The sequence below is a fragment of the Vibrio qingdaonensis genome, from assembly GCF_026191675.1.
Lineage (GTDB): Bacteria > Pseudomonadota > Gammaproteobacteria > Enterobacterales > Vibrionaceae > Vibrio > Vibrio qingdaonensis.
Genome location: NZ_JAKRRY010000013.1, coordinates 1 through 115,343, shown reverse-complemented (window position 1 = coordinate 115,343; position 115,343 = coordinate 1). Strand labels below are relative to the sequence as shown.

Below are 115,343 nucleotides of genomic sequence, written 5' to 3'. Positions count from 1 at the left end.
ATTAACTGCCTAAGCAGTAAGCCCCCTTCGTCTACCATGGTGAGACCCAGTTCATCCATGTCTTTAAAGTGACGATAAAAAGAAGTTGGGGCAATGCCCGCTTCTCGCGCCACTTCACGCAAGCTCAAATTGGAAAAACTGCGATCAGCACTTAACTGGCTAAACGCAGCATCAATCAATGAACGACGCGTTTTTTCTTTTTGTTGTGCACGGATTCCCATTGATTTCATACTTAACCTAGGTGTACTTGTTGTTTACCGCTCATGGCGGTAATCGAGGGAGAGCCAGTAATATAGCGCGAATAGTGATTTTGTATAAGTGTAGGGAAAAGGATTTTTACTAAAACCTTTTACAACTCTCACTTCAGTTTGTAACCAATCACAACACATCAAAGTGATAATGCTATTGTTCTAAATCTCTACTGCGCTGTAATTTCAGTGCAAAGTCCGTGATCATTCACACTGTATCGCCTCAGATCCGTTTACCTACGTTAATAATCCGTTAGAATCTCGATAACATAAATTTACGCGATGTTAACCAGCAATAACGTTAGTCCACCTTAATTAACGATATGCCCTCCCACTTTCCTCTGGCGCTTTAAAGCCAATATAGGGTATTGCTTGGTATTACCGCGAAACGAGGATTATTTTATGAGTCGCTCCAAACACTTTGATGCAATCGTTATTGGTAGTGGTCCTGGTGGCGAAGGGGCTGCTATGGGTTTGACCAAGGCAGGTCTAAATGTCGCGATCATAGAAAAAGAAGCCAGTGTCGGCGGCGGATGTACACACTGGGGTACCATCCCATCTAAATCCCTGCGCCACGCCGTAAGTCGAATTATTGAGTTCAATAGTAACCCACTGTTTTGCAAAAATAACACCAGCTTGCATTCGACCTTTTCCAATATTCTCGGTCATGCGAAATCCGTCATCGACAAGCAAACTCGCTTGCGCCAAGGCTTTTATGACCGCAATGAGTGCACGCTTCTTTTTGGAACAGCACGCTTTACTGACGCAAATACACTAGAGGTCACCAAGCAAGACGGCACTATAGATACTTATTCTGCGGATAAATTTGTTATCGCCACAGGTTCACGCCCTTATCGCCCTGATGATGTGGATTTTGACCACTCGCGTATCTACGACAGTGATTCCATTTTGTCGCTAGAGCACGACCCTCGTCATATCATTATTTACGGCGCAGGTGTCATTGGTTGTGAATACGCTTCCGTTTTCCGTGGGCTTGGCGTGAAGACCGATCTCATCAATACTCGAGACCGATTGCTCGCCTTCCTTGATAACGAAATGTCTGACTCCCTGTCCTATCACTTTTGGAACAGCGGTATGATGATTCGTAATGACGAGACCTACGCGAAGATTGAAGGCACGGAAGATGGCGTTATTGTCCATCTCAACTCAGGCAAAAAAATGCGTGCTGACTGTATTTTATTCGCCAATGGTCGCACCGGTAACACTGATGCGCTTAACCTCTCCTCTGTCGGTCTAACGCCTGACTCGCGAGGTCAATTAAAAGTAGATGGCAATTACCAAACCGAAGTCGGCAATATCTACGCCGTGGGCGATGTTATTGGCTACCCGAGTTTAGCAAGCGCCGCTTATGACCAAGGGCGATTTGTCGCTCAAGCCATCACACAAGGCGAAGCGGAAGGTACACTAATTGAAGATATCCCAACAGGGATTTACACCATTCCGGAGATCAGCTCCGTCGGTAAAACCGAGCAAGAACTGACGGAAGCAAAAGTGCCTTATGAAGTAGGACGCTCCTCCTTTAAGCATCTTGCCAGAGCGCAAATTGCCGGCAAAGATGTAGGGAGCCTTAAGATTCTGTTTCACCGAGAAACCAAAGAGATTTTAGGGATACACTGCTTTGGCGAGCGAGCCGCTGAAATCATTCATATCGGGCAAGCCATTATGGAGCAAAAAGGGGAAGCCAATACCATCGAGTATTTTGTTAATACCACATTTAACTACCCCACCATGGCAGAGGCGTATCGAGTTGCCGCGTTAAATGGACTCAATCGCTTATTTTAAACGTCGACTTCAATGCGTAACATCCTTGCTGATAAAAACAGGACGATATTTACTTCGTCCTGTTTTTCAAATCAAGAATGCACTCACCCTAACTTATTCCACACTTTAAGCTGCTAAGAATTCCCCTTTGCGCCACTGCAGGATAAAAATGACCGCCAACCCAACTCCGCGCATTAACATAAAACTGATCATAGCAAACCATAAGGCATGATTTCCCCAACCAGCTGACAGAGAGAAAATAAGAAAGAAGCAACATGTCGCGATAAACATACTATTTCTCATCTCCTTTCCTTTTGTTGCACCGATAAAAATACCATCAAATAGGAAGCACCACATAGATACCAAGGGCATCGCAATTAACCAAGGTAAAAAATGTTGAGCTTGCAACTGCACCGTCTCTATCGAAGTAATCAAACCAATCAATGATGTCCCCGCAATAGCAAAAACTGCGGTTAGCATGACACAAATAATGAAACTCCAGAAAAATGTTCCGATCAATGATTCCACCAGCTCCGATCTACTTTTGGCCCCCATCGCCTTTCCAACCATCGCTTCCATGGCGTAAGCAAAGCCGTCCATTCCATAGGAAATTATCATCAAAAAGCTCATCAATACTGCATTGGCAGCAACAATATCGTCACCAAACGCCGCACCTTGAAAGGTCATAAAACTGAATGTTGCTTGCAAACACAATGAACGGAGAAAAATGTCTCGGTTGAGTCGTACAAAACGAGCGAGATCTTGTGTTGCTTCCGCATAAAGAGAAGTGATATTAGGTAAACTTCTGTTTTTCCATGTTTTCGCAACACATAATAAGCCGAAGATACACCCACTATAGTCAGCGATGACTGAGGCTAATGCCACCCCTTCCACCTGCCATTTGAACCCCATAACAAACACAACGTCGAGCACAATGTTGATAACATTGGTAATCAGCACCATCCACATTGGGGCTTTCGCATTTTGAGTGCCGAGTAACCACCCCAACAAAACAAAATTCATTAACGCTGCTGGCGCACTCCAAGCTCGAATCGCAAAATACTGCGCGCCATAGTGTTTCACTTGCTCACTTGCGCTACTCAGTGAGAACACCACGTCTGACAACCAAGAGTGAAACACTAAAAAAAGGACGGCAAAACCTAATGCCATCAAGCTGCCTTGCAAAAACACTAAGGCGAGCTGACGTTTATCCTGCGCTCCATAAGCCTGAGCGGTGAGCCCAGTTGTCGACATTCTCAGAAACCCAAGTAGCCAAAATGTCACACTGATCATCGTGCTACCTAACGCAACACCACCTAAGAACCACGCATGCTCGAGATGCCCAATGACAGCGGCATCGACAAGACCAAGTAAAGGCACCGTAATATTGGATAGAACCATAGGGATAGCGAGCAACAATACCCTACGATGTAAGGACGCATTAAGTAAAAGCGAAAACGGATTTGATAGCACACCAACCTCGACAGATCACCATTGCAATCATGGCAAACAAACACAACAAAGAGGTAATGGTATCGCTAATCCTAATGGGTAGACAGCATGAAAAAAATTATTACACTATGAAGCTGCTGAATTACCACTGAATATTGATAACATTGGGCGTCAGTCTATTCTTGTAGACGGGTAATTTAGCAAGAACTCGCTGCCAGCGACTCCAACGCTGGCAATGCTGATCTATTGGGGAAATCAGAGTAGCTCGGTGAATCCATGGCAGCCAATTCAGCAGAGACTGAGTAGGCCTTTTAAAACCGTGTTGATACTCTTCACAGCCCATTCTCTGACCCAAACGGTTTTGACTCAGGTCACCCGCTAATACAACGCACGCTTGAGCGTGTTGAAAATGGCAACCAATAGACTGAACAAAATGTGCCACTCTATTCTCTCGTCGATCCAAAAGCGCTTGCTCACACACCACCAAAACGGGTTGGGATTGGTCGCTTGGCAATTCATGAAGCCAAGTCATGTCGTCGATCGAGCCACACATCAATTGATAACGTTCACTACGATGAAATAATCGCTGGCGCCAAACTAAATGTTCATTGGTATCCACTTCGATCCAACGACAACGGCCATTATCGAGGCGATAAAAACGTGTGTCTAACCCTGCCCCAACATTAATAACTAAACCATTAGGGTTCGACTCCAAGAAGCGTCTAACTTGCAGGTCACAGATTTGCGTCAAAGTCGCGTGCAGCAGCTGCCCTTGGTCGACGTTACCAGATAGACAATCGGAGGCAAGATGGCACCGACGGCATGCATACGCTGCGATAGGATCATAGACAAGCCCATCATCCAGCAAGCTCTCTCGGCTTCTAAACCATAGCGGCCTAAGTAACTTCGTCGGTACATTTAACGTTTTTGTCACTGCTTGCTTGTGAGTCGTCATTTACACATCCCCTGTAGATGATTAAATGATAATCGATCTCAAATGCAGTCGCAAGTTAAATGATATTAACTCTCATTTAACTTTATGGAAGCGTAAAAAAAGCGACAGGATAACCTGTCGCTTTCCATCGCCATTTGGCGAAATCGGTCGGCACTATTAATGCCTCACAAATATCCATTTGTTATTCGTGCTTCCACTGCTAATTCTTATTTGTCATCATCCTGATGCGTTTTCATATTCCCTAGCAAAACCATCTGCGAGAGTTCTTCCTAAACCCTGTCCCTTAATGCTCTCAGCCTTGAGAAAGGTCACCATCCCTGTAAACCTGAACTCCAAGTTCAAGTTTTCCATTTATTCTTCTTAGCTTCCTAGCCAAGCATCCTTGGTTGTCATCCTGACAGCAAATCCATCACGCAACACCCTGTCGACCCGAACTAATTTACTCGAACGAAAGACAAAAACAACCGCCTGAAAATAATTATGAGCTATCATTTCTCGACATCGAATTAAAACACCATTATTCAACCACTTAGACACAGAGCACGAGTAATCAGCGATAGCAAGTATGGCAAATATCTCACACCACCCTCAGAAAAGCATCACCTATGGCGCTCACCTCTCTACAGCAATATGTGCGCGATGCCTAGAAATAACAAAGCCCTTCAAATGAAGGGCTTTGTTAGCTCGGATACGGGCAAAAAGAAACAGACGTTGGGCTCACGTATTCTAAACAGTGTCGGGCAATCTATTAGTGCAAACCACCAACGTACTTCGACAATGTCGTAATATCTTCATCGTTCAATTTCTTGGCGATATCTCGCATCATGGCGTTCATATCGTTATTTCTATCGCCACTGCGGAATTTTTCCAACTGGGCTTGGATGTATTCGGCATGCTGACCTGATATTTTAGGGAAACCAGATAGCTCAGTGCCGTTACCTCTTGGCCCATGACAGGCGATACATGCGGTAATACCACGCTCTGCATCACCAGCCGTATAAAGGGTCTTGCCTTGTTCAACGACATTTTCTGGCGTGCTATTCGCTGAAATTGGCATTGATGCATAGTAGGCTGCCAAATCAGCCATATCTTCTTCAGATAGCGGCATTGCCATACCACCCATTACGGGATCATAACGACCTTGCTTACCAGCACTCGTCATGCCCAGTTTTAGGTCTTTCAATTGTTTTTCGATGTATTTTGCGTGCTGGCCTGCAATTTTAGGGTACATCGTCAACTGACTGTTACCGTCAGTACCATGACAAGCAACACAAGTTAGGGATTTTGCTTTACCAGCTTCAATATTGCCTTCAGCCCATACTGAACAGCTGGCTACAAGACTCAAGATTAGCGCTAATTTTTTCATGACATTCCATTATAATTATCAAGCTTCCAGTACCACTTTCCATCAGAGTTACACGTTTATTATTCGTTTGACGAGCAAAATGAGGTAACTCGGGCAATTAACACCGTTCATGGTACAATGTGTGGCCATATGCCGAGCACGGTTATTTTACACAATTTCACAAAAAAGTAATCAATCGACTACACAAAGTCGAGATGGAGTTAACAGTGAGCGTAAAAATTCATTATCAAAACACGCATTTTATAACAAGTGCGCCCGATATCCGTCACTTACCAGAAGATGAAGGTATCGAAATTGCGTTTGCAGGACGCTCCAACGCAGGTAAATCGAGTTCATTGAACCGACTCACCAACCAAAGAAGTTTGGCTAAAACCAGTAAGACACCTGGCCGAACTCAATTGATCAACCTCTTCAAAGTAGATGAAGGTTGTCATATCGTCGATCTACCAGGATACGGGTTTGCTCAAGTTCCGTTAGAATTAAAGAAAAAATGGCAGCGTTCTCTCGGTGAGTACTTACAAAAACGCAAATCCTTAAAAGGGTTAGTTGTACTCATGGATATTCGTCACCCAATGAAAGACCTTGACCAGCAACTCATTGTTTGGGCAGTCGAATCCAATATCCCAGTGCAAGTGTTGCTAACGAAAGCCGACAAACTAAAAAGTGGCGCGCGTAACGCTCAAATTCTGAAGATTCGCGAGCAAGCAGAAGCGACATTTGATGGTGATGTACAAGTAGATGCGTTCTCATCGCTAAAAGGGATGGGAGTGGAACAACTTCGTCGTAAACTTGATACGTGGTTTGCTCCGGCGTTTGAACACTTAAACGAGGCTGAGGCGCAAGATGAAAACGCCGTCCAAAAGCCGTCTGAATCAGAGTAATTCGCTGTAATTGTCCAACGATAGAAACAAAACGCCCCGCCGTCCTGGCAGGGCAATGGGAGAGAGAAGATTTAGTTATAGTTTGATGTAAGAATTCATCAAGATAACTATTTTTTCAATTCAATGGTCTGCAAAATGTGACCTCCTCGGCTCTCCCTCTTTTTACTTCCTCGTAAACCACTCAAACAAATCCCCACCTTACTCTATACTTTTCAATACTTTAAAAGCACACATATGAAAAATCACGCGGACTTGATTTCATACTGAAATTATCAATTATGTGAAGGTGATTAAATTACAAAACGATAAGTAGTAAAGACACGTAAACGGTCTAAAGTAATGAGAAAATAAAACAAAAGCGGGTGAATGAATTTTTCCTTCGCACAAGAAAAAACGCCCCAGTCAAATACTGACTGGGGCGGCTGAATCAGCCTAATCCAATAACGTGAAACAAAAGGTCTGAAAGATAGAACATCTTACCTCTGTACCCTACACGACCAATGTACAACAACTGATCTAAAAATGAAACAGATTTTGTAATTTTTTTTCATCCACTGTTCATTAACCAACAGAATGAATCAAAACAAAATCGCTTTATTATTGATACAAAAAAGCCAGTGTTTGTGCACTGGCTCATGATTTTAACTCTATAATGGTCAATAAGTGTCTAGTGAGCTTGATCCCAGTTATCACCGTGACCAGAATCCGCGACTAGCGGTACAGCGAGATTTGCTGCAGATTCCATCAACTCTTGTATTTTACTTTCAATTTCGCCTAAGAATGACGATTCCACTTCAAAGACCAATTCATCGTGAACCTGCATTAAAATACGAACCTTTCCATCACCTTCATTTTCAACCCACTCATCAACAAGCAGCATCGCTTTCTTAATAATATCGGCTGCCGTGCCTTGCATTGGTGCGTTGATCGCTGCGCGTTCTGCCGCTTTACGACGCATGGCATTACGAGACTTGATTTCAGGTAAGTGAAGACGGCGACCGTAAATAGTTTCAACATAGCCATTTTCAGATGCCGCGGAACGAGTATCCTCCATGTACTGCATCACACCAGGGTACCGCTCAAAATAGGTATCCATATACTCTTGGGCTTCACGACGTGGAATACCTAATTGCTTCGACAGACCAAATGCACTCATACCATAAATCAAACCGAAGTTAATCGCCTTCGCTCGGCGACGCTGTTCTGTCGATACTTGCTCAATATCAACCCCTAGAATTTCAGCTGCGGTAGCCGCATGAATATCTTTGCCCAACTTAAAGGCTTCCAAAAGCGCTGGATCACCGGACAAGTGCGCCATAATTCTCAGCTCAATTTGAGAGTAATCGACAGCCAAAATCTTCCAGCCGTGCGGTGCAACAAACGCTTGACGAATACGGCGTCCCTCTTCATTCCTGATTGGAATATTTTGTAAGTTAGGATCGGTTGACGAGAGGCGGCCTGTCGCCGTCACCGCTTGGTGATACGACGTATGGACTCTTCCCGTTTCTGGATTAATCATCTTCGGCAGTTTATCGGTATAGGTGGATTTCAATTTGGCTAAGCCACGATATTCTAAAATGAGTTTTGGTAGCGGATAGTCCAACGCTAACTCTTGCAACACTTCTTCGTTGGTAGACGGTGCACCTGATGGCGTTTTCTTGATCACAGGCAGGGCCATTTTCTCAAATAAGATAGCCTGCAATTGCTTCGGCGAGCTAAGATTAAACTCTTGCCCGGCAACGTCGTAAGCTTGCTGCTCGAGTTCATCTAGTCTCACGGCTAGCTCTTGAGATTGTGCCCCCAATAACATGTCATCGATTAACACGCCAGTTCTCTCAATGCGGGATAATACTGGAACCAGTGGCACTTCTATCTCTTGATAGATCCGCTTAAGATCTTCGTTTTTTTCAATTTCGCCATTTAAGCGCTGATGAAGTCTTAACGTCACATCCGCATCTTCCGCGGCATAAGGTGAAGCTTCATCCAATTCAATCTGGTTAAAGGTCAGTTGAGACTTACCCTTACCTGCAATTTGCTCGAAAGAAATACAACTATGTTGAAGAAACCGCAGAGCTAAGCTATCCATATCATGCTTGCCACCCACACTGTTGTATACGTAAGACGCTAACATGGTGTCAAATTGAATACCTTTCAGTTCAATATCATAACGCGCTAATACACTGGCATCATATTTTAAGTTCTGACCGACTTTCTTTAGGTTTTCATCTTCAAGCAAAGGCTTAAGCTGAGCAAGTACCCAATCTCGATCCAGCTGCTCTGGTGCGCCCATATAATCGTGTGCAACAGGAAGATAAGCTGCAACACCCTCTTCAGTCGCAAATGACAAACCAATTAAGTTGGCCACCATATAATTAAGGCTATCGGTTTCTGTGTCTAAGGCAAATACTGAGCTCGACTTAAGCTTTTCAAGCCAAGTAGCAAACTGCGCTTCGGTTAAAATCGTCTCATATTCACTGCGATCAATCGTTACCGCAGACACATCCATATCAGAGTCAGAGTCTTTTTTCGAAGAAGCAGAACCTGATGCTGAGCGAGAGTCCGCAACAACCTCACCAGTGCCACTTTCTAGCAACTCATTCAACCACGACTTAAACGTCAACTGAGCAAATAAGGTCGTCAACTCATCGGTATTTGGTGTCTGCTTCAATAACTCATCTGGTTTGTAATCAAGCTCAACATCGAGTTTTATCGTAGCGAGTTCATAAGAAAGCGTCGCGTTGTCTTTGTGCTCTACTAACTTTTTAGCCATCGTTTTCGACCCGCGGAAACCAAGGGCTGCAATATCATCAAGACGCTCATAAATACTTTGAATACTACCGATACCTTGCAATAAAGCGGTAGCGGTCTTGTCCCCAACACCCGGTACGCCTGGAATGTTATCAACTTTGTCACCCATTAAGGCTAGGTAATCAATAATCAACTCAGGTGGAATGCCAAACTTCTCGACAACACCTTCAACATCCATGACGGTATTCGTCATGGTATTTATAAGCGTCACATTCTCATCAACCAATTGAGCCATATCTTTATCACCAGTACTGATCAGTACCGGCATTCCCACTTGAGAAGCTTGATGCGCTAATGTTCCAATCACATCATCCGCTTCTACGCCAGGTACACAAATAAGTGGTAACCCCATCGCTCGAATAACATTATGCAGTGGCTCGATCTGACAACGAAGATCATCAGGCATAGGGGGACGATTCGCTTTGTATTCAGGATACATATCGTCGCGGAATGTTTTGCCTTTAGCATCAAACACAACCGCAATACGATCAGAGGCAAATTGTCGCATCATGCTTCTCAGCATATTCACAACACCATAAACCGCATTGGTGGGGATCTCACCGTTACTCATCGTTTCAGGGTAAGCGTGAAATGCGCGATAAAGATAAGAAGAGCCATCAATAAGAATCAGCGGGTTGTCTGGTATATGAGCCATGTCTAGTCATCCAAAATTGGGGGATTTAGTCTAAGGATGCCACGTCTGTTTACACTATGCTATGACCTTTCACTGGTTAGATACACAGCGCTCACCTTTTAGTAAGGTAATCTCTCCCCTCACCTGTGGATAAGTCTGTTTATAGTGTTGTTAACGCTTGAGAATAACTTTACGAGCTACTAAAAAAAACACAGTTAATACACTGTTTTAAAAGGAAAATAATACAGATCAACCATAACAAAGATGATCCTTAATAGATCACGCAATGTGGAAAACCATTTTGGCGGGAAATCTCATGGTATAGAATACTGTGCTGACAAACTGTGTAGATAGAACGAACAAATTTTAGATAGAAAAAAAGCGACATCATAGATGTCGCCTAGCAAAATAGAGGGATGGGTATCTCAAAACTGAGTACATCTACCCTACCAAAAGCTATAAATACACTGGAAGCAATGTGAGCAATGTCGTGTCAAAAATGAACCCATTCCGCTGATAACTTCTACCCTAAAAGCACCGCTTAAAAGATAGGCTTATCTGGAGTGTTTCCCCTTAAGACGAGACTAATAATAATCATTCGCATTTAAATCGTCAACAACTAATTGCGAATTATTATCATTTAATTACCCATGCTTTTATTTTCACTGCCTAGCGTTTTGATAAACATGATCCGTGACTCTATCAAAGGCGTTCTTTGTTCATACCCCTCGATCAAGTAGCCATTTTTGAGCAGCAATCTCAACATTGAAGGAAACTGATTTCTGGATTTGACTGTAATGGCTTGGTAAGACTGTGCCGTCACCCAGCGTTCTTGCCACTCTAGTAACGCCTGAGCAACACCAAGTCGGCGAGCTTGACTGGTCACTCCACCAAACCAGCTATAAAAAGTGCCGTTATCAATTTCATAACCCATTTTAAACCCGACTAATTCACCATTACTTTCTGCCACCAAAATAAGGCTGCGTTTGTCGCCTAAACGAGACGCTAGACTCTCTACACTTTCCTTATGAGAAAACTCATCTATGGTCGCGACAATATCAGCGACTTCTTTCAAGCTACCTTCACGAATCAACATATCTTTCTCCCATAAAAAAGGTCGGCATATGCCGACCTTCATGACACAATAATACTTTCACTTAACGAAGATGACTTTTTGCTTCTCCATTCTCTTCAGCGAGCCACTCCGCTACATCTTTTGCGAAATAAGTGAGGATACCATCGGCCCCCGCTCGCTTAAAACAAACCAGTGATTCGAGCACCGTCTCGCGCTCTTTAAGCCAACCATTTTGAATCGCCGCTTTATGCATCGCATACTCACCCGAAACTTGATAAGCAAAGGTCGGCACCTGGAGTTCTGATTTCACTCGACGAACCACGTCTAAATAAGGCATTCCAGGCTTCACCATCACCATATCCGCCCCTTCATTAATGTCCATTGCCACTTCGTGCAAGGCTTCATCACTATTGGCAGGATCCATTTGGTAATTTTTCTTATTCCCCCCTTTCAGGTTCGATGCTGATCCGACGGCATCGCGGAATGGTCCATAGTAGTTCGACGCGTATTTTGCTGAGTACGCCATGATTTGTGTATGAATATAGCCCGCGTCTTCGAGAGCTTCTCGAATTCTCCCGATACGACCATCCATCATATCAGACGGTGCAACCACATCCGCTCCAGCTTCCGCATGTGACAACGCCTGCTTGACCAGCACTTCCGTTGTCTCATCATTTTGCACATAGCCATTGTCATCGATGATGCCATCTTGACCATGGGTGGTAAACGGGTCTAACGCCACATCAGTAATGACCCCCATATCTGGCACGTTTTGCTTCAGTAACTTCACAGCACGTTGAACCAGTCCTTCAGGATTATAGGCTTCTGCCGCACAAATACTTTTGGCGTCTTGGTTGACGACCGGGAATAGCGCAATTGCTGGTACGCCCAACTTTGCTAGGTACTCAGCTTCTTCCAGCATCAAATCGATAGACAGGCGTTCAACACCTGGCATCGACTCCACCGATTCACGACGATTTTTACCCATCAAAATAAACATTGGATAAATCAAATCGTCCACTGAAATCTGGTTTTCCGCCATCAAGCGACGGCTAAAATCGTGCTTGCGCAAACGGCGCATACGTCTTGCTGGAAATTGACCTTGAATCGATACAGACACTTTGTGCTCCTTGTCTGGAAAATGCGAAAACCAAGCATAGCACTCTCAATGCTGCATGCTAGTAGTAATACTGGAAAATGCCGATCCACATTCAATTGCATAGGTCTGTACATTATCTAGGTTGATATCACGACAGTGATTTTCGCCGCGAGAACTTGTGTATATACTTACCCCATCATTTAGACAGTAAAGTAATCCTATGATCGACACCCATGCCCACATATACGCTGAAGAGTTTGATGCCGACCGAGATGATGTTGTACAACGCGCACTTGCTGCTGGCGTAGAGAAGATCCTCCTACCAAACATTGACTTAGCATCGATTAAACCCATGCTCGCCACCGAAGCGGCTTACCCATCTGTGTGTCGTTCAATGATGGGGCTGCATCCTTGCTACGTCGATGGTGATGTCAAAGACACGCTTAACGAGATCCACGGCTGGTTCGATAAACATAACTTTATTGCCGTGGGTGAAATTGGTATCGATCTTTATTGGGATAAAACTTACAAAGCTGAGCAAGAATATGCCTTCATCACTCAGCTCAATTGGGCTAAAGAGCGCAACCTTCCCGTGGTCATCCACACTCGAGATTCCATTGAAGAAACCCTTTCGCTGCTTAAAAAAGAGCAAGACGGCACATTAAAAGGGGTGTTCCATTGCTTTGGCGGCAGCGTAGAAGAAGCAAAAGCGATCAATGAGTTAGGCTTTCACCTAGGCATTGGGGGTGTTTCAACGTTTAAGAATGCAGGGATGGATAAAGTCATTCCTGAGCTCGATGCAAAGTGGCTGCTTCTTGAGACGGATTGCCCCTACTTAGCACCGGTCCCACATAGAGGGAAGCGCAACGAACCCGCCTATACGGCTTTGATTGTTGATCGCATGGCGCAATATAAAGAGACCGATAGCGCGTCATTAATTGAGATGACAACCAGAAACGCAAAAGCGCTGTTCTCATTGTAAGTATATAAAATATATATACAAACATTGCACTAACATCACAAAAAGATAGAACAAGACAAGCGCAACAAGTAGAATACTCGCCGGTAGCATATTGGTTGGTTGTCATACCAACTTCTGAATCATTTTAGGTAGGTGGGTATGTGCGAGCACGGCAATTTATTACAACGACAAAAGCGAACATTTTGGCAGCGGTTAAAAGGCATTAAAGAAATTTATATTTGTTCAGGGTGTGGTCATACAGTCATCGTTAAGTAGCCTCCCAAGCTTCCGTTCCATACTATTAGCCACTTTACTCAAGGGTGGCTTTTTCTTTCTGTCGACATCCCATCTCTCTATCACAACCCGTAACCTCACACGGCCTCTGCTCCTGTTCCTTACTCATGTCAAACTGTGATACTGCTTCCAATTTGACATTCCCAAGGGGATTAGCACGCCATAGAATGCGAGCCCTAATACCATTTCAATCAAAGCATTATCGATAATCAAGGAGATGACAATGTGTGAGCACGGAGCCTTGCTGTTGCGCCATAAGCGTTCTATCTGGCAAAAGCTTATGAGAATCAAGAAAATCTATGTATGCCGTGCGTGTGGCTATACCATTAGGGTAAAAAGTTAAAAAAATAGCGGCTCAATCGCCGCTATTTTTATATGTTTTTCTAATTTAATCTTCGTCTTGCTCTTCTAGCTCATCATCTTTACGAGTGTAGAACCTAGCAAAGAACAGTCCGACTTCGAACAACAAACACATTGGAATCGCTAACAATGTTTGTGAAATCATATCGGGTGGCGTTAGCATCATGCCGACAATAAACGCCCCTACCACAATATACGGGCGCTTCTCTTTCAAGCTTTTCACATCCGTTGCACCAGTCCAGCACAACAGAATAATCGCAACTGGCACTTCAAATGCGATACCAAACGCTAAAAACAACGCTAATACAAAATCGAGGTAACTGGATATATCGGTGGCAAACTCTACACCACCCAATGAAATAGCCGTAAAGAAGCCAAACACTAAAGGAAAGACGACAAAGTAAGCAAACGCCACCCCACAGTAAAATAGCAATGAGCTCGAAAACATCAGCGGCATGACTAAACGTTTTTCATGCTTGTACAAGCCAGGCGCAACAAACGACCACACCTGATGCAATATAAAAGGTACGGACAAAAATATGGACGCGATAAGCGTTAATTTAAGGGGCGTAAAAAATGGTGATGCCACATCGGTCGCGATCATCGTTGCCCCTTCAGGCAAACGCTCGACGAGAGGCTTAGAAACAAAATCGTAGATATCGCCAGAGAAATAGATCAAACAAAGAAAAACAACCAACACGGCACCAATGGCACGCAGCAACCTGTTTCTGAGTTCGAGCAAATGGCTAATTAAAGGTTGCGTCTGTTCAACGGTAGACATGAAAACCTCAAACAAATAAGAAGATGACTAAACTAAAGCAGGGCTATCTTCGATAACTAAAAAATAAGAGCGGATTACCGCCCTTATTGCACTTTTTTATCTGGCGACTCAGTTTCCACAGGTTTAACCACGTCTTCAACAACCGGTGAAGGCTCTTTTGCATCGGAGGCAGTTGTTTGCACCTTATCCTTCGCATAAGGACGAGTAACCTCTTGCGCAGCTTGCTTGAGTTCTTCTACAGAACTTTTCAGTTCTGGAGACAGGTCTTCCATGCCCATTTTCTCAGCTTTACGCAAATTTTCTTGCAACTCCTGAACCTTAAGTTCATGCGAGAGCTCATCTTTGACATTATTTGCCATGCTCTTTGCTGAACTAATGAAACGAGAGACGCTGCGGATAGCAGTTGGTAAACGCTCTGGTCCAAGAACGACTAAACCAACCACCGATATGAGTACCAGTTCCCAAAAACCGATATCAAACACAGATTAAACCTGCTCTTTGTCTTTCTTAGTTTCCGTTGCTTCCGCTTGAGCGTCTGTTTTCTGTTGCTCAAGATTCTTCGGCTCAAAGTCCGCATCTTTTGTCTTAGACTTATCCGCAGACTCATCTTCGCTCATGGCTTTTTTGAAGCCTTTTACTGCGCCACCTAAATCACCACCAATTCCGCGTAATTTCTTAGTGCCGAATAACAATACAACGATGACAGCAATAATAAGAAGTTGCCAAATACTAATACCACCCATTTTCTCTACCTCGGGTCTTGATTAACAAAGAATAATAAAATTGAAGTTTATCGCTTAACGTCGATAACTACGCCAACTTAACAGCCAAAATGTGATACCGACAGCACCGGATACACCGGATAACTCTTGGTAAGACCCTTCTAGCAATATGGCTGAGCATACGATTAAAGTCGCACCAACGCCAAATAAAAATTGTCCTGTCGCATGTTGCCGTTTTGTTTCACGGTACCCGCGATAAAGCATGTCTACACGCTGATTCATCATGCGACCTTGTTTCAAGCTATCGTACAGCAACTCTGGTAATTCAGGTAACTTTTCTGCCCAAAACGGCGCGCGTTCCTTAATACCATTAATAACAGCTTGAGGTCCCACTTGATTCGCCATCCATTTTTCCAAAAATGGCATCGCGGTTTCCCATAGATCGAGTTGAGGATACAGCTGACGCCCTAGCCCCTCGATATACAGCAGCGTTTTTTGCAACAACACTAATTGAGGCTGCACCTCCATATTGAAGCGACGCGCGGTGTTGAATAAATTAAGTAGAACATGACCAAACGAGATTTCACCTAACGGCTTTGCAAAAATTGGCTCACACACCATACGAATAGAGAACTCAAATTCATCTACGTTCGTATCGGCGGGCACCCAACCAGAGTCCACATGCAGCTCCGCCACTTTTCGGTAGTCTCGGTTAAAGAACGCCAATAAGTTTTCCGCCAAATAGCGCTTATCCTCACTATTTAATGTGCCGACAATCCCGCAATCCAAACCAATCCATTTCGGGTTTTCAGGGTGATCATAGCTTACAAACACATTACCTGGGTGCATGTCTGCATGGAAAAAGCTGTCGCGAAATACTTGAGTAAAAAAGACACTCACACCACGCTCAGCCAGCAACTTCATATTAGTGCCGTTGGCTTGCAAGGTAGGAATATCGCTCACTTGAATCCCATAGATTCGCTCGGAAACCATCAAGCTTTCACTACTAAAGTCCGGTAAGACCTCTGGCACATAAAGCTCTTCGCTGCCTTCAAAATTGCGTCTAAGTTGAATGGCATTCGCCGCCTCGCGACGCAAGTCCAATTCATCTAATAGCGTCTTCTCATATTCTCTTACGACCTGAACCGGTTTCAAGCGACGCGCGTCTGGCAGTGCTCTTTCAACAATACGCGCCAAGCGATACATCAACTTAATATCCGCATCGATGACAGGACGAATATCAGGGCGAATAACTTTAAGTACCACCTCACGTCCACTTTCTTTGAGCTTAGCGGTGTGAACCTGAGCGATCGACGCTGAGGCGAGTGGCTGTACATCAAAATCACTAAACCACTGCTCTACCGAACCACCTAATGCGTTTTCAATATGCGTCTTCGCCAGTTCGCCATCAAACGCAGAGACTTGGTCTTGTAGCAACGCAAGCTGGTCAGCAATGTGAGGGGGAAACAGATCTCGACGCGTCGACATCATCTGACCAAACTTCACCCAAACCGGCCCCAATGCCTGCAAGGCTAAACGTAAACGCTCACCTAGAGGCTTCTCTGGGTGAGCATTTTTAATCCAAAATAGGGACTTTCGCGCGAATAGCGGAGCTTTGGTTAACTGATGTGTTGGAATCAACTCATCTAAACCATACTCCAATTGCACTTTAACGATTTGATATAACCGCTTCATTTCACTCGGAGTCATAGGGGCTCCGAGTTATCTGCTTTCGAAGCAGCAAGCGCATTCAATGTATTGGATTCCAATAAACGCTCAATACGCACAGCAAGCTTATCTGCCGCACTGCGCACATCATCCACTTGATCGCAAAACGCTGCAATTTCGAGTGGTGCTGGTGCCATTTTCCATTCTTCAGTCAGCACTTGTCCTAAGTGGTCTTGATGCTTTTTCATTTGAGAAGAGACAAAACCAACCGCCCCTTTGGCGCTTTGCACAAGACTATGCGCCACGACATCGCCCGTCACACGAGATAGCCACTCTTCTAAGTCAGGCTTGCAGTCGGTCATCAACTGAGCAAATTTCTGTGCCAGTTGAATATCACCTTCAAGTTCAAGCTTATCTTGCTTAATCAAACGAGTGATATTGGCCTGCTCTCTTAGTTCAGGGAGCACAGATAAATTCAACGATAGCGAACAGTCCGCCACCCCTTCATAGTTTGCCAACACATCCAATTGGTGGCTAAAGATAAAGGTCAACGACTTATTGAACTCACGCAGGTGAATTTGGATGCTTTGACCTTTTAAACGAGTCACACGTTTAACGAGGTCATCATCATCTTTAATCAGAGTATTCAGCGTGGTCTCTACCACCGCCGTCACTAGTGGATCAAATGGCATTTACCTATCCTTAGAATTTATAGCCGCGGTGCAAGGCGACAATACCACCGGTCAGATTAAAGTACTTAGTATGCTCAAAACCAGCGTCTTGCATCATCCCTTCTAGGGTCTCTTGATCAGGGTGCATACGGATAGACTCGGCCAGATAACGGTAACTCTCGGCATCATTTGCCACAATCTCACCGATTTTCGGCAACAAGTGGAAAGAGTAGGCATCATAAATTTTAGACAGCGGGTCTAAGATAGGTTTAGAGAACTCTAAAACCAATAAACGACCGCCAGGTTTAAGCACGCGATACATTGAGCGTAACGCTTTGTCTTTATCCGTGACATTACGAAGGCAAAAGCTGATCGTAATACAATCAAAATAGTTGTCTGGGAATGGCAGTTCTTCAGCGTTCGCTTGGACATAATGAACATTACCAACGATGCCTGTATCTCTTAACTTATCACGACCCACGTTGAGCATGGAGTTGTTGATATCCGCCAAGATAACGTGGCCTTGATCACCGACAATACGTGAGAACTTCGCCGTAAGATCACCCGTACCGCCACCTAAGTCAAGAATACGCTGACCCGGTCTTGCTCCGCTGCAATCAATTGTAAAGCGTTTCCATAATCGATGGACTCCACCCGACATGAGATCATTCATAATGTCGTACTTAGCGGCTACTGAGTGAAAAACCTCCGCAACACGCGTGACTTTTTCACCCTTAGACACCGTTTCGAAACCAAAATGCGTGGTTTCATCTTGCTGATTTACTTGATTCGATTGCACGTTAGTATCCGTCATTATCCTTCCTCATACGCAGCGCGACATTACCCCGGCGCTGCCGACGGTCAGTTTACTTTATCCGTCTCTGGTTGTCTTTCCACCAACGCATCATTTTGTGCAATTTCTGTGATAGAGGAAGAAATAGAGCGCTTCACTTCCACCCCTAACTCTTTAAAGCTTTCGGCCTGACGAATGGCGTTTCCTCGCCCAGTCGCCAGTTTATTCATGGCACCTTGATAATTCTGATTCGCTTTATCTAATGCGCCGCCTAGTGCTTCCATATCATCGACAAACAATCTTAGCTTGTCATACAGTTTGCTTGCTTTATCGGCAATAATTTGCGCATTTTGATTTTGCCTTTCATTACGCCACAAGTTATCGATAGTACGTAAGGCCACTAACAGGGTAGTCGGGCTCACAACAATAATATTGTGCTCCATCGCGTCTTTTACCAAGCTAGGGTCAGCTTGAATCGCGACCTGAAAAGCAGGCTCAACTGGAATAAACATCAATACGTAATCCAGTGAACGAATGCCTTTCAGTTGGTGATAGTCTTTTTGTGATAAGCCACGAATGTGGTTTCTTAGCGCCAACAAATGATCGCGCAGCGCCTGCTCTTTCTCTGTATCCAGATCGGCATTAAAATAACGTTCGAAAGCCACCAGCGCCATTTTGGAATCAATCACAACTTGTTTATCTTGTGGCAGATGCACAATCACGTCTGGCTGAAAACGCTTACCCGCTTCATTTTGCAAATTCACCTGAGTTTCGTATTCATGCCCTTCACGTAAGCCAGACTCGGCGAGGACACGGGCAAGCACCACTTCTCCCCAGTTACCTTGCTGTTTATTGTCTCCCTTAAGTGCCTGCGTCAAATTCATCGCCTCGCGAGTCATCTGGTCATTCAAGCGCTGCAGGTTTTTCAGTTCATGTACTAGAGTATGGCGCTCTTTCGCTTCTTGGTTGAAGCTGTCGTTAACCTGCTTTTTAAACCCTTCAAGCTGCTGTTTTAAAGGCGTTAAGATTCCATCAAGACTCTGACGGTTCTGTACATCCACTTTATTGCTATTGGCTTCTAATACTTGGTTCGCCAAGCGCTCAAATTGCTCTTTTAATCGCAACTCCGATTGCTCAAGAAGTTGCATCTTTTCCGTATCTGAACGCTGCTGCTGTTGAAAGGTAGCCAACTGCTCGCGTAATTCGGTTTCCGATAAGGCGCGCGCCTGACGCACACGTTCAAGTTCCTCAGCATAGTGCTGACGCTCTTGTTTCACCGCCTCAAAATAGCGCAGTTTTTCCACCGCAGCCATCACCTTACCGTGGGCTTGTTTAAGCTCAAATGCCGATTTATCTCGCTCATCATCAAGCTCGTCTAACTCTTGCTTGGCGTCGGTTAAGGCCTGCTGCAAACGCTCAATATCTTGCTCCAAGCTCATTTGAACCATGTCTGCTTTTTGCTCCATGATTTCAACCGTTTGTCGCGCTTTAAAATGAAAAATCGCCGCTGCCGAAAACCCTAGGCAGGTAGAGACAGAAGTGATTGAAAGTAGGAGGGTTTGGTGATCAATTATCCATTGCATGTTTGGTCAGCCATCAGCGTTTCATCTAATGCTAATGGTAATTTATACTGGATAAATGTCCAGATATTTACAATTTTCTCAGCTTCAATCGCGAATTAATAATGTCTTCCATTATCTTTTGATCACGTTTAGCTTTTTCATATTTTTGTTTGCTTTTCCAACGCTCAAGTACTTGCTCTAAACCATGTACGCGCTGTGACTTTTGCTGCAATTGTGCCTGTATTGCATGACACTCCGCCTGCATCACCGCCTGCTCATGAACTTGGTGGTTCAGCATGCCTTGCAGCATACGATCGACCATCGTCATGTTCATCAAACTCAGTCGACTACGAGATTGCACTCCATGACCATGGTGAAAGGATTTCAGTTCAGCTAATGCCGATAATCGCGACTCGAGTTTCTCGGTTTGTTGACGTGCAGCATCCAGTTGTGATCCAATTCGGTCGCGTTGAGTTTCTTCAAGCATAGTCAACGCACCGACCGCTTTTATTTTACTCTCCATGATACCCTTCCCTGATAGTCAGCACGCAATATTGGCACTCTTACGACGATGTCGCTTCACTGGCAAAGAGCTGCGCCAATTGCGTTAAGCTTTGCGAGTAATCCAACGTCTCGTCAGCGCCTTGAAGTAAATAGGCTTTCAATTGAGGATGCATCATCACTGCGCGATCAAGCTCGGGATCTTGCCCAGGTTGATAACCGCCTAGCGGCAACAGCTCTTTGACCTGCAAGTAGCTGGCGTAGCATTGACGAAATTGATTAGCAATCATGTGATGTGGCTTTTCAGTACAAGCATTCATGCATCGGCTAATCGACGCATTAATATCTATCGCTGGATAATGCCCTTGCTCCGCAAGCTGCCTAGAAAGCACAACGTGACCATCTAATATAGCTCGCGCAGAGTCGACCACCGGGTCTTGCTGATCATCACCTTCCGCTAGTACCGTGTAGATCGCCGTAAGACTGCCATCGGGGTGCTCACTGTTCCCTGCTCTTTCTAACAATTGCGGCAAAATACTAAATACCGAAGGTGGGTATCCTCGTGAAGCAGGTGGCTCTCCCAATGCTAAAGCAATTTCTCTCTGAGCCATGGCATAACGTGTTAATGAATCCATCAACAACAAGACATCTTTACCTTTGTCACGAAAATATTCGGCGACTCGGTGACACAGCAATGTAGCTCGTAATCGCATCAACGGTGATTCATCCGCGGGCGCGGCAATAATAATGGCTTTGCGTCGGGATTCTGGTGTGAGATTACGCTCAACAAACTCACGCACCTCACGACCTCGCTCACCAATGAGCCCGACCACAATGACATCAGCTTCGGTGTTTTGGGTAATCATCCCCATCAAGACACTTTTCCCGACTCCACTGCCAGCCATTAATCCAATTCGCTGACCTTTTCCCACGGTGAGCAAACCGTTAATAGCACGCACCCCAACATCAAGAGGCGTGTCTACCGGGCGACGTTTCAGCGGATTGATAGGTTGAGGATCCAATGACACGCGTTCTCCCCCCGTTAGCGGTGCCCCATCATCAAGAACTTCACCTAAACCATTAACCACACGTCCTAGCCAATGGTGCCCTAGATGCACATGGCTGTCCCCTTCTAACGGAATCACCTTAGCACCTGCAAATAACCCTCCCAAGCGACGAATCGGCATGAGATAAGCAATCGTATGATCAAACCCAACCACTTGCGCTTCGATCATATCGCCTTCCGCCGTCTCAACTAAAAATCGTTGATCAAGCTTAAAACGACAACCCACCGCTTGCAGCATTAACCCATTCACTTTAACCAAGCGGCCCGTCACTTTAGCAACCGGCACCGCTTCCAATGACGCCATCGCATCATGAAGCCTTGCTGTCAGGGGTAACGACAAAGCATTAGTCATGATTGGACTCATGGCGCGCTGGCAATGTTTCGTCAAGTAAATGATTCTTCACGTTATCCATACACGTTTCTAAGCGCGCATCACAACTGGCATCGGCTTCTGCGTCATCCGTGACCAAATGACACCCGCCCACCGGAAGCTCAGTTTTCGCCACTAGCTTCCAATTGTCTGGCAGTTCAGCATTGATGTTAGCGATACGTTCTAAATCTTGCGGATTCAAGTGCACCATTACTTTTTCAGTCTTACCCGGCATCGCTTCCAAGGTTTCATCCACCAACGCGAGAATTTGCTGCGGCATGAGCGTCAGTTCAGCACGAATGACCTGCTGGGCAACCTTCTGCACTAATTCACAAATCACGTGACGCTGCTGTTGATCTTTCTCTTCCTGCCAACGCTCTAAATGATGGTAAATCTCGTTGACGGGCTTGATTGCCTCTAAAAAAGCCTGCTTTCCGGACTGCTCACCGGAAATAAACCCTTTTTGAAACCCTTCCTTTTGCCCTTCAAGCAGCCCTTGTTGCTGCCCTTGTTCAAGGCCTTGTTGCACCCCTTCTCGATGCCCCTGCTCAAGCCCTTGCTGAAATCCCATCTCAAGTTTTTCTTGCACGTCTGCCTGTGATGCTTCTTCTCCCCACATCCTATCTTCAGCAAGATCATTAGCTTGAACCTTGGGGGCGACCGGAGGAAAACGATGCAATCGATAATCGGATGCCGCTAGCCTAAGTATCGGCTTACTTTCAATCGCAAATGGCGAGGTAACCTTATGCTTCATCGCTATTCCACCGTCTGTTCTTCGTACAGTGACAACTCAATTTCGCCCGCTTCAGACATCGCTTTGACCATTTGCATAATCTCACCACGTGCACGCTCCACCGCGCTAACAGGCACAGCGCCTCTCAGCTGCATATCGTCTTCCAATGCCTGAACTAAACGCTGAGGCATGGATCGTTTTATTGCTTGTTGCAGCGAGATTTCAGCGCCTTTCAGCGCGGTTCCCCACAGTTCAAGTGGAACTTGCTGCACCAAACGATCCATGGTGTCTTCACGCTGTCGCCCTAGCACCATGAAATCAAACATGTTTTCTTCAATTTCACTGACCACATCTTCATCATGCAGCTTGAGCATTTCCATCAACATACCCTTATCACCAGAGAAGCGATTAATAATATCCGCCACCTGTTTTACGCCAGACAATGGCGCACTTTGGCTCGTTGAAACATGTTCAATACAACGTTCAATCAACTCATTAAGATCGCTTGCCACGTCATGATCAATTTCCTGCAAACGTGCAATCCGATACAACAATTCATCATGATAATCCGCAGGCAGTTGCTCGAGTACTTTCGACGAGGTTTCCGGAGGTAGATACGCTAAGAATATTGCCTGCATCTGAGGATGCTCTTGTGAAATAAAACGCGCCAAAATCTCCGCATCAACCCATTGCAAGCGCTGCATGTTGTTGCGAATTTCATCCCCGTATAGATTATTAAGCAGCCCTTTCGCTAAATCATTTCCTAACGCTTTACGTAACGTATTCGACAAATACGCTTTTGATGCACCGCGAATGCCACTATGTTGACGAAAATCATCAAAAAAGTGTTGAATGACCTGCTTGGCATTATCACTTTTTATGCCGCTCAACCGCGCCATTGCTTTGGTCACTCGCTGTGTTTCATCTCGAGTGAAGTGTTGAAATACCTGTGCGGCGGCATCCTCCCCCATCCCAAGCAATACCAGAGCGGTACGCTCAACATGACTAAGCGTGGCTGGTGTTGACTGCGCTGTTTTCATTCACGTTCACCCATTGTTTTAGTACTTCTGCGACACGCTCTGGCTCTTCGTTAGCAATAAGCTGCAGATGTTTTAATTGAATTTCTAGCGGAGAACCCGCCGGCGGTAACATATCGCTGCTCGCATCCAAGCCCGATGACGCAGAGGTAATTCCCTTCTCAGACAGCTTGCGATTGAGTAATTCTTCTCGCTCTCGTTCTTCTCTGGTTTGCACATTCTCTTGATAGTCATCTTGAGGATTCTCAGCAAAATCAAGGTTCGCATTGCGCTGATCGGCACCCGTTAAATGCATAATCAAAGGACGTAAAACAAACATAATCATCGCCATACCCAACAAGCCACCAATCACATAACGCAAAGGTTGCTGGACTGTCGGGTCTTGCCACCATGGCATGGCAACTGGCGCGTCAATTTCAATCGGCGTGAAGTTAAAACTCATCACGTTAAGGCGATCACCACGACCAGCAGAAATCCCCACCGCGTCCATAATCATATCCGAAATCTGATTGCGCTCTGCGTCGGTCCACGCCGTACCATTTGGCGCCGCCGCTTCATTAAGCAATACCGACACACTTAATTGTTCCACTTCACCTTGCTGATATTGCGTTCGACGAATACTGCTGCCCACCGCATACTGGCGATTTAATTCACTGCGCGCGTTGGTATTTTTACTGTCTTGTGTTTCGACCTCTCCCGTCACCGGCGGCTGATTACTTAACGCGCCGGGAATACCTAACGCAATGTTGTCGATACTATTATTTTGAATGCTGTGTTCATTACGAACGACGGGAGTCGAATCAAGGATCTCTTGTGTTTCTTCGACTTGACTGAAGTTAAGATCGGCGGCAACTTGAACCCGATAGTTGCTTGGTCCAACAATAGGCGTGAGCATATCCGCAGCTCGTTGAATCACCTGCTTTTCTACACTCTTCTGATAATCTAAGTATTTAGCATTAACCTTACCGGCTTCCATTGAACCTATATCGGCACTAAGCAAGCGACCATATTGATCAATCACAGAAACAAACTCAGGCTTCATTGCCGTTACGCTGCCCACAACCAAGTTAACTATCGCTTCAACTTGCTCCGGTTTTAGATCATCACCAGCTTTGAGTTCAAGCATAACCGAAGCCGAAGGCTCTTCGCTTTGCTGACGAACAAACAACGTTTGACGAGGGATCGCTAAATGCACCCGAGCATTGGCAATGGCGTTAAGCGAGATAATAGTGCGAACTAACTCACCTTCCAAACCATGTCGATAGCGAGCATTTTCCATAAATTGACTGGTGCCCAGCGAGCTGTCTTCTTTCAAAGCATCTAAGCCGGTTGGCAATTGGGCTTTTACACCTTTCGCGGCCAATAGCATACGAACCTTCGCCACCTGCCCTTCCGTCACTAATACCTGACCATTTTGCTCTTGCAGACGATAAGCAATCCCTTCCGCTTCAAGCACGGAAATGATCTCCCCGATATCAAAACGCTCTTGCTGGCTATACAAAGGGCGATAACTTTGCGATGAACTCCATAGAGCGACCACAATAATAGCGGCAACAATGGCAGCCAATACCGCAGACAACACGAGGTTACGTTGTGAGCTTGACCACAATAGTTTTAGTTTCTGACTAAAATCACCAATGGGTTTCTTATGGACAAAGGCCTGATCTTTTGACGATGATGACTCGATAGCCCCAGGACTAGGCATCACTTGAGAAGTTAATTCTGACATTGTCTACACCGGCATTTTCATGATTTCATCAAACGAAGAGACGACTTTGTTACGAACCTGCATCAAGGCTGAAAATGATAAGCTCGCTTTTTGGCTCGCAACCATTGCCCCAACTAAATCGTCGCTTTGTCCCGTCTCAACCGCCGTCATTTTGCTGCTTGCCAAAGACTGGTGCTCATTAACCCGATCTAGCACCCCTTTCATCGCCGTCGAAAACGATAAAGGTGACAAGGGTTGCTGCGCATCAACTGGGTTTGATGACACCACAAAGTCTGGTTGTATCTGTTGTTGCATCGATTGCAGCTTGGTCAGCATGAGTTGTTCCGCCGTGACCGCGCTATTGATAGGTTGCATTGCCATCATACTTCTCCTTTATGCAGCCGAGCCTAATGCCGACTGCAGATCAATTCCTTGTTCGCGCATTGCAGCCAGCTTATAGCGCAGTGCACGCGTTGAAACCCCCAGCGCGTTTGCCGTTTTGGTTCGATTACCACCAAACTGACGCAGTTGCTCTAGGATAAATTGGAACTCTGCTTGTTTTTTTACTTCCACATGCCCGAATGAAGCGCTGCCTAATCTCTGCTTAGAAGGCGCAGTGTTAGGCAAGGACGGGGCAGAAAGTGAGTGTGGTGATGCCGCAAGTTCAATGGGAAGCATCAGATCTTGGGCAGTAATAAAATCGCCATGACGCATCACAAGTGCACGTTGAATGACATTTTCTAATTCACGAATATTACCGGGCCAGTGATACTGACAAAGCGCTTGTTGCGCATCTTCAGACAGGTGGCAAGCCGCCTTCTCTTTATATTTATTGATAAAGAATTGACTAATCGGCAGGATATCTTCCTGACGCTCACGAAGTGGTGGCCAGTGCAGTGGCAGCACATCCAATCGGTAATAAAGATCTTCACGGAATTGACCTTTTTGCACTTCACTTCTCAGATCTTTATTTGTCGCAGCAATCACACGAATATCAAGTTTAATGGACTTATGACTGCCCACCCGCTCAACTTCTCGCTCTTGCAACACGCGAAGTAGCTTAGCTTGAACCGCTGGTGACATTTCACCAATTTCGTCCAATAAAATGGTGCCACCATTGGCTTCTTCAAACTTACCACTTTGAGAGCCTGATGCTCCGGTAAACGCCCCTTTAACGTGACCAAATAACACCGCTTCAAGCATTGATTCAGGTATCGCCGCACAATTCACGGCGATAAAAGGCTGGGATGCGCGAGGAGACTGATCGTGCACATAATGTGCCAGCACTTCCTTACCCGTCCCTGATTCACCTGAAATCAAAACACTAGCACTGGTGCAAGCCGCGCGATGAGCCAATTGCAACACCTGCTTGCTGCGCCATGATTCCGCAACAATATTCGCCATTGGCTTTTCCATCGCTTCCACGCGATGAAGCAAATTAGTGAGCTGCACCGCCTCGAAAGGACGCAGTAAATAGTCCGTAGCACCGGCCTTCATCGACTCCGCCGCTAGCATACCTTGGTCTTGTTCGACAATGGCAATAGCAACACCCGCGTTAGTCTTGCGCTGCTGACACACGACCCACTCACGAACACTCATATCCGGTAGGCTTGAACTGACTAAACTGATTGCCGCCGTTGGCTCCAATAACGCCGCTCGCCCTGTTCTCACATGACGAACAAGAAACCCTTGCTGCTGCAATACATCAATAATCGGTCGGGCATCATTGTCGCAAGGTTCAACGAGTAAAATATCCTTATTCATTTCAATGTCACCCCCGTCTGCTCATCCTGAGAAGACGTCAATGTGTTCATAGATTGACGAATCACTCTTACTGTCACTCGTCGATTTTTGGCTTGACCTGTTTCTGTCGCATTACTCACCACAGGATAACGATCGCCGTGCGCCCTCACTTCAATTAACGAATTTGATGTCCCCAGTTCGGTTAATAGACTTGCTACATCATCAGCGCGTACCCGAGAAAGCTGCAGATTCGCCATGGACGAGCCTAGATTATCGGTATGCCCATCAATCAACACACGTTGAACCGTTTTGTCCGATTGGAGATAACCTGATAAAGCTTTAAGTACTTGGCGTTGCGAGGCATCCAATACTCGCTGCCCAACACGGAAGCTCAGCTCTATATCTCGAGCCTGCTCATAAGACATGCCCGGTAATGCCGCGCGACAATCATTAAACTGACTGTACGCTTGGTCGATACGAACAGAAGGAACGGTCAAGCCTTCAGTGACTAAAAGCTTACCCTCGTCATTATCGTGACCGAACTCCAAGTGCATCCACGCCCCTTTAGCAAATTCGGTCAAAAAGGCTTCAATACCATGATTAAATGCCACCACTCCCGATGAGACTTGGTGAGAAGTGACAATCGCATTAGAGTACGCTGGCGACTGCCAAGGCGGAGAAATTTGTAACAAACTCGCTTGAGGGGAATTCACGTGCGTCTTGCGCAGCTCCATCGGGCTATTTGGCTCTGCAACAAAAGCAATATATTCCGTACCCGACAAGGAATAACGTAACTGGCATTTAAATTCAGACTCAACAAACTGCCAATTAACCATATCCATTGGGATGCTATTTTTAGCAGCAAATGAGACATTGCCCCATAAAATAAGAACACAAGCTAGCATTAGCGGAAATAAAGCTTCCGCCCGGAATGAATTACTCTTCCTCCACCCCACGATAACGTCAAGGAAGGAAATTAACTCAGACCTATTCCTGTGAATAAATATAACATTCATATCAATACCAATTCTGACATGTAACAAGGCGCATATAATTTAACCAAATATGAACACCAAAAATGAAGTTTTAAAATTAATCTTGTAAAACATAAGCTTAAAAACACAAGCCATACACGGGCAAATTATATGACAAAGGGTTCATTTGCTTTGGCTATATTTAGCTTTTTTTAATATTTATTATTTCACCAAACTAACTCTATTTATTTTTTATTTAAAGATGCTTTTATAATGCATAAACAAACATATGAACCAAGCTCACAAATTTAAATTTTACGACTAAAAAGATATAAAAAAAACAGAGTAGACTAAAACAATAACGCCTAGTTATTAATTTGACGCGTCGGTATTTAGTCGTATCGATAGCTCAATCACTTTTCGGTAATATTATGGCTTCTGAGTATTCATTGACATTAGAGCACGCACAATCACTCAATATCGAGCTTCTTGGTAAGCCGATCCATAGAGTAAAAAATAAACTGGAAGACGAATTTAAACGCTCCAGTCATTCCTTACGTCAAGCGATACAATCTTGGCTCAATAGTTCCGATGTCGATGTCACCATTCAAACGATTACGATCAACAGTGACAATCATCAGTATCACGATTTTGAAAGCATCAGCGCCATGCAACACGAAACCGGCGGTCACCTATCCATTCACCTTTCAAACCTCTTGCTTATCCATCTTGCAGACCAATTTTATGGGGCAAGTATCGAGCGCACGACAGATGAACTTTCAGCCAGTGACCTACGACTCCAAGAACGTATCGCGAAACTGATCAGTACTTGGATTGCACCGATGGAGCATTGGCATTCAAGTCAAGCTATCCCTCATCAAGGGACGGGAATTGTGGCAACTCTTGCCATTACATATCATCACCCGACAAGCGGTAATATGACCGCCAATCTAGCCATTCAACTCGATAGCGTTTTAGTACAAACGCTCGCTGACGAGTTAACGCAGGCCCCTAACCCTCACATCGCCAGCGATTTTCAACATGTGCTGCAGGCCACTCCTGTTAGGCTGAACGTGCAATTAAGCCAAACTCAATTGCCATTAACCCAGGTATTACGTTTGCAACCCGATGATATTTTACCTATCAACTTACTGACAAACGTCCCTGTCCATATAGGAAAGGAGCGTCTCTTTACCGGTCGCGTCGCAGAGCAAGATGGGCAATTGGTTTTAATTTTAAATAATGAAAAGGAAAGCAACTCATGAGCGACACGCCTGAACATAATGCCTTTGACGGTGACGAATTGAGCTTTGATGACTTTCAACTAGAAGGGTTTGATAGCGATACACCACTAAGCACACCCGCTTCACCTCAACGTGACCTCAGTTTTTTTAAAAGCATTCCTGTCACTGTGACTCTTGAAGTCGCCAGTAAAGAAATCGCGTTAGGTGAGCTAATGAGTGCGGGTGAAGGCAGCGTGATAGAACTGGACAAGCTCAATGGTGAACCTCTCGATGTGAAAGTGAATGGTTCACTGATGGGACATGCAGAAGTCGTTGTTATCAATGATAAATACGGTTTAAAGCTGATCGACGTAGTGGATTCTGCACTGACCAAGATGGGGCCATAGTTAGTGTCTCATCCGTTTACTCACAAGGTTGTTAAACTGACTAAACACCACTTCGCCTTGCTGTGTCACCTCCCTTGGAAGTTCATCGTACTGGTGAGCTTAATCAGCTTCCCTGTCGCGGCAGACAACGGGTTAACCTTTCTTACCGTCAATGATGGTCAGACCGACCAGGCGTATAGCGTCAAGTTGCAAATTTTGCTACTTATGACCGCGCTGAGCTTTCTGCCTGCATTTATTCTGATGGCTACGAGCTTCACACGGATCATCGTGGTCTTAGCCATTTTGCGACAGGCTCTTGGTCTGCAGCAGAGCCCGCCTAATCGCGTGTTAGTGGGCATTGCACTCAGCCTAAGTATTTTAATCATGCGCCCGGTCTGGAGTGACATTTATCAAAATGCTTTCCAACCATACGACCAAGGTGAAATCACCTTAATGCAGGCATTTTCCACCGCAGAAAAACCTGTGCGCAACTTTATGTTGGCACAAACCCAGCAAAACGCGCTCGAGCAAATGCTGCGTATCGCCAATGAGCCTCTGAATCAAAATATTGAGGATATTTCCTTTGCGGTGATTTTACCGGCCTTTGTCATTAGCGAGCTCAAAACCGCATTTCAAATTGGTTTCATGCTGTTCATCCCGTTCCTCATCATTGACCTCGTCGTGGCCAGTGTTCTAATGGCCATGGGGATGATGATGCTTTCACCACTCATTGTCTCTCTGCCCTTTAAGCTTGTCGTCTTTGTATTAGTGGACGGCTGGGCGATGACCGTGGGTACGCTCTCGGCCAGTTTTGGATAGCACAAGGACAAACCATGACTCCAGAAATGACCGTCACGCTATTTTCTAATGCCATCTGGCTTATCATCAATATGGTGATGGTCCTAGTACTGCCTGGGCTCGGAGTAGGGTTGATTATTGCTATTTTTCAGGCCGCCACACAAATACAAGAACAAACGTTAAGCTTCCTACCGAAATTACTTGCCACCCTACTGATGGTGATTTTTGCTGGCCACTGGATGTTACGAAAAATCATGGAGCTGTTTGATTACCTGTTCCACAACATCCCAGGGATGATTGGCTGATGCAATTGACCTTTGCCGATCTCTCACAATGGCTAGGGCAGCTATGGTGGCCCTTTTTTCGCATTGGGGCGGCATTTCTTGCCTTACCCTTTTTTGGTGATGCCCTGATTCCAGTTTGGGTTCGCAGCTTGCTCGCGCTGTCTATCGTCGTCATTACTGCCCCCTTGATGCCGCCAATGCCTGCCGTTGAATTATTTTCTATGACATCCCTGTTCCTTGCCTTTGAACAGGCGCTATGGGGGGTGTTTTTCGGTCTGATTTTGCATCTGTTTTTTACTATTTTCACCATGCTGGGACAAATTGTTTCCATGCAAATGGGGCTAGGAATGGCCATCATGAATGACCCGGTCAACGGGCTCTCGGTCGCGATTCTAGGGCGCATATTTTTATTGTTATCCACCCTGCTATTTTTAACACTAGAAGGGCACCTTTTAGTGATTGATATTCTTGTGCAAAGCTTTGTGATTTGGCCTGTTGGCTCTGGTCTCAGCATGAGCGCGCTCAATCAAGTCATTGGGCTATTTGGCTGGATGTTTGCTTCCGCCCTTGCCCTCGCACTGCCTGCTATTGTTTCAATGTTACTTGCCAATATCAGTTTTGGTGTGATGAATCGCGCCGCGCCCAGCTTAAATGTCTACGCGCTCGGTTTTCCGATGACCATGCTGCTCGGTCTATTCAGTATTTTGCTCACCGTTACGGGTATTCCAAGTCGCTATACCGCCCTAGTTCATGAGGTGCTTCGCCATCTCAACGGATTTGTCGTGGGGGGGGTATGAGCGAACAATCTAGCCAAGATAAATCAGAAAAAGCCTCACCGCAGAAGGTTAAAAAAGCGCGCCAAGAGGGACAAATTCCGCGGGCCAAAGAATTTTCCTCAGCGGTTATCTTTCTGGCCGTAGCGTTATTTTTTAACAGCCAACTGCCCAGTATTTGGGCGCATATCTCTGGTATTTTTCGTTTCAATATGAGCCTGATTCGTGAGGATCTTGATAACCCAATGCAAATGATTGAGCAGCTCGGTCATAGCTTGGGGATCCTAATCGACATGCTGCTGCCCATGTTCTTAGTTATCGTGATTGTCGCGGTTGCTAGCAGCCTAATTTTAGGCGGCTGGATGTTTCGCCCCGCCAACGTGCAGCCAAAACTCAGTAAACTCAGTCCTCTGTCCGGCATTAAACGCATGTTTTCTACCCGCTCACTGGCCGAGTTACTCAAATCAACGTTCAAGGTTTCGGTCATTTTTGCTCTGCTCTACAGCTACCTCAACAGTAACCTTCAGCCCTTGTTAGGCATGCAACAGCTCACCCTAAATCAAGGCGTCACCATGGTGATGACCATTTTATTCGAAGGCTTACTATTGATGGGAGTAGCGCTGCTTATCTTCGGCGTCATTGACATTCCTTACCAACGTTGGGAACACTTAAAACAGCTCAAAATGACCAAGCAAGAACTGAAAGAAGAGTATAAAAACAATGAGGGGCGACCTGAGGTCAAACAGCGAATTCGACAAATTCAGCAACAGTTTGCGCGTCGTAAAATCGAAAAAACCGTACCGAAAGCCGATGTGGTGATCACCAACCCCACGCATTATGCGGTGGCATTAAAATACGACACCAGCCTATCGGATGCGCCATTTGTGGTGGCAAAAGGCATTGATGAAGCCGCCATGCACATCCAGCGCATCGCGCGTGAAAATCAGGTGGAAATCTTAAATTCCCCTCCGCTGACACGATCGATTTACCACACTACAGCAATAGAACAAGCCATACCGAGTCAGCTCTACATTGCGGTCGCACATATTCTGACCTACGTCATGCAGCTGAGATCATTTCGCCGTGGGGCCGGAGAGAAACCGTTGCCGATACCGCAGTTTTCGATACCAAAACATTTACAACATTAGCGTTGAAATTACGGCATTTATATTGAGTACAGAACACACGAATCACTCATCGCCAACTATCTCTCATCGCCAACTATAGAAAAAGGAACCTTCATGTTGAACCGAATCAAACAACTTCAGCAAACCAGCAAAGGGTACATTGGTATCCCTGTGGTGCTGCTGATGATTCTGGCGATGGTCATTTTGCCACTACCACCTTTGTTGTTGGATGCTTTGTTTACCTTCAACATTGTCCTCGCGATACTGGTGTTGCTGGTCAGCACGACCGCGAAACGGCCATTAGATTTCTCTATCTTCCCGACCATTTTGCTTATCGCGACGCTCATGCGATTAACGCTCAATGTCGCCTCCACCCGAATCGTTCTCTTGGAAGGGCATCAAGGTGGCGATGCGGCGGGTAAAGTGATTCAAGCCTTTGGTGAAGTAGTGATCGGCGGCAACTACGTCGTCGGTATGGTGATATTTGTCATTTTGATGATCATCAACTTTGTGGTAATCACCAAAGGTGGCGAACGTATTTCCGAAGTGTCTGCGCGCTTCACTCTCGATGCGCTACCGGGTAAACAGATGGCTATCGATGCCGACCTAAATGCAGGGTTAATCGATCAAGAATCGGCAAGACAACGTCGACAAGAAGTCGCAAACGAGGCCGACTTCCACGGCTCTATGGACGGCGCTTCAAAGTTTGTTCGTGGTGACGCCATCGCCGGTTTAATGATTCTGTTCATTAATATTATTGGTGGTATCAGTATCGGGGTATTTGAGCACGGTCTTGCCGCCTCAGAAGCCTTTAAAACCTATGCTCTACTCACCATCGGTGATGGCCTAGTCGCACAAATTCCGTCTTTGTTACTTGCTACCTCAGCTGCCATTATCGTGACGCGTATTAATGACAGCGAAAATAGCATGGCTGAGACCATGCAAAAGCAATTACTGGCGACCCCATCGACCTTATTTACGGTGGCAACCGTCATGTTGATCATCGGCATGGTTCCCGGCATGCCTCATCTGGCATTCTTTACCTTTGCCGCAGCGCTTGGCTTTGCTGGCTGGCGACAATCCAAATCCACCCCTGCCGATCCACAACTGGATGAAGTCGCGGCGATCTCTCAAGTCATGCACGACAATCCTGACGTTGCATTGGCTTGGGAAGATATTCCGCACGTCCACAGCTTATCATTAGCGCTAGGCTATCGCTTAGTCCACCTGGTCAATAAAGAACAAGGTGCACCACTGGCGCAGCGTATTCGAGGGGTACGTAAAAACCTCTCCGAGCAAGTGGGGTATTTACTGCCAGAAGTTGCTATTAGAGACAATTTGAACCTCAAACCCAATCAATACACCTTGTCACTCAATGGAGAAATTATTGAAGAAGGCTTAATTGAGCCCGACCGATTAATGGCTATTGCAGTGGGCGAAACCTACGGAGAAATTGACGGCATCTTGGGTAGCGACCCTGCCTACCACTTACCTGCGGTATGGATAACACATCAAGACAAGGCCAAAGCTCTAAATATGGGTTATCAGGTAGTAGACGATGCGACCGTGATTGCCACTCATATCAGTAAAATAATGAAAACCCATCTTGCCGAGCTGTTTAATCACGATGATGTCGATGCAATGAACCTGCGATTGAGCCAACAAGCGCCTAAACTTTGCGAAGCATTAAGTGCAGCATTAAGCCTGTCACAGCAATTAAAGGTGTACAGGCAACTACTTGCCGATCAGGTCCCCCTTAAAGATATTCGCACCATTGCTAATACCATGCTGGAATCGGCGGAAAACACCAAAGACCCGATCTTACTGGCCGCTGATGTCCGCTGCGCGCTGCGCCGAACACTAGTGAATTTGATCGCGGGTCAACGGAAAGACTTAAATGTGTACGCGCTGTCCGATGAATTGGAACAGATGTTAATGACCTCCCTGCAACAGGCGCAAGCCAGCGGCAGCGTGATGCTCGATAGTTTCCCGATTGAGCCGAATATCCTCAATCAATTCCAACAAAATATGCCGTTAATCAAACAGCAACTTAAACAACAAGGGCTGGCGCCCATCTTATTGGTGATGCCGCAATTAAGGCCCTTGCTCGCTCGCTATGCTCGCACCTTCTCACAAGGCCTAGCCGTGCTGTCATACAACGAAATCCCAGACAACAAACAAATAAACGTGGTAGGAAACCTTGGATAATCTCACTTCAAATCAAGCGCTGTATTACTATCTCAGCCAATTGATCGGTCAGCACGTCGTCACGGAAGACGACCAGTTGATATTTTCTGCGTTCGAAGCCAACGACATTCATCATGCCTGTCAGGCGATTCGAGACACCAATAGTGGAGATATTGAATATCAACATCTTACTCTGCGCTTTGGCAGTCATAGCGAGCAAAGTGTTTATCAATTCGATTTGTCGACGTCGATGCGATTTTGCTTGGATCTCTACAGCTTATATTTGGCAGTGCGACAAACTAAATTCCAGATTGAAACATTCCACCCTGACCTCATCAGCAATGTGGTCGTTCCCATCAGCCACGATGCGCTGCTGTGGCAACAAGGGCAGTTCTTCCTAAAACAAATCATACGTTTTCATGCTGGTGCGTTTTATCACATCATCCCCTCGTTGCAATTAAGTGAGACGAGTACGCTGCATCCCGATACTCAACCACTCAGCGACACGCTCAAAGAATACGCCTACGCATTATGGTTTGATATCTCACCATCACAAATGCAACTCGACCGTTTACTGCCACTCGCCCCGGATGCCTTTAAAGTCGCAGTTACCATTGAGAGTAAACAAGATCGCAGCGCCTTATTACCATTAGTGCGTTTTTGTCGGCTACATAAAATAAAATGGGTGGCAGGCCGTATCTGCAGTCAAGAAGAGTTAACGCAATTCAAACGACTTGGGGCGAGCTATTATTTTGGCTATTTCAGCGACTTACCCACCGCCATGTCATTTAAATCGTTTGGCGATGCGCATAATGAAGTGATGTGAGGTTCGAGGAGATCATGTGGGACGAATAATTATCGTCAACGAAAGCGAAGAATGTCGACCCACTTTCAACTCTCTTCCTCCCCTCTAGGCGCTAGGCACCAGAAACCGCTCTATACCCATAAACCGAATTTACCCCCTTCCCTTGAACCAACCTCACACATTTACGCCCAATTTCAACAATTTGGCTATTTTTTTCACTTTTGAGTTAATCCTAGAAATTAACTGACCGCCTCTTGTTAGTGAGCGGGGCGAATGTCCCAAATTGATAGTGATTCAAGGAGAACGACAATGGCTTTATCAATGCACACGAACTACGCGTCGCTAGTGACACAAAATACACTAAACAATACTAACGGCCTATTAAACACTGCAATGGAACGTTTGAGCACAGGTTATCGTATTAACTCTGCAGCAGATGATGCAGCAGGCCTTCAAATCTCTAACCGTCTTGAGTCACAAAGTCGCGGTATGAACGTTGCCATGCGAAACGCGCAAGATGGCATCTCTATGCTACAAACTGCTGAAGGCTCATTTGATGAAGCAACTAATATACTTTATCGAATGAACGATATCGCAATTCAAGCGGCAAATGGTTCAAACGCAGCCAAAGATGTTACAGCTCTAAACGAAGAGTTTCTTCAATTAGGTGAAGAGCTCGCGAATGTAATGAACAATACGCAATATGCTGGTGATACTCTATTCGGTCAAGCAGTCGCGGGGACCGGAGACGGTATTAAAGGCGGCGGCCTTGTTTTCCAAATTGGTTCAACAGCTAATGAGCAGTTAGATTTATCAACTTCTGTTGATGGTAAGGTAGGTGCAGCAGTTACTAGTCTCACGGCTTATGCCGATGTAGCAAATACAGGTACAACTCCTGTCAATGTTAGCGATGCCGGGATCCTGGCTACCATCGAAGCTTCAATAGACACTGTTGGCGCAGCTCGAGCGAGCCTCGGTGCAAACATCAACCGTCTAGAACACACTATCGTGAACCTAGGTAACATGGTTGAGAATACCTCCGCGGCAAAAGGCCGTATCACCGATGCTGACTTCGCCGTTGAATCTTCAAATATGACGAAGAACCAAATGCTGATGCAAGCAGGTACAACGGTACTATCGCAAACTAACCAGCTACCTGGTATGGCAATGTCACTGCTTCGCTAATTTTACCCCATCCTTGATAACGGATGTGATGACACCCCGTCTAGCCCAGCCGTTATTGTGGATACGAAGAGTTTTCCTTTATTCGCTCTTCATCCGTCCTTAACCTCCTTCGGGAGGTTTTTTTGTACCAAGCTACCCACACCTAAGTCGTCGTAATTCGGAACCCATATCCCACAATTCAAAACGAATCCGTCACTGCAATTAACACGCCCATGATATCAGCCGCCTTATTGTTCTAGTGAAAAACCATTATTCGCGGAAAGCGGAAATCATCCACTGGAAAACAGACTTCCGCCACTTACAAATAAAAAAACATAAACAACTGATTTAAAACAAAATAAATCATGGCATGCATCTTGATTTATTTACTGTTCACCTCTGTGCTGTTCACAATCATACAGCCAGCATGATTAGGAGCATTCTAATGAGTTCATTAGACCCCATTACTATGGCAACCCAGCTCGCGACTTATGACGTGCAGCCATTTCAGAACCGCTACCAAATGCAAGCGGACAGCTATCTCGCGCAAATGACGGCATTAGGTAAAGTAGAGTCGGCGCTTCGAGAATTTAGAACCGCCGTCAATGCAATGAATAGTACTGACTCAAACGTCATTAAAAACAGTGCCTCCATTTCGCAAGAAGGGTTCTTTAGCGCCAAAGCGGATGCCAGTGCGATGGCTGGAAGTTATCAAGTTTTTGTGGAGCAAGTCGCAACCGCACATCAGCTATCAACGGGCATGCCAGCCAATCTGGATTCAACCACCGAAGTACCTACAACGGGTACGCTCGACTTTACTATTAACGGTGAAAGCTTATCGGTTGATCTCTCTACGCTAGACACAGACGGAGATGGCAAAGCAACGATGACGGATCTTGTTTCCGCGATCAACAACGACCCAGACAACCCGGGCATCAACGCAACACTGGTTCGCTCCAACGGCCAGACACACTTTATGTTATCGAGCACGGAAACCGGCGTCGCCAATACCATCAATGTTTCCGCCTCCGGCACTGGATCAACATGGTTTGAGGATGCGTTCACTAACACCAGCAACATCAGCACGCCACAAGATGCGGTCATTTGGCTTGGTGCCGAAGGAACAGGCCTCAAACTAGAAAACAGCAGCAATACCTTTACTGGCGTGATTGATGGCGTTGATCTCACGGTCAGCAAAGCTCAAGTATCTGGTGAGGCTCCCCTCACCCTCAATATTGGCGCAGATTCTGAAGCGACCAAAGAGCAAGTTAATCAATTTATCGACGCCTACAACACCCTAATGTCCACCATTGACGAGCACACTGGCATTGGCGGCGAAGATAAATCGCGTGGCGTATTAGCCAGTGACCCAACCCTGCGTTCAATTGAGAGTCAGTTAACCAGCTTAGTTCGAGGCGAGTTCGAGGGCATGCGCTTAAGCCAAGTGGGTATCACGCTCGATCGCAGTGGCACCATGACATTAGATGCCAGCAAATTTGAAGAAGCACAAACCAATAATAGCGCCGCCCTCGAGGCCATGTTCAACGGTGAAGGTAACCTTCTCGATTCTATCGATGCGATGGCAAACCCGTTCTTACAATCGACCTCTGGCTTGTTTAAAAGCCGTAAAGATAGCTTACAGCAAAATATCTCACGCATTGACGATAAGCAGAGCACGTTAGATCGCAAATACGACATGGCTTACAACCGTTATCTAAAACAATTTACCCAAATGAATACCTTAATGACCCAAATGAATCAAACCATGGGCATGTTTGGTTAACCCAAGGAGACAATAAAAATGCTAATGGACTCAGGCTACGACTCTTATCAACAGGTTGACTTAAACGCTCAAGCGGCCGCGGCTAGCCCTCATCAACTCGTCATCATGCTCATTGATGGGTTGCTTGATGAGGTAGAACGTGTGCGCGGTCATATCACTGCAGGTCGCCTCGCCGAAAAAGGCGATGGCATCAGCAAGAGCATGAATATTTTAGTCGGTCTCGACAGTGCATTGGACTTAGAAGCTGGCGGCGAAATTGCTGAAAACCTGCATCAACTGTATGACTTTTGCCAAGTGGAACTGTATCAGGCAAGCGTCAACAACGATATCGACAAGCTGACGAATGTAGAGCGCGTCATGGGCACAATCAAAGAGGGGTGGCTGAATTTTGGCAAACACGCATAAGGTGTCCCCTGAGCGATTTCGACACCTAAGTCAACTCATTGAAATTGCGACAAAAACACAAGACTGGCCCACCCTTCAGCGCTACGACGTGCAGCTTAGGGAGCTTTTGGTCACCCATGATCCTTTTACTAAAGGAGGTCGCCAAGACCCACGTTTAGCCGCTGAGATAGAGCGGGCAAAACAAGCGCACTTACGAGCATTTATTGCGCTTTCTGAAGCGACCAATGCGTTAAAAACGCAGCTTGGTGAAGCCGATGAGCAAAAAGAACGGGCGCAAGCTTATCAACTCGCGATGAGTCTGGAGTAACCCATGGTAACGATACCTGCAGCAACTAATAGTACGACTCAAACGACACCACATCGGGGAACTGAGGGTGAGCGCTCTATCGCCCCATCCAGCCAAGAAAATGCGCGACAAAACCCGCCCGCGTCATTCAAAAAATTGGTCGGCGACAAAAAAACCGAACCGTCATCATCAAATGAAGCGGATGCGCTGCCTAGCGACGCGATAGCCATGAATGCCACCGCAGATACGCTAGCCCCAGCATTAACCACGGCATTGCCGCTCACGCCTCACCATCCCAGTGACGGAGCATTTCACGCACCACCGAACGCGCGACATAATATGACGCTGGCGACACAAGGCCGTACCATTCAAAACGGCGTTCTGCAGGCTCAAGCTCATCTTCCTGAACAGGGGAGTAGTCCACTTATTGACGCCAGAGTAAGCACGCCGAGTCAGTCTACAGGGCGATCTTTTGAAGCATCGCTTGGACTACAGGCTCATACAACGGCGCTAGCCCACTCGCGACTCAATACGTCACCATTGGGTAATGACATTCCTTCATTACTAATGACGGCAACTGCCGCTAGTAACCCATCAGCCTCGCATTCTCCAGCGCCGCCAGCGGTCAGCAGCCATACAGAAGCCAGTACGGCGCAGTGGGCCAATGTCCGTATTGACACTCAAGCAGGAAAATGGGGAGAGCAGATGCTTCAGGTACTGCATGACCGTGTGACCTTGCAATCGCAGCAAAACTTACAAGAAGCACGCATTCGGCTTGACCCACCTGATTTAGGCAAGCTCGACCTAACAGTTAGAGTCGAGGGCGATAGGCTCAGTGTGCAAATTAACGCCAATGCAGCGGCAACGCGCGAGGCGTTAATGCAAGTTTCGGAGCGACTACGCAGTGAATTGCAACAACAAAATATTCTACAAGTCGAGGTGCAAGTCGGTTCTGGTGACAACTCCAACCCTTCTTCCAACACGCCAAACCGCGATGAAGAGGTGGGCATCTTCGCCGCACGAGAACGACATGAGGAGCCGACGAGTTTCTCATCTCACTCATCTTCTGGCCACTGGTTCAACATTCACGCCTAGTGCATTCATAAGGAAATAGGTCATGACCAAACAACAAATTTTTGCTCTTTTTATTGCCACCATTATCTGCAGTGCATTGGTCTCTGGCGGGACGGTTTTTGGTACCGCGTGGTACCTACAGCAAGAAAAGAACAACACCTTGACCAGTAATTCATGGCTATCGGAGTTATTTAGCAGCCAGCCAGAGCGCCAACTACAGCCAAGCTTTCAAGCGCTTGATAAGTTAGTTCTCAGTGTGAGAGGAAAGAAGCAAACTCACTTTGTCATGCTAGAGCTTGCCATTGAAACCCGTCGTCCAGAGCGTATGGAAAATATTAATGACTACATGCCCGTAGTTCGCAACGCCATGCTCAACCTCTTTAGCCAAAAAACCTATGAGGAGCTGCACGGTGAAAATGCGCTAGCAATGCTGCAAGATGAAGTCAAAGTGACCGTGCTTGGCGCGTTCGAGAAAACGGATCTCGTACGCGATATTGACGATGTACTCCTGACTAAATATGTCGTGCAGTAGGTGGCGTTATGTTGGATATGAATTACAAGGACAGTTACGGTATAGAAGAAGAGATTCAATCTCCCTCTGTGCCCATTGATGAACAGCGATTACTGAGTCAACATCAAATACTCGTCAAGCGCGTCGTCAACCAACTGCGTCATCACGCTACCACCCATTGCAGCATAGAAGACATGCAACAAATTGGGCTTATTGGGTTGCTGGAAGCGGGGCGACGTTATGGCGATATCGATGACAGTCAATTTCCTGCGTTTGCGGTATGCCGAATTCGTGGTTCGATTTTAGATGAATTACGTCGGCTCGACTGGCGCTCGCGTAAAACCCGTCAGCAAGCCCACGAACTTAACGACATCACGCGTGACCTCACCAAATCTTTAGGTCGCCTACCCACAGACAAAGAAATCATCAGCGCTTTGGGTACCGACCAAGCGGATTACTTATCTCGCCTTAATGCTTCCATGGCAGGCGAAATGCAAAGCCTAGATCAACTGCTCGATAGTGGTCTTGAGGGCAACATTCACTCTGCTTATGACGCCACTCAACATGAGCACCATCGACGCAGCCTTGAGGTCGCATTGGGTCAACTGGCGAAGCGTGAACAGCTACTCATGACCCTGTTTTATCAACACGACATGAATCTTCATGAAATTGCGTTAGTACTCGATTTAACGCCACCACGCATCTGTCAGCTTCACAAGCAAGCTCTCAAGCAACTCAATCAATTGTTATCTTCTTAGGAGTCACCTATGCAAAAATTTATGGGCGCGGTCATCATTTTGATGTGTGTCTTCGGCGGCTACGTTTGGGCCGGCGGTAGCCTAATGGCGATCTGGCAACCAGCTGAATTCCTCATCATTATTGGTGCAACGGTTGGCTCGCTGATCATTGGTAACCCACCACAAGTACTCAAAGAAATGCGTCTCCAGCTGCGCTCTATCTTGTCGCCCCATAAAGAAGAGCAAGCCTTTTTCATGGAGCTGATGGCACTACTACAAATCCTGTTAGAAACCGTGCGCAGCGGCGGCTTTAAAGCGCTGGATAAGCACATTGAAAATCCAGAAGAAAGCCCAATATTTAACCGCTACCCACTGGTTAGCCGTGACTATCGCCTCGTTTCTTTCATAACCGACAATTTACGTTTAATGGCAATGGGACAAATGTCGCCTCATGAATTAGAGGGGCTACTAGAACAAGAGATCGAAGCCATACAAGCAGACCTTCTTCTGCCGTCACGTTCCATGCAAAGAACGGCAGAGGCCCTACCAGGTTTCGGCATCTTGGCAGCGGTGGGTGGCATTATTATCACCATGCAGGCCATTGATGGTTCAATCGCGATGATTGGTTATCACGTTGCCGCGGCTCTAGTTGGCACATTTTTAGGAATTTTTGGTTGTTATTGCTGCTTAGACCCAGCGAGTAACGCCATGGCTCAGCGCGTAAAACGAGACATGTCAGCCTTTGACTGCATCCGTGCCACCCTAGTGGCGTATGTTGCGAAAAAGCCAACACTGCTCGCCATCGACGCTGGCCGTAAACACATTCAGCTCGACATCAAACCAACCTTCAACCAAATGGAGAGGTGGCTCGCTGAACAGGAGGGATAATGCAAAAACAAGAGCACGTTGTCTTTAGGCGCTCAAGCCGCCGCCATGAAGAAGAGTTCCATGGCGGCGCATGGAAAGTGGCCTTCGCCGACTTTATGATCGCACTCATGGCTCTGTTTCTCGTATTATGGGTGATGCAAGTCGTTGATAAAGAAGAGCGGAAAGCGATTGTCGCTCACCTACAGATGGCCAGTGTCTTTGATAAAAGCACAGGTAACCTCTTTGATACCTCACAAAGTATCTCACCTATCGACCTGACTTCAGATTCCTCTGTCGCTAGCCGTCATGATTCGGTGCACACGGTGAGCTCTTTTTTTCAAGGGGATCGCGATGGGCCAGAATCCGATTCACTGATTGACGGCACATTCGATACTCAAGAGCGTCTCGCCGCCCTTGCTAAGGTCATCAATGACGCTATGCGTCAGATTAATGCCGAGGGAAATGTCGACATTACGGTCACGCCACAAGGCCTAAGAATCGTGCTGCAAGATGACTACAAACAAAATATGTTCCGACGGGGTGGCTCAACATTAACGCCATTTTTTGAAGATTTATTACTGGCTTTAGCACCTATATTTAACCGCGTTGAAAACCCGATGATTATTAGCGGTCATACTGACGCGACCCAATATCAAAAAGCTTTTCGTGATTCGTCAAACTGGGAATTGTCATCCTCACGAGCGAATCGAGCGAGGCAAACCCTGGTCGCAGGAGGCATGCCAGAGCAGCGAGTATTGCAAGTCACCGGCATGTCGGATCGGGCACTGCTAAACCGAGAAGAACCCAAATCGAGCGAAAATAGACGCATCGAACTGTTTGTTCTCACCACACCTGCCGCCCAAGTCATCAGTACGTTATTTGGCGAGCAACCAACCAGTGAACTCAATAAAGCGCGACAAAAAGCTAAATTCAATCAACCTGTATTCAGGCACGACACGATTGGTTATTCGGTGGACACCTCTCCCCCTATAACCCCTCAGCCTCTCTAGTGGTTTTATTGCTAGCAAGTTCTATGCTTTAGATAACTTGCTAGCAATAGACACATGTGTTTGTGATGAATAATGGTGACCGACCAAGAATCGAACGCCAGTTGATGAATTTAAGTTGAGTCTTTATGAATCAAACCCCTCCACATACTGCTGCGTCTCAACCGGACTCGCTAAAGAAGGCGTTCCTGTGGTTGGTGATTATTGATTATATTCTTCTGGCATTGTTCTTAAGCCAGTTGCCAACTCTCACCCTTAAAGCAGGAACCGGGATCAGCCTGTTATTGGTTATCTACAACGTGTTACTCAGCTTTCTTTGTTTTCGCCGTACTCAGCAAAGAGATGGCTATATCATCTACCCCACTCTCTCCGCCACCCTACTGGCGTTTATCTGCTTTTTGTATTTTTTCTTTTTGGTATAAAAACAGCTTACTCATTACAATGGGTAAGCTGTTTTTATATTGATGCTGGCGTTATTAGGATAAAGAGCAGAACCGCTTCGTTAAGGCACTACTTCAACAACGCCACAACTGTGTGGCGACGCACGTTAGCTTGGGCATTAAGCGCTTGGAATGTGCTGGTGAAATCATGGGATTGCTGGCTAAATTGCGCCAAGGAACCACTCACCTGATTGGCTGAAGGAAGGTTAGATTGACTCTGAAGTCGTGACATTTGCGAGTTCAGTTGAGATTGGAAGTGTTTGCTCTCTCTCAGGCTAGATTGAGCTTGTTGAAGGTGCTGGTTCACGGCGGCAATAGACTGCTTAATACCCTCGCGAGAACCCAAGTCAAAACGCAGTTCAGCGATACCATCTGGCTCTGCTTTTACGGTAAACGTGTTCGCTTGACCTGCGGGGAAGCGATGTCCCTGTCCGGTAACGTTAACTTGTTGCTGCATCGCAAGATAGGCGGACTCTTGTGCTTGAAACACGATATTACCATCATGAGCAAGGCTTGCTCGCATGCCCATTGGAATCAAATTTCGATCCAATTGCTTGACGGTGCGATCACCTTGAGCCTGAGATTGTCCATCAAACTGCATGATAACCGTGCCGTGACCAGGAAAATCAAGACGCACTTGCTCACCGCGCTCACTCATTCTGTTGACGTTTAAGCCAGGAATAGAAAAGTGCCTGACATCGGCACTGTTTAATTTCAGCTTAAGCTCATTATCCACGACACGCTTATCATCAAAGCGCGCCTGATCGAGCGCTGATTCAATATTGTGTTTTGACCGAGATAGTACATTGGTCAGAGCGGGAGACACCCCTTGGTTAAGCGCCTGAGTTAACGTGCGCTTTATCTGAGTCAGCTCTTTCCCCACACTCTGCAGCGCTTTATCAGCGATTTGTACCGATGTTGCCTGTTGCTGGCCTTGCGTGAGCAAAATACCAGAAAGCGAATAGGACGTAGGCGTCATATTCGCTTGAGGCGTTAGGTAACGTTTAGACAGCGATGAGCTGGGTTCCGAGGCTTGAGATGGCGCAATATTAGTGGTTTCCTGCCCGCTTAACTTAATACTATGCGGTCTTACTTCCACGGTACTTACTGCCATATTACGTTCCCTACTTGACTCTAAATGCGTTAAATTCGATCAAACAATGACAGGTCATTAATTTTCACGTAGCTGGCCTGCGTGGCTTGCAATGCCGCCATATAATTACTCAGACGTACCGATGCTTCACCATAATCCAATGCTGAAATATCACTGGTGACCTTATCAACAAAGAGTTGATTTTCACTGTGTGCGCCATCGAGTAAATCAAGGTTATTATGACGTCCACCGATTTCAGTCATCGCCCCTAATACGCTACCTAAGGTATCATCGATCGCCGCAAGGCTGGCATCAACTTCGGTTCGAAAATTTGGACTCGGGTTCTTAAATTCGACAATTAACGCATCGATTTGGTTAAGCACATTACTGCCGCCACCAAGATCGAGAATATCTTTGGCGGTCATGTTAGATGTCATGGTCACGCCCTTGGCAACCGTCACAACCCGTTTATCGCTATTACCATCAATCGTGTAACCCGCACCTGAGTTAGAAATTGCAGGCATATCCGTTTTGGTGCCAGAAAATAAAAAGTGCCCTTCTTCATCTTGAGCATTAAAGGATGACTCTACCGAATCTCGCAAACTTTCCAGCTCAGTGATCATGCCAGCACGGTCTTCGTCGGTTAACGTGCCATTGGCGCCCCACAACACCAACTCGCGCATACTCTGTAAGCTATCGGTGACCGAGTCGAGCTGAATTTCCTGACTCGATAACGTCGTTTTCACATTGGCGATATTGCGATGATATTGATTGATCGCGCTGCCTTCTCGCTCTAAGTTGAGTAGCTTAATCGACGCCATGGGATCATCCGATAGCTTGGTGAGCCTATCCCCCGTTGCCATTTGCTGCATCACTTTGCCTAAACCGGCATTATTTAACTGCAAGCTTTGCAGCATCATTTGGCTAAATTGGGTATCACTGATTCTCATCATGGCTCCTTAAAACAGTTGCAGCACGGAATCAAACAATTGATTCGCCGTGCTGATCACTTTCATGTTGGCATTATGAGCATTGGCAAACGTCATCAGGTTTGCCGCTTCTTCATCGCTACTCACCGCGCTCACATTATCGCGCGCTGCAACAGCTTGTTCATTCATAGCGTTTTTCGCCTGATAATCAGACTCGGCTTGGCGGGCTTTAATCGCCGTTTCACCAATCATGGCGGTAAAAGCATCATTGAGTGATAACGACCCAAACCCCGACACCGCTACTGGCTTATTACTGATGGCAATAAGATCGGTTAAATTATCGCTGTTACCCGGATTACCATCGCCCGACAAAGCCAGTTCATCGGCTTTAATATCACTAATAGAAAGGCTGGCCGCAGGGTTGGCCGGATCATAGGTAAACAAAGGCTTACCTGCATTACCATTAAGATCTAACCCCGCTGACAGTGTGGCATTAAACTCATCGGCGAGATGCATCGCCATGTCATTCAAAGCGTCTTGATTAGGTTTGAGTACGTCGACTTGGTATTCATGCAATGCGCCTAACTTACCGCCAATATCACCATTAGTGGCAAAGGTCTGTTGCCCAAACTCTATATGCAGCTGAGCCAAATACGGGTCACTGGCATCGGGAATCGCAGTAATTGAACCAGCATCACCGCCTAATACGAGAGGCTGCCCAGACGCGAGTGATACCTGCACACTGCCATCGGGTTGATTGGTGGTTTTTACTGCCATCACTTCCGACAGCGAACCAATGAGGTTATCGCGAGTATCCATAAGCTGAGCGGGATTGCCGCCCGTACCGTTGGTCTCAACAATCTGTTTGTTCACTTCCGCGATATTGGCCATGAGACTGTTGGCATGAGAAATCGCGGCATTTCTCTGCTCGTGCGTATCTTTATGTTGATTGTGCAAAGACTCTGTCAGGGTATTAAACCGACGCGCCAATGCTTCAGATTCATTAATAATTTGTTGCCTGAGCGGTGTAGACTCTGGCTTTGATGTCGCATCATTCAGTGAGGCAAACAGAGAGTCCAATCCTTGGTTCAAACTAAAACCATCCGCGCCGAGCATGTTTTCGAGCTGGCTCATGCTACTCATGTAGCTGGCGGAATAATTAGCAGCACTGCTTGTTGACCACGTTTGCGACACTAAATATTGATCGGTAACACGACGAATGCTAGTGACCTCGACCCCCATACCCGGGCTAGTCGCGTTGTACTTGCCCCCAGCAATGGACGCCATCATAGCCTGCTGACGGCTGTAGCCAGGGGTATTAATATTGGCCACATTTTGCGCCGTCACATCGAGCGCAACGCGATTGGCATTCATGCCAGATAACGCAATATTGACGAGATTCATAATAGCTCACGCTCCATTGTTCTCATGAGAGGCTGGGAGAATGCCATTGTGGTGGCAGACTCTTGCGGGGATTGCAGACTAAAGGCGACCTTGGCAGGTGATGCATTAACCTCCGAGGGTACTTTATTACTCGCCATTAACTTGGCTTGTGAGCTTGCTTCCAAATCATTCGCAGACGCCATCGCCAATGCACTATTGGTATCAAACTGCACTTCAGCATGAGAGGGGCTGAGCTGCTTAACCAGCATATCGGCAATACCAGAATGCTGCTTTCGAGCGAGTTCAATGGACAACTGGCCATCGTGCATATCTCGAAATACCCCTTGTTGCTGCGATGAAAACGGGCTGTCTTCATCGGCCAGCACATCACTGCTGCTGCGCATTTGTCTCAGCACCATTTGCAAGAACATCGCCTCAAACTGCCCAGCGACTTCTTTGAGTGCCGTTTGAGAATCTTGGCTATGCTTAATGTTCGCCAGTGCTGCGTTGTCGTGGTACAGCACTTGGTTACTCACCGTCGAATTCGGCGCATCTATCTTCATACTGTTCTCCTAAATCACGACAAGTTCGGCGTTAAGCGCACCCGCTTCATGCAGCGCCTGTAAAATAGACATTAAATCCGTTGGAGTGGCACCAAGGCTATTCACGGCATTGACAATGGTATTGAGCTCAGTGCCAGGCGGCCAAATCACCATTTGCGCTTGGTCTTCACTAATATCAATTTTGGATTGGTCGACCACCACCGTGTCGCCATCGGCGAAGGCATTAGGCTGACTTACCCGCTGTGATTCGGAAATAGTCACCGTCAGATTGCCATGGCTCACCGCCGCTTCGCTGACTTTGACATTCTTGCCAATCACCACCGTGCCAGAACGAGAGTTAAAGACGATACGCGCAGGCTTACGCCCTTCGACCACACTCATTTCTTCTAACATCGACATCATCGTGACTCGCTGCTGAGTATCTTGCGGGGCACGCATATCTACACGGGCTTTATTGACCGCAATGGCGACATCGGGCCCAAAGGTGGCGTTAATTTCACGGGCGATATTTTTCGCGGTGGTAAAACTGGCTTTGCGTAAATGCAGGGTGACTTGATCGCGGCTATTAAAGTCTGATGGGATTTCTCGCTCCAGTATGGCGCCATTAGGAATGCGTCCCGAGGTGGGGGTATTCACAGCAATTTTCGAACCACTTCGACCCTCTGCCGACACACCACCAATCACCAAGTTACCTTGTGCGACCGCGTATACTTCGCCATCGACGCCTCGTAATGGCGTAAGTAAAAGCGTGCCGCCTCGCAGGCTTTTCGCATCACCAATAGAAGACACGACAATATCTAAGGCTTGCCCCGGGCCAGCCATGGGATCGACCATCGCCGTGACACTGACCGACGCCACATTACGCAGTTTGGGGTTATCGGCATCATCAATTTGTACGCCAAATTGACGCAACATGTTCATGATGGACTGAGCGGTAAATTTCACTTGGTTACGGTCACCCTGACCGTCTAACCCCACCACTAAACCATAGCCCACCAACTGGTTGTTGCGGATGCCCTGAACATCCACCAAGTCCATGATTGGAATCGGCGTCTCTGCTTTTGTTGTCGTGACCAAGCCAAGCGTCAACACCAAAAATAGTGTGGTGAGCATTATTTGTTGTCGATTCATTAAAAAGGTATCCATGGGCTGGTAAAGAACTGCGTTAACCACCCAGCTGAGTTACTGTCAGCCAATGCGCCACGTCCTGAGTAAGTGATACGAGCATCACCAATACGATGGGAAAAGACTTGGTTGTAACGATCGACATCATCAATGCGTACGATCCCTGTCACACGAATAAATTCGTCCCCTTGATTAAGGCGAATCCATTTCTCTCCACTGACTCGCAATACGCCATTAGGCAACACTTCATGCACGGTGACCGTGATCGCGCCTTCCAAACTGTTGCCCTGCGAACTGGCGGCAGAGCCATCAAAATTACGGTCGCCATTGAGACCAACCGCGGTTTCATCCAGCGTTTTACCGCCAATCGTCGCCGCTCCAAAATTCACACTCGACGATTTGCCAAATTTGGTATCGGCTTTCTTACTGGATTGCGTTTCTTCCGCGAGCAAGATGGTCAGCATGTCACCAACACGATAGGCTCGGCGGTCTTGAAACAAGGTTAAGTTATAGCGGTGGCGATACAGGCTGCCACCAGCAGCTTCAGGTAAATCGTAATTCAGCTCTGGCGGAGCATACTTTTGCTCGTCGGGCTCTGGCGGCACGAACTCTTGACGGACAGAGCATCCGGTTACGCCGAGCAATAGCATTGCAGTGATCAATATTGAACGCCATGTCATGTCAAAAATCCTTACGCGTGTCGCGACTGCTTAAATGGCTTGAGCGACAAACTTGAGCATGTCATCAGCGGCAGACACCACCTTGGCATTCATCTCATAAGCGCGTTGAGTGGTGATCATATCGACCATCTCTTCGACCACCTGCACGTTAGAGCCTTCTAGCGCGCCTTGTTTAATACTGCCGGCGCCATCTTCGCCAGGAATCAACTCTTCGGCCTGACCGCTGGCCTCGGTTTCTTTAAACAAGTTGCCGCCGACCGCTTCTAAGCCTGCAGGGTTAATGAATTTTGCCAATGAAATCTGGCCAAGATTTTGCGGTACCGTGCTGCCTGCGGTTGTGGCCGTGACGGTCCCATCCACCCCAACAGACAAACTTAAGGCGTTATCTGGCAGCTGCACTTGAGGCTCCAGTGGCAACCCCTGACTGTTCACCATCAAGCCTTCTGAGTTGACATGGAACTGGCCGTTACGGGTATACATGATTTGCCCATCGGAGTTTTCTATTTGAAAAAAACCTTGCCCCATCACGGCGAGGTCCAACTCTTGTCCGGTATTTTGTGCACTACCTTGAGTGAACACTTTTTGTGTCCCCACTACGCGTACACCGCTACCTAACTGCACCCCGGTTGGCAGTTGGTTAACTTGATCCACTTGGGCGCCCGGTTGACGCTGAATGCTATAAAACAGATCTTCAAAGACCACGCGATCGCGCTTAAAACCGACCGTATTGACGTTGGCGAGGTTATTCGAGATGGCCGTCATCTTGGTGTCTTGCGCGGCCATGCCCGTTTTACTGATCCAGAGTGCTGAATGCATTGTGTTGCTCCTTTATTGTGCGTGTTAACGATTGTGCGCGTTAACGAGCACTCATCAATTTATTGCCCGCTTGTGCCAGTGTTTCTGCGGTTTTCATCATGCGAATCTGCATTTCGAAGTTACGAGTCAGTGACATCACACTGAGTAACTCATCGATTGCTGAAACGTTACTCGCTTCAATGTGCTCAGGCGCCAGATTGACCGTCGCGTCTGCCGCAAATGGGGCACCGGTATTACTGTGCAATAGGCTGTCGCTTTCTTTCTGCAGCTGAGTCGGTTCAGGTTTAACCAATTTCAGCTCCCCCACTTCCACTTCGGCATTGCCACCGGGAGGGATAATCGACACGCGGCCTCGTTCGCTGATTTCGACTTTTTGGTAATCAGGTAAAACCATAGGACCGTTATTGCCTATCACCGCGAAACCGTTAATGCTCATCGCACCCAACTCATCAACTTTAATGTTGCCTGCGCGGGTATAGGCTTCATCGCCTGCTGGGGTTTGTACCGTTAGAAAGCCATCCCCCATCACAGCCACATCCAATGCCCGACCGGTTTTCACCACATCGCCAGCATCAAAACGCGTCGCCGCGGAGTTGGTGACGACCATCGTGCGACCGTCAAAACCAGAGCCTTGCAACGGCACACTTTGTACCCGCTCCATATCGGCGCGAAAGCCGGTGGTATCGGCATTCGATAAGTTATTTGAACGAACGTGCTGGGCTTTTAATACCCGGCTGGCGCCTGTGGTGGCGGTAAACAATAAGCTGTCCATGCTCGATTCCTTATACTGCGTTGAACAGGGCTTGAGTCAGCTTGTCCGAGGTCGAAATAGTCTTGGCATTCGCTTGATAGTTGCGCTGCGCGGTCATCAAGTTCACCAATTCTGAGGTCAAATCCACATTCGAGCCTTCCAGTGCGCCCGGCGTTAAGTCACCCAACACGCCTGTCCCCGGTGTCCCCATCACAGGTGCGCCAGAACCATAACTTTGCGTCCATGCCGTACCATTGGTTTTCGCTAGACCTTGTGGGTTAGCGAAATTGGCGAGCACCACCTGACCTTGCAGCTGAGATTGACCATTGGTGTAAGTCGCAAAAACCATACCGTTGTCTTCTACGCGCACACCCGCTAATTCACCGGAGGTATAACCATTAGGACTATTGGTGCTCACGCCAAACGCCGCGCCAAACTGGGTACTGCCCGCTAAGCTGATGTCCACACTCATACTGTTGGCGCCCGCTGCCGGGAAAGCCACATTAAAACTGCCGGTTGGTGAGGCTAATGTGCCATCCGGATTGAACGTCACGCTTTGCGTCGTCGCAGGGTTCGTTGCCGAACCATCCACCTCTACATTCACTTGCCATGTGTTGTCCGCCGTTTTGGTAAAGTACTGCGTCACAGTATGAGAATTACCCAACGAATCATGAACTTTGGTCGTGTAAGAAGAGTTAAAAGAATTCGGATCCGTGGCATCAAATGGATTCACCGCTTGGTCAATCACACCTGAGCTAGCATCAAAGTTGGCGACAAAATCTAATTTATCTGTGGCTTGCGCTGCTAATGATGACGTACTGATTTTGACATCGCCAACGGAGCCTGTGAGTAGGTTATTATTGCCATCTACGCTATAGCCTTGCAGCTTGGCGCCAGTATTGCCGACAACGTAATTGTCTTTGTCGGTACCAAACACACCCGCGCGGGTATACAGCATCTGACCCATATGGTCTTTGGTGACAAAGAAGCCATTACCGTTAATCGCTAAATCCATTGAGCGACCCGTACCTGATACCGAACCATTTTTATCAAAGTTTTGCGAAATGGCGGCGACTTCCACACCTCCTGCCTGCATACCGTTGTACACCGCTGAAAATTCTGTTCTTGCTTCTTTAAAACCATACGTCGACGCGTTAGCAATGTTATGACTGATGGTATTAAGTTGTGAGTTGGTGGCGTCCAAGCCACTGAGTGCGATATCAAAGCTCATGATGTCCTCTTCTTTGTCTTTTTAGTTGGTGCTCAATTAATGGTTATATTCAATTACAAGTTGCACTTAGCGTTTAATATTTAGCGTTTAACACTTAGCATTTAACACATAGCTAGGCGCTAGGCACCGAACTGACTGATTTGATAGAAAGGTACGCTGCCGACACCGGTAATATTGACGAGTGCGGCACCACCGGTACTTGGAATTCGAACTTGCTCAACTTCACCAGCAAGCAATAGATTCGGTGCCGCTTGGCCTTCTTGTACTTCCACCGATACGCGATAATTTCCGGGCTTCAATCCATGCTTTTCAGGATCGAGAGAAAAATCAACATCACCGGCGGCGTGAGCACCTAATGGCACCTTTGTTTTTTGACCGAATTCATCTTCCACCACCAATGTCACTTGATTCGACGGGTGAGCGAGCTCGATCTTGCCACTCTGCACCCCTTCACCCATTTCAAATTCATCACTGTTGACGTACACGGTTTGCCCCACGAGTCCTGCGGTTGATAACACTTGCATGTTGTCGAGCAATACCATGCTGTTTTGCATTAACGTCGACATGTTTTCGGTACTTTGTACTTGAGAAAACTGAGCCAATTGACTGACATATTCCGTTCCATCAAGGGGATTCAGTGGGTCTTGATTTTGAATCTGCGCCACCATTAAACTGATGAATTCATTTTGTAATGAACTGGCGCTGTTCATATCTTGCGGATTCGCCGAGATCCCTGCATTGCTTTGGGTTGCCAGCGGCGCATCGGCGTCTAACGCCGTAAATTGTGCAATACTCATTAACGTCCCTCTCCTAGGCGAAGTAGCCCTTGCTGCATGCTTTTGACATTCGCCAACACTTCCACATTGGTTTCAAAGCTGCGCGTTGCCGACATCATGTCGGCCATTTCCGTCACCACATCCACTCCAGGGTAGTAGACATAGCCTTCCTGATTGGCGAGCGGGTTATTGGGTTCAAATCGCTGCTCGGCTTGAGCCTGACTTTGTACAACATCGACAATACGGACTTCAGCGTTGGGGTATACCGCTTGGTCGGCAGACAGCTGTGATTGGTTATATACCGTAGCAAACACGGGCTTTAATGCCTTGTAGGCGTCATCCGGGTTGGCAGAGACGGCATCCGCATTGGCTAAGTTACTGGCGACCGTGTTAAGGCGCACCGTTTGCGCCGTCATCGCAGACCCTGCGATTGAATAGATATCAGTAAATGACATGATTAACGTCCTTCAATTGCTTTCGCCAGCCCACTTAGCTTCATATTGAGAAACGTCAGGCTAGTTTGAAAATCCATGTTGTTTTGCGCGAACTTGGCTTGCTCGACACCTAGCTCAACGGTATTACCGTCTTTGCTGTTCTGGTAAGGCATGGCATATTTCGCTTCTGCCATCATTTGGGGAACTTGCGGTTGCACACCATTAGGCGTCATTTTCCCCATCACAGTCTTAAAGCTAAGATCTCTTGCGAGGTATCCAGGGGTATCGACATTTGCTAAGTTACTTGCCAAGACCTTGGTACGTTGCACTCTAAAATCGAGCGCGTTAGGGTGGACACCTAGTGCATTTTCAAAGCTGATTGCCATCGCATATTCCTTTTCCATTCGCCAAGTACAGCGAATAGATTACAATATACGTGCCATAAATATTTTCATTTAAAAACAACAACATAAAAAAGCAAAGGGAAGTCATCCTTCCGTTTGTCGGAAGCAGTAGTCATGATAGGGAAGCGAGTAGGAAGTGCTATTTGGATGATATTTTCTAGCGCCGTGATGTCACAACAAGTGACGACAATGAGCGCCGACGATATTCGCCAAACCGTAGAGCAATCCGTCAAATCTGAGCTTAACTTGCTGGCAAAGCAGCAAAAATGGGGCGCGTTTGACATCGCTCTCGTGACCTTCGTTCCAGAGTCAGTAAAACACTTACCGCGCTGCCAACAACCACTCATGATTAACGGACGTGATAACCAGTCCATGCCCATTGGTCATCTAAAACGCAGTGTCATTTGCCAAGATGGCGTGAATGAATGGCGCATTAACACCACGGTGCGATCGACATTAACGTTGCCTGTCGTTGTCGCGGCGAAAGCCTTATCTCGCGACAGTGAAATTACCCTAGCGGACATCAAACTTGAGCGACGTGAGTTAACTCGAGACACCCCCTTTATTGCCACCCTAGAACGGGCCACTGGCCAACAAGTCAATCGTCGACTTCGAACTGGTCAAATGGTGAATTCACGTTATGTCAGCGCCCCTCCTTTAGTGCAAAAAGGCAATGAAGTGCTCATCATCGCCAGCAGCGGAAAATTCAGCGCCCAAACACGCGGTGTGGCAATGGAGACGGGGGGAAAAGGTGAGCAAATTGACGTACAAAATAGTCGTTCAAAAAAAGTTATTCGCGCCGTTGTGACGGGTTCAAACCAAGTGCATACTCAATTTTAGATTCCCCCCCAAAAAACTCTATGACTTTTCTCTCTGGCGCGATAGGACAGAAAAAATTCTGGACTCAAGGTAACAGTTTTTAACTCTAAGTATCGTCAATCTCATCGATTCTACGGTACAAAAAATAACGCAAACCATTTAATGCCAGCCTCAGGCCTGTCGCTCTATATGGTTGAAGACACGCGACAGGAGAATAATGATGAAGATAGATAAAGTAGCGGGCGGGCATGTCCCACAAACGCTTCTGAAGCAAGACAGTAAGCCAGCAACCGCTGCTCCGGCCCGACAAGCTAACGATGCCGCGACATTTAACGCCAATACTGCCGCTTTAGATAAAGCGCAGGCTGAACTATCCACATTGCCGAATGTCGATATGGCGAAAGTTGAGCAAGTGCGAAATGCCCTTGCCAATGGGGAGCTTGGATTGGATGTTAAAGCGCTATCGCAAGCGGTGATGCGTTTTCACACCGGACATGAATAAGCCTGTCAAAGCATAAAACTATCGATAGGATACGACCGACATCTATCGTCGGTGTCAGCAAAAGGATGACGTTATGACCGTCACAAAAAGTGAATTGGTGCAAAACTTTGTGGTTTCGATCACTGAGGATATTAAGCTCTATCAAAAGTTACTTGCGTTACTGCAGCACCAGAAAGCCCTGTATCTGAAACTCGATAGTGACGCGCTCAATCGCAATATTCAGCAACAACTTCCTGTACTCAAGAAACTGAGCTACGGCGCTAAATCACGAACCTTATGCCTGCAGCAATTACAACTGCCAAGCTCAGAGGTTGGCGTGAAAACACTGACTAAAGCCTTACCGATAAAATTGCAGACACACGTTGCAAAGCAGTGGTCGGTACTGGAAGCACTCATTAAACAGTGTCAGCGCTACAATCAAGAGAACGGTCAAAGCTCGGCGGCGTTTCATGAGCTTCTGGGTCAACTGATGGGCAAACCCGCTATCACGTATGAAGAGAAAGTAGTGTGTGAGGAGTATGCGCGCTAGGCGAAGATTGACCTTTGTTATCTTTAGCCTTTGGGGTGCGGTGTTGCATTCAAGTTGGGCAGTTTCCTCGTCCCATTCAATAATATCACCCCAACTCATCGCCCCGCATATTGAAAAGCTACAGCCATACCAAGCACCTATCCTCGCCAAGCTCGATACTTATAACCCGCTGATACAACAGCTGTTCAAACAGTTAGCTGATTACTCGCTGCCAAACAATCTCATACTCCTGCCCATGTTAGAGTCGTCCTACAATCCTAACGCCGTGTCCGCCGCCAATGCCGCGGGGCTATGGCAACTCATTCCCGCCACCGCCACCCGATTTGGGCTCATCGTCAATGCCCAAAAAGATGAACGCTTCGACATTGATGCCAGCAGTACCGCCGCGCTTAAGTACCTCAATTTTCTTTATCAAAAGTTTGATGGTGATATCAACCTAACGCTCGCCGCCTACAATGCAGGAGAAGGACGCGTGCAACGCGCGATTAATCGTTCAGGCAGCCGTGACTTCAACCGCCTGTCTTTGCCAGCGGAAACTCGCCAATATGTCCTTCGCTATCACGCCCTACTAACGTTAGTGGATATGGCGCGTTTCACTGTTCAAAATCGCACAACGCTGTTTTTATTTGGTCAACACCATCACAAACCTACCGCCTTAATTGACCTAACGCCCCTCCCGGCATTGATTTCATTGTGACCCCCTTCAAGATCCACAAACTCTTGCTTTTCAGAACGCTATTCACTGGTAAGATGCTGGCACTTTATTTACTCAATCGCGTACCACACCCTCATGCTAAACGAACGAAAAGCTTTATTCTTTGCTCTGTCTGCTGTGCTCCTTTGGTCGACAGTTGCCACCGCATTTAAACTGACACTGGCCGAGTTCACTCCGGCCCAAATGGTCTTTGTTGCCTCACTGGTTTCAGCGATTGCACTCGTGGTGGTGTGTGGTGTACAGGGCTCGATAAAACAAATCAAAACTACCTTCCTATCCAACCCGTGGTATTACGTCTTACTCGGCATTATCAATCCGTTCGCCTACTATCTGATTTTATTTAAGGCCTACGAACTGCTGCCAGCGTCACAAGCTCAGCCCATCAATTACAGTTGGGCGATCACGCTGACTTTAATGGCTGCCGTATTCTTAAAACAAAAAATCCGTGGTCAAGATTGGATTGCCTGCTTGCTTGGCTATTTTGGTGTGGTTGTCATTGCGACAAAAGGCGACGTACTGGGGCTGCAATTTGATAGCCCTCTAGGTGTGGGGCTGGCGCTCATTTCGACGTTGCTATGGGCCAGTTATTGGATCCTAAATGCAAAAAATACTGCCGACCCTGTGGTTGGAGTGTTGCTTGGCTTTTTGGTGGCGCTGCCTTTGGCCTTTGGTGTCGCCATGTATGAAGGCGCATCTTGGGGCGGCATTAGCGCGCAAGGCTGGCTGGCGGTCACTTATGTTGGTCTTTTTGAGATGGGCATTACCTTTGTACTGTGGCTAAGCGCACTGAAATTGACACAAAACACCGCTCGTATCAGTAACCTTATTTTCGCCTCGCCGTTTATTTCATTGCTGCTTCTGGCCTATGTCATTGGCGAGGAAATTCATCCGTCGACCTTGGTGGGTTTAGTCTTGATAGTGATTGGGCTGGTCATCCAACAAATTAAACGTCGCTCACCCGCTGACGCTTAAGGGGGCGAGAAGGGCAAGCGCAACTTGCCCTTTGTGTCTGCAGCTCAGCTCGGCGATAAGGTGACCATGACGAGGTTTACGATATTTAAGGACAACGACGATGGGTAATAAACAACACGACGCTAATAGTAATAATAGTAATAATACCGTTATCGCCGTACGCTTGACCAAGGGACAAGATCTAAAGCGTGAAATTCAAGCGCTGGTAAGCCAGCACCAGATTCAAGCCGGCAGTATTGCGTCTTGTGTCGGCTGTTTAGACAGCATTCATATTCGGCTTGCGGGAGCAACCAAGTCACTGTCGATGCAGCAACCGTTTGAGATTGTGTCTCTCATGGGCACACTGACCCCTAACCATCAACACATTCATATTTCTGTCGCTGACTCACAGGGACGAGTGATGGGTGGGCATTTACAAGAAGGAAGCCTTGTTGATACCACGGCTGAACTCATCATCCATCAATATTCTCAAGTTAGTTTTACTCGAGAGCACGATCCTCAGACCGGATACACTGAGCTAGTGGTTACTCGCACCTAAGCTATTAGGCGCATCTAAACGATTACCCTCACCCAGCTATCCCACGCTTTAAAAGCCATGTATCTACGTCGTTTTTTTTCCACTTTTTTATCTCTAACCACGCCGTAAAAAACCAATCCATAGCAACAAACCTGGTGCAATCCTCTAAATACTATCCACTAATCAGCAGCTAGCACTAATTGTTCAATTTAAAACCAGCGCCATTCGTTGCATCTCACTGTAAAACCTGTAGAAAAACAACGGTGGCAAAATAATTTTAGCGTGATGTGTACACATTTTTGAACGCGCTTTGCTGTGCCCCTTTATGGATAATAATGATAAGGAATTTACTCTATGGAGAATACCCTCTCTTCACCTGAGCCGAGACGCTCTGGTTTCGCCCAATTGGTCCGCTCACTTGGTCCTGGCATCATGATGGCGGCCGCTGCCGTTGGGGGATCGCATCTTGTTGCCTCAACTAAAGCTGGGGCAATTTATGGCTGGCAACTTGCCGCTCTCATCTTGCTGGTTAACCTTCTCAAATACCCTTTTTTCCGAGCGAGCATTCAGTACACCATGGGCACGGGTGGCAGTTTAATCCAAGGCTATGCCACGTTAGGTCGTGGCTACTTATGGGTATTTACCATACTCAGTGTCATTTCTGGCGTCGTGAATACCGCCGCACTGTTGTTATTTAGTGCCAGTCTACTGGGTTATTTTTTACCTTTTGACCTGCCAATCGTCGCCCTGTCTGGCATTGTGCTTGCGACCTGTTTAGCGATTTTATTTGCTGGTCACTATCGCGCGCTCGATACCCTCTCGAAAGTCATCATGGCCGTCTTGACGATTGCCACCGTGACGGCGGTTTGTATCGCCGCTTCCAATGGCAGCGTCGCGCCAGCGGATTATCAAGCGCCTTCACCTTGGACGATTGCCTCGATTGGCTTTATCGTGGTGACCATGGGCTGGATGCCAGCTCCCATTGAAATTTCAAGCCTGACGTCAATGTGGCTAAAAAGCCAGTGTAAAAAGCAAACCGTCACACCAGAGTCCGCGTTGTTTGATTTTAATGTCGGTTACATTGCTACTGCAGCGCTCGCCATCGTCTTCCTTGCACTCGGCGCACTAGTGATTAATGGTTCTGGTACGGCGTTATCCGCATCCGGCGTTGGCTTCTCTCATCAGCTTGTGGGCATGTATGCTTCTACCATTGGCGAATGGTCACGCTACTTAATTGCCGTCATTGCTTTCTTTTGTATTTTTGGCAGTACCATTACGGTCATTGATGGGTATTCACGAGCGATTGCGGAATCTCAACGTTTGCTACAAAAGCAGCAAGAAGACAATTCTAAGCACTTTCAAGCGTGGGTGATTGTGGTCGCCACCGCGGCGATTGCTATTATTGCCTTCTTTGCGTCGGCACTGATGCCTTTACTCAATTTCGCCATGATTCTTGCGTTTATAACGACGCCAATTTTTGCTCTGTTGAACTACATCCTAGTCTCACGAGCCACCCTTCCCGCCTCTTTACAGCAGGGCCCTAAACTTAAAGCACTGTCTTGGGTAGGCCTAATTTACCTCTTTGGTTTCTTAGCTGTTTTCATCTGGTGGAAGTGGTTGATGTAACTACGTCAGACAACAGTTTGGATCTCTGTAACCATAGCCGAGTAATTTGCTCGGCTTTTTTTGACACCGACACACCTTTCTAGTCCAATAATATTGACCTCTCAATCGGGCATGGGACAATACCTTGTCGCCGATATCCTTTCAATAAACTCTCGGCGACGGTTCGCCTATGGCTAAACAAGGCAGCAAACAATAACCAGAATTAAGGTGCACTTTCATGCTGAATTTAGACAAATACCAAGGCATCATTTTTGACCTAGACGGCACATTGGTGAATTCCATGGTCGCGCACGCTACCGCATGGGAGTCGACCTGCCGGGCGTTCAATATTCCTTATGATAAGGAATGGCTCGATCAACTCGGGGGAATGCCATCACGCAAGGTGACACTAGAAATCCTCAAACGCTACCCCCTTGATCTCGATGCTCAAGCCATTACCCGGCATAAAGTTAACGTATTTGAAGGTATTGAGAACAAGGGTGACATCATCCCGAAGATCTACAAGATCCTGAAAGAAAATTACAAAAACAAACCGATTGGCATTGGTACAGGTGCGCAATATAAACATGCCAAAGAAATACTCGACACAACAGATATTCTTAGCATGGTCCAGGTACTCGTCACCTCTGACGACGTGGAAAACCATAAACCTAATCCAGACACCTTTGAAAAAGTCGCCCAGCAATTGTCACTGCCTGCTCCTGACTGTGTGGTTTTTGAAGACACAACCATTGGACGTCAGGCTGCCAATCGTGCAGGGATGGACTGTTATTTAGTGGCGCAAGGCGACATCATTGACTTCTTTCCTGCCAATAAAGCACAGGGATAAATAGCCTCTGTCGCCCCAAGAATTCACAATACGATAAAGGGAAGGCTCTGTTTTCCTGTAATCATATTGCCTATTTTTCACCATTCTAAGTTTATTCCGCACCACCTCATTGTGTAATTAAAGTACAATTTACATTGACCGTGGTCACAATTAGGTTCATAATTCGCCATAGATCACACAATCAATGAGAATAAACGTATGAATACTACAACTATTACCCATGACATCGCGGCTTCTCAACCGGCTCAAATGCCAGCTTCATCTTTGGCTTCTGAAGTTCTATTTTTTGTAAAATCAGGTGTTGCGATGACAGCCATGGTGTTACTACTCGCTTCAGCTTGGGTTTAATTTCACTCCCAATGCGCATTAAGTGTGATCAGTGGCGGCACTTGCCACTGACAGCTTATTCCTTCGAAACACGCGTCTTTGTTATTTAAGTTTTTGTCTGAGCGGTTACCTGGGTAGCGGTCTGAACAAACAGCCCTATCATTAATAAGTAACTGATTGCCGGCAGCCAATAACTCACTCTAAGTCCCACAAGATCCACCATCGTCGCTTGCGCAAGCGGTAATAGCGCCCCCCCAATGGAACACATAATTAATATCGCCGCTCCTTGCGAGCTGTATTGCTTTGCCGCGCTCAGAGCTCGTGCATAAATGATCGGGTACAGGGTTGAATTGCATAGCCCCACACAAATTAACACATAGCCAATAAACACATCCGTGATTAGTATTGCCAATAAACAGATCATAATCGATACACTGCACATGATGATGAACAGACGTAGGCTATTGATTCGAGAACCATACTTGGCAAACATTAAACGCCCTAAAAACATCAATGCCCAATAGCCTGCTATGATTTGCGTAGCTCGTACGAGTCCGAGATCACCATAGTTTTCATCGGCCAAATAGGTAATAGTAAACGTACCAAAACACACTTCGACCCCAATATATAGGAGCAAAACCAGAGCCAATTTCACAAAGTCAGCCTGCTTAATAAGTGCCCCCAGCCCTTTCCAAAATCCGCGACGAACATTAGGTTGAATATCAGGTAAATCGATCACTCGAAAATAAATGATCAAGATGAGAAAAAACAAACTAATGCACAGAAACAATATCGAAATCTGTTCCGCTGTTTTGAAGTACCCCATCCCACTCGCAGCAATTATCACTGCACTTAACGCAATCGGCCCAAGTACGGTGCCGATAGAGTTTGAAGCAGTCGCAATGCTTTGACGACGGATACTTTGTTCCGGTGAGGCCAACAGTGACACATAAGGAGAACTCACCACTTGGATCGCGGAGATACCCGATGCCATGATGAAAATACCCACTAACGTCAGCAGTAATTCTTCAGACTGAACCAAATAGGCCATCACTAAACAGCCACTAAAACACCAAAATAAACAATATTGTAACGTCGCTTTATAGCCTATTTTTGCCATCACAAACGAGGTAGGAATCGATACCGCGATACGAGAGATGAAGAACGCCATCGGAAACAGCATCGCAGTCTTATAATCCAACGCGAATACCGCTTTGTAGTGTGGAATAAGAGAGTTACTGACCACCGTGATCAGTCCCCAAATGAAAAAAATCAACGACAATAACACCAACGCTGAATCTCTTTTGGCTAAAGAAGACATTCTGCACCTCGAAAGGGATTGACCTAGTAAAATCACTAGATGGAGGCCAGCCATGAAGAAAAAAAAAGCAGAAGGAAACCTTCTGCTTTCTTATATGGCACCGTACTAACTAGTCACGCACAAAGTTAATGTGGTGAACTCGGATATTGTACTTATCGATGATCGCTTTTGTAGCATGCATGCTCTTAACTCGAGCTTCCGATGCCAACGCAGCATCCATTGTCTCTTGATCAGCGTAGCTATGCTGCATCATCAACAATAGCTGCTGAAGCCCTTCTGCCTCAATCGCCTCTGGCTTGTTGAGGATCACTCCTTGGTTATTTGGAAAGGTACGGATAATCGGCACCACTTCCTGTTCCATATACTGATAAAAGTCTTGCTTTTGTGCGTCGGATAAATCGGCTTCAAAAAAAGCGGTTCTTAAAATGGTCATGTGTTCACGTCCGTTTAGTCAAAAATTGGAGAGGGCTTACAACTCAAAACCCACATCATTTGCAAGGGTCTTCAACTTCGCTTTCGCCTGCTTGATATCTTCGAACCAGTTGTCATTTTGAGCCCACATTTCGATCACAAGTGGTGCGCTATACTCTATTTCCGCCAGCGTCTTAAAGATGGCAGGGAAATCCACTTGTCCTTCTCCAATCACAAGATCGCGGAATTGCCCTTTTGACGTTTCAGACACACGCAGCGTATCTTTTAAATGAACCTGCACAAGATGATCCCGACTCAGTCTAAGCTCAGTACACACATCGTAGTTCCAGCCCGTGATGTTCCCAACATCGGGATAAGCCATGAAGTAAGGCGATGGAATTTCGCGTTTCAGCACTTCAAATTTACTCAGCGAGTTTAGGTAGGGGGTATCCATAATTTCCACACCCAACATGATACCAGCACGCTCAGCCATTTTTGTGGCTTGCTTCATCCCATCGATAAAACGAAGGTGTGTGTCTTGTGATTGCGGCTCATAGTACACATCGTAACCCGCCATCTGTATGCAGCGAATACCCAGCTTATAAGCCAATGCGATCGCTTTCTCCATGATCACTAAGGATTCATTGCGAACGGCGTCATCCATGGAACCAAAAGGAAACTTACGGTGCGCACTCAAACACATGGATTGCAGTGGCAAACCGTGTTTTTCACACAGATGACGCAGCGCATAAATCTCTTCGTCGGACCAATCGAGACGCGCTCGTCGCTCATCCGTTTCATCCACCGAGATTTCGACGAAATCAAACCCTGCCTCTTTGGCGTGTAACAGACGCTCCTCCCACGTCAGTGACGCCGGCATCGCTTTTTCATAAATACCTAATCTGAATTTGTTTTTTGAATCAAACATCTTTGTTCCTTTCGTAAAGTTGTTGTTCAATGCGGCCGGTGATGGTTTGTACTTTCTTCGCTAGCGCTTCATAGCCAAGCGCCTTCATCTTCGGTGTCAGCGAAGACACACTCACCGCATAGACTGGAGACTTATTCTTGTCAAAAATAGGTACAGCAACGCATGAAATACCTGCCTCATTTTCTTCATCATCTAAGGCATAACCGCGCGCTTTAATATCATCGAGGACATCAAAGAATAACCCTCGATCTAATATTGTGTTTTCTGTCAGCGGCTTCATGGTGCTGGCATTACGCTGCCAATAGGCTTCTCGTACTGCATCAGAGCTAAATGCCAAATAACACTTACCCGCGGCTGAGCAATACATTGGTGAATGCAACCCCACATACGTTCGCGTTCGGAATGACGCATCCGCTGGCTCAAACTTATCTTTGAAAATGATGTTATCTGCATCAAAAGACAGGAAGTTAACCGTTTCATTGACCTCCGTCAGTAGCTCAGCAAGGTAAGGTTTCACGACCCCTGTGACATCCGAGTTAATCGCCGCATGACCGAGATGAACGAGCTTCATCGTCAAGCGATACTCTTTACCAGAACACATTTGAGCAACATAGCCAGAGGCTTCAAAGGTCGCTAAAATTCGATGGATAGATGATTTATTAAATCCCGTCCCTTCAGATATTTTTTGCAATGAAACCCCATTTGGGTACTCACCCAAGAATTCCAGTACGGTCAAAGCTTTCGACAACGATTTAATTTGTTCACTCATATGTGTTCTACCAGTGCTTGCCTATTTCGGAATGAAAAGTCTCTGCAATCTCACAACCATTTTCTCCGGCTAATGCTCTACCTGCGATAAATGCTTTAGCGGAAAGGTGTTTAAACAAATGCAGATCCTCTGGAACAATACCACCAGTTATCGATAGTTCAATTCCAAGCTCTGATAATTTATGCATTTTTTCTAAATCTGCTTCGGTCCAACTGACCCCAGCCAACTCGGCATCACGCGAACGGTGGTAAATGGCTTGGGTAATACCCATGTCGACCCACGCTTTGGCATCTTCCAATGTCCAGTGACCATACAGCTCAATTTGCACTTCACCATTGAATTCGTCCGTCACTTTTTTGGCTGCGCGGATCGTTTCAATATGTGCTGCAGCGCTAACCGTCACCCAGTTCGCCCCCGCTTCCATGGCCAGTCGAGACAAAATCGCACTGGCATCGGTAATTTTCATGTCACAAACAATAATATGATCAGGGTATTTTTTTCTGAGAATACTGACGCTCTCAACACCATGGGCAAAGGCCAAAATGGTGCCGACTTCGATAATATCCAGTTGATTAGCAACGTGCTCTACAGAGGCTAACGCAGTATCAATATCCGTGGCGTCTAGCGCCATTTGTAATAAAGGTTTAGACATCGAACTCATCCTCAAATTGTTTAAATAGTTGTACTAAACGCTGATACTTTTGGTACTTACGTTGGTAGCGTTCAACATTGTCTTTATTCGGTGAAATTCGTGATGACGCAACGCCGAGTGATTGGCAACAAGCTTCTAGCGAAGCAAATTCTCCAGAGCCGACCATCGCCACCATCGCTGCTCCCAACGATCCCGTTTCATCCACATCGGAGACTTCTACCGTCATCCCAGTTAAGTCAGCTAGCATCTGCATCCATATTGGGCTTGATGCTGGACCGCCCGTCACTTTGAGTACGCTGGCATTCGGGAATCGAACACGCATGCGCTGTAAATGAAGGTTATGGCAAAATAAGATGCCCTCCCAAATGGCTTGAATCAGATGACCTTTGGTATGATGCGACTGAAGACCATAAAATCCAGACTTCAAACCTAAACCTTGGTTTGAGCCATATAAGAAAGGCACAAAGAAAACACTGCTGCTTGCCGGCTCGAGCTCTGCCACCAAGCTTTGATTCACTGCATGGTCCAATTCACCATTTTCACCAAGGTAATCAGCAAACCACTCATAGTTACCTGCGGAAGTGGGACTCGCTTCATGGACAATATACTCACCGTCCACGGCGTAATGCCCATAAACAAAGTTATGGTCCTGTTGCGTGACCTGTTTTGTGATTCCTGAAGTGACAGACCACGTGCCCATGACGTAGTTGAGCGTGTCTTCGTTTGAATTAATGCCAGAGCAAATCGCCGTTGAAACCACATCAAACAGCCCACCAAAGACGGGAGTACCGGCCGCTAAACCCGTTTCGCTCGCCACATCTTGAGTAATCTTTCCAGCAGGCTGATCGGAACCAACAATGGTTGGTAACGCATCCCAGACTTCTTCAATACCAAACGTTTCCAGTAAGGCTTTGTCGTACTCGCCAGTTATCGCGTTAAAAAAATTACTTTCCGACATGTTGGTAATTTCCGCGCCCACTTCTCCCGTCAGGCGATAGCGCAAATAATCATGCGCCATCATGATGGCGCCGATGTTGGCATAACGCTTAGCGTCATTCTCTTTTATCCAGCGGATAATCGATACGGGATGCCCTGTCCACAACGTCTGTAAGGTGGTGGGATAAATGGCTTGTGCTTTGCCCTGAGCGAGCCATTCTTTTACGATAGGCAATGAGCGAGAGTCGGAAGACATAATTCCGTAACCAAGGTTTTCGCCTTGCTTATCCAGTAGGTAAACCCCTTTACCTTGTGCTGAAATGCTGACGCCTTTGATTGTGGTCGCGTCGATTCCTGTTGTTTCAATAAGCTGCTTAATGACCGTTACGGCATTGCCCCAAAGAGCGTCGAGATCCCGCTCTACCCAACCTTGTTTATCATTAATCACACTGGCAGAGACACGAGCCAAACCATGCTGAACCCCTTTTGCATCAAAGAGGGCGGCTTTCATAAACGTGCCGCCAGAATCAATTCCGATGTAGTAGTTCATTATTTCGCTTCCAACAAATCATTGTGAATTTTGACGACGAGTTTACGCACCACACCACCAGTACCATTTTCAATATTGGTTACATGAACCACATTTGGCGTGAAGAGATAAAACTGGTGTGGGCTGGCCTCAATGAAATTCAATTGAATGCCATCAAACTGGTAAAATTGCAGATCACGAACCTCGTTATAAGCGTCTGCATTTTTGTGCTGCCCTGAATCCAAAGACCACGCCATAGTTTCTGAACCACGTAATACTATCTGCAAATCAGAGTGGTACTTGTGGACCTCTGGCTGAAAGTTTTCAAGCGGCTCTTTTTCATATTCCAGAACAACAAACCACGCTTGCTTACTGTCAAAATTAGGGATGTCATGACGACCTAGATCTAAGGCATCGAGGTCAATGCGGTTTAAATACCCAAGGATGTCTTGTACAGCCTGCGGGTACGTGGTTGTGATGATTTGCTTTTGGGTAGTTCCAACTAACATAAAACTTCTCTATTAGAATAGCCGCTGTAAAAGTGTGGCAAGACCCGACTCGTGGTCGTTGCTATGGTCTGTCACCAGATTCGCGGCATTTTTGACAGTCTGATCGGCATTGTTCATGGCGATCCCCAAGCCCGCTAGCGTCAACATCGAAATATCATTGTGGTTATCCCCCACCGCCACGCACTCCTCCAAGGTAATGCCCAGCGTTTGAATATAGTGAGTCAATGCGTTGCCTTTGCTGTTACCCGCGGCAGAAAAATCGACACGGTCAACCCAAGAACGTTCGCCATTAAAGTGCGTATCAATACATTCAAGCGCTGAAAATGCATCGATATCGCCACCTTCTACGACGAACTTCCATACATAATCGGTAGATTGAAGTTCTTTCCTAAAGTCATCGACACGTAAAATGCTGGGCTGACTGCCTTCAGGAAAGGATTGCGCCCAAGCAGACAATGCCTCCATATACGCGATAGGTCGCTTGTTTGAATACAGCATTGCATCTCGAACATACATCACCATTTTCAAGTCGTGCTGCTCTGAAAGCTGAATGAACTCGATCGCCCGCGCTTTAGTGATGGCGTTTTCTTTGATAACGCGGTCATTGGCATAGTCAAAAATATAGGTGCCGTTACAACAAATAATTGGCGTGCTCAAGCCTAGCTGCTCGTAATAGGGTTTTGCAGCCACATGATGTCGTCCAGTCACGATCACAACATGCGTTTTCTTAGCCAGATGCTGAATGGCCTCAACCAGTGGCGCACTGATTGTGTGCTGTGAATTTAGCACCGTGCCATCAAGATCCAACGCCAATAATTTATGCATTGCAGACGTCCTTATTTCTGACCGTAGTATGAGTCTTTACCGTGTTTACGGTTATAGTGCTTATCTAGAAGCTCCGGCTGAATCGCCGCTTCGGGGCTAATAGAGCGCGTGGCCGTCGCCATCGCAGCAACCTCTTCCATTACGACCGCATTATGCACCGCGTCAGAGCCATCTTTACCCCATGTAAATGGAGCATGTCCGGCAATAATCGCACCAGGCATAGCTTGAGGGTCTATATGACGTTTAGTGAATTCTTCGATGATTACCAAGCCGGTATTCTTTTCGTAATCCGTGGTAATTTCGTCATGGGTAAGCTGACGAGTACACGGCACATCACCGTAGAAGTAATCCGCATGCGTGGTACCGAGTGCAGGAATGTCTTTGCCTGCTTGCGCCCAAATCGTTGCATTACGAGAGTGTGTATGGACAATACCGCCAATGTTTGGAAACGCTTTGTAGAGTTCTATATGTGTCGCAGTATCGCTTGAAGGGTTGAGATCGCCTTCAACACGGTTTCCTTCTAGATCAACGATAACAATGTCATTTTCGCTCATCACATCGTATTCCACCCCAGACGGCTTTATCGCGATGACGCCATTCTCTCTGTCAATTTCCGATACATTTCCCCAGGTAAATGTCACCAGACCATATTTAGGGAGTTGCAGGTTTGCCGCCAATACGCGCTGTTTTAATTCTTGATACATAATTGTCTACCGAAAGTGCAAATAGATGGGAAAGAAGCGTTGTTATGAATAGATTGCCTAACGGCTTGGCTAAGCAACCTATCCTTTCACCAGTGACGATTCATTGAACCGTCACTGTCATTTCTGTAGCAATTACTGAGCTGCGACTTCAATTTTCTTAATCATGTCGTCGCCGTTTTTCGCTACAAACGCCTTCCAAACTGGCTTAATCGCTGCTTGGAATGCTGCGCCATCCACATCACGGTTCACTTCCATACCGCCCGCTTGTAGGTCCGCAATCATCTTGTCTTCTTTGGCAATACTCAGCTCACGCTGCATCGCAACCGCTTCTGCTGCCACTTCCGTGATGATTTTCTGCTCTTCATCGCTCAGCTTATTGAACTTTTTAAGGTTCATCGTCAGAACAAGAGGAGAGTAAGCGTGTTGAGTCAAGCTTAGGTACTTTTGTACTTCGTTAAACTTGAACGAAAGAGTCACACTAATTGGGTGGTCTTGAGAATCAACAACCCCCGTTTCCAACGCGGTATAGAGCTCAGAGACTGGCAGTTGTTGTGGGTTCGCACCCAGTTCATTGAACATATCATTCAGTGCTTTAGAACCATTAACTCGCATCTGTAGACCTTTCACGTCACTTGGAACGCGAATTGGTTTTTCGTTGTTGGTCATATTGCGGTAGCCATTTTCTGGATAACCCAAACCTTTAAGACCGAACGCTTCGAGGCTAGTCAGCACCTCTTTTCCTGGTTCGCCATCTAATACTTTGTATGCGGTTTCACGATTAGGGAACATGAAAGGAAGAGTGAAAGCCGCAGACTCTGGTAATAGGCCGTTATAGTTATTCAAGCCCACCATTGCAAAATCAACAATGCCTGCACGAGAGCCATCGATCATCTGCTTATCACTGCCGAGCTGACCTTGCGGGTAAATATTGACTTTAATATCGCCGTTCGTACGCGCTTCCACTTCTTTCTTGAAGAACAGAGACAGATCTTGCTGCAGATCGGATTCTGGAGCCGCGTGAGCGAGTTTTAATGTGGTTGCCGACATAGCAGTTGAACTCATTGCGATTGCCGATGCTACCAGTGCTACTTTGAATAGGGATTTCATTATTATTTTCTCCATCGAGGGTTAACCAATGACAAACGACATTGGCACAGTGATAATGCTTGGGAATATGACAAACAATGCGAGTAGCACCATGTAGGCACCAATGAATGGGAGGACCCCTTTCACTGCTGTCGACATCGGTACCCGAGCTACACCACAAACTACGTTTAGAACAGTGCCTACAGGAGGCGTGATTAGGCCAATTGAACAGTTAATGACAAACAACAGACCGAAATACGTTGGATCAATACCCGCCATTTTGATAACCGGCATTAATAAAGGAACAAGGATGAGAATCGTTGGACTCAGGTCCATCACCATGCCAACACACAGCACCAATATCATGATGACTGCCATCAGTAGACGCGGACTGTCGACAAGCGGACCTAACATCTCAGCTAATTGCTGTGGCAATTGAGCCACCGTAATCAGCCAAGCAGCAACCATGGCGCAACCGACCAAGAACATCACCATCGCGGTCGAGCGACCGGCATTCACCACAATGTGGTAGAAACGTTTGATAGTCAGTTCACGATAAACGAACGTTGAAATAAAGATGGCGTACGTTGCGGCAACCACTGCAGCTTCTGTTGGTGTAAAAATACCAAAGCGGATACCGACAATGATGATGACAGGCAACATCAGCGCCCAAATACCATCTTTCAACGCCGCTCGTTTTTCTGCTTTTGTCGCTTTTTCTGCCGTTTCTAGGTTTTCTTTACGAACGGTCCAACGCCAAACAAACATCAGCGTCATGCCCATGAGTAAACCCGGTACGATACCGCCTAGGAACAAGTTTTTAATCGAGATACCACCGGCAACACCTACCAGAATCAGCGGGATAGACGGTGGAATAACGGGGGCGATGATACCACCAGAGGCCAACAGCCCCATGGAAGGTGCTTCAGGGTATTTTGCCGCTTTCATCATTGGGTAGAGAATACTAACCAATGCCGCCGCATCAGCTACCGCCGAGCCAGACAGGCCTGCCAGTAACACCGACGTCATAATAGCAACGTAACCTAGACCACCTTGGCGATGCCCCACGTATGTCGTCGCAAGACGCACAATACGTTGTGACAGACCACCTGAAGCCATGACTTCACCGGCAATTAGGAAAAACGGAATCGCCAGTAAGGTAAAACTATCAACACCATTGATTAACGACTGCGCAAGAATGTCTGCACTGAAAAAGTCCATGTGTACCATCAATGCCATTGATGAAAGCAACAAGGCAAAGGCCACTGGAAGCCCCAGTAAAATAGAGACCAGTAATACGGCTAAGAAAATGGCTAACGTCATTATTCTTTCTCCTCATCTACATCCAGTTGCCATTCTGGTTTAAAAATTCGCACTAAAGCGATAACGCCCATCAGAGCACCAGAAACGACACCGGCTAAATAGAACAACGCGGAAGGAAGACCTGTCAGCTGCGAAATATCTGACCAGTTGGCCATCATTTGACGATAAGAGCCGATATAAAGCATGCCAACAGAAACAAGGATAATCGCCCAACAAATTCGTCTTAGTATCGGGACCGCTTTCGGCAGTAATTTTTCCGAAAATTCAGCCACCGCAAGGTGCTCACCTCGGCGCAGCACAACAGCAGCACCGAGCATGACTACCCATACAAGACCTAAGCGAGATAGTTCAACAGAAGGACGTAATCCAGAGGAGAAGCCGTAACGTAATACGACATTAGCAAAGACGAGAGCAACCATCGCAGTCAAAATGACTGCCATGATGACGTCGATACTATTCCAAATCCACTTCAATACACTTTGCATAAAGTTCTCCCGACCTTCGCTTATATTACAGCGCGGTAATTTGGTTCCAGATATCGTCATGGACTTCGATACCACCCGCTTGAGCGTGCTTATCGATAAAGTTTTGGATCTCTGAGCCAGCAATCATGACCGACCCTGTTTCTGCAGGTTCTGATGCAAGAACATAATCACGGATACGCTTCATTTCTTGAGCGTATTGGCCTTTGTCCATGGTTTTGCTTAAATCAATGGCAATGAGGAATTGAGAGACACCAAACTCGCCACCCATGTCTTCCGTCAGAGCAGGGACTGAGTTACCACCCGTAATCGCAGTTAGCATCATATCGAGTACGATCGCCATTGAAGAACCCTTCCAAAAGCCCATTGGCAACAGACGCTTGTTTTCCCAAAGCACATGTGGGTCTTTGGTTAGCTCACCGTTATCATCAAAGCCGCCCACAACAGGGAGCTCTTTGTCTGCTAATACAAAATTCTGTAGTTGTCCGTACGAGAACTGTGTCATTGAGCAGTCAACCAATACCGGTGGATCACCAGCAATGGCCATAATGAGCGGGTTTGAACCCACACGGTGATCCTTACCACCCCACGCAGGCATAACTGCAATAGAGTTTGTTGACGCAATACCCGCAAAACCTTCACGAGCCATTTTCAGAACATACGCACCACCACGCATCCAGTGGTTAGAGTTGCGCATGCCGACCATGCCAATACCGTACTCACGCGCCAGTTCCATCGCTCGTTCTGAACAAATCAAACCATTTAATACACCTGGACCGAAATTACAGTCCCATTGCTCTAAAGCGCCCATACTATTGACACATTCAGGTAACTCATTGAGCTTAATTTGGCCTTTGTCGACTTGCTCGATAAACACAGGAAAACGGTTAATACCGTGAGAGTAAGTGCCTTCATTGGCCATTTCGACAAAACCTGCAGCGAGTTTTGTTGCCATTTCAGGCTGCATATCACGAGCTAATAAAATTCTTTCATATTCGCTTTGAAGCTGTTCAATTTTGATTAAAGGCATTGTCTTCTCTCTAGTGAATTCCATAATACGGAATTAAGTGTTGATCAAATTCCATTTTATAACACTATGAAAAGGCTTTTTTTATGAAGCTGACCATAATTTTCTTTTAAGACACTGTTTTTATTGATATTAATATTTCAGCAACAAAATGTGACCAATATGGCAAATATTCAATCACAACCAACACTAATGATAGAATTACAAATAGCCGTCACAGAAATGGATATCTGACTATGCTTGACCCCAAGTCAAAATAAGCAAGTGTGCGCATAGTCACTTGACGCATAACGGGCGCGTCTGAAAGGTCGTCATTCACAAATAAATAAGAACAAGCGATGGGTTAAGAAAGCAGCACCCCACGTTTTAATCATGTTTAAGCGAAGAAACTATGCAGATAGTATGGATATTGCGACACCTACCGCTTGTTTGAATACACTTTCACACCCATATTAGTCAGGGTACTTACTATTCAATCATCAGGAGCCACCATGAAGGGCGTTATCTCCATTCAATCCCATGTTGTCTATGGTCACGCTGGCAATAGCTCAGCCACTTTTCCCTTACAACGAATGGGGTTTGAAGTCTGGCCTATTCATACCGTTCAGTTCTCCAACCATACCCAATATCAACAAGGTTGGACTGGGCAAGCCTTTTCCGCGCAAGACATCAACGCTTTGATCACCGGCATCGACAATATTGGTCAACTGGCTAATTGCCAGGCGGTTTTATCGGGCTACCAAGGCAGTGCTGAGCAATGTCTTGCTGTTATTGAGGCGGTGAACAAGGTCAAAGCACAAAGCCCAGACGCGATCTATGTTTGCGATCCCGTGATGGGCTCGCCAGAGAAAGGGTGCATTGTGCCAGCAGGTACAACGGAACACTTAGTCAAACGCGTCATGCCAATGGCCGATGTGATCGTGCCCAATCAATTTGAACTAGGGCAATTCGCTGACATGGCGATTAATAACCTCGAAGATGCGGTCACTGCGTGCCATAAAGCCTTAGCGAAGGGACCAAAGATGGTACTGGTTAAGCACCTGCATAGTGTGTCGAATGAAAAGTTCACCATGATGCTAGCGACGAAACAAGGCTGCTATATTGCCCAGCGCCCGCATCTAGATTTTGATAAACAGCCGGTCGGAGTTGGCGATCTCATCTCTGCATTGTTCACTGCGGGTCTGTTAAAAGGTTGGTCGCCAGAGCAGGCGTTTGAACATGCCAATAACGCCAGTTATGGCGTGCTAAAAGAGACACAAAATCGTGGGGAATGGGAGCTACAAACCATTGCTGCGCAGCAAGAGTTTATTGCGCCAAGCGAGGTCTTTCCGATACAAAAAGTGTAGTTCAACATCACTAGGACACGGCTCTATTAGAGCCGTGTCACTCGATAATAAGAGGGGATAATGCGTTAAACGTGTTGCCCCGCAACAAACCCAGAGGACCAACACCACTGGAAATTATATCCGCCCAACCAGCCAGTCACATCCATCACTTCGCCAATAAAGTACAAACCCGGGACGGATTTACATGCCATGGTTTTTGAAGATAGATGATCGGTATTCACGCCCCCTAAGGTCACTTCAGCGGTGCGGTAACCTTCAGTACCATTAGGTACAATCTTCCACTGCTCAAGCTGGCGTACAATATCGGCCATTTCTTTCGGGTTAAACTGCTTTAACGGCTTATCGGCAAACACTTTTCTTTCGATGAGAAGCTCAACCAACCGTTTAGGTAGCACTCGGGCTAAGGTGTTTTTTAGGCTTTGATTTGGATGATTTTCACGAGTAGATGACAGGAGCTCATCCACATCTGAATTTGGCACTAAGTTAACCGTAACTGGTTGCCCTGGCTTCCAAAATGAAGAAATTTGCAACACAGATGGCCCTGATAAACCACGATGGGTAAACAGCAATGCTTCTTTGAACATTGTCCCATCCACTGCGGTGATTTCGGCCGGAATAGCAATCCCGGACAATTCAGCAAAGTCCTCTTTATCTTCTTTGTGTAGCGTAAACGGCACGAGACCCGCTGACGTTGAGATAACCTCTAACCCAAACTGCTCTGCCACTTTATAACCAAACGGGGTCGCGCCTAACTTTGGCATAGATAAGCCACCCGTGGCGATCACTAGCGAGTCACACTCGATGACGGCATTACCCGCATTAGCACTGTCGGCGTGAAATGAGAATCCACTGTCTGTTTTGGTGATGGAATGTACATCCGTTTGATACTGGAAGCGAACGGTCGGCAGATCGCATTCATCCAATAACATTTTGACGATTTCTTTTGCCGAATCTAAGCAGAAAAGCTGACCGTGATCGCGCTCTTCAAACTCAATCCCATGCTTACAAATCATCGAGATGAAGTCCCAATGAGTATATTGCGATAACGCCGATTTTACGAAATGACGATTCTGGCATAGGTAGTTATTTGGCGTCACATCGTAATTGGTGAAGTTGCATTTACCGCCACCAGAAATGAGAATTTTTCGACCTGGCTTCTTGGCATGATCAACAACCAGCACACGACGTCCGCGCTTGCCAGCTTCCGCTGCACACATTAACCCGGCAGCTCCAGCACCAATCACCACCACATCAAATTTATTGCTCATAGCTTTACTCTACCGACACACAAAATGGAATCAACAAAAAAGGATGTGCCAAAGCACATCCTTATCTCTTATTGCTCGCCATTGTAGCGAGTCTTTTTGGTATTGCAATCTTTCGCGCCCAAGCAATCCGGTTACGATTAGCCAAGGGTTGCTCAGTTACGTGGTGTTCAAACCAACGTCATCCCCAACTCTACAGCAAAAACGCCGCAAATAATGACACACCTGCCAATGCACACGACAAGACAAACAGCTCTCTCACTCGATTACACTTGGAAATAAACACTTCATCATGGTGATGATAATACTCCTTAGTCTTGAGATAGGAATACAATCGAACCTGTTTGGTCATATTACCGTGTGTGGTAAAAAATCCACCGCCATCCACTTGCTGATATAGCAGAGGGTGCGCTTCACGCATGATATAAATAAGTGAGCGTAGTGCAGTCAGATATCTTGCCATATTGACTGACGTAATGAGCATCAATGCTAGTAGAATAGTGTCGCCACTGATCATCTTTTCCTCCCTACCTCTTCCAAGATACCCAAGAGAAAAAGACGATCTAACGGCTTTTTTCGCTGATGTTACACAGCGGGGGTATCCATAATGGAAGAAGAACCTTCTTTTGCTAACATCGCTAAATCTTTGTCGATAAAGAACAGAGCCTGTCCGTTTTCACCAACGAGTTCTAGCTTATCTAAGATCCCTTTAAACAATTTTTCTTCTTCGTGCTGTTCAGCAACGTACCACTGAAGAAAATTAAACGTCGAGTAGTCTTGGGCTGAGAAAGCGACATGAGCGAGCTTGTTGATTTGCTCGGTAATCATTTGCTCATGCTCATACGTTTCACGGAAGACATCACCTAAACTAGTAAAATCATGTTTAGGGGCAGCAATCGCGCCAAGAATAGGCAGTGCACCAGTCTCACTTACGTAAGTAAAAAGACGCTGCATATGCTCCATCTCTTCTACAGCATGCTTACGTAAAAACTCTGCTGCGCCTTCAAATCCTTTGTCTTCACACCAAGCACTCATTTGTAAGTATAGGTTGGATGAGAAAAATTCGAGGTTTATTTGCTCGTTTAGATGTTCAACCATTGCTTCTGAAAGCATGCTCTACTCCTAGTTTCATAGCTTCAATTAACGCTACTATAACATAACATTTTGCGGAGTATTGCTTCATCCATCCATTCTTACCACTGAGTAAGACACTGCACTCTTAATTTCAGTCTAGAAAACTTGAGCGATTTTGCGCACTATTTATTGTCTTGTTGTTGAGAAAATACTCTTGAGATTATTACGTCACGACAGTGAATTGAGATCATCTCAACACATTTTTTGCCAACACAATGCTATGTTATAACGAGAACTTACGTCAGAAGGAGTGCGTTATGGGCTATAAACATATCTTGGTCGCATTGGATCTCTCAGAAGAAAGTAAACTGCTTATCGATAAAGCGGTATGCCTAGCCAAGCCACTCAATGCTCAGGTATCTTTTATTCATATCGATGTGAACTATGCAGAGCTTTATACGGGTTTGATTGATCTTAATATGGCTGAAACCCAACATCAGGCAATGGAAGCATCCATGCGGCAGCTAAAAGATTTTGCCGACTATGCTAACTACCCTATCAAACATTCTTTAGTAGGAAGTGGCGACCTCAGCAACGAATTAACCGACACCATTGGAGAATTCAACGTTGACCTTGTCGTATGCGGTCATCATCAGGATTTTTGGAGCAAGATTTTATCGTCCACTCGACAGTTGATAAATACCACGCCTGTCGACCTTTTAGTGGTGCCGATTAAAGACTAACCGTCTTCATCCAACAAGGCTTCCAATAGGAAGCCTTTCTTATCCGCCCACTTTCCTTGTTTTAAGGTGATATAATCACCACCCCATTCAAAACAAGCACTTAATCACAGTTATGAGTTACCTTTATTCCATCACCCTTTTATGGGCCTTTTCCTTTAGTCTGATAGGCGTTTACCTAGCCGGTCAGGTCGATTCTTGGTTTTCGGTATTGATGCGAGTGGTCTTGGCCGCTGTGGTCTTTCTACCGTTCACTAAATTCAAGTCTGTGCCCAAAACGTTGATGGCAAAGCTAATGGCGATAGGTGGAATACAGCTAGGGTTAATGTATTGTTTTTATTATCAGTCGTTTTTACTGCTGTCCGTACCTGAGGTTTTGCTGTTCACGGTATTTACCCCTATCTATGTGACACTATTTTATGACCTACTCAAAGGTCGCTTTTCACCGTGGTACTTAGTGACCGCTGCGATCGCGGTTAGCGGTGCAGCTTTTATCAAATTCGCGGGCATCAATGATAACTTCTTAATGGGCTTTCTTGTGGTTCAGGGGGCAAACCTATGCTTTGCCATCGGACAAGTGAGTTACAAATACGTGATGGAAAGTGAAACCATTGAGCTACCTCAACATTCTGTATTTGGCTATTTCTATCTTGGGGCCACCGTGGTGGCAACCATCGCTTTTGCGATTTTTGGTAGCTTTGAAAAATTACCCACCACCATGACTCAGTGGGGCATTTTGGTTTACTTAGGCACGATTGCGTCTGGTTTAGGGTATTTTATCTGGAATAAGGGGGCGTGCTCGGTCAATGCGGGAGCACTGGCGGTGATGAATAACCTACTGGTTCCGGCTGGCTTGATCGTCAATATCGTGATTTGGAACCGAGACGTTGACATACCGAGATTGTTAATTGGTGGTGGGATAATTTTGCTGTCTTTGATCGTCAACGAGCGCTGGGTGAAACCTCGCGTAGAAGCGCAATACCGAAGCCAGTCCGGCATAACAAAGCAATAAGTCTGTACAGCAAAGCGCTCTCTACGATAAAGAACGCTGTCCAAGCAAGAGTGTCGCACAACAACTCATCGTCGTTTCACAACACGTATAATATTAATGCAGCTGCTCGGGCTGCATTTTTTCTAGCTGCTGACTAACCAGCATTTCTGCATGATGGTACTTTTGTTCAAGCTGGCTTTGTTTACGCGCCAGTTTTTGGCTCTTCTTGATTATTTTCTGCAGCTTCTTCTGCATCTTGTCCTGTTTTTTTAGCGCTTTCTTCGCGCGTTTTAACGCTTTCTTATCACTACCTTCTGACTCCTGCATCATAACAACGTCTGACTCAGATACTACCGGCTCTGAGGCGATAGCTTGTTCTAAACTGATTTCTTCTTTTGTCATGCCCTCAAGCAATAAACCACAGGTAAGTTTCTCTTTTGCTGGTTTTACTTGGCAACTCATCGGTGGGATCGCGGCTGGCTTACATAACGTTGAGCTATCGGCAGAAGAACGAGAGCAAGAGCGACAAAGAAATTTAGGCTCAGCAACGAGGCGATGAATATCCCCTAAATTTGCATTGATGTCATGACGATTTAACTTACAAAGACGCTTAGCCATACAACCCTCCAGCTAACCAAGATCCGCAAGAGCAACCAATAACGGCCACTCCCAATATCGGCTACTTAAAATAACGAATAATAATGATTCTTAGTTAGATATACAGCCTAATGAGACTGGTGACAAGTAACTTACGCAAGTTACATGGAGGGGTTTAGTAACAAAGTACGCCGAGTTAGGTTTAACTCATTGATGCATTAACATAAACATCAAACCGATTTTTTTTGGTTTCAATCGCCATTGTCGGTTTTTTCTCATCGAGCCAATTCGCGTAATCGGGACGCTTTACCACCACGCGCTTACTCGCTAATCGCAGGGCCGGCTCCAATAGGCCATCAGCATCCATATCAGCACCAACCAAAGATTGAAAAACTCGCATCTCTTTTTTGACCAATGCGCTTTTTTTCTTGCTCTCAGGGTGTGGGTACATTGGATCCAAATACACCACATCGGGCTGTTGGAAATCCGGGTCATCGGCAAGACCCGTTAACGCATCTAAGCTTGAAGCATGAAGTAATGACATGCGCTCGGATACCCAAGCGCCTATCTCTGGATCTTGCTTAGCGCGTGCTAGCCCATCATCAAGCAGTGCAGCAACGACGGGGTGCCTTTCAACCATTTGCACCTTACAGCCAAGCGACGCTAATACAAACGCATCTCGCCCTAAACCTGCGGTGCCATCGAGCACTACGGGCGTTGCGCCTTTATTCAGCCCAGCAGCTTTCGCTATTGCCTGCCCTTTTCCGCCACCAAACTTGCGACGGTGCGCCACCGCTCCGCTGGCCAGATCCACAAAAATAGCGCCCAACTTGGGCTCATCAAGTTTACGCAGTTCTAAGCGCTCTTCCGTCAGTACCAAAGCAAATTCACTGTCATCAGATGCGTCCAATCCCCAACGTTGTGCCAACTGGTCGAGTTCACGTTGGCGCGGGGAATATTCACAGATAAGTTGGATGTGCAAGGTTGGCTCCGAAAAGGTTTAAAGTAACGCAGCAAGTGTACATGAAGTCCATCCGTCTACCAATAAGCGTGATCCATACGCAGACGGCCTCAACATTTTAGTGCTAAGCTCTACAGCCTCTTTATTGTCAATGACGGCCTAAAATTAAGGATTCACTATGCACAGCGTCAATGGGTTAGATGATCTCGACAAGGCGATTCTAAAAACACTGATGGAAGACGCACGACGCCCTTATGCTGAAATGGCAAAAAGCTTTGATGTCAGCCCTGCCACTATTCATGTTCGCATTGAAAAAATGAAAGCAGCCGGCATCATTGAAGGCACTGAGGTGGTGGTGAACACCAAAAAGCTAGGCTACGACGTCTGTTGTTTTATTGGTATTAATCTCTACGCGGCGCGTGATTACCACTCTGCATTGGAAAAGCTCGACGCACTCGATGAAGTCGTTGAGGCTTATTACACCACCGGTGCTTACAACATCTTCGTCAAATTGATGTGCCGCTCGATTGAAGAATTACAGCACGTACTCATTAATAAACTTCAAGCGATCGATGAAGTGCAGTCTACAGAAACGCTGATCTCGTTACAAAACCCGATCAGCCGCAATGTCGACCCATAAAAAAGCCTCTCACGTGAGAGGCTTTGTCATTTAGTCATAGTGTGTTTTAGGCGCTGATGCCAGAATGACGCAGTAGCGCATCAATTTGAGGCTCTCGACCTCGGAATCGTTTAAACAGCTCCATCGGCTCTTCACTTCCGCCCATTTCTAAAATGTTATTCAAGAAGCTTTGTCCGGTTTCTTTGTTAAAAATACCGTCCTCTTCAAAGCGTGAATACGCATCGGACGAGAGGACTTCCGCCCACAAATAGCTGTAGTATCCCGCACTATAGCCACCAGCAAAAATATGGCTGAAGCTATGAGAGAAACGGTTCCACTCTAGGCTTGGTAACACCCCAACTTTAGACTTAACATTGGCTAACGTTTCCAGCACACGCGCACCGATTTCTGGGTCATATTCCGTGTGCAACGTAAAGTCGAACAAGCCAAATTCAAGCTGACGTAGAATAAACATAGCGGATTGGAAGTTTTTCGCGGCCAGCATTTTATCTAGCATGGCTTTTGGCAGCGGCTCACCCGTTTCATAATGCCCAGAGATAAACGACAGCGCTTCTTCTTCCCAACACCAGTTTTCTAAAAACTGGCTTGGTAATTCAACCGCATCCCAAGGCACGCCATTAATACCAGACACTGCACCAGTTTCAATCTGAGTCAGCATGTGGTGAATGCCGTGTCCCGTTTCATGGAATAACGTCACGACTTCATCATGAGTAAACAGCGCAGGCTTATCGCCGACCGGTTTATTAAAGTTACATGTTAGGTAGGCAACGGGGGTTTGCAGCTCTCCTGCAAGATTAGTGCGTCGTACACGGCACTCATCCATCCATGCGCCGCCACGTTTGTGCTCTCGCGCATAGAGATCTAAATAGAAGCTACCGCGTAGCGTGTTTGAGGCGTCAAAGATATCAAAGAATCGCACAGACTCGTGCCATGTATCGATGCCCTCACGCTCTTGTACTTGCATGCCAAACACTCGATTCAGCACTTCAAACAAGCCACTCACCACTTTTGACTCTGGGAAGTAAGGGCGCAGTTCTTCATCAGAGAACTGGAACAAGTTTTGTTTTTGCTTCTCGCTGTAATACGCGATATCCCACAAGTTAAGCTCCGTCACACCGCACTCTTTTTGTGCAAACTGACGCAACTCTTCAACTTCACGCTCACCTTGCGGTTTAACTTTCGTCGCTAAATCGTTCAAGAAGCTAAGCACTTGTCCTGGGTTTTCAGCCATTTTAGTCGAGAGCGATTTTTCACTAAAGCTACTAAAGCCTAATAAACGCGCGATTTCATGACGCAATTTAAGCTGCTCAGCAATAATTTCCGTGTTATCCCACTTCCCTGCGGTTGGACCACGGTCAGACGCGCGTGTGACATAAGCCTCGTATAGCTCTTTGCGCAGCGCTTCATTATCACAGTAGGTCATCACAGGAAGGTACGATGGAATATCCAACGTGAGTAGATAGCCATCAAGCTCTTTTGATTCCGCAGCAGCTTGCGCGGCCGCCAACGCCGATTCTGGCATCCCTGCGAGCTGTGCTTTATCTGTAATATGCTTGTTCCAACCCATGGTGGCATCGAGCACATTGTTCGAAAATTGCGAGCCTAGCTCAGACATACGTTTGCTGATTTCACCATAACGATGTTGCTCTGCCGCTGGAAGGCCAATTCCCGACAATTCAAAGTCACGCAATGAATCTTGGATGGTCTTCTTTTGAGCTTGCGTGAGCGCTGCATACGCATCGCTGGCTTTAATCGTTTTATACGCCTCGTATAACCCCTTATGTTGACCGACCCATGTGCCGTACTCAGACAAGATAGGCAGGCAGCTTTCATAGGCGTCACGAAGCTCATCGCTGTTCATCACCGAATTCATGTGGCTGACTGGTGACCATAAGCGACTCAGACGATCGTCAATTTCATCAATGGGTGCAATCACGGAATCCCACGTTGGCGTCTCATTTTCTGCCAACACTTGATCGATTTTACTGCGGCACGCTTCAATCGCTTGCTCGACAGCCGGTTTTACGTGTTCTGGCTTAATCTGTGAAAAAGGAGGTAAGTCAGTAAAACTGATTAACGGATTAGACATGCAGCATCCCTTTTAAGTGTTTGGGTCCTTCACTTTCTCCTAAGAAGATAAGTGAGCGTAATTAATAGATAAATGTAGGCGATAATAGAAAAAATCAATAGCAACTCACCACTCATGACGCAGAGTGTGATTTTAATGATGCACAGTTTTCTGTCGGTTATCTGGGTATCAGCGCCAGATAGCGTTATAATCCGTGCATTCGACCTTTTAAGTGAGTCTTCATTTTGCTGAGCTATCGACACAGTTTCCACGCGGGCAACCACGCCGACGTCGTCAAACATATAGTACAAAGTCTTATCCTTAATTCCCTAAAAAACAAGGATAAGCCGTTCGTTTATCACGATACTCATTCTGGTGTTGGTCGCTACGACCTTACCCACGAGTGGTCGGAAAAAACCGGCGAATATAAGCAAGGCATCGCCCGTATTTGGGGGAATGCTGATATTCCTGAAGAGATAGCGTCTTACATTGAGTCAATCACTCAACTTAACAATGACAGCACGCTGCGATACTACCCTGGCTCTCCTAGAGTCGCACGCGCTCACCTTCGCCCACAAGATCGCATGATGTTAACGGAGCTTCACCCAAGTGACTTCCCATTACTTGAGCAAGAGTTTCACCGCGATCGCCAAGTGAAAATATTTAAAGAAGATGGTTTTCAACGCCTTAAAGGTAGCCTTCCACCAGCAGAACGACGCGGTTTGGTCCTAATCGACCCACCTTACGAACTGGCGAAAGAGTACCGCGATGTCGTCACCGCCATTGCACAAAGCTATAAACGTTGGGCAACGGGTATTTATGCCATTTGGTATCCAGTGGTGAACCGTGTCGATATCGAAGACATGATTGAGGGACTACAAGGCTTAGGCATTCGTAAAATCCTGCAAATTGAGTTAGGCGTTTCGCCGGATACCAATGAGCGAGGCATGACCGCATCAGGAATGATTGTTGTAAACCCTCCGTGGATGTTAGAGCAGCAGATGAATGCCATCTTGCCTTATCTAAAAGACAAGATCGCCCCAGCCACGGGGCACTTTAAAGTTGAATGGATTGTACCTGAATAATCACGATTCAATCATTTGAACTGTATAAAGGCGTAATATATTGTTTTTAAAGATAAGATTTCGCCTTTTTATCTCTACCCCTCTCTGCTTTCCAACATTATTTCCACTTTATTGAAATTAATTTCGTCTTTTTCCGTTGCGCCTCGTCTTACTAGTGAAAGTACACCCGTACTCCCTATTATTAACCCTAGTGAGAAACCAAATGATTAAAATTGTTAGCTTTAAGATTTGTCCGTTTGTTCAACGAGTAACTGCTGCACTGGAAGCAAAACAGCTCCCTTATGAGATCGAGTACATCAGCCTAAAAGAAAAACCTCAATGGTTTCTAGATATCTCACCCAATGGTCAAGTCCCTGTTATGGTGACGGAATCCGGTATCAGTTTGTTTGAATCTGATGCCATCATCGAATACATCGAAGACGAATACGGCCCATTAGAGCAAGGGGTCACTAATGAACAGCGTGCATTAGACCGAGCATGGAGCTACTTAGGGTCTAAACACTATTTGCCGCAATGCGGCACGATGAGCAGTAAAGATAAAGCAACATTTGATGCTCGCGCGGAAAAACTGATAGCCACTTTTACCAAAGCAGAAAACCAGCTTTCAGGTAAGTCTGCGTTCTTTAAATCGGATACGTTAAGTCATGTCGATCTCGCTTGGTTACCTTTACTGCATCGTGCATCAATCGTAAAACAGCACTCTGGCTTCGACTTTTTATGTGGTCTACCCAAAATGCAAACTTGGCAGCACAACCTGCTCGCGACAGGGTTGGTTGAGAAAACGGTGTCTGATGATTTTCTGGCATTATTTGGTGATTTCTATCTGACCAATACCTATCTTGCTGATGGAAAAGATATACAAGCACAACGTGGTTGCGGCACTAGCCGTTGTTGCGGTTAATCCCATCAACAACGCTATGTCCTTTCTACGCCAATAACCATCAATATTAGAATGGACACCAAAATCCACCAGCCCTTGTAATAGCAAGGGCTGGGCAAGAAAAAACCAACATTCTCTCAATACCCTTACCATTAATCGTTATTACTCATAATCAATGCCACTTTTTCCCATTGGCTAAAGTTGCTAGACTCGATTTATGATAGAGATAGCGATTCTTTAACAAAACATGACGGCTATATTGAGTTCAACGATGCTCACCCCAATGTTCTTGTTATAAACAAATCATAAAATTAATCAGCTTTCGGAGAACGTAATGGCGACTCATTTTGACTATATCTGTATTGGTGGCGGCAGCGGCGGTATTGCATCGGCAAACCGAGCATCAATGTACGGTGCTAAAGTTGCGCTAATTGAAGCGCAAGATCTTGGCGGCACTTGCGTCAACGTTGGTTGCGTACCAAAGAAAGTGATGTGGCATGGTGCTCAAGTAGCAGAAGCCATGAACCTATACGCTGAAGATTATGGCTTTGATGTTGAAGTGAAAGGCTTTGATTGGAGTAAACTGGTTGAGAATCGTCAAGCCTACATTGGTCGAATCCATCAGTCTTACGACCGTGTACTTGGTAATAACAACGTCCATGTCATCAAAGGGTTTGCCAAATTTGTTGACGCTAAAACGGTAGAAGTAAATGGTGAGCACTATACCGCTGACCACATTCTTATCGCCGTTGGCGGTCGCCCAAGCATTCCAAACATTCCAGGCGCAGAGCACGGCATTGATTCAAACGGCTTCTTTGAGCTTAACGAACAACCAAAACGTGTCGCGGTGATTGGCGCAGGTTACATTGCCGTTGAAATCGCTGGCGTATTGCACGCACTAGGCACAGAAACGCATTTGTTCTGTCGTAAAGAATCCCCACTTCGCAGCTTTGACCCAATGATCATTGAAACCTTAGTTGAGGTGATGAACACTGAAGGTCCAACACTGCATACGCACTCTGTACCAAAAGAAGTCGTCAAAGAAGCTGATGGCAGCCTAACGTTGCATTTAGAAAACGGTAATACACAGAACGTTGATCAACTTATTTGGGCCATTGGCCGTCACCCAGCCACCGATGCCATTAACCTAAGTGCAACCGGCGTGGCAACCAATGACCGCGGTTACATCAAAGTAGATGAATACCAAACCACTAATGTTGAAGGCATTTACTGTGTCGGCGATATTATGGAAGGCGGTATCGAGTTAACTCCAGTGGCAGTAAAAGCCGGTCGTCAACTGTCTGAGCGTCTGTTCAACAACAAGCCTGACGCAAAAATGGATTATGACTTAGTGGCAACCGTGGTCTTTAGCCACCCACCTATTGGCACCATCGGTCTGACAACACAAGAAGCAGAAGAGAAGTACGGCAAAGATAACGTTAAGGTGTACACCTCTGGCTTCACAGCAATGTACACCGCAGTGACGAAGCACCGTCAACCATGCAAAATGAAATTGGTCTGTGCTGGCCCTGAAGAAACCGTCGTGGGTCTCCACGGTATTGGTTTTACTGTCGATGAAATGATTCAAGGTTTTGCCGTTGCGATGAAGATGGGCGCAACCAAAGCGGACTTTGATGCGGTAGTAGCTATCCATCCTACGGGCTCGGAAGAGTTCGTTACCATGCGTTAAGCAACGCCTCTATAGCAGTTTTAAAGCCCAGCATGCTGCTGGGCTTTTTCGTTTTTGAAGCACCCCTCATCATCAAGCAATTATCTAAATCATCATTCAGTAATGCCTTGAGATGCCTCGCAAGGCGTACATTCGAAGCACAGAAATAATGGTTTTCACAGTTACTAGCACATAGCCTTTTCTGAAGAGTTTTGTGCTGACTATTTCTCATTGGTCAGCATGAGACTCTAACTTTTAGCGTCAACCCACTAATTAGAAAAGGAACATCATATGAACCTCCCTCACTGGTTACTCACAGTAGGTGCTGTAAGTACTAGCTTCACGTCTCTCGCCGTCACCCCCCAACCCGACCCACAAAACCCAACCGGATACGTATTACTGCGCTCTGAAGTGATAGCCAGCGAACAAGCACAAACGTCCGACCCTATGTATGCCGTGTGGGCGAATGCGTTAGCCACCGCGCCAAATAGCGCGGTCGACCTTATTGATGCTGGTGCGGCGAATAACCCAAGCAACGTAAAAAGAGCAGAACGCGTATTCCCTCGTAGTGAGTGGGATTTTTTAACCCAAATGGCAGCACCGGAATATACCTATCAACGCTTCTTACAAGCGATTGGTAAGTTTCCTGCTTTCTGTGGTGACTACACTGACGGGCGTAATGCGGACGCTATCTGTAAGCGCTCGATTGTGACCGCCTTTGCGCATTTTTCTCAAGAAACAGGCGGGCATATCGCCATTGATAATACTTGGGATAACCCACTCGCATTGGAAGAATGGCAGCAAGCATTAGTCCATGTACGTGAAATGGGGTGGTCGGAAGGACAGCCCGGTTACACCACAGGCTGTGGACAAAATGATTGGCAAAACAAGCGCTGGCCGTGCTCACCAAACCAAGGCTACTTTGGTCGAGGCGCTAAGCAGCTCTCGTATCACTTCAATTACGGGGCGTTTTCTGAAGTGATGTACGACGGTGATGCGACGGTCCTATTAAATAATCCCGCTTTAGTGGCTGACTCATGGCTCAATCTTGCCTCCGCTATTTGGTTTTTCTTAACCCCTCAAGCACCAAAACCGGCAATGCTACATGTTATTGATCGTACATGGACACCTTCTCAACGTGAAGTTGACGCGGGTATTGGCTATGGTTTTGGTACCACCATTAACATCATTAATGGCGGTATAGAATGTGGTGCACAAAACAAAGACAAAGGACAACCCGTTAATCGTATTCGCTATTGGGAGGGGCTATCTGCTCACTACCAAATTCCAATTGAAGCCGATGAAACCAATACCTGCTGGCAGCAAACCCCTTACGGTAGCCTGAATCTCAATGGTGCCACTGATGTGCTGTACACCAACTGGGAAGCAAGCTGGAAATACCATGCAGACCGCCCTGGTGGCGTATCCTTTGAGTGTAACCTCGTCGGCTATCAAACCGCCTACTCGGCACTGGTTCCTGGTGACTATGAAAAATGTGTCACCAACTTCTTTGGCTCACACGCCAACTGGCCTGAAGTTCGCATAGTTGATGTCATCGATGGTGGAACTGGTGGCGGAACCGGAGGAGGGACCGATGGCGGCACTGGTGGTAACTCCGGAGACACGCCAGTCGGCGTCATCACCTGGGAAGCAGGAATCACCAACGTAAATGTGGGTGAGACTGTCATCCATAATGGGAAATGTTTCACGGCTAAAAACGCTCCAGGCGTATGGGAAACCCCGACACAATCCAACTGGTTTTGGGATGAAGTAGCCTGTCCTTAGGCTGTTGTACGAGCAGTGTTTTTACACTGCTCGTATTCCCTCGACCTAATGTGTTCGCGACATGCTGAAAATAATCACACAACTTTTATCAAACACCCCTATCCGTAGCCACATATATTTCTTATAGTTTTCTTTATGCTGTAAGGAGCAATGAACTCATGGACAAAAAACATATCTTTTTCTTTGATGTGATGCGATGCGTTGCCGCGCTGGCGGTCATTATCATCCACGCATTGGGACCCTATCGCCACGAACTCGGGCAAATCCCTATGGGCGAGTGGATCACGGCGATTACCTTCAATGGGTTCAGTCGCTGGGCGGTACCGGTGTTTATTTTGATCACAGGGGCATTGATGCTCAATGACCGACGTCCGTTTGATTTGAAATATTACCTATCACGTCGCTTAGGAAAAGTACTCATTCCCTTTATTGCTTGGTCGTTGTTTTATGCGTATTTGTCCGGCTGGACGATTGCCGGGTTTGATGCGGCAACAGTGAAAAATGTATTGGCTGAGAGCTACCATCATTCAACCTACTACCACTTAGGTTTTTTCTACTACTTTATACCGCTCTACGCCGCGATCCCATTTTTACAAATTTTTGTGCGCCGCTACAACGATAGCGCCCTGTATGCGTTGACCGGTGTGTGGTTACTCACCACTTTGTTATTTTTAATGCGCATTGATGGACCTTGGAGCGAGCAGTTTTGGCTGTACATGGGGCTATTACCGCTAGGCTACATCTTATTCCAAAAGCTGCCGATCAATAACACAACGGTGGTGATCGCGCTTATTCTTGGCTTAGGCGGAATGGCATTGGGGACTTACATGGTGATTGAAAATAGTATTGCCGCAGACCGTTACTCGGTTGGGCGTTGGTTCTCGTACAAAACCACCAATACCATTCTTGCTGCCAGCATGATTTTTATTCTGGCAAAAGCCTATGCCGATAAGATCCATGGCTCATTCAAAAAAGTGATTAGCGTTGTCAGCCAACACAGCTTAGGGATCTATATCCTTCATCCGTTGTTTTTATGGCCAATGAATGAACTCGCCCTGTACCAAGGTCACCCCATCGTGATGATTCCACTCTGGGTTATTATTAGTGGCAGTGGTGCACTATTCACGAGCTGGCTATTGTCTCGCAGCGCGAAAACTCGCTGGTTACTACCTTAAACTATCGCTCTACGAGCACGTTAACAGCGCCTTATTTGCCGACGCAAATGACATTGAGCAAGGTATTACTTTTTAGGGGTGATACCTTGCCATTAGTAAATAACCCTTTCTGACCATCCCCCCAATATGGCATCTGCATTGGCCACTGATTTTTCTGCATCACTTTGGCATTGAGTAGCTTTTGCCATTCACTTGAGTTAACTAAATGCATATTGAGATCGCCACATACTTTAATGGCTGCGCTGTAATCCATTCGACTCCACGCTTTATCATGTTCCATATAAAACTGGTGCTGACTGCCCGCTAAATAAGGTACAACATAGCGCTGGCTGCCAAGCTGGGTTTGTCGCCGTACTGATAAAGATGGTGACACAGACTTGGCTAGAGGCTGAATCGGTTTCACCTTATTGACACTCTTAGCCTGTTTTACGGTGGGCGAACCTATTGCCTGTGCAATAGGCTTAGCCATCGCTTTCATTGGCGGTTTTGGTGTCGATTTAGGGTACTTTTTAGGTTCACTCGCAGCGTGAGTAGCTTGCGGCTTTGAAGGACCTACCTGACGAATAAAGGCATCTTGGTATCCCTTGATTGATTTAATGTTCGACAGCTCTTTCTTTAACAACTCAACGTCATAATAAGGGCCAATGAGACACCGCTGAACTTCGCCCTCAGGCTTCATCCACACATCCGTTGAAATCTCAGCATACAAGACTTTGGCTGCGTTCAATGACATGGGTTCATCCAATATGCCACACTGAATCCAATACACCGCTGTCTCCGTTTTCGGTACCGTTTGGCTCCAAATCCCCTTCCCTATAGGGCAATCCTGACTGAGTATGGGTAATTGGGTAGAGGAAGGCTGAGACGCATCACACAACACACCTGTCGCAGCGGCAGGCGCTGAAAAGGTACTAACAACAAATAACAAGGTACTCATGATTGCGCTTACCGATAGGCAATGTGATCCCTTAACACCATTTAAAGAGCTCATATACATCCTCAGAACACTCTAGATAAGACTGGCTAGTTTCCATAAGCGGCACTAATAAAAAGAGCCGCACTTATGTGCGACTCTTAGTGTAGTGAGGATTGGGATTAAAAATCAATCTCTCTAGATCACCCTTTGTAGATTTTCGGGTTAAATACGTCTCTTAACCAGTCACCTAATAGGTTGACCACTAGAACTAACGTAATCAACACAATGCCAGGGAAGACCGTAATCCACCACGAACCGGAGAAGATGTAGTTAAAGCCGATGCTAATCAACGAACCCAGTGAGGGTTGGTCAACGGGTAGGCCTAGGCCTAAGAAAGACAGCGCTGCTTCCGACATAATGGCGTTAGCAATTTGTACCGTCGAGATCACTAGGATTGGCGACAGACAGTTTGGCAAAATATGACGGAACATGATTTTAGGTGCTTTAAAGCCCATCACTCGCGCTGCTTCTACATACTCTTTCTTTTTCTCGGCCAATACTGAAGCACGAATAGTACGAGCATATTGAGGCCATTCGGCTACCCCGATGATCACCACCAACATGGTCACCGCATACTGGCTATAAAACTCGGTACCAAAACTGGCCTTGAATATCGCCGATACAATGATCGCCACCATCATGGTCGAAAACGACAACTGCACATCGGCAAAACGCATCAAGAAGCTATCAACACGACCACCAAAGTAACCCGCGGACAAGCCAATGATAATACCTAAAAATAGTTGTAGACCAACCGCAAGGAAACCAATCGTCAACGAAAGGCGTGAACCATAAAGGATGGTCGATAAAATATCACGACCTTGGTCATCGGTACCTAAGACGAAATTCGAATCACCATCTTCCATCCAAGACGGAGGAAGCTCTGAATCCATAATATCAATCGAACTGAGATCATAAGGGTCAGCCGGTGCGATAAGTGGCGCGGCTAACGCCATCACCAAGAAAAACATAAAAATAGTAAAACTCGTCATCGCGACTTTATCGCGCTTAAAGTAGTACAAGAAATCTGATTGCTTAAAACGTTCCCAAGCGGAAGGAACTGTTGCTACATTTGCTTGGCTCATGACTACGCTCCTTTTCCAGTTAGGTTGACAGTTGGGTTAATTAATCCATACAGAAGATCGACGATGGTGTTCGTCACCACGAAGATCAGGCCAACAAAGATAACGTATGCCGTGATCAGCGGAGTATCCACACGGTTGATGGCTTCTAGGAAAAGAAAACCTGTGCCTGGCCACTGGAAAACAGTCTCAGTCAAAATGGTGTACGCCACCATGGTGCCGATTTGGACACCACCAACCGTCAACACGGGTAACATGGTGTTTTTCAGAGCATGTTGGTAATAGATCTTACGTAAAGGTAAGCCTTTAGCTTTAGCAAACTTAATGTATTCTGAGCTCAGTACTTCCAGCATTTCAGAGCGTACTAGACGAATAAATAGCGGCAACATAATCGACGCCAATGCGACACATGGCAGGACCAAGTGCTTAATGCCATCAATCGTAAAGAAGCCTGACTGCCATCCAAGAACGTTAGCGGTTTCACCTCGACCAAATGAAGGTAACCAGCCTAATTCAATGGAGAAAACGTACATCAGCATAATCGCGGTTAGGAAAACCGGGATAGAAATACCAATACTACTCCCTGCCATCACGAGCTTTGTGAAAAAGCTTTTAGGGTGTATTGCTGAATAGACGCCTAATGGTATTGATAGGCAGATAATGATTAACGTCGCGCCGAACACCAGTTCGAGAGTCGCCACCAGCTTGTCAAGAATGACATCTACGGCAGGACGTTTGAAAAAGTATGATGTGCCGAGATCACCTTGCAGTGCCGCACCAATAAAACGTGTGTATTTTGTAACGAAAGGATCGTTGAGGCCTAACTCATCACGCAGTGCTTGACGCTCTGCTTCCGAAACCGACTGACCTACAAGCTCACGCAGCGGATCACCCAGGTTATCCTGAATGGCAAATGCCACCAAACTGATCACAAACATCACTATCAGTGCCTGAAACAGGCGCTTGACCAGAAACGAAAACATCCCTTGCCCCTTAACTATCCATATGTCTCTGTGACGAGAACTTATTCAGTCTTAAAATCCACTTAGTCCGACTGAAATAAAACTAAGCAGTATAAAGCGAACAAAGAGGGGAAGGCTTTCCCCTCTTATCAACGTCTACTAAACGAGATTATTCAACCACTAGGTCGCCAAAGTAAGGCATAACCATTGGGTTTACGATGTCTGCTGCTTTCACGTTAGACTTCGCGCCCCACGCTTCACTTTGCCAGTGAAGAGGAACAAATGCTGCGTCGTTATACAGTGTTGCTTCAACGCCTTTTAGCATTTCCGCACGCTTAGCAGGGTCAGTCTCTACGTTTGCAGCTTCAACCACGGCATCCATTTCTGGGTTTGAGTAGTGACCACAGTTGTATTGACCACGACCTGTCTCTTCGTTACGAGTCATTGTTAAGAACTCATTGAAGTTCGCAGAATCTTCTGTATCTGAGTGCCAACCGATCATCATCATATCTGCAGAACAAAGGTCAAACTCAGGCCAGTACTGTGCTTTTGGCAACGTTTTCAGATCAACTTTGATGCCAATCTTAGACAACATCGCCGCCGCCGCTTGTGCCACTTTAGCGTCATTCACGTAACGGTTGTTTGGCGCCATCATAGAAAGAGTAAAGCCGTCTTCGTAGCCCGCTTCTTTCATTAGCTGTTTCGCTTTTTTCACGTCGTAACGTGGAACCAGCGCATCATCATGACCCACGTAACCTGCAGGGCTTTGTTGACCAGCCGCTGTTGCGAAGCCTTTCATGATTTTCTTAACGATGCCTTCGTTGTTGATTGCGTGCACAATCGCCTGACGAACGCGCACATCTTTCAATGCTTCGTTGCTGTTTTGGTTCATTTGGAACGTGATGATACGAGTACCAGGAAGCGTCACAAGATCGATACCGTCAGCCGATGCCACACGTTTGTGGTCATTTGGCGCAACCGGGTGAATCATGTCAACACCACCAGAAAGAAGCGCAGCAACACGTGTTGCATCTTCTTTGATTGGCACCAGTGTTAGCTTATCAACGTTACCTTTTGTTTCGGTATCCCAGTAATCAGCAAAGCGTTCGAAATCAACTTTAACGCCTTGCTCACGTGCCGTAACAACAAATGGACCTGTACCTGATACATGCGTAGAAGCAAACGAGTTACCGTGCTTCACGAGCTCAGATTTGTCTTTACCATCTTCCGTTTTACCTGAATAGAACTTGCTATCCATTGGGAAAATGTACGTTGCTGTTTGCAGTACGAGTGGGTAAGGACCTTTTGTCACTAGATCGAATGTGTAGTCGTCAACCTTAACGATTTTTTCATATGGGTCGAAGATTGCTTTGAAATCTGGTGAATTTTGTAGACGATCGAACGTCCAAACCACGTCATCAGCCGTCAATGCATTGCCAGAGTGGAATTTAACACCTTTACGAAGATTGAAACGAACCGTTGTGTCGTTAACACGTTCCCAGCTTTCCGCTAGGCGAGGTTCAAAGTCCATTTCTTGAGTAAAACGAACCAGTGGGTCAAACACCATGTGTGACATTTGCAGTGTACCACCAGACAATTGCTCATGCGGGTCTAGTGAAACTGGGTCAGCAGCGTAACCAACCTTGATGTCTGCTGCTAGGGTATTAAAGCTTAGGCCTGCGGCCATTAGCGCCACTGCTAGTTTGCTTTTCATGGTTCTCATATTTGCATAACTCCTTCATGCGGGGATCCGGATCCCGTAATTGTTGTGTTTGCTTCTGTTATCAAGTCCCAATAGGGATTTTTTATTGGCTTACGCCATTTTTGCGGTGTCTTCTCTTAAGCCCTTAAACTCAGGCATTAAGGAAATCAAATGCTGGCTGTACTCATGCTGAGGAGCGGTAAAGAGTTGCTCAGTTGGGGCAACCTCAAGCAACGTCCCCATCTGCATCACACCTACCCTGTCGCACATTTGGCGAATAACAGGCAAGTCATGACTGATAAACAGCATGGTTAGATTGAGCTCTTGTTGTAAATCTTTAAGTAGATTCAAGATTTGAGCCTGAACGGATACATCAAGTGCCGACGTAGGTTCATCACAAATCAATAGTCTTGGACGGGTTGCTAGCGCACGCGCAATAGAAATACGCTGACGTTGGCCACCAGAAAATTCATGTGGGTATTTCAACCCTGCCATTTTCCCAAGCCCAACATGCTCTAGCAGATCTTCAACGATTTGCTTGGTTTCATTCTCATTCGCCGTCAGCTTATGAAAACGAATAGGTTCGGCAACAATGTCGAAGACTTTCATACGGGGGTTCATCGAAGTGTACGGGTTTTGGAACACCATCTGCATTTGACGACGCATCGGACGACGCTCTTTTTCAGACTTCAATCCTGTAAGATCAATACCCTCAAAACTGACCTTGCCTGAATTCGGTGCATATAGCCCTGCAATCACACGCGCAATGGTTGATTTACCAGAACCAGACTCCCCCACTAAACCAAACGTTTCGCCTTCATGCACTTCAAAGCTGACATTATTAGACGCTTGCACGTATTCACGACGGCTTTCAAACAACGAATCTTTGGTGATAAATCGCAAGTTGACGTTTTCTACGTTCAACAATGGTCCCGTATACTCTCGCTGATCCTGGCTTTGCCCTAACCAGTGGTTCTTAATATCAAGAGGCTTCATTTCTTTCGCGTCTTCGATATAACTCACCAGCGGGAAACGTCCCAACTTAATATCAGAACGTGGCACGGCTGAAATAAGACTGCGTGTGTATGGATGATCTGGGTCTCCCAATACTTTTACTGTCGCGCCAAATTCCACTAAGTCACCACGGTACATAACGGCAACACGATCGGTCACGTTAGAAACCACACCCATGTCATGCGTTACCAACATACAACCCACGTTGTTTTTGATACACAAGTCGCGAATCAAACCCAAAATTTGGTCTTGGATCGATACATCCAATGCCGTTGTTGGTTCATCCGCAATAATAAGGTCTGGCTCACCAGCCAAAGCAATGGCAATAACAACACGTTGTCTCATACCACCCGAAAACTGGTGTGGAAACTGCTTAAGACGATTTTCTGGTTGCGGGATGCCCACTTGATTCATTAGGTTAAGCGAGCGCTGATACGCTTCCTCATCCGATACGTCCATATTGGCGTGGATGGTCTCTTTTAATTGTTGCTCAACCGTGAACAGTGGATTGAGAGAGGTCATCGGGTCTTGGAAAATAAACCCAATTTTTGAACCACGGACTTTGCGCATGGCTTCCGGAGAAAGCCCTGATATTTTTTCACCATCCAAGAAAACATCGCCAGCCGCGACAACACCTGGAGGAGAAAGCAGATCAATAACCGCGTTACCAACCGTTGACTTACCAGCACCGGACTCCCCAACCACACCAACTATTTCGCCACGTTCAACATTGAACGACAAAGATTTAACCGCGGCATGTACCCCGTGGCGGGATGGGTATTCGATACGAAGATTTTTTACTTCTAATAATGACATTACCAGACCTCTACTGCTTTGGCAGTTTTCTGCCCCTGTCTGCAAAACTGAATCCATTCGTAGACAGCATTTTCTGCTGACTATTTATAAGGGCATCAATTTGGCAAATCTTTCACAGAAAAGCAACAAAAATAGGATAAAAATTCGAGATCAAGCAAATACAAAGCAGCATGGATACATATATATGCACTTTAATTACATATAGTAGTGCTTCAAACCAGATGAAAAGTTGATACTAGCTCCGAAAAATGTGCGGCAAAACGAAAATAAAACGCCAAGCTTCACGTTATTAGCAATATTAATGACCATAACGTATCGCATAGTTATTCCGGCCAGAATTTAACACACTAGAAACATAAGTGTTAAATCACTCCGTAATACAGTACTAAAACCTAGTTTAAGACAACGCTGTTACGCATTACAGCCTAAATAATTTCATAAATTAGCACTTTATTCCGCTCTTGTTTGCAACATATCACCCCATAAGTTTTTAAATAAAAATCTGTATTTCACACGGTTTACAGCGTTAACGGCTATTTCTCATCAAAAGAGAATCGCGTAAATGTTATTCACTTGATTAAAGTTCACACAAATGACTGATTATTTTCGCGAGTAAATGGCTCAATGCCATTAGCATCGGTCACTATCTCCAAGGTCATCTGCGAGCAAGCCACTGAGGTTCAGCGATGTATCAAAGGAAAAAATAGCCTCTAATTTTCCCCAAAGTTGCTCTCCCGCCATAAATAAAGCCACGATAAAAGTCACATCACAAATGGCGCCGATCACCTGCCTAGATTCAACCCAAGCTGGAGACAAGAAAGGCAAATAAAACAGTGCAATATTCATAATCGGTCCCACAATCATCATTAACGCTAATCCCGAGTAATAGCCTAATTTTGTCGACTTGCGCTGCGGTTTTAGCTTTAGCACCTTTTCTACGACCCAATTTTTGATAACAAGTAGTCGGTCTTTACCAAGTAACATCACCGCAGCAAGCGTCGCGAGCTCAGGCACTCCGAAAATCATGGATCCGCTAAGCAGCGCTTTTGAACCACTGCCTATTTTTAAAGTTGAGATTACAGGGATCAATAATGGGCTAGCACAGGCAATAATCAGCATCAGCATACCCAGAAATAACCGAGCACTATCGACAAACCGATCCCGATACGTCGTTATATGTTTCTTCATTGTCACCACCAAAATTGCTCCAGCTATACAACTGGAGCATCATGAAAGGTTAGTTAAGAAAGCTCTCGGCGAGTAACCGATATTTTACAGCGGATACCACCACACAATTTTGCATGGTATTTAAAGGGCACGGTCACAGGCGTAATACCTTTCTCCGCAAGTTGTTGACACAGTATTGGAGCTTCCTCAGGCACTAAAATATGTTGCTCATCAAGCACCACCGCACAAGGCCCCGTCGCGAGCGCTTCCGCTCTATTGACCCAAATAACATCAAAGTCGCGCATAAATTCAGGTAACCCATTTGGGAATGACTCTTCATAAGCAATGACCAATTTGGGCCCAGCAACACACATCACGGCGAATAGATGATGAATACCCACGTCAGGAAGGTTGATAATACAAACCTGATAGCCATCATGTTCGAGCATACGTTTGACCCATTCAGCCCCACGCTGATTGGTGGAAGAAGGGCCTGTAGATACCAAGATTCGTCCGTCACCCAAGTTAAGCACATCTCCACCTTCATAGGCATAATCTCGCGACATCGTCGGTCTCGGCGCTGTGTAGTGTAAGATATTGCTGTCGTTGTCGATGAATGGTTGATGCAGCTCTCTGACTGGCGCTATGCTTGCCCAAGCGATATCGCTTGCCCATACATTCTCTAGCACATTCCGCCCCACAACCCACAGCGGCTCCGCTGCGAATATTTGAGTAAACACCGTAGAATTTTGGCAAAATTGTATTTCACTTTCGGATACACCTCGAGCATGAAGTACGTTCACATCAAAGCGCTGTAGTGCTTTTTCCAGGGCTTCAGTTTCACTCCTTAGGCCTGCGAGATAGTCTGGGTAAGCATCCGATAATAGCTGCCCGCCCGCTTTATCACACATTTCAAATAACTCAGGTTGCATGACACTCTGGTACGTGGCCTTAATATCGTCGGTTAATTTAGGCAAGCGCATATTGTCACTGTGACCCAAAATAACCTCTCGCAGTTTCCCATAGAGGTTAAACTCGCCATAGCTATCGTGAGTTTCAGCTGGTACATGTACTTTTTGGCTTACGCTTGATTTGGGCATGCTATCTCTCCGAACAAGATGATTTTAAAATAGAGAGTCCCTTCTCCAATGAACGAGTTAAGCGTAACGAATCAAAGTCGGCTTCAAAAATCAGTGTCTGAAACAAAATGGAACCACGGCACCGAAAGTAACGCCTTTCATGGGAGAGGATTAGTAAGAGGAAGGCATATCCTTACGCACCACCACTTGATAGTGAATATTGCTTCCATGTTCATCACTGATTTCAACGCCAGCTTCACTATTCACTTCAGTGATCATTGTCGGTAAAACGAGCTGGTTTTGATCTTGTGGGTGGCTTAGTGACTGTTCGACCACGACAAAGTGCAATGTGGCTATATCGTCATTCACACTCGATTGACTATACAATATGACTTGTGTGGTCTCATTTTTCTTGATGACTTGTCTATCTTGTAGCCCTATCTCAACTTTGCCTTGATAAACACCGCGGATCATTAAATTCAATTCCGTGACATATTGAGCGTAGACACTAGGGGAAATAGAAACCACCATCATTACCGCTAAGCGTATAAGCCTTCTCGCCATAGTCACACTCCTTTTTCATTATGTGCCAAGTAAGAGTAAAGGGCTTTCAACGAAAGTAAATACCATATGTGTCATCACTTTATGACACTGGGGACTAGGTATTAAGCGCAAAAGACTGACTGACTTGCTGCATTTTTTCCACCAGCTTCAATTCAGTATTAGCATCACTTTGCCAGATCAATTGGTAACTCAGCTTCGTAGACACTCGCTCAGTAAGTACGAGTTCATGGCCCGCTAGAGCTTCCTCAACCTCCCCTTTTGGCAACCAACCAATCCCATAAAACTCACACATCGCACTTAACATATCTTGAGGTCGATTAAACGAGATTGCATTTAACGAACTGTCGCTCTCTGAACACCATAACGGCCGCCCCTGACTTCCGTGCACAAACATCTGTCGATGAGCTCGCCCTGATTGCTCTGGCGCTTGTACCTCGACAAATTCACGCCAACCAACCGATTTATATTGAAGGTGAGAGGGTAAGTGCGTAAAAGGTTGAGTGATCGCTATATCGATTTTTTGTTGGATCAATAATTTCTGTATCGCATGTGTATCGACTCGAAATAAATCCAAACTACGCAATGGATTTTCTCGTAATAGCAGTAGCGAAATATCGACCACCTCATAAAAAGACAGACCATAGTCAAAACACACGCTCAATTTTTTGACACAACTTCGGCTAGAAAACGCGTCTGTTAGTTCCAAGATATTCACTAATTCCGTTGCCCGTTTTAAAAATCGCTCTCCAAAACGACTCAACTTTACCGGTCGACTTCCCTGAGCAAAGAGTTCACCGTCAAGACTAATCTCTAAGCGTCTAATGCTCGCAGTGATAGCAGGTTGAGATTTCCCTAAAGCACGTGCCGCGCTTCTCATGCTGCCATGATGGGCAACAGCAACAAACGTTCGGATCTGATCGATGGTCATTGCTGTGCCTCTTGTTGTTGGGATTTATGCATGGCCCAGCCATTGAGCTTTTCCAGCAATTCACTTTTCGCGAGGTGATCACTCCAGAACACCAAGACGCCCCATGCTGCCTTTAAATGAGGCTCATCCTTGACGCTCATTGTCTCTGTTAAATCTATATTGCCAAGAACTGACGATAAATGGCTGGGTACTTTAGCCAAAATAGCCGAAGCCAGATGGTAATCGCTGACTCGAATTTGCCATGGGCAAGGATAGTCAAAACGTTTATAAATAGGTACATCGACTCGATTGGGGTGTGAAAGAGACAACTGTGGCAGACTCAATAGCAGACCACTGTCCAAGCGAAGTGGGCCATCAAAAGAGTCAAGCTGTGGACTATTTGTCACCAAATAGCTTTCTATATGACCGATAGAAAAAAAATTGCTCGTTTCAGGCCAAGGCAAATCCGCTAACGTCACAACCCAGTCTACACGCTGCTGATTAAATGCCGTAATTAGCTCATCACTTGGTAACGAATAAAACTGACAACGAATATCAAGATCCATCACGCTCCAAAGCAGCTCCTTCATCCAGTGCCGTGGCAACTGGCTATCAATCCCTATAGATACTTGACTCGGTGAGACCTGGACGGCGGAGTTCTTTAATTCATAATAACTCGCCACGACCGCCTCAGCCCAAGGCAGTAAGGCTTGCCCTTTTTCTGACAACTGTCGCTTTGCCGTATTTTCAACGAATAGCCTGCCCCAACGAGCTTCAAGGCTTTGAATAGCCAACGTAACCGGACCGTGAGTTTTACCTAACTTTTCTGCTGCAGCTACCACAGAGCCTACCTGAGCGACGGCGACGAAACTTTCTAACTGTTCGATAGATGCCAAGTGATAACCTTTTTAAACCATAAACAATAGATATTAGTTTATCAAAGATAATTAACATACTCGCAGCTTTCAAGGAGTGGGCTTATTTTTGCTGAGATATCAGGTACGGAGCACTTTGATCATCTAGCACTGTAATAAACGAATTGAATAAGGGTCACCATGAACATTAATGCAATCAAAGCTTTTGTCATTACCACCGAACTTGGGTCTATCTCTGCGGCAGCCAAAGCCATGAACAAAGGTCGCGTCCAAGTCAGTCAATGGATAGCGAATCTCGAGCTCGACTGGGGAATTGAACTGTTTGACCGTGCGGGTCATAAGCCGGTTCTTACCGAGCAAGGGCAAGCACTCCTAGATAAAGCATCATCAATCCTAAGACTGTCTGAAAAGCTTGAATCGCAAGTCGAGAAAATTAACGGCTCCGGTACGGATCGAATTCGACTTGGGATCACGACTTTTATCGACCCAAAGATAGTTTCTCTGCTTATTCACCAATTGCGCGAGATAGAACCTGGTATAGAGCTTCAGATTGAGTGTGCAACCTGTGATGACCTAATGGCTTCAGAGCAATACGACTTCATCATCAGCCACTACCCCTATAGTGGAATCGGACAGTGGGAGTTTATGAATGTTACCCAACGTCAGTTTGTTTCTGTCTGCGCACCAGGGCATCCAATAGCCCAACTCGACGAAGTATCCACAGATCAGCTTAGTCAGCACCTCGCGATTGTGATTACCCAACAACAAAATGAATCCGTATGGAGCAACTATAAGTTTGACCACTTGTCCGTCAATAACCTCACCACTGTCAAACAGTTAGCCAAAGACGGTATCGGTTGGATTAGCGTTGATCAGGATTCAATTAAAAATGAACTCAATAACAATGAACTGGTCATCATCAATCATCGCGAGGCCATTCAGCGCAACAAATTTGGCCTAGGATATCGCGATTCAGACCACTCACTCGGCATCCGAGAAATCATCTACAACGTACTCTGCCAGCATGTTTAGTGCCAGCCCCGTCTCCGTATCGAACCTAGACAGTGTCTGATTTTTGAATAACTGCACCTTTAAATATCATACGCATCGACATACACGATAAGGTCCACAGACCACATTTAATGAGGAAAACATGAAAAAAGTAACGTTAAAAACCGCCACCGCCCTAGCTTTAGTCACCGCTATCTCTGCACCAGTCTTAGCATCAAGTGACTCTGGTTTCTATGTGGGTACGTATTTGGGTGCCATGTCAGCATCAAACACAGATACATCCACCATTAATCCACCTACCAACCCAGGCACAAGCACTGATTATAAAGTTAAAGGCAATTTTCGCTCACTAGGCCTTAAGGCCGGTTATGACTTTAACTCAATGTTTGGCGCCGAACTTCGCCATAGTCGCGACAGCGGTAAAATAGAGACAAATGGGCAAGGTTTAGCGGTTGATCATCAAACAGGTATTTACGGAAAAATGAAATTCAATGTCTCTGACAGCATTGAGCTCTATGGCCTTGCCGGCGTTAATAACATTCGCTTAAAACAAGCTGGCCTTGCCGAAAACAGCAATAAAAAAACCATTAACTCATTTTCTTACGGTGTGGGGGCTCAGTACAACTTCACTAATTCTCTTGGTGCCAATGTTGAATTAATGAAACTATCAAACCACAAGCATTTTGATGCCCAGTCCATCAATTTAGGTCTAAGCTACAAGTTCTAGCTTCCATTTAACTTACCAAGTTTGCACGGATGCAACTTGTTTCGTTTATAGCGGTATTTCCCACTGCCCAACAGCTACCAATCACGTTTCTTCACTCCGTAAAGTACCCCTACATTTAGCAAGAACACCGCAGATAGCTTCACACGTGTTCCAACCCCGATCAGAATGCAGCTTGTTTCTCGCTTCGTCATCAAATTTCAGACGAAAAAAAACCTCGTCTTTCGACGAGGTTTCTTAATGGTGGTCGGTGAAGAGGGATTCGAACCCCCGACCCTCTGGTCCCAAACCAGATGCGCTACCAAGCTGCGCTATTCACCGACAATGTTTTCTACGATAATATCGTAAGAGGAAGCGATGCTACCTAATTAATGGGGTGGCTAACGAGATTCGAACTCGCGACCACCGGAATCACAATCCAGGGCTCTACCAACTGAGCTATAGCCACCACTAATTTTGCTTGGTTAAAGCACTAAGCTTTAACTGAAATAGTGGTCGGTGAAGAGGGATTCGAACCCCCGACCCTCTGGTCCCAAACCAGATGCGCTACCAAGCTGCGCTATTCACCGACAATGTTCTTTCGAACGTTTCGTCCCGATTGTAACAATCGAAACTGGAAACCGAGGTTACCAAATAATGGGGTGGCTAACGAGATTCGAACTCGCGACCACCGGAATCACAATCCAGGGCTCTACCAACTGAGCTATAGCCACCATTATATCTTTCGCCAATTTGTTAATCCGGATGGCGCGCCTGAAAGGATTCGAACCTTCGACCTTTGGCTCCGGAGGCCAACGCTCTATCCAGCTGAGCTACAGGCGCATGCCCTATCGGCGGAGTGGAATAATACGGATATCACACTATGGCGTAAAGCACTTTTTTACTTTTTTTTATTGTTTGCCGTCTTTTTCAGCAGTTATTGGCTTAAAAGAACCAGTATGCGATGTGATTCACCCCGTGAAGCTGAAAACTTGTTGTTTATTGCAACAAGTTAACAGGATATAATCACCCAATATTTACATTGATTTAACAGCCGTTAAGTCTCAATGCAGAATAAACCTAGAATCATAATAAACCCAAGCAAGCTACGACTTGCCACCTTTGGATAGTAAAGTGAGTTTAATGGATATGTCTCGTCAAATCTTAACGGTGTTGTGCGCCGCTCTAACTTTTTCTACCGCTAGCTTTGCAGCGGATGTCAACCAAGCTGAATACGATGCCATTGCTGAACGTATTAAGCCAGTTGGAAATGTATACCTAGCAGGCAGTGAACCTGTAGTAGCAGAACCAACAGGACCTAGGGACGGTGCCGCTGTTTATGGCATGTTCTGTACCGCTTGCCACTCTACAGGCATTAGCGGCGCCCCTAAAACGGGTGACGCTGCAGATTGGGCTCCACGAATCGCCCAAGGTAAGGATGTACTAAAAGACCACGCAATTAATGGTTTCAACGCCATGCCAGCGAAAGGGTCATGTATGGACTGCTCAGATGACGAGATTGTCGATGCAATCGAACATATGATTGCTGGTTTATAGGCAAAATAAAAAAGGCAGCTCCACGGAGCTGCCTTTTGCTTCTTGATGCTCCCCTTTTTTGTCAATAAGGGAAGCCATGCTATTTTTTGTTAAACATGGCCCGAATGTTGGCGATGTGTGTTTGACCTTTTTCCATTCTTTCTTCTTGTGATACAGGCTTTTTGGTTTGCTCCCAGTCCACATCGTCAAAAGGCAGCTCGTCAAGAAAACGGCTGTGTTCTGGTTTAATGAGCTCTCCATACTGCCGTCTTTCTTTACACAACGAAAACGTCAGTTCTTTTTGCGCTCGAGTAATACCGACATACATCAAACGACGCTCTTCTTCGACATTCTCTTCATCAATACTGGTTTGGTGAGGCAAAATACCTTCTTCTGTACCCAGTAAGTAGACGTAAGGAAATTCGAGTCCTTTCGATGAATGCAATGTCATTAACTGAACCGCATCGCTGTCATCGTCATCTTCACCACGCTCCATCATGTCTCGCAGAGTTAAGCGCTGCACCACTTCTTTCAGCGATTTCTCTTCTTTGTCATAGTTGTCCCCTTCTAGGTCAGCGACAATCCACGAGTAAAGGTCAGACACGTTCTTCATGCGCATTTCTGCAGCCTTTGCACTTGAGGAGGTTTCATACAGCCAATCTTCGTATTTAATATCACGCACCAGTGATCGAACCGCTTCAACCGTATTCCCTCGCTCAGCATTATCACTAATCTTCACTATCCATTGAGTAAAGCGGCGCAGATTTTCTAGCCCTCGCCCTGACAAGTGATGTTCCAACCCCAGTTCAAAGCTTGCCTCAAACAAGCTTTTGCCACGCATATTGGCGTAACTGCCTAGCTTCTGTAGGGTAACAGGACCAATTTCACGTCGCGGCGTATTCACAATACGCAAGAAAGCATTATCATCAGCTGGGTTCACTAAAATTCGCAGATAAGCCATGATGTCCTTTATTTCTGCGCGTGCAAAAAACGACGTGCCGCCTGAAATTTTGTATGGCACCCGGTTTTGCATCAATACCTTTTCAATCAGTCTCGATTGATGGTTTCCTCGGTACAAAATGGCATAATCTTTATAATTGGTTCGATTGACAAAACGATGACCAATCAACTCACCCGTGATGCGCTCTGCTTCATGATCTTCATTTTTAGCTTTTAATACTTTTAGCTTTTCACCATCAGGAATTTCGGAAAATAGCGATTTATCAAAAATATGCGGGTTATTCGCAATTAAGATATTCGCCGCACGCAAGATTCGACTCGTTGAACGATAATTTTGCTCGAGCTTGACTACCTTTAAGCTCGGAAAGTCTTTACTCAATAAGATAAGGTTTTGTGGTTTCGCCCCTCGCCAAGAGTATATCGATTGGTCGTCATCACCCACGACAGTAAACCGAGAACGCTCACCTACCAGTAATTTCACCAATTCATATTGGCTAGTATTGGTATCTTGGTATTCATCCACTAAAAGATACTGGATTTTTCTCTGCCAACGCTGACGCACTTCTTCATTATTTTTTAACAGTAGAACGGGCATCGCAATCAGATCATCAAAATCCAATGCGTTATATGCTTTCATTTGTTCTAGATACATTTCGTAGCAAAAAGCAAAGAGTTGCTCTTGCTCTGAGCGAGCGGCTCCTTTGACATGTTCTGCCGATAACATGTCATTCTTCCAGTTTGAAATAGCACTCATCAGGGAACGTAACAGATCTTTATCACCGTCAAGCTGCTGCTCTGTGAGCTCTTTCAATAGTGCGAGCTGATCCTGATCGTCGAATAACGAAAAACCGGCCTTGAGACCCAGCGCTTTGTACTCTCGACGAATAATGTTGAGACCCATGGTGTGAAAGGTCGACACGAGTAACCCTTTGGACTCATTTTTCCCCAACGTCTGGCCAACTCGCTCTTTCATTTCTCGAGCCGCTTTATTGGTAAAGGTCACTGCCGCGATATTTCTCGCCTTGTAACCACAGTTTTGTACCAAATGAGCTATCTTATTAGTAATCACACGAGTTTTACCCGAACCTGCGCCAGCAAGAACGAGACAAGGTCCAGAGACGTATTTTACAGCCATATCTTGCTGTGGATTCAGCTTCATTATTGCACTCACTACTACGGATTTGTAACGGGCACATAATAGACCGCTGTAAGATAAGATGCCACGCTATGTCTGTCTTTCTTTGATTTTATAGAACATAGCTTAAAAATAAGTTGCATAAATATAGGGCAATTGCTTTATAATGAATGAACGTTCATTCACTAATTGCGGATGATTGATGAGCATAATGAACCAAAAAGACAAACGGCTACAAATACTAGAAGCGGCGCAACGAATGGTCGCAGAGGTTGGCATCCAAGGCATATCCATGCAAAAACTTGCCAACGAGGCTGGCGTCGCTGCGGGAACGATTTATCGCTACTTTAATGACAAAGATCATCTGCTTGATGAACTTCGTCTTCATGTCGTTTCTTGCATGGCTGAAGCCGTACAAGTTGGCGTTGAAGCCGATAAACCACTCAAGGTGCAATATCGAACCATGTGGTTAAACATATGGCGGATTGCGGCCTCAAATAACGATTCACTGCAGACTCGTGCCCAATACGATTCTATTCCTTCAAAGAATAATCAGGCAACTCGGGAACAAGAACGAAAATTGTTTGCCCAAGTAGACAACCTATTCACCGATGGAAAGAAACAAGGGGTTTTCAAAGACCTCGATAATGAAATCCTTTCGGGATTAAGCTTAGAAGCCAGCGTTTCGCTTGCAAGAAAGCATGCTCTCGGATTATATCAACTGGATGACAACGCACTAGAGTCCGCGATTGAAGCCAGTTGGGATGCAATAATAAAACACTAATTTGGAGTTTTCGTCAGAATGAAAAAGTGGACATTTTTCATGCTTCTTATCGCCGTACTACTGTTCGGTAGCGTGATAGGATTTAACATGTTTAAGCAACAAAAAATTGCCGAGTACTTGGCTAACCGACCGGAGCCTGAGTTCCCTGTCACAGCAACCACCGTCAAGCCTGTTGATTGGGTTCCTGTTATTGAAGTCATCGGCTTTGTTGAACCAAACCAAGGTGTCACGCTAACGACAGAAACAAGCGGTGTGATCGACAGTATTTCATTCACATCGGGCTCTCAAGTTGAAGTTGGCCAAGAGCTATTGAAACTCGATTCTGATGTTGAGAAAGCCAACCTGAAAAGCTCTGAGGCTCGCTTACCGGCAGCTCAAGCTAAATATAAACGCTATCAAGGCCTTTATAAGAAAGGGTCTATTTCTCGAGAAGCGTATGATGAAGCGGAAGCGAACTACTATTCACTTTCGGCTGACATTGAAAGCTTAAAGGCATCCATTGACCGCCGTGAAATCAAAGCACCATTTGCTGGTGTTGTCGGTATCCGTAATGTATTCCTCGGTCAATACCTGCAACCAAGTGACAAAATTGTTCGCTTGGAAGATATCAGTGTTATGAAACTACGCTTTACCGTGCCACAAACTGACTTTTCAAGAATCTCAATTGGACAAGATGTCGATATCTTTGTGGATGCATACCCTGATCAAGCCTTTAAAGGCTCTATTAGCGCGATTGAACCTGCGGTTAGTATTCAAAGCGGTTTGATTCAAGTGCAAGCTGACATTCCGAACAATGACGGTCGTCTACGTAGCGGCATGTTTGCTCGTGCCAACATCATTTTGCCAAAACTAGAAAACCAAGTCACTCTGCCTCAAACCGCGATTACTTTTACGCTCTATGGTGACAATGTCTACATTGTTGAAGACGTCGACGGTGAAAAGCGCGTTAAGCAGCAAGTGATTGAAGTGGGTGAACGCACTGGTGATATCGCTCATATCCTTGAAGGGGTGAAAGCCAATGACGTTGTGGTCACCTCTGGCCAAGTTCGCTTGAACAATGATGCTAAAGTTCGCATTGTTGAAAGTGACGCAACCGTTCCCCCTGCTAAAACACCGATGCTGTAATTGGAGGCAAAATGCGTTTTACTGATATTTTCATAAAACGTCCTGTTCTTGCGGTATCTATCAGCTTTTTGATTGCCCTGCTTGGCTTACAAGCAGTATTCAAAATGCAGGTACGTGAATACCCAGAAATGACGAATACCGTAGTCACTGTGACAACCAGTTACTACGGTGCAAGTGCCGACTTAATTCAGGGCTTTATTACGCAGCCTCTGGAGCAAGCCGTCGCGCAAGCCGATAATATTGACTACATGACATCACAGTCTGTATTGGGTAAATCCACCATTACAGTCACGATGAAACTCAATACTAATCCCAATGCAGCGCTGTCTGATATCTTGGCGAAAACCAACTCGGTTCGTTCCCAGCTCCCGCGTGAGTCTGAAGATCCAACCGTCACCATGTCTACCGGCTCTACAACCGCGGTACTCTATATTGGTTTTACCAGTGATGAGCTTGCATCAAGCCAAATTACCGATTACCTAGAGCGAGTGATCAACCCTCAGCTCTTTACGGTAAATGGTGTGTCTAAAGTCGACATGTACGGTGGTATGAAATACGCGTTACGCGTTTGGCTGGATCCGCTAAAAATGGCGGCGCTCAAGCTAACCGCAACGGACATCATGAACGTCCTTAACGCGAACAACTACCAATCGGCTGCGGGCCAAGCAACTGGCGAGTTTGTACTTTATAACGGCAGTGCCGACACCCAAGTATCGAATACTGAAGAGTTAAGTAACTTGGTCGTCATGGCTGACGATGGTGAAGTGACTCGTTTAGGCGATATCGCTAAGGTGACGCTAGAAAAGAGTCATGATGTTTATCGTGCGAGTGCTAACGGACAAGAAGCGGTGGTTACCGCTATCAATGCCGCGCCAAGTGCTAACCCAATTAACATCGCTGCAGATGTGCTGAAGCTTCTTCCTGAACTCGAGAAGAACTTACCAAGCAATATCAAAATGAACGTCATGTACGATTCAACCGTGGCCATTAACGAATCCATTCAAGAGGTAATAAAGACTATCCTTGAAGCGGCGTTAATTGTTTTGGTCGTTATTACATTGTTCCTAGGTTCATTCCGCGCGGTATTGATTCCAATCGTGACGATTCCACTATCGTTGATTGGTGTGGCTATGATCATGCAAGCTATTGGGTTCTCATGGAACTTGATGACGCTACTTGCGATGGTGCTTGCAATCGGCCTGGTGGTTGATGATGCGATCGTTGTACTAGAGAACGTCGATCGACACATTAAGCTTGGTGAATCACCTTTCCGTGCCGCGATCATTGGTACACGTGAAATTGCGGTACCCGTCATCGCAATGACATTAACACTAGGTGCCGTATATGCCCCGATCGCACTGATGGGTGGTATTACTGGTTCCTTGTTTAAAGAATTTGCTTTGACTCTTGCTGGGGCAGTATTCATTTCAGGGATTATCGCGTTAACCCTATCGCCAATGATGTGTTCTAAGCTACTAAAAGCCAACGAAACCCCAAGTAAGTTTGAGCAAAAGGTGCATCATGTTTTAGACAAGATGACTGCACGCTACGAAAAAATGCTGTCGGCGGTAATGCTACATAGACCTGTCATCATTGGTTTTGCGATCATTGTATTTGCTAGCCTCCCGTTATTGTTCAAGTTCATTCCTAGTGAACTGGCACCATCGGAAGATAAAGGCGTAGTCATGTTGATGGGTACTGGCCCGTCTAACGCTAACCTAGACTACTTGCAAAACACCATGAACGACGTCAATAAGATCTTAACGGAACAGCCTGAAGTTCAGTTTGCCCAAGTATTTACCGGTGTGCCTAATTCAAACCAAGCATTTGGTATCGCTTCCATGGTTCCTTGGAGCCAACGTGAAGCGAGTCAGGCAGAAGTAGCGAACCGTGTAGGTCAACTGGTCAGCAATGTTCCTGGAATGGCGGTGACTGCCTTCCAGATGCCTGAACTGCCTGGTGCAGGCTCTGGTCTGCCGATTCAGTTTGTCATTACTACGCCAAACAGCTTTGAGAGCCTATTTACCATCGCTTCTGATGTTTGGACTGATGTTCAACAGAACGCTCAGTTCGTATATTCAACGCTAGATCTTAACTATGACTCTGCCACGATGAAAATCAATATCGATAAAGATATGGCAGGTGCCTATGGCGTAACGATGCAAGATATTGGTGTAACGCTGAGTACAATGATGGCTGATGGATACGTTAACCGTATCGATTTAAATGGTCGTTCGTATGAAGTTATTCCACAAGTAGAGCGTAAATATCGTCTAAATCCTGAATCGATGAACATGTACTTTGTTCGTTCTGCTGACGGGCAAGCTATTCCTCTAGGAAGTCTTATTTCCATTGATGTCGTTGCCGAGCCTCGTTCGCTTCCTCACTTCAACCAACTAAACTCCGCAACAGTGGGCGCTGTTCCGGCTCCAGGTGTAGCGATGGGGGATGCCATTACTTGGTTTGAGTCAGTAGCAGAGAACAAGCTGCCAAATGGTTACAGTCATGACTATATGGGTGAAGCACGACAATACGTAACTGAAGGTAGCGCACTGTATGCCACCTTTGGTCTTGCTCTTGCGATCATCTTCCTAGTGCTTGCCATCCAATTTGAGTCCATTAAAGACCCGTTCGTTATCATGGTTTCAGTACCATTAGCGATTTGTGGGGCCTTGATTGCGCTTGCTTGGGGTGCTGCAACAATGAATATCTACTCCCAAGTAGGTCTCATTACTCTTGTCGGCTTAATCACTAAGCACGGTATCTTGATTTGTGAAGTAGCAAAAGAAGAGCAACTGCATAACAAACTCAACCGTATGGATGCAGTAAAAGAAGCAGCAAAAGTGCGTCTACGTCCAATACTGATGACGACTGCAGCGATGATTGCTGGCCTTATTCCACTCATGTATGCAACAGGTGCAGGGGCAGCACAACGCTTCAGTATCGGTATTGTTATCGTATCTGGATTGGCTATCGGTACGCTGTTTACTCTGTTTGTTCTTCCAGTAATTTATACGTACCTTGCAGAGAAACACAAACCTCTACCGACATTTGTTGAGGACAAAGATCTAGAAAAGTTAGCTCGTGTTGATGAAGCGAAAGCCGCTCATCGAGAACTTGCTGACAACAAATAGTCTTCTCTACAAATGACCAAACTCTAAAAGGCCACATTGTGGCCTTTTTTATTGCCTAAATTGGCGACAATCTTAACTTAATTACATAAAATGTTGAGTAACTGCAAAGGAGCTAATTGAAATGTTTGACCCAAAGAAACTAGAACAAATTGCCAGACAGATCCACGACTCTATGCCTCAGCCTGTCAAAGAGCTCGGCACCGATGTTGATCAAAAAGTTCGTCAGGTTATTCAAGGCCAACTCAACAAGCTTGATGTTGTAAGCCGTGAAGAATTTGATGTACAAACCCAAGTATTGCTACGCACTCGCCAAAAACTTACCGAAATGGAACAGAAGCTTGCAGAGTTAGAGCAAAAGCTATCTGAAAAATAACATCACTGTCCGAGCTATCGATGCCATCTCTGTGGTTTCAGATAAATAAAAAAGGCTTACCTCTCGGTAAGCCTTTTTTATTACTTAATACTAGGTAGTCACTTAACCACCAACAGCAATACGCTTCATGTCAGTCATGTAACCACGTAGCTCTTCACCAATGTATTCTACTGGGTGATTACGTACAGCGTCATTTACTTCAATCAGCTTGCCGTTGTCCACTTGGTTAGATGCTTCACCTAGACCACGACCAATTACATCCGTTTCTACGCTAGGCATGAACTTCTCGCGAAGTAATGGTGTTGCAACGTTGGCAAATAGGTAGTTGCCATATTCTGCTGTATCAGAGATAACAACGTTCATCTCATACAGACGCTTACGAGCAACAGTATTAGCAATAAGTGGTAACTCATGTAGCGATTCGTAGTATGCAGACTCATCAATAATGCCCGACGCTGTCATCGCTTCAAATGCAAGCTCAACACCAGCACGAACCATCGCTACCATCAAAATACCGTTATCGAAGTACTCTTGCTCTGAAATTTCAATATCGCTTGATGGGTAGTTTTCAAATGCTGTTTCACCTGTTTCTTCACGCCAGCCAAATAGATTCGCATCATCATTTGCCCAGTCTGCCATCATCGTGCTAGAGAAGTGACCAGAAATAATGTCGTCCATATGCTTGTTATACAATGGGCGCATTAGGTCTTTAAGTTCTTCTGATAAATCAAAAGCTTTTACTTTTGCAGGATTCGACAGACGATCCATCATGTGAGTGATGCCGCCAAACTTAAGGGCTTCTGTAATAGTTTCCCAACCATACTGTAGCAACTTACCCGCGTAGCCTTCTTCGATGCCATCTGCGATCATTTTTTCATAACAAACAATCGAACCGGCTTGAAGCATGCCACATAGGATAGTTTGCTCACCCATAAGGTCAGATTTAACTTCAGCAACAAAAGAAGACTCAAGAACACCTGCACGATGTCCGCCTGTTGCCGCAGCCCAGGCTTTAGCAATCTCTAGACCATCACCTTGAGGGTCATTCTCAGGGTGAACAGCAATAAGTGTTGGAACACCAAAGCCACGCTTATACTCTTCACGAACTTCGGTACCAGGGCATTTAGGTGCAACCATTACTACCGTCAAATCTTCACGGATCTGCATGCCTTCTTCAACAATATTAAAACCGTGAGAGTAACCTAGAGAAGCACCTTGCTTCATAAGCGGCATCACCGTTTCAACGACGTTAGAGTGCTGTTTGTCTGGTGTTAGGTTCACCACGAGGTCTGCTTGGGGAATAAGATCTTCATAGCTACCAACAACAAACCCATTATCTTTCGCATTCTTAAACGACTGACGCTGTTCATCAATCGCGGCTTGACGAAGAGCGTAAGAAACATCAAGCCCAGAGTCACGCATGTTAAGACCTTGGTTAAGACCTTGCGCACCACAACCGACAATAACTACTTTTTTACCTTTCAGGTAATCCGCTTCAGAAGCAAATTCAGAACGATCCATGAAACGACAACGACCTAGTTGATCCAATTGTTGACGCAAGTTTAGAGTATTAAAATAGTTAGCCATAGTTGGGCTCTCCTGTTGAATTCTATCCATAGTGCCGATGCTTATCATCGAATAACTTCATACTAAAACAGACTTTAAGTTGCTTAAAGTGAAATATTCACAAGTTGTGATTGCAATTAATGCAACTACATTTATCCTAAGTAATATGAATATAAAAAGTCTCCAAGCTTTTATTCACCTCTGTGAAAGTAAAAGCTTTAGCAAAACCGCAACAGCAATGCACATCAGTGCATCGGCTTTAAGTCGACAAATTCAAAAGCTAGAACAAGACACACATCAAAGCCTATTCTTGCGTGACAACCGCTCGGTAGAACTGACACCAGCTGGCAAGAAATTATTGCCTATCGCCGTCAACATCGTGAGCGAATGGCAACAGTTTCAATCAGACAGCCAACATGGTGAACAAGAACTTCGCGGCAAGTTACGACTGTTTTGTTCAGTCACCGCAAGTTACAGCCATCTGCCCGAACTATTGGCAGAGTTCAGGCTGCTCTATCCCTACATCGAGTTTGAGCTCTCAACAGGCGATCCCGCGCAAGCAATAGACAAGGTCATGAATGATGAGACCGACATTGCTATCTCTGCTTTGCCCGAACTGCTTCCGGCACGACTAGAGTTTGAGACCATCAGTGAGATCCCACTATCCGCCATAGCACCAGCAGGAGTCAGCAGCTTTGGTTCTGAGCTTGCTGATGGCATGCCTGACTGGAGTAAGATCCCGTTTATCGTCCCAGAAGCGGGTACCGCTCGCGAAAGAGCTAATCTCTGGTTTAAAAAGATGCGCATTAAGCCCAACATCTATGCGCAAGTATCGGGTCACGAAGCCATTGTAAGCATGGTGGCACTGGGGTGTGGCGTGGGCATTGCACCAGAGGTCGTTATCGTCAACAGTCCGGTTAGAGACAAGATCCAGCGTCTGAAACTGGAGCCCATTAAGCCATTCAAGCTAGGAGTGGTGTGTAAACGTTCGAATCTCGATAACCCACTGCTTTCCGCATTCTGGAAAGTCGCAGAGAAGGTCTATATTCAACCTTAATAAGGCTCAGTGGGATAACACAGTTGGGATACTTTATTACCCAAGTTATCGATACTATATAGTTAGTTTTCTGCTCAATAGGCTCATTGTCTTATGCTCACATTCAAAAAAACAGTTCTCGCTTGTACATCCATAGTGCTAATAGGTTGTGCGTCTGCTCCAGATAGTGTGCCCTTATCTGAGAAGGACTATTGCGCAGAACTCTCCAACAAAGAGCACCTGCCGCTATCTCACTATACTCAACCTTTCGAGGCTGAAATAAAGAGCAGCACAGGTGTTTATGTCCTGGAGCAGGGGGCAGAAGCGATGATGTCTCGAGCTTGGTTGACCGAGCGGGCAGAGACTTCCATCGATGTGCAATACTTTATCTTCTCAATCGATAACGTCGGTTTAATTGCCACCGACTACCTTGTCAGAGCGGCTGAACGAGGTGTTAAAGTTCGAGTATTGGTGGATGACATCATGCTCGACGCTAAAGGGGATGAGCTACTCATGTTGGCTGCTCATGACAACTTTGAGATAAAAATATACAACCCTAACGTGAATATTGGCAAAAACATCGTGCAGAAGATGACGACAGTCTTAACTGATTTCCACGGTATCAATCAGCGAATGCACAACAAGGTCTTTTTAGTCGATGACCAAGTGGCCATTACTGGGGGCAGAAACATTGCTGACGAATACTTCGGCTTCGACCACGAGTATAACTTCCGCGATAGAGATGTGTTTCTCGCGGGCAAAGCGGTTGAAGAGATCGATACCTCCTTTGAGCAGTACTGGAGTAGCCCGCTCAGTGTCCCTGTCGAAGATCTATTCAAATCCAATCCCTATGACAGCAACCCAGACTTTTCACGGTTGCACTCCTATGCCTGTAATTCGAAACATTTTCATCCTGAGATAAGAGCTGAAATAGATAAGGTACCAGAGACCTTTAAGGCACTGTCTAAAGAGGGGAAATTCTTATTCGTTGATAAAGTTGAATACATCGCCGATAAGCCAGGTAAGAACGATCGTCAGACCTTCTTAGGTGGGGGTAGCATTACTCGCGACAAGCTAATTGATCTCGCTGAAAGCGCACAAGCATCAATTTTGATCCAAACTCCCTATCTGGTGACGACTAAAAAGGATCGTGAGTTTCTACGCAGTTTGGTTGAAAAGGGCATTTCAATAAAGATCTTAACCAATAGCCTAGCTTCCAATGACAACCTCGCCGCGTTTAGTGGTTACCAGAGAAACCGGAAGCAGCTTTTGGCCACGGGTGTAGAGGTTTATGAGTTTAAACCTGATGCCGAGGTTAGGCAGCGGGTAATGACCGAGCATATGTACAAGAAACTGCCAACCACACCTATCTTTGGTCTCCACGCTAAAAGCATGACGATTGACGACACTGTTACCGTTGTTGGCACCTACAATCTTGACCCACGTAGCGCTCATTTGAACACAGAGAGCTTTGCTATTATCTACTCATCAGAAATCACCGAGCACGTGTCAAAAGCGATGAAGGTGGAAATGGAACCTGAAAATGCATGGCGGATAACGAAAGACTTTAACCCTGATAATGAAGTCAGCGTAACCAAAAGGGTTGGCGTAAAGCTGCATCGCATCGTTCCTAAGAACATTCTTTAGCTTTAGTATCGCTTGAAGGGTTAGAACGACATAGGGATAAAACAAAAAAGGCTCCAACCTAAGTCAGAGCCTTCACGCATTACAGATGCAAAAAAGCCTCGTCATTTGACGAGGCTTTAAATATGGCAGGGGTGGAGAGATTCGAACTCCCAACACGCGGATTTGGAATCCGCTGCTCTGCCAATTGGAGCTACACCCCTAAACTGTTTCTAATCTATGCCAATTGACTCAATAAATCAACATGATAGATTCAAAAAAGCCTCGTCATTTGACGAGGCTTTTTAATAAA

Annotated in this window: 113 protein-coding genes, 6 tRNA genes and 1 pseudogene (1 of these 120 running past the window's edge); 48 read left to right on the top strand and 72 right to left on the bottom strand. The window is 46.0% G+C overall.

Going from position 1 to position 115,343, the window contains the following annotated elements:
- On the bottom strand, positions 1-230 hold the 5' portion of the coding sequence (gene fabR, locus MD535_RS11765; protein WP_250618775.1) for an HTH-type transcriptional repressor FabR. 412 nt of this gene lie to the left of the window's left edge; the window shows 230 of its 642 coding nt (coding positions 1-230); the start codon lies at positions 228-230; its stop codon lies beyond the left edge, outside the window.
- A gap of 420 nt (positions 231-650) precedes the next feature.
- Between fabR and sthA the strand changes: the two genes are divergently transcribed.
- Positions 651-2,051, top strand: coding sequence for a Si-specific NAD(P)(+) transhydrogenase (gene sthA / locus MD535_RS11760; protein WP_265675212.1), 1,401 nt, complete (start codon positions 651-653; stop codon positions 2,049-2,051).
- A 105-nt stretch (positions 2,052-2,156) separates the two neighbouring features.
- Here sthA and dinF read toward each other — a convergent pair whose 3' ends face one another.
- From dinF to MD535_RS11745, 3 genes are all read right to left on the bottom strand, one after another.
- A complete protein-coding gene (gene dinF / locus MD535_RS11755; RefSeq protein ID WP_265675211.1) occupies positions 2,157-3,503 on the bottom strand; it encodes an MATE family efflux transporter DinF in 1,347 nt (448 codons plus the stop codon).
- A gap of 121 nt (positions 3,504-3,624) precedes the next feature.
- A complete protein-coding gene (locus MD535_RS11750) occupies positions 3,625-4,437 on the bottom strand; it encodes a class I SAM-dependent methyltransferase (protein WP_265675210.1) in 813 nt (270 codons plus the stop codon).
- Between the two features lie 748 nt (positions 4,438-5,185).
- Positions 5,186-5,803 carry a c-type cytochrome gene (locus MD535_RS11745; protein ID WP_265675209.1) on the bottom strand — a complete coding sequence of 206 codons (618 nt, stop codon included), beginning with the start codon at positions 5,801-5,803 and terminating at the stop codon, positions 5,186-5,188.
- A 194-nt stretch (positions 5,804-5,997) separates the two neighbouring features.
- Here MD535_RS11745 and yihA point away from each other — a divergent pair, with 194 nt between their 5' ends.
- Positions 5,998-6,684, top strand: a complete 687-nt coding sequence (gene yihA, locus MD535_RS11740; RefSeq protein WP_265675223.1) for a ribosome biogenesis GTP-binding protein YihA/YsxC — start codon at positions 5,998-6,000, stop codon at positions 6,682-6,684.
- A 427-nt stretch (positions 6,685-7,111) separates the two neighbouring features.
- Here yihA and MD535_RS26420 read toward each other — a convergent pair whose 3' ends face one another.
- From MD535_RS26420 to hemB, 4 genes are all read right to left on the bottom strand, one after another.
- Entirely contained in the window at positions 7,112-7,159 is a 48-nt protein-coding gene (locus tag MD535_RS26420) for a hypothetical protein (protein ID WP_438356636.1), read from the bottom strand.
- 192 nt (positions 7,160-7,351) lie between these two features.
- Positions 7,352-10,147 carry a DNA polymerase I gene (polA, locus tag MD535_RS11735; RefSeq protein ID WP_265675208.1) on the bottom strand — a complete coding sequence of 932 codons (2,796 nt, stop codon included), beginning with the start codon at positions 10,145-10,147 and terminating at the stop codon, positions 7,352-7,354.
- A gap of 619 nt (positions 10,148-10,766) precedes the next feature.
- Positions 10,767-11,222 carry a GNAT family N-acetyltransferase gene (locus MD535_RS11730; protein WP_265675207.1) on the bottom strand — a complete coding sequence of 152 codons (456 nt, stop codon included), beginning with the start codon at positions 11,220-11,222 and terminating at the stop codon, positions 10,767-10,769.
- A 61-nt stretch (positions 11,223-11,283) separates the two neighbouring features.
- Positions 11,284-12,321, bottom strand: a complete 1,038-nt coding sequence (gene hemB, locus MD535_RS11725; RefSeq protein WP_265675206.1) for a porphobilinogen synthase — start codon at positions 12,319-12,321, stop codon at positions 11,284-11,286.
- A 199-nt stretch (positions 12,322-12,520) separates the two neighbouring features.
- On the opposite strand from hemB, the gene MD535_RS11720 reads away from it, so the two are divergent.
- Positions 12,521-13,282: a TatD family hydrolase gene (locus MD535_RS11720; RefSeq protein ID WP_265675205.1), complete on the top strand. Its 762-nt coding sequence runs from the start codon at positions 12,521-12,523 to the stop codon at positions 13,280-13,282.
- A gap of 661 nt (positions 13,283-13,943) precedes the next feature.
- Here the strand turns inward: MD535_RS11720 and tatC are convergent.
- From tatC to MD535_RS11645, 15 genes and pseudogenes are all read right to left on the bottom strand, one after another.
- Positions 13,944-14,696 carry a twin-arginine translocase subunit TatC gene (tatC, locus tag MD535_RS11715; RefSeq protein ID WP_265675204.1) on the bottom strand — a complete coding sequence of 251 codons (753 nt, stop codon included), beginning with the start codon at positions 14,694-14,696 and terminating at the stop codon, positions 13,944-13,946.
- Between the two features lie 83 nt (positions 14,697-14,779).
- Positions 14,780-15,178 carry a Sec-independent protein translocase protein TatB gene (gene tatB, locus MD535_RS11710; protein WP_265675203.1) on the bottom strand — a complete coding sequence of 133 codons (399 nt, stop codon included), beginning with the start codon at positions 15,176-15,178 and terminating at the stop codon, positions 14,780-14,782.
- Positions 15,179-15,181: 3 nt separating this feature from the next.
- Positions 15,182-15,439, bottom strand: a complete 258-nt coding sequence (tatA, locus tag MD535_RS11705; RefSeq protein ID WP_265675202.1) for a Sec-independent protein translocase subunit TatA — start codon at positions 15,437-15,439, stop codon at positions 15,182-15,184.
- Between the two features lie 54 nt (positions 15,440-15,493).
- Positions 15,494-17,128 carry a ubiquinone biosynthesis regulatory protein kinase UbiB gene (gene ubiB / locus MD535_RS11700; protein ID WP_265675201.1) on the bottom strand — a complete coding sequence of 545 codons (1,635 nt, stop codon included), beginning with the start codon at positions 17,126-17,128 and terminating at the stop codon, positions 15,494-15,496.
- Positions 17,125-17,778 carry a ubiquinone biosynthesis accessory factor UbiJ gene (locus MD535_RS11695; RefSeq protein WP_265675200.1) on the bottom strand — a complete coding sequence of 218 codons (654 nt, stop codon included), beginning with the start codon at positions 17,776-17,778 and terminating at the stop codon, positions 17,125-17,127. Before MD535_RS11695 ends, ubiB begins: the two co-directional genes overlap by 4 nt.
- A 10-nt stretch (positions 17,779-17,788) precedes the next feature.
- Complete coding sequence (gene ubiE / locus MD535_RS11690; protein ID WP_250618790.1) at positions 17,789-18,571, bottom strand: bifunctional demethylmenaquinone methyltransferase/2-methoxy-6-polyprenyl-1,4-benzoquinol methylase UbiE; 783 nt, start codon at positions 18,569-18,571, stop codon at positions 17,789-17,791.
- A gap of 47 nt (positions 18,572-18,618) precedes the next feature.
- Positions 18,619-19,944, bottom strand: a pseudogene (gene rmuC / locus MD535_RS11685) (DNA recombination protein RmuC); the annotation flags it as partial.
- A gap of 256 nt (positions 19,945-20,200) precedes the next feature.
- Positions 20,201-20,635, bottom strand: a complete 435-nt coding sequence (gene fliJ / locus MD535_RS11680) for a flagellar export protein FliJ (RefSeq protein ID WP_265675198.1) — start codon at positions 20,633-20,635, stop codon at positions 20,201-20,203.
- A gap of 40 nt (positions 20,636-20,675) precedes the next feature.
- Positions 20,676-22,031: a flagellar protein export ATPase FliI gene (fliI, locus tag MD535_RS11675; RefSeq protein WP_265675197.1), complete on the bottom strand. Its 1,356-nt coding sequence runs from the start codon at positions 22,029-22,031 to the stop codon at positions 20,676-20,678.
- Positions 22,024-22,803, bottom strand: a complete 780-nt coding sequence (gene fliH / locus MD535_RS11670; protein WP_265675196.1) for a flagellar assembly protein FliH — start codon at positions 22,801-22,803, stop codon at positions 22,024-22,026. The genes fliI and fliH overlap by 8 nt, the downstream gene beginning before the upstream one ends.
- 2 nt (positions 22,804-22,805) lie before the next feature.
- Positions 22,806-23,822, bottom strand: coding sequence for a flagellar motor switch protein FliG (locus MD535_RS11665; RefSeq protein ID WP_265675195.1), 1,017 nt, complete (start codon positions 23,820-23,822; stop codon positions 22,806-22,808).
- Entirely contained in the window at positions 23,788-25,548 is a 1,761-nt protein-coding gene (fliF, locus tag MD535_RS11660; RefSeq protein WP_265675194.1) for a flagellar basal-body MS-ring/collar protein FliF, read from the bottom strand. The genes MD535_RS11665 and fliF overlap by 35 nt, the downstream gene beginning before the upstream one ends.
- Positions 25,549-25,551: 3 nt before the next feature.
- Complete coding sequence (gene fliE, locus MD535_RS11655) at positions 25,552-25,908, bottom strand: flagellar hook-basal body complex protein FliE (RefSeq protein WP_265675222.1); 357 nt, start codon at positions 25,906-25,908, stop codon at positions 25,552-25,554.
- A gap of 12 nt (positions 25,909-25,920) precedes the next feature.
- Complete coding sequence (locus MD535_RS11650) at positions 25,921-27,291, bottom strand: sigma-54-dependent transcriptional regulator (protein ID WP_265675193.1); 1,371 nt, start codon at positions 27,289-27,291, stop codon at positions 25,921-25,923.
- A complete protein-coding gene (locus MD535_RS11645) occupies positions 27,288-28,112 on the bottom strand; it encodes a MotY family protein (protein WP_265675192.1) in 825 nt (274 codons plus the stop codon). The genes MD535_RS11650 and MD535_RS11645 overlap by 4 nt, the downstream gene beginning before the upstream one ends.
- Before the next feature lie 563 nt (positions 28,113-28,675).
- Between MD535_RS11645 and MD535_RS11640 the strand changes: the two genes are divergently transcribed.
- The 18 genes from MD535_RS11640 (at position 28,676) to MD535_RS11555 (ending at position 44,083) form a co-directional block, all read left to right on the top strand.
- The gene (locus MD535_RS11640; protein WP_265675191.1) at positions 28,676-29,509 is read left to right on the top strand and encodes a FliM/FliN family flagellar motor C-terminal domain-containing protein; all 834 of its coding nucleotides are present in this window, start codon (positions 28,676-28,678) and stop codon (positions 29,507-29,509) included.
- Entirely contained in the window at positions 29,506-29,874 is a 369-nt protein-coding gene (gene fliN / locus MD535_RS11635) for a flagellar motor switch protein FliN (RefSeq protein WP_265675190.1), read from the top strand. The genes MD535_RS11640 and fliN overlap by 4 nt, the downstream gene beginning before the upstream one ends.
- A 57-nt stretch (positions 29,875-29,931) precedes the next feature.
- On the top strand, positions 29,932-30,672 hold the full coding sequence (fliP, locus tag MD535_RS11630) for a flagellar type III secretion system pore protein FliP (protein ID WP_265675221.1): 741 nt from the start codon (positions 29,932-29,934) through the stop codon (positions 30,670-30,672).
- Between the two features lie 14 nt (positions 30,673-30,686).
- Positions 30,687-30,956 carry a flagellar biosynthesis protein FliQ gene (gene fliQ / locus MD535_RS11625; RefSeq protein WP_250618800.1) on the top strand — a complete coding sequence of 90 codons (270 nt, stop codon included), beginning with the start codon at positions 30,687-30,689 and terminating at the stop codon, positions 30,954-30,956.
- On the top strand, positions 30,956-31,732 hold the full coding sequence (gene fliR / locus MD535_RS11620; RefSeq protein ID WP_265675189.1) for a flagellar biosynthetic protein FliR: 777 nt from the start codon (positions 30,956-30,958) through the stop codon (positions 31,730-31,732). The genes fliQ and fliR overlap by 1 nt, the downstream gene beginning before the upstream one ends.
- Positions 31,729-32,856 carry a flagellar biosynthesis protein FlhB gene (gene flhB / locus MD535_RS11615; RefSeq protein WP_265675188.1) on the top strand — a complete coding sequence of 376 codons (1,128 nt, stop codon included), beginning with the start codon at positions 31,729-31,731 and terminating at the stop codon, positions 32,854-32,856. The genes fliR and flhB overlap by 4 nt, the downstream gene beginning before the upstream one ends.
- 93 nt (positions 32,857-32,949) lie before the next feature.
- Positions 32,950-35,043, top strand: a complete 2,094-nt coding sequence (locus MD535_RS11610) for a flagellar biosynthesis protein FlhA (protein ID WP_265675187.1) — start codon at positions 32,950-32,952, stop codon at positions 35,041-35,043.
- Positions 35,036-35,848 (top strand): diguanylate phosphodiesterase, encoded by an 813-nt coding sequence (locus tag MD535_RS11605; RefSeq protein WP_265675186.1) that lies wholly within the window; start codon positions 35,036-35,038, stop codon positions 35,846-35,848. Before MD535_RS11610 ends, MD535_RS11605 begins: the two co-directional genes overlap by 8 nt.
- Positions 35,849-36,136: 288 nt before the next feature.
- Complete coding sequence (gene lafA / locus MD535_RS11600; RefSeq protein WP_265675185.1) at positions 36,137-37,012, top strand: lateral flagellin LafA; 876 nt, start codon at positions 36,137-36,139, stop codon at positions 37,010-37,012.
- Positions 37,013-37,436: 424 nt separating this feature from the next.
- The gene (fliD, locus tag MD535_RS11595; protein ID WP_265675184.1) at positions 37,437-38,774 is read left to right on the top strand and encodes a flagellar filament capping protein FliD; all 1,338 of its coding nucleotides are present in this window, start codon (positions 37,437-37,439) and stop codon (positions 38,772-38,774) included.
- A gap of 18 nt (positions 38,775-38,792) precedes the next feature.
- Positions 38,793-39,179, top strand: coding sequence for a flagellar export chaperone FliS (gene fliS, locus MD535_RS11590; protein WP_265675183.1), 387 nt, complete (start codon positions 38,793-38,795; stop codon positions 39,177-39,179).
- Entirely contained in the window at positions 39,163-39,486 is a 324-nt protein-coding gene (locus tag MD535_RS11585) for a LafD (RefSeq protein ID WP_250618808.1), read from the top strand. Before fliS ends, MD535_RS11585 begins: the two co-directional genes overlap by 17 nt.
- 3 nt (positions 39,487-39,489) lie before the next feature.
- Positions 39,490-40,560, top strand: coding sequence for a flagellar hook-length control protein FliK (locus MD535_RS11580; protein WP_265675182.1), 1,071 nt, complete (start codon positions 39,490-39,492; stop codon positions 40,558-40,560).
- A gap of 22 nt (positions 40,561-40,582) precedes the next feature.
- Complete coding sequence (locus MD535_RS11575) at positions 40,583-41,071, top strand: flagellar basal body-associated FliL family protein (RefSeq protein ID WP_265675181.1); 489 nt, start codon at positions 40,583-40,585, stop codon at positions 41,069-41,071.
- 8 nt (positions 41,072-41,079) lie between these two features.
- Entirely contained in the window at positions 41,080-41,808 is a 729-nt protein-coding gene (locus MD535_RS11570; protein WP_265675180.1) for a FliA/WhiG family RNA polymerase sigma factor, read from the top strand.
- Between the two features lie 9 nt (positions 41,809-41,817).
- Positions 41,818-42,675, top strand: coding sequence for a flagellar motor stator protein MotA (gene motA, locus MD535_RS11565; RefSeq protein ID WP_265675179.1), 858 nt, complete (start codon positions 41,818-41,820; stop codon positions 42,673-42,675).
- On the top strand, positions 42,675-43,664 hold the full coding sequence (locus MD535_RS11560; RefSeq protein ID WP_265675178.1) for a flagellar motor protein MotB: 990 nt from the start codon (positions 42,675-42,677) through the stop codon (positions 43,662-43,664). Before motA ends, MD535_RS11560 begins: the two co-directional genes overlap by 1 nt.
- A 125-nt stretch (positions 43,665-43,789) precedes the next feature.
- A complete protein-coding gene (locus MD535_RS11555) occupies positions 43,790-44,083 on the top strand; it encodes a hypothetical protein (RefSeq protein WP_265675177.1) in 294 nt (97 codons plus the stop codon).
- 88 nt (positions 44,084-44,171) lie between these two features.
- On the opposite strand, the gene MD535_RS11550 is transcribed toward MD535_RS11555, so the two are convergent.
- From MD535_RS11550 to flgB, 12 genes are all read right to left on the bottom strand, one after another.
- The gene (locus MD535_RS11550; RefSeq protein WP_265675176.1) at positions 44,172-45,215 is read right to left on the bottom strand and encodes an MlaD/PqiB family protein; all 1,044 of its coding nucleotides are present in this window, start codon (positions 45,213-45,215) and stop codon (positions 44,172-44,174) included.
- Positions 45,216-45,244: 29 nt separating this feature from the next.
- On the bottom strand, positions 45,245-46,144 hold the full coding sequence (gene flgL, locus MD535_RS11545; RefSeq protein ID WP_265675220.1) for a flagellar hook-associated protein FlgL: 900 nt from the start codon (positions 46,142-46,144) through the stop codon (positions 45,245-45,247).
- Positions 46,145-46,153: 9 nt separating this feature from the next.
- On the bottom strand, positions 46,154-47,527 hold the full coding sequence (flgK, locus tag MD535_RS11540) for a flagellar hook-associated protein FlgK (RefSeq protein ID WP_265675175.1): 1,374 nt from the start codon (positions 47,525-47,527) through the stop codon (positions 46,154-46,156).
- Positions 47,524-48,069 (bottom strand): rod-binding protein, encoded by a 546-nt coding sequence (locus MD535_RS11535; RefSeq protein ID WP_265675174.1) that lies wholly within the window; start codon positions 48,067-48,069, stop codon positions 47,524-47,526. Before MD535_RS11535 ends, flgK begins: the two co-directional genes overlap by 4 nt.
- A gap of 9 nt (positions 48,070-48,078) precedes the next feature.
- On the bottom strand, positions 48,079-49,182 hold the full coding sequence (locus MD535_RS11530) for a flagellar basal body P-ring protein FlgI (protein ID WP_390902925.1): 1,104 nt from the start codon (positions 49,180-49,182) through the stop codon (positions 48,079-48,081).
- A 17-nt stretch (positions 49,183-49,199) separates the two neighbouring features.
- Complete coding sequence (gene flgH / locus MD535_RS11525; protein WP_265675172.1) at positions 49,200-49,874, bottom strand: flagellar basal body L-ring protein FlgH; 675 nt, start codon at positions 49,872-49,874, stop codon at positions 49,200-49,202.
- 30 nt (positions 49,875-49,904) lie between these two features.
- The gene (flgG, locus tag MD535_RS11520) at positions 49,905-50,690 is read right to left on the bottom strand and encodes a flagellar basal-body rod protein FlgG (RefSeq protein ID WP_265675171.1); all 786 of its coding nucleotides are present in this window, start codon (positions 50,688-50,690) and stop codon (positions 49,905-49,907) included.
- Positions 50,691-50,730: 40 nt separating this feature from the next.
- Entirely contained in the window at positions 50,731-51,462 is a 732-nt protein-coding gene (locus tag MD535_RS11515; protein ID WP_265675170.1) for a flagellar basal body rod protein FlgF, read from the bottom strand.
- A 10-nt stretch (positions 51,463-51,472) separates the two neighbouring features.
- Entirely contained in the window at positions 51,473-52,672 is a 1,200-nt protein-coding gene (gene flgE, locus MD535_RS11510; protein ID WP_250618823.1) for a flagellar hook protein FlgE, read from the bottom strand.
- 119 nt (positions 52,673-52,791) lie between these two features.
- Positions 52,792-53,469: a flagellar hook assembly protein FlgD gene (flgD, locus tag MD535_RS11505; RefSeq protein ID WP_250618824.1), complete on the bottom strand. Its 678-nt coding sequence runs from the start codon at positions 53,467-53,469 to the stop codon at positions 52,792-52,794.
- Positions 53,469-53,903, bottom strand: coding sequence for a flagellar basal body rod protein FlgC (gene flgC, locus MD535_RS11500; RefSeq protein ID WP_265675169.1), 435 nt, complete (start codon positions 53,901-53,903; stop codon positions 53,469-53,471). The genes flgD and flgC overlap by 1 nt, the downstream gene beginning before the upstream one ends.
- 2 nt (positions 53,904-53,905) lie before the next feature.
- Positions 53,906-54,268, bottom strand: a complete 363-nt coding sequence (flgB, locus tag MD535_RS11495; RefSeq protein ID WP_250618826.1) for a flagellar basal body rod protein FlgB — start codon at positions 54,266-54,268, stop codon at positions 53,906-53,908.
- A 132-nt stretch (positions 54,269-54,400) separates the two neighbouring features.
- Between flgB and flgA the strand changes: the two genes are divergently transcribed.
- The 9 genes from flgA to MD535_RS11450 all read left to right on the top strand — a co-directional run bounded on the left by flgA (position 54,401) and on the right by MD535_RS11450 (position 61,143).
- Entirely contained in the window at positions 54,401-55,126 is a 726-nt protein-coding gene (flgA, locus tag MD535_RS11490) for a flagellar basal body P-ring formation chaperone FlgA (protein WP_250618827.1), read from the top strand.
- 199 nt (positions 55,127-55,325) lie between these two features.
- Positions 55,326-55,607, top strand: coding sequence for a flagellar biosynthesis anti-sigma factor FlgM (gene flgM / locus MD535_RS11485; RefSeq protein ID WP_250618882.1), 282 nt, complete (start codon positions 55,326-55,328; stop codon positions 55,605-55,607).
- Between the two features lie 73 nt (positions 55,608-55,680).
- Entirely contained in the window at positions 55,681-56,136 is a 456-nt protein-coding gene (flgN, locus tag MD535_RS11480; RefSeq protein WP_250618828.1) for a flagellar export chaperone FlgN, read from the top strand.
- A 7-nt stretch (positions 56,137-56,143) separates the two neighbouring features.
- Positions 56,144-56,833, top strand: coding sequence for a lytic transglycosylase domain-containing protein (locus tag MD535_RS11475; RefSeq protein WP_279348265.1), 690 nt, complete (start codon positions 56,144-56,146; stop codon positions 56,831-56,833).
- Between the two features lie 93 nt (positions 56,834-56,926).
- Positions 56,927-57,823 (top strand): DMT family transporter, encoded by an 897-nt coding sequence (locus MD535_RS11470; protein ID WP_265675168.1) that lies wholly within the window; start codon positions 56,927-56,929, stop codon positions 57,821-57,823.
- A gap of 100 nt (positions 57,824-57,923) precedes the next feature.
- Entirely contained in the window at positions 57,924-58,361 is a 438-nt protein-coding gene (locus MD535_RS11465; protein ID WP_265675167.1) for a PPC domain-containing DNA-binding protein, read from the top strand.
- 333 nt (positions 58,362-58,694) lie between these two features.
- Positions 58,695-59,966, top strand: a complete 1,272-nt coding sequence (locus MD535_RS11460) for an NRAMP family divalent metal transporter (RefSeq protein ID WP_265675166.1) — start codon at positions 58,695-58,697, stop codon at positions 59,964-59,966.
- 217 nt (positions 59,967-60,183) lie between these two features.
- Positions 60,184-60,795: a beta-phosphoglucomutase family hydrolase gene (locus MD535_RS11455; protein WP_265675165.1), complete on the top strand. Its 612-nt coding sequence runs from the start codon at positions 60,184-60,186 to the stop codon at positions 60,793-60,795.
- 198 nt (positions 60,796-60,993) lie between these two features.
- A complete protein-coding gene (locus MD535_RS11450; protein ID WP_265675164.1) occupies positions 60,994-61,143 on the top strand; it encodes a hypothetical protein in 150 nt (49 codons plus the stop codon).
- Positions 61,144-61,228: 85 nt separating this feature from the next.
- Here MD535_RS11450 and MD535_RS11445 read toward each other — a convergent pair whose 3' ends face one another.
- The 13 genes from MD535_RS11445 to yiaK all read right to left on the bottom strand — a co-directional run bounded on the left by MD535_RS11445 (position 61,229) and on the right by yiaK (position 72,627).
- Positions 61,229-62,443 (bottom strand): MFS transporter, encoded by a 1,215-nt coding sequence (locus MD535_RS11445; RefSeq protein ID WP_265675163.1) that lies wholly within the window; start codon positions 62,441-62,443, stop codon positions 61,229-61,231.
- 109 nt (positions 62,444-62,552) lie between these two features.
- Positions 62,553-62,876 carry a hypothetical protein gene (locus MD535_RS11440; RefSeq protein WP_265675162.1) on the bottom strand — a complete coding sequence of 108 codons (324 nt, stop codon included), beginning with the start codon at positions 62,874-62,876 and terminating at the stop codon, positions 62,553-62,555.
- Positions 62,877-62,912: 36 nt separating this feature from the next.
- Complete coding sequence (locus MD535_RS11435) at positions 62,913-63,782, bottom strand: L-ribulose-5-phosphate 3-epimerase (protein ID WP_265675161.1); 870 nt, start codon at positions 63,780-63,782, stop codon at positions 62,913-62,915.
- Positions 63,775-64,551, bottom strand: a complete 777-nt coding sequence (locus MD535_RS11430; RefSeq protein WP_265675160.1) for an IclR family transcriptional regulator — start codon at positions 64,549-64,551, stop codon at positions 63,775-63,777. The genes MD535_RS11435 and MD535_RS11430 overlap by 8 nt, the downstream gene beginning before the upstream one ends.
- A gap of 7 nt (positions 64,552-64,558) precedes the next feature.
- The gene (locus tag MD535_RS11425) at positions 64,559-65,203 is read right to left on the bottom strand and encodes a 3-keto-L-gulonate-6-phosphate decarboxylase UlaD (protein WP_265675159.1); all 645 of its coding nucleotides are present in this window, start codon (positions 65,201-65,203) and stop codon (positions 64,559-64,561) included.
- The gene (locus MD535_RS11420; protein WP_265675158.1) at positions 65,196-66,689 is read right to left on the bottom strand and encodes an FGGY-family carbohydrate kinase; all 1,494 of its coding nucleotides are present in this window, start codon (positions 66,687-66,689) and stop codon (positions 65,196-65,198) included. Before MD535_RS11420 ends, MD535_RS11425 begins: the two co-directional genes overlap by 8 nt.
- Entirely contained in the window at positions 66,689-67,177 is a 489-nt protein-coding gene (locus MD535_RS11415; protein WP_265675157.1) for a YhcH/YjgK/YiaL family protein, read from the bottom strand. The genes MD535_RS11420 and MD535_RS11415 overlap by 1 nt, the downstream gene beginning before the upstream one ends.
- Before the next feature lie 12 nt (positions 67,178-67,189).
- Positions 67,190-68,002, bottom strand: a complete 813-nt coding sequence (locus tag MD535_RS11410) for a Cof-type HAD-IIB family hydrolase (protein ID WP_265675156.1) — start codon at positions 68,000-68,002, stop codon at positions 67,190-67,192.
- A gap of 11 nt (positions 68,003-68,013) precedes the next feature.
- Entirely contained in the window at positions 68,014-68,706 is a 693-nt protein-coding gene (locus MD535_RS11405; RefSeq protein ID WP_265675155.1) for an L-ribulose-5-phosphate 4-epimerase, read from the bottom strand.
- A gap of 132 nt (positions 68,707-68,838) precedes the next feature.
- Entirely contained in the window at positions 68,839-69,813 is a 975-nt protein-coding gene (locus tag MD535_RS11400; RefSeq protein WP_250618847.1) for a TRAP transporter substrate-binding protein, read from the bottom strand.
- Positions 69,814-69,834: 21 nt separating this feature from the next.
- The gene (locus MD535_RS11395; RefSeq protein WP_265675154.1) at positions 69,835-71,115 is read right to left on the bottom strand and encodes a TRAP transporter large permease subunit; all 1,281 of its coding nucleotides are present in this window, start codon (positions 71,113-71,115) and stop codon (positions 69,835-69,837) included.
- Positions 71,115-71,600: a TRAP transporter small permease gene (locus tag MD535_RS11390; RefSeq protein ID WP_265675153.1), complete on the bottom strand. Its 486-nt coding sequence runs from the start codon at positions 71,598-71,600 to the stop codon at positions 71,115-71,117. The genes MD535_RS11395 and MD535_RS11390 overlap by 1 nt, the downstream gene beginning before the upstream one ends.
- A gap of 25 nt (positions 71,601-71,625) precedes the next feature.
- Positions 71,626-72,627, bottom strand: a complete 1,002-nt coding sequence (yiaK, locus tag MD535_RS11385) for a 3-dehydro-L-gulonate 2-dehydrogenase (protein ID WP_265675152.1) — start codon at positions 72,625-72,627, stop codon at positions 71,626-71,628.
- Positions 72,628-73,115: 488 nt separating this feature from the next.
- Here yiaK and pdxY point away from each other — a divergent pair, with 488 nt between their 5' ends.
- A complete protein-coding gene (gene pdxY / locus MD535_RS11380) occupies positions 73,116-73,970 on the top strand; it encodes a pyridoxal kinase PdxY (RefSeq protein ID WP_265675151.1) in 855 nt (284 codons plus the stop codon).
- A 65-nt stretch (positions 73,971-74,035) separates the two neighbouring features.
- Here the strand turns inward: pdxY and MD535_RS11375 are convergent, their stop codons facing one another.
- The 3 genes from MD535_RS11375 to ftnA all read right to left on the bottom strand — a co-directional run bounded on the left by MD535_RS11375 (position 74,036) and on the right by ftnA (position 76,348).
- Positions 74,036-75,238, bottom strand: coding sequence for a BaiN/RdsA family NAD(P)/FAD-dependent oxidoreductase (locus MD535_RS11375; RefSeq protein ID WP_265675150.1), 1,203 nt, complete (start codon positions 75,236-75,238; stop codon positions 74,036-74,038).
- A 190-nt stretch (positions 75,239-75,428) separates the two neighbouring features.
- Positions 75,429-75,752 (bottom strand): universal stress protein UspB, encoded by a 324-nt coding sequence (uspB, locus tag MD535_RS11370; protein ID WP_250618853.1) that lies wholly within the window; start codon positions 75,750-75,752, stop codon positions 75,429-75,431.
- A gap of 68 nt (positions 75,753-75,820) precedes the next feature.
- Positions 75,821-76,348 (bottom strand): non-heme ferritin, encoded by a 528-nt coding sequence (ftnA, locus tag MD535_RS11365; RefSeq protein ID WP_265675149.1) that lies wholly within the window; start codon positions 76,346-76,348, stop codon positions 75,821-75,823.
- A gap of 278 nt (positions 76,349-76,626) precedes the next feature.
- Here ftnA and MD535_RS11360 point away from each other — a divergent pair, with 278 nt between their 5' ends.
- Positions 76,627-77,052, top strand: a complete 426-nt coding sequence (locus MD535_RS11360; protein ID WP_250618855.1) for a universal stress protein — start codon at positions 76,627-76,629, stop codon at positions 77,050-77,052.
- Between the two features lie 112 nt (positions 77,053-77,164).
- On the top strand, positions 77,165-78,061 hold the full coding sequence (locus tag MD535_RS11355) for a carboxylate/amino acid/amine transporter (RefSeq protein WP_265675148.1): 897 nt from the start codon (positions 77,165-77,167) through the stop codon (positions 78,059-78,061).
- Positions 78,062-78,154: 93 nt separating this feature from the next.
- Here the strand turns inward: MD535_RS11355 and MD535_RS11350 are convergent, their stop codons facing one another.
- Positions 78,155-78,658, bottom strand: a complete 504-nt coding sequence (locus MD535_RS11350) for a hypothetical protein (RefSeq protein ID WP_265675147.1) — start codon at positions 78,656-78,658, stop codon at positions 78,155-78,157.
- Between the two features lie 181 nt (positions 78,659-78,839).
- Positions 78,840-79,619, bottom strand: coding sequence for a class I SAM-dependent methyltransferase (locus MD535_RS11345; protein ID WP_265675146.1), 780 nt, complete (start codon positions 79,617-79,619; stop codon positions 78,840-78,842).
- 157 nt (positions 79,620-79,776) lie between these two features.
- On the opposite strand from MD535_RS11345, the gene asnC reads away from it, so the two are divergent.
- Complete coding sequence (gene asnC, locus MD535_RS11340; RefSeq protein ID WP_250618859.1) at positions 79,777-80,238, top strand: transcriptional regulator AsnC; 462 nt, start codon at positions 79,777-79,779, stop codon at positions 80,236-80,238.
- Between the two features lie 46 nt (positions 80,239-80,284).
- On the opposite strand, the gene prlC is transcribed toward asnC, so the two are convergent.
- Positions 80,285-82,327 (bottom strand): oligopeptidase A, encoded by a 2,043-nt coding sequence (prlC, locus tag MD535_RS11335; protein ID WP_265675145.1) that lies wholly within the window; start codon positions 82,325-82,327, stop codon positions 80,285-80,287.
- A gap of 224 nt (positions 82,328-82,551) precedes the next feature.
- Between prlC and MD535_RS11330 the strand changes: the two genes are divergently transcribed.
- From MD535_RS11330 to MD535_RS11310, 5 genes are all read left to right on the top strand, one after another.
- Positions 82,552-83,391, top strand: coding sequence for a 23S rRNA (adenine(2030)-N(6))-methyltransferase RlmJ (locus MD535_RS11330; protein WP_265675144.1), 840 nt, complete (start codon positions 82,552-82,554; stop codon positions 83,389-83,391).
- Positions 83,392-83,593: 202 nt separating this feature from the next.
- Complete coding sequence (locus MD535_RS11325; protein ID WP_265675142.1) at positions 83,594-84,292, top strand: glutathione S-transferase family protein; 699 nt, start codon at positions 83,594-83,596, stop codon at positions 84,290-84,292.
- A 313-nt stretch (positions 84,293-84,605) separates the two neighbouring features.
- Positions 84,606-85,961, top strand: coding sequence for a glutathione-disulfide reductase (gene gorA, locus MD535_RS11320; RefSeq protein ID WP_265675139.1), 1,356 nt, complete (start codon positions 84,606-84,608; stop codon positions 85,959-85,961).
- Between the two features lie 270 nt (positions 85,962-86,231).
- Positions 86,232-87,725 (top strand): chitinase, encoded by a 1,494-nt coding sequence (locus tag MD535_RS11315; protein WP_265675138.1) that lies wholly within the window; start codon positions 86,232-86,234, stop codon positions 87,723-87,725.
- 158 nt (positions 87,726-87,883) lie between these two features.
- Entirely contained in the window at positions 87,884-88,900 is a 1,017-nt protein-coding gene (locus MD535_RS11310) for an acyltransferase (protein WP_265675137.1), read from the top strand.
- A 31-nt stretch (positions 88,901-88,931) separates the two neighbouring features.
- On the opposite strand, the gene MD535_RS11305 is transcribed toward MD535_RS11310, so the two are convergent.
- The 10 genes from MD535_RS11305 to MD535_RS11260 all read right to left on the bottom strand — a co-directional run bounded on the left by MD535_RS11305 (position 88,932) and on the right by MD535_RS11260 (position 100,065).
- Positions 88,932-89,891 (bottom strand): SPOR domain-containing protein, encoded by a 960-nt coding sequence (locus MD535_RS11305; RefSeq protein WP_265675136.1) that lies wholly within the window; start codon positions 89,889-89,891, stop codon positions 88,932-88,934.
- A 125-nt stretch (positions 89,892-90,016) separates the two neighbouring features.
- Entirely contained in the window at positions 90,017-90,961 is a 945-nt protein-coding gene (locus tag MD535_RS11300) for an ABC transporter permease (RefSeq protein WP_265675135.1), read from the bottom strand.
- A 2-nt stretch (positions 90,962-90,963) separates the two neighbouring features.
- Positions 90,964-91,941 carry an ABC transporter permease gene (locus tag MD535_RS11295; protein ID WP_265675134.1) on the bottom strand — a complete coding sequence of 326 codons (978 nt, stop codon included), beginning with the start codon at positions 91,939-91,941 and terminating at the stop codon, positions 90,964-90,966.
- Between the two features lie 148 nt (positions 91,942-92,089).
- Complete coding sequence (locus tag MD535_RS11290) at positions 92,090-93,643, bottom strand: ABC transporter substrate-binding protein (RefSeq protein WP_265675133.1); 1,554 nt, start codon at positions 93,641-93,643, stop codon at positions 92,090-92,092.
- Positions 93,644-93,733: 90 nt separating this feature from the next.
- Positions 93,734-95,452, bottom strand: coding sequence for a dipeptide ABC transporter ATP-binding protein (locus MD535_RS11285; RefSeq protein ID WP_265675132.1), 1,719 nt, complete (start codon positions 95,450-95,452; stop codon positions 93,734-93,736).
- Positions 95,453-96,082: 630 nt separating this feature from the next.
- Entirely contained in the window at positions 96,083-96,640 is a 558-nt protein-coding gene (locus tag MD535_RS11280; RefSeq protein WP_265675131.1) for a hypothetical protein, read from the bottom strand.
- Between the two features lie 53 nt (positions 96,641-96,693).
- Entirely contained in the window at positions 96,694-97,719 is a 1,026-nt protein-coding gene (locus MD535_RS11275; protein WP_265675130.1) for a hypothetical protein, read from the bottom strand.
- Positions 97,720-97,869: 150 nt separating this feature from the next.
- Positions 97,870-98,262, bottom strand: a complete 393-nt coding sequence (locus tag MD535_RS11270; protein WP_265675129.1) for a hypothetical protein — start codon at positions 98,260-98,262, stop codon at positions 97,870-97,872.
- A 94-nt stretch (positions 98,263-98,356) separates the two neighbouring features.
- Entirely contained in the window at positions 98,357-99,190 is an 834-nt protein-coding gene (locus tag MD535_RS11265; protein WP_265675128.1) for a LysR family transcriptional regulator, read from the bottom strand.
- The gene (locus MD535_RS11260; protein WP_265675127.1) at positions 99,187-100,065 is read right to left on the bottom strand and encodes a LysR family transcriptional regulator; all 879 of its coding nucleotides are present in this window, start codon (positions 100,063-100,065) and stop codon (positions 99,187-99,189) included. The genes MD535_RS11265 and MD535_RS11260 overlap by 4 nt, the downstream gene beginning before the upstream one ends.
- Before the next feature lie 159 nt (positions 100,066-100,224).
- Here MD535_RS11260 and MD535_RS11255 point away from each other — a divergent pair, with 159 nt between their 5' ends.
- Complete coding sequence (locus tag MD535_RS11255; RefSeq protein WP_265675126.1) at positions 100,225-101,076, top strand: LysR family transcriptional regulator; 852 nt, start codon at positions 100,225-100,227, stop codon at positions 101,074-101,076.
- A 121-nt stretch (positions 101,077-101,197) separates the two neighbouring features.
- Positions 101,198-101,782 (top strand): porin family protein, encoded by a 585-nt coding sequence (locus MD535_RS11250; RefSeq protein WP_265675125.1) that lies wholly within the window; start codon positions 101,198-101,200, stop codon positions 101,780-101,782.
- Between the two features lie 241 nt (positions 101,783-102,023).
- Here MD535_RS11250 and MD535_RS11245 read toward each other — a convergent pair.
- The 5 genes from MD535_RS11245 to MD535_RS11225 form a co-directional block, all read right to left on the bottom strand.
- A tRNA-Pro gene (locus tag MD535_RS11245) sits at positions 102,024-102,100 on the bottom strand.
- 51 nt (positions 102,101-102,151) lie between these two features.
- Positions 102,152-102,227 (bottom strand) — tRNA-His (locus MD535_RS11240).
- A gap of 44 nt (positions 102,228-102,271) precedes the next feature.
- Positions 102,272-102,348, bottom strand: a tRNA-Pro gene (locus tag MD535_RS11235).
- A 68-nt stretch (positions 102,349-102,416) separates the two neighbouring features.
- Positions 102,417-102,492, bottom strand: a tRNA-His gene (locus MD535_RS11230).
- A gap of 32 nt (positions 102,493-102,524) precedes the next feature.
- Positions 102,525-102,601: transfer RNA gene (locus tag MD535_RS11225), tRNA-Arg, on the bottom strand.
- A 300-nt stretch (positions 102,602-102,901) separates the two neighbouring features.
- On the opposite strand from MD535_RS11225, the gene MD535_RS11220 reads away from it, so the two are divergent.
- A complete protein-coding gene (locus MD535_RS11220) occupies positions 102,902-103,315 on the top strand; it encodes a c-type cytochrome (protein WP_265675124.1) in 414 nt (137 codons plus the stop codon).
- A 79-nt stretch (positions 103,316-103,394) separates the two neighbouring features.
- Here the strand turns inward: MD535_RS11220 and rep are convergent, their stop codons facing one another.
- Positions 103,395-105,413, bottom strand: coding sequence for a DNA helicase Rep (gene rep, locus MD535_RS11215; protein ID WP_265675123.1), 2,019 nt, complete (start codon positions 105,411-105,413; stop codon positions 103,395-103,397).
- A 178-nt stretch (positions 105,414-105,591) separates the two neighbouring features.
- Here rep and MD535_RS11210 point away from each other — a divergent pair, with 178 nt between their 5' ends.
- From MD535_RS11210 to ubiK, 4 genes are all read left to right on the top strand, one after another.
- Positions 105,592-106,173 (top strand): TetR/AcrR family transcriptional regulator, encoded by a 582-nt coding sequence (locus MD535_RS11210; RefSeq protein ID WP_265675122.1) that lies wholly within the window; start codon positions 105,592-105,594, stop codon positions 106,171-106,173.
- A gap of 18 nt (positions 106,174-106,191) precedes the next feature.
- Positions 106,192-107,298 (top strand): efflux RND transporter periplasmic adaptor subunit, encoded by a 1,107-nt coding sequence (locus tag MD535_RS11205; protein ID WP_265675121.1) that lies wholly within the window; start codon positions 106,192-106,194, stop codon positions 107,296-107,298.
- An 11-nt stretch (positions 107,299-107,309) separates the two neighbouring features.
- The gene (locus MD535_RS11200; protein WP_265675120.1) at positions 107,310-110,432 is read left to right on the top strand and encodes a multidrug efflux RND transporter permease subunit; all 3,123 of its coding nucleotides are present in this window, start codon (positions 107,310-107,312) and stop codon (positions 110,430-110,432) included.
- A gap of 121 nt (positions 110,433-110,553) precedes the next feature.
- Positions 110,554-110,805: a ubiquinone biosynthesis accessory factor UbiK gene (gene ubiK, locus MD535_RS11195; protein WP_265675119.1), complete on the top strand. Its 252-nt coding sequence runs from the start codon at positions 110,554-110,556 to the stop codon at positions 110,803-110,805.
- A 102-nt stretch (positions 110,806-110,907) separates the two neighbouring features.
- Here the strand turns inward: ubiK and ilvC are convergent, their stop codons facing one another.
- Positions 110,908-112,392, bottom strand: a complete 1,485-nt coding sequence (gene ilvC, locus MD535_RS11190; protein WP_265675118.1) for a ketol-acid reductoisomerase — start codon at positions 112,390-112,392, stop codon at positions 110,908-110,910.
- A gap of 145 nt (positions 112,393-112,537) precedes the next feature.
- On the opposite strand from ilvC, the gene ilvY reads away from it, so the two are divergent.
- Both ilvY and MD535_RS11180 read left to right on the top strand, forming a co-directional pair.
- Positions 112,538-113,428, top strand: coding sequence for an HTH-type transcriptional activator IlvY (ilvY, locus tag MD535_RS11185; RefSeq protein ID WP_265675218.1), 891 nt, complete (start codon positions 112,538-112,540; stop codon positions 113,426-113,428).
- Between the two features lie 93 nt (positions 113,429-113,521).
- Positions 113,522-115,054, top strand: a complete 1,533-nt coding sequence (locus tag MD535_RS11180) for a phospholipase D family protein (protein WP_265675116.1) — start codon at positions 113,522-113,524, stop codon at positions 115,052-115,054.
- A gap of 123 nt (positions 115,055-115,177) precedes the next feature.
- Here MD535_RS11180 and MD535_RS11175 read toward each other — a convergent pair.
- Positions 115,178-115,254, bottom strand: a tRNA-Trp gene (locus MD535_RS11175).
- Between the last annotated feature and the right edge of the window lie 89 nt (positions 115,255-115,343).

Coding starts and splice junctions, on each gene's coding strand:
- tatA (WP_265675202.1), bottom strand. CDS start 15,439: ATGGGTGGTATTAGTATTTGGCAACTTCTTATTATTGCTGTCATCGTT.
- fliR (WP_265675189.1), top strand. CDS start 30,956: ATGCAATTGACCTTTGCCGATCTCTCACAATGGCTAGGGCAGCTATGG.
- ubiK (WP_265675119.1), top strand. CDS start 110,554: ATGTTTGACCCAAAGAAACTAGAACAAATTGCCAGACAGATCCACGAC.
- flgD (WP_250618824.1), bottom strand. CDS start 53,469: ATGAGTATTGCACAATTTACGGCGTTAGACGCCGATGCGCCGCTGGCA.
- MD535_RS11555 (WP_265675177.1), top strand. CDS start 43,790: ATGAATCAAACCCCTCCACATACTGCTGCGTCTCAACCGGACTCGCTA.
- rep (WP_265675123.1), bottom strand. CDS start 105,413: ATGAAGCTGAATCCACAGCAAGATATGGCTGTAAAATACGTCTCTGGA.
- MD535_RS11315 (WP_265675138.1), top strand. CDS start 86,232: ATGAACCTCCCTCACTGGTTACTCACAGTAGGTGCTGTAAGTACTAGC.
- flgL (WP_265675220.1), bottom strand. CDS start 46,144: ATGAGAATCAGTGATACCCAATTTAGCCAAATGATGCTGCAAAGCTTG.
- MD535_RS11750 (WP_265675210.1), bottom strand. CDS start 4,437: ATGACGACTCACAAGCAAGCAGTGACAAAAACGTTAAATGTACCGACG.
- MD535_RS11535 (WP_265675174.1), bottom strand. CDS start 48,069: ATGAAGATAGATGCGCCGAATTCGACGGTGAGTAACCAAGTGCTGTAC.
- MD535_RS11200 (WP_265675120.1), top strand. CDS start 107,310: ATGCGTTTTACTGATATTTTCATAAAACGTCCTGTTCTTGCGGTATCT.
- MD535_RS11305 (WP_265675136.1), bottom strand. CDS start 89,891: ATGAGCTCTTTAAATGGTGTTAAGGGATCACATTGCCTATCGGTAAGC.
- MD535_RS11255 (WP_265675126.1), top strand. CDS start 100,225: ATGAACATTAATGCAATCAAAGCTTTTGTCATTACCACCGAACTTGGG.
- gorA (WP_265675139.1), top strand. CDS start 84,606: ATGGCGACTCATTTTGACTATATCTGTATTGGTGGCGGCAGCGGCGGT.
- MD535_RS11270 (WP_265675129.1), bottom strand. CDS start 98,262: ATGGCGAGAAGGCTTATACGCTTAGCGGTAATGATGGTGGTTTCTATT.
- MD535_RS11415 (WP_265675157.1), bottom strand. CDS start 67,177: ATGTTAGTTGGAACTACCCAAAAGCAAATCATCACAACCACGTACCCG.
- flgN (WP_250618828.1), top strand. CDS start 55,681: ATGACCGTCACAAAAAGTGAATTGGTGCAAAACTTTGTGGTTTCGATC.
- MD535_RS11570 (WP_265675180.1), top strand. CDS start 41,080: ATGTTGGATATGAATTACAAGGACAGTTACGGTATAGAAGAAGAGATT.
- ubiE (WP_250618790.1), bottom strand. CDS start 18,571: ATGACGGATACTAACGTGCAATCGAATCAAGTAAATCAGCAAGATGAA.
- MD535_RS11610 (WP_265675187.1), top strand. CDS start 32,950: ATGTTGAACCGAATCAAACAACTTCAGCAAACCAGCAAAGGGTACATT.
- flgG (WP_265675171.1), bottom strand. CDS start 50,690: ATGCATTCAGCACTCTGGATCAGTAAAACGGGCATGGCCGCGCAAGAC.
- MD535_RS11285 (WP_265675132.1), bottom strand. CDS start 95,452: ATGTCATTATTAGAAGTAAAAAATCTTCGTATCGAATACCCATCCCGC.
- polA (WP_265675208.1), bottom strand. CDS start 10,147: ATGGCTCATATACCAGACAACCCGCTGATTCTTATTGATGGCTCTTCT.
- MD535_RS11355 (WP_265675148.1), top strand. CDS start 77,165: ATGAGTTACCTTTATTCCATCACCCTTTTATGGGCCTTTTCCTTTAGT.
- MD535_RS11275 (WP_265675130.1), bottom strand. CDS start 97,719: ATGCCCAAATCAAGCGTAAGCCAAAAAGTACATGTACCAGCTGAAACT.
- MD535_RS11640 (WP_265675191.1), top strand. CDS start 28,676: ATGGCTTCTGAGTATTCATTGACATTAGAGCACGCACAATCACTCAAT.
- fliF (WP_265675194.1), bottom strand. CDS start 25,548: ATGTCAGAATTAACTTCTCAAGTGATGCCTAGTCCTGGGGCTATCGAG.
- MD535_RS11550 (WP_265675176.1), bottom strand. CDS start 45,215: ATGGCAGTAAGTACCGTGGAAGTAAGACCGCATAGTATTAAGTTAAGC.
- fliQ (WP_250618800.1), top strand. CDS start 30,687: ATGACTCCAGAAATGACCGTCACGCTATTTTCTAATGCCATCTGGCTT.
- flgB (WP_250618826.1), bottom strand. CDS start 54,268: ATGGCAATCAGCTTTGAAAATGCACTAGGTGTCCACCCTAACGCGCTC.
- ubiB (WP_265675201.1), bottom strand. CDS start 17,128: ATGACTCCGAGTGAAATGAAGCGGTTATATCAAATCGTTAAAGTGCAA.
- MD535_RS11265 (WP_265675128.1), bottom strand. CDS start 99,190: ATGACCATCGATCAGATCCGAACGTTTGTTGCTGTTGCCCATCATGGC.
- MD535_RS11560 (WP_265675178.1), top strand. CDS start 42,675: ATGCAAAAACAAGAGCACGTTGTCTTTAGGCGCTCAAGCCGCCGCCAT.
- lafA (WP_265675185.1), top strand. CDS start 36,137: ATGGCTTTATCAATGCACACGAACTACGCGTCGCTAGTGACACAAAAT.
- MD535_RS11455 (WP_265675165.1), top strand. CDS start 60,184: ATGCTGAATTTAGACAAATACCAAGGCATCATTTTTGACCTAGACGGC.
- MD535_RS11280 (WP_265675131.1), bottom strand. CDS start 96,640: ATGAAGAAACATATAACGACGTATCGGGATCGGTTTGTCGATAGTGCT.
- yiaK (WP_265675152.1), bottom strand. CDS start 72,627: ATGCCTTTAATCAAAATTGAACAGCTTCAAAGCGAATATGAAAGAATT.
- MD535_RS11295 (WP_265675134.1), bottom strand. CDS start 91,941: ATGTTTTCGTTTCTGGTCAAGCGCCTGTTTCAGGCACTGATAGTGATG.
- MD535_RS11410 (WP_265675156.1), bottom strand. CDS start 68,002: ATGCATAAATTATTGGCGTTGGATCTTGATGGCACGGTGCTAAATTCA.
- uspB (WP_250618853.1), bottom strand. CDS start 75,752: ATGATCAGTGGCGACACTATTCTACTAGCATTGATGCTCATTACGTCA.
- fliE (WP_265675222.1), bottom strand. CDS start 25,908: ATGGCAATGCAACCTATCAATAGCGCGGTCACGGCGGAACAACTCATG.
- flgH (WP_265675172.1), bottom strand. CDS start 49,874: ATGACATGGCGTTCAATATTGATCACTGCAATGCTATTGCTCGGCGTA.
- MD535_RS11430 (WP_265675160.1), bottom strand. CDS start 64,551: ATGAGTGAACAAATTAAATCGTTGTCGAAAGCTTTGACCGTACTGGAA.
- MD535_RS11575 (WP_265675181.1), top strand. CDS start 40,583: ATGACCAAACAACAAATTTTTGCTCTTTTTATTGCCACCATTATCTGC.
- MD535_RS11530 (WP_390902925.1), bottom strand. CDS start 49,182: ATGCTCACCACACTATTTTTGGTGTTGACGCTTGGCTTGGTCACGACA.
- MD535_RS11300 (WP_265675135.1), bottom strand. CDS start 90,961: ATGAGCCAAGCAAATGTAGCAACAGTTCCTTCCGCTTGGGAACGTTTT.
- MD535_RS11210 (WP_265675122.1), top strand. CDS start 105,592: ATGAGCATAATGAACCAAAAAGACAAACGGCTACAAATACTAGAAGCG.
- MD535_RS11580 (WP_265675182.1), top strand. CDS start 39,490: ATGGTAACGATACCTGCAGCAACTAATAGTACGACTCAAACGACACCA.
- fliI (WP_265675197.1), bottom strand. CDS start 22,031: ATGACTAATGCTTTGTCGTTACCCCTGACAGCAAGGCTTCATGATGCG.
- fliS (WP_265675183.1), top strand. CDS start 38,793: ATGCTAATGGACTCAGGCTACGACTCTTATCAACAGGTTGACTTAAAC.
- MD535_RS11650 (WP_265675193.1), bottom strand. CDS start 27,291: ATGAATAAGGATATTTTACTCGTTGAACCTTGCGACAATGATGCCCGA.
- MD535_RS11420 (WP_265675158.1), bottom strand. CDS start 66,689: ATGAACTACTACATCGGAATTGATTCTGGCGGCACGTTTATGAAAGCC.
- fliN (WP_265675190.1), top strand. CDS start 29,506: ATGAGCGACACGCCTGAACATAATGCCTTTGACGGTGACGAATTGAGC.
- MD535_RS11440 (WP_265675162.1), bottom strand. CDS start 62,876: ATGACCATTTTAAGAACCGCTTTTTTTGAAGCCGATTTATCCGACGCA.
- fliJ (WP_265675198.1), bottom strand. CDS start 20,635: ATGGAGAGTAAAATAAAAGCGGTCGGTGCGTTGACTATGCTTGAAGAA.
- MD535_RS11180 (WP_265675116.1), top strand. CDS start 113,522: ATGCTCACATTCAAAAAAACAGTTCTCGCTTGTACATCCATAGTGCTA.
- fliD (WP_265675184.1), top strand. CDS start 37,437: ATGAGTTCATTAGACCCCATTACTATGGCAACCCAGCTCGCGACTTAT.
- flgK (WP_265675175.1), bottom strand. CDS start 47,527: ATGAATCTCGTCAATATTGCGTTATCTGGCATGAATGCCAATCGCGTT.
- motA (WP_265675179.1), top strand. CDS start 41,818: ATGCAAAAATTTATGGGCGCGGTCATCATTTTGATGTGTGTCTTCGGC.
- ftnA (WP_265675149.1), bottom strand. CDS start 76,348: ATGCTTTCAGAAGCAATGGTTGAACATCTAAACGAGCAAATAAACCTC.
- MD535_RS11250 (WP_265675125.1), top strand. CDS start 101,198: ATGAAAAAAGTAACGTTAAAAACCGCCACCGCCCTAGCTTTAGTCACC.
- MD535_RS11720 (WP_265675205.1), top strand. CDS start 12,521: ATGATCGACACCCATGCCCACATATACGCTGAAGAGTTTGATGCCGAC.
- MD535_RS11515 (WP_265675170.1), bottom strand. CDS start 51,462: ATGGACAGCTTATTGTTTACCGCCACCACAGGCGCCAGCCGGGTATTA.
- MD535_RS11730 (WP_265675207.1), bottom strand. CDS start 11,222: ATGTTGATTCGTGAAGGTAGCTTGAAAGAAGTCGCTGATATTGTCGCG.
- MD535_RS11290 (WP_265675133.1), bottom strand. CDS start 93,643: ATGAGAACCATGAAAAGCAAACTAGCAGTGGCGCTAATGGCCGCAGGC.
- MD535_RS11435 (WP_265675161.1), bottom strand. CDS start 63,782: ATGTTTGATTCAAAAAACAAATTCAGATTAGGTATTTATGAAAAAGCG.
- MD535_RS11405 (WP_265675155.1), bottom strand. CDS start 68,706: ATGTATCAAGAATTAAAACAGCGCGTATTGGCGGCAAACCTGCAACTC.
- MD535_RS11350 (WP_265675147.1), bottom strand. CDS start 78,658: ATGGCTAAGCGTCTTTGTAAGTTAAATCGTCATGACATCAATGCAAAT.
- MD535_RS11470 (WP_265675168.1), top strand. CDS start 56,927: ATGCTAAACGAACGAAAAGCTTTATTCTTTGCTCTGTCTGCTGTGCTC.
- MD535_RS11395 (WP_265675154.1), bottom strand. CDS start 71,115: ATGACGTTAGCCATTTTCTTAGCCGTATTACTGGTCTCTATTTTACTG.
- flgC (WP_265675169.1), bottom strand. CDS start 53,903: ATGTCATTTACTGATATCTATTCAATCGCAGGGTCTGCGATGACGGCG.
- MD535_RS11325 (WP_265675142.1), top strand. CDS start 83,594: ATGATTAAAATTGTTAGCTTTAAGATTTGTCCGTTTGTTCAACGAGTA.
- flgM (WP_250618882.1), top strand. CDS start 55,326: ATGAAGATAGATAAAGTAGCGGGCGGGCATGTCCCACAAACGCTTCTG.
- sthA (WP_265675212.1), top strand. CDS start 651: ATGAGTCGCTCCAAACACTTTGATGCAATCGTTATTGGTAGTGGTCCT.
- MD535_RS11445 (WP_265675163.1), bottom strand. CDS start 62,443: ATGTCTTCTTTAGCCAAAAGAGATTCAGCGTTGGTGTTATTGTCGTTG.
- MD535_RS11400 (WP_250618847.1), bottom strand. CDS start 69,813: ATGAAATCCCTATTCAAAGTAGCACTGGTAGCATCGGCAATCGCAATG.
- flgA (WP_250618827.1), top strand. CDS start 54,401: ATGATAGGGAAGCGAGTAGGAAGTGCTATTTGGATGATATTTTCTAGC.
- MD535_RS11695 (WP_265675200.1), bottom strand. CDS start 17,778: ATGCCATTTGATCCACTAGTGACGGCGGTGGTAGAGACCACGCTGAAT.
- MD535_RS11425 (WP_265675159.1), bottom strand. CDS start 65,203: ATGTCTAAACCTTTATTACAAATGGCGCTAGACGCCACGGATATTGAT.
- yihA (WP_265675223.1), top strand. CDS start 5,998: ATGGAGTTAACAGTGAGCGTAAAAATTCATTATCAAAACACGCATTTT.
- prlC (WP_265675145.1), bottom strand. CDS start 82,327: ATGTCTAATCCGTTAATCAGTTTTACTGACTTACCTCCTTTTTCACAG.
- MD535_RS11465 (WP_265675167.1), top strand. CDS start 57,924: ATGGGTAATAAACAACACGACGCTAATAGTAATAATAGTAATAATACC.
- ilvY (WP_265675218.1), top strand. CDS start 112,538: ATGAATATAAAAAGTCTCCAAGCTTTTATTCACCTCTGTGAAAGTAAA.
- flhB (WP_265675188.1), top strand. CDS start 31,729: ATGAGCGAACAATCTAGCCAAGATAAATCAGAAAAAGCCTCACCGCAG.
- flgE (WP_250618823.1), bottom strand. CDS start 52,672: ATGAGCTTTGATATCGCACTCAGTGGCTTGGACGCCACCAACTCACAA.
- ilvC (WP_265675118.1), bottom strand. CDS start 112,392: ATGGCTAACTATTTTAATACTCTAAACTTGCGTCAACAATTGGATCAA.
- pdxY (WP_265675151.1), top strand. CDS start 73,116: ATGAAGGGCGTTATCTCCATTCAATCCCATGTTGTCTATGGTCACGCT.
- MD535_RS11375 (WP_265675150.1), bottom strand. CDS start 75,238: ATGAGCAATAAATTTGATGTGGTGGTGATTGGTGCTGGAGCTGCCGGG.
- MD535_RS11665 (WP_265675195.1), bottom strand. CDS start 23,822: ATGAAAACAGCGCAGTCAACACCAGCCACGCTTAGTCATGTTGAGCGT.
- tatC (WP_265675204.1), bottom strand. CDS start 14,696: ATGTCTACCGTTGAACAGACGCAACCTTTAATTAGCCATTTGCTCGAA.
- MD535_RS11460 (WP_265675166.1), top strand. CDS start 58,695: ATGGAGAATACCCTCTCTTCACCTGAGCCGAGACGCTCTGGTTTCGCC.
- asnC (WP_250618859.1), top strand. CDS start 79,777: ATGCACAGCGTCAATGGGTTAGATGATCTCGACAAGGCGATTCTAAAA.
- MD535_RS11745 (WP_265675209.1), bottom strand. CDS start 5,803: ATGAAAAAATTAGCGCTAATCTTGAGTCTTGTAGCCAGCTGTTCAGTA.
- fliH (WP_265675196.1), bottom strand. CDS start 22,803: ATGAAGCATAAGGTTACCTCGCCATTTGCGATTGAAAGTAAGCCGATA.
- MD535_RS11390 (WP_265675153.1), bottom strand. CDS start 71,600: ATGCAAAGTGTATTGAAGTGGATTTGGAATAGTATCGACGTCATCATG.
- MD535_RS11360 (WP_250618855.1), top strand. CDS start 76,627: ATGGGCTATAAACATATCTTGGTCGCATTGGATCTCTCAGAAGAAAGT.
- MD535_RS11205 (WP_265675121.1), top strand. CDS start 106,192: ATGAAAAAGTGGACATTTTTCATGCTTCTTATCGCCGTACTACTGTTC.
- MD535_RS11645 (WP_265675192.1), bottom strand. CDS start 28,112: ATGGATATGGTTAATTGGCAGTTTGTTGAGTCTGAATTTAAATGCCAG.
- MD535_RS11220 (WP_265675124.1), top strand. CDS start 102,902: ATGGATATGTCTCGTCAAATCTTAACGGTGTTGTGCGCCGCTCTAACT.
- MD535_RS11450 (WP_265675164.1), top strand. CDS start 60,994: ATGAATACTACAACTATTACCCATGACATCGCGGCTTCTCAACCGGCT.
- MD535_RS11310 (WP_265675137.1), top strand. CDS start 87,884: ATGGACAAAAAACATATCTTTTTCTTTGATGTGATGCGATGCGTTGCC.